The sequence below is a fragment of the Pseudomonas sp. NPDC090233 genome (assembly GCF_044772285.1).
Taxonomy (GTDB): domain Bacteria; phylum Pseudomonadota; class Gammaproteobacteria; order Pseudomonadales; family Pseudomonadaceae; genus Aquipseudomonas.
The window spans coordinates 340505-455847 of the sequence record NZ_JBIVYQ010000005.1 but is presented as its reverse complement, the minus strand read 5'-3'; the positions used below and the strand labels follow the sequence as shown (position 1 = coordinate 455847).

The following is a 115343-nucleotide window of genomic DNA, read 5'->3' as shown; positions in this document are numbered from 1 at the left end:
CGGCAATCACTTCGTTGACGTTCATGTTGCTTTGCGTGCCGCTGCCGGTCTGCCAAACGACGAGCGGGAACTGCGCGTCATGCTCGCCGTCCAGCACTTCGTCGGCGGCCTGTTCGATCAGCCGGGCGATGTCGGCCGGCAGGTCGCCATTGCGGTCGTTGACGCGCGCAGCGGCTTTCTTGATGAGTGCCAGGGCGTGCAGCACCGCGAGCGGCATGCGTTCCTTGCCAATGGCAAAGTTGATCAGCGAGCGCTGGGTCTGCGCGCCCCAGTAGGCGTCCTCAGGAACTTCGACCGGCCCCAGGCTGTCTGTCTCGATACGGCTCATGCTGCTTCACTCCTTTGTCAGTCAGAATCAGCAGTTTAGGCCCTCATGCGAACGTGCGGTTCATTCGCTCGTCGTGCTACTTGAGCGCTGCACCTTCACAGGAGCAGAATGCTCTACTCTGAGGTACCGCCTCCCCCTTTTGAAGGAAATGCAATGACCCGTCTCCGTGTCCTCTGTGCCGCCGTCGCCCTGGCCTGTGCCAGCGGCCAGGTACTCGCTGCCACCGCCAGCCACAACGCTGCCGCCGAGAAATTCCTGACCCTGGCCCACGCCGACAAACTGGGGACCCCGGTGTACATGCAGGTCCAGCAGATGTTCGCCCAGCGCTTTGCCCAGACCAAGGCCCCGGCCGCCAAGCAGAATGTCCTGGAAAGCTACCAGGCCAAAGCCAACGCCGCGCTGGATGGCGCCATCGGCTGGAACAAGCTGAAACCGAAGATGGTCGACCTGTACACCCAGACCTTCACCGAGCAGGAGCTCAAGGACCTGGTCAAGTTCTACGAGTCGCCACTGGGCAAGAAAGTCCTGACCCAGATGCCTAAAGTCACCCAGCAGTCGGCCCAGCTGACCCAGCAGAGCCTTGAGCCTGCGGTGCCGGTGGTCAACAAGCTGCTCGAAGACATGACCAAAGAGCTGGACCCGAATGCCGGCAAGGCTGCCGCGCCTGCGAAGAAGTGAGTAACACCCGATGACCATGCAGCAACGCATCGAGCAGCAGCTGGCCACGCTGGCGCCGCAACATCTTGAAGTGCTCAACGAAAGCCATATGCACAGCCGTGGCCAGGAAACCCACTACAAGGCGGTGATCGTCAGCGAGCTGTTCGCTGGGCTCAACAGCGTCAAGCGTCACCAGAAAGTGTACGCCACCATGGGCGACCTGATGGGCGAAATCCACGCCCTGGCGATCCACACCTACACCGCCGAGGAGTGGGCCCAGGTGGGCGCCGCTCCGGCCTCGCCGGTGTGTGCAGGTGGCGGCAAGCACTGAATCCTTTCCGTCATTCTGGTAGACTGCACCACGCGCCGCTTGTCGGCGCGTTTTTATTTGTCATTCCGGTCCGCCCCTTACGAGGGTGACCACCTGGAGATTCGAATTCATGTCCCAAGCTATCGTCGTGGCGGCGCTGTACAAGTTCGTCACCCTGGAAGACTACGTCGAGCTGCGCGAGCCGCTGCTCAAGGCTATGGCCGACAACGGCGTCAAAGGCACCTTGCTGCTGGCCCATGAAGGCATCAACGGCACTGTCTCGGCTACCCGCGAAGGTATCGACGGCCTGCTCGCCTGGCTGCGCAGCGACCCGCGCCTGGTGGATGTCGACCACAAAGAGTCCTACTGCGACGAGCAGCCGTTCTACCGCACCAAGGTCAAGCTCAAGAAAGAGATCGTCACCCTGGGCGTACCGGGCGTAGACCCCAACCAGGCGGTCGGCACCTATGTCGAGCCCAAGGACTGGAACGCCCTGATCAGCGACCCGGAAGTGCTGCTGATCGACACCCGCAACGACTACGAGGTGGCCATCGGCACCTTCAAGGGCGCCATCGACCCGAAGACCGAAACCTTCCGCGAGTTCCCCGAGTACATCAAGGCCAACTTCGACCCGAGCAAGCACAAGAAAGTCGCCATGTTCTGCACCGGCGGCATCCGCTGTGAAAAAGCCTCCAGCTACATGCTCGGTGAAGGCTTCGATGAGGTCTATCATCTTAAGGGCGGCATCCTGAAATACTTCGAAGAAGTGCCTCAGGAACAAAGCCTGTGGGACGGCGACTGCTTCGTCTTCGACAACCGCGTCACGGTGCGCCATGACCTGAGCGAAGGCGAGTACGACCAGTGCCATGCCTGCCGCCACCCGATCAACGCGCAGGAGCGCGCGTCCGAGCACTATTCGCCAGGTGTGAGCTGCCCGCACTGCTGGGACACCCTGAGCGAGAAGACCCGGCGCAGCGCCATCGACCGGCAGAAGCAGATCGAGCTGGCCAAGGCCCGCAATCTGCCGCACCCGATCGGTTACAACTACAAAGCCGAGGCCTGATGCATGACTGCCCGCCTGCTCTATGTGATGGACCCGATGTGCTCCTGGTGCTGGGGTTTCGCACCGGTGGCCGAGGCCCTGATCGCCCAGGCGCGTGAGGCGGGCGTGGCCACGCGGCTGGTGCCGGGTGGCCTGCGCAGCGGCGGCAGCGCGCTGGATGCCTCGACCCGCAAGTACATCCTCGAGCATTGGCAGGCGGTGGCCGAGGCCACCGGGCAGCCGTTTCGTTTCGATGGGGCGATGCCCGAGGGATTCGTCTACGACACCGAGCCTGCCTGCCGCGCGCTGGTCACTGCGCGCGAGCTGGATGACGAGCGCGTCTGGCCGTTGCTCAAGCTGATCCAGGGTTCGTTCTACGACCAGGGCGTGGACGTCACCACCGCACCGCAGCTGGTCGAGCTGGCCGAGCAGGCCGGCTTTGATCGCGCTGCCTTTGCCGACGCCTTTACCCGTGCCGATACCCGCGCTGCCACGGCCGCCGATTTCAGCTGGGTGCAGGGCCTGGGCATCGCCGGCTTCCCGACCCTGCTGGCCGAGCGCAACGGCCAGCTGGCGCTGCTGACCAATGGCTACCAGCCGCTGGAAAGCCTGCAACCCTTGCTTGGCCGCTGGCTGCAGCAGGCCGCCTGTGCTTGACCTGCCGGGGTCGCCCGACCCTGTGCCAGGGAAGCCTGCCGCTGTGCCTGATCGCCTGAGCTGGGCGGAAATCCGCCGCCTGGCGCTGCACCACAAGAAAAACCTCTGGACCGCCAACCTGATCGCCGTGCTCGCAGCCTGCTGCAGCGTGCCGATCCCCTTGTTGCTGCCGCTGCTGGTCGACGAAGTGCTGCTTGGCCATGGCGATGCGGCGCTCAAGTTCATGAACCATCTGCTGCCCAGCGGCTGGCAGGTCGCGGCCGGTTACATCGGCCTGATGCTGGTGGTCACGCTATGCCTGCGCCTGTTCGCGCTGGGCTTCAACGTGATCCAGGCCAAGCTGTTCGCGGGCCTGGCCAAGGACATCGTCTACCGCCTGCGCATTCGCCTGATCGAGCGGCTCAAGCGCATCTCGCTCAAGGAGTACGAAAACCTCGGCAGCGGCACTGTCACCACGCACCTGGTCACCGACCTGGACACCCTCGACAAGTTCGTCGGCGAGACCCTCAGCCGCTTCCTGGTGGCCATGCTGACCCTGACCGGCACGGCGGCGATCCTGATCTGGATGCACTGGCAGCTGGCCTTGCTGATTCTGCTGTTCAACCCGCTGGTGATCTATTTCACCGTGCAGCTGGGCAAGCGCGTCAAGCACCTCAAGAAACTCGAAAACGACAGCACCTCGCGGTTCACCCAGGCGCTGGCGGAAACCCTCGATGCCATCCAGGAAATCCGCGCCGGCAATCGCCAGGGTTATTTCCTCGGCCGCCTGGGCATGCGTGCTCGTGAAGTGCGCGACTACGCCGTGGATTCGCAGTGGAAAAGCGACGCCAGCGGCCGAGCCAGCGGCCTGTTGTTCCAGTTTGGCATCGACATCTTCCGCGCTGCGGCCATGCTCACGGTGCTGTTCTCCGACCTGTCCATCGGGCAGATGCTGGCAGTGTTCAGCTACCTGTGGTTCATGATTGGCCCGGTGGAGCAGCTGCTCAACCTGCAATACGCCTACTACGCCGCCGGGGGCGCGTTGAGCCGGCTCAACGAGTTGCTGGCGCGTGATGACGAGCCGCAGTACCCGGCCGCCAGCGATCCGTTCGCCGGCCGCGATACGGTGGGCATCGAGGTGCGCGACCTGCGCTTCGCCTACAACGACGAGCCGGTGCTCGACCACCTCGACCTGTCCATCGCGCCCGGCGAGAAGGTCGCCATCGTCGGTGCCAGCGGCGGTGGCAAGAGCACCCTGGTGCAGTTGCTGTTGGGCCTTTACAGCGCTCAGGCCGGTACCATTCGTTTCGGCGGTGCCAGCCTGCAGGAAATCGGCCTGGAGACTTTGCGCGAAAACGTCGCCGTGGTGCTGCAGCACCCCTCGCTGTTCAACGACACGGTGCGCGCCAACCTGACCATGGGCCGTGATTGCACCGACGAGTACTGCTGGCAGGCGCTGCGCATCGCCCAGCTGGACGCCACCATCGCCGCCTTGCCGCAAGGGCTGGACAGCGTGGTTGGCCGCTCCGGCGTGCGCCTGTCCGGCGGCCAGCGCCAGCGCCTGGCGATTGCCCGCATGGTCCTGGCCGAGCCCAAGGTGGTGATCCTCGACGAGGCCACCTCGGCGCTGGACGCTGCCACCGAGTACAACCTGCACAAGGCGTTGGCGCGCTTCCTCAGTGGCCGCACCACGCTGATCATCGCCCACCGTCTTTCTGCCGTTAAGCAGGCCGACCGCGTGCTGGTGTTCGATGGCGGGCATGTGGCCGAGGACGGCGACCATCAGCAGCTGATTGCCGACGGTGGCTTGTACGCCAAGTTGTATGGGCATTTGCAGCAGACCTGACAACGACGCCTAACCTGTCGCAAAATTCCCTCCAGACAGATGGCAAATGGCCTACGCTGTGCTTGTCTGGGTTGATTCGAGCCTTATCTGCTCTGTGACAGGGACTTCATGAAGGGAAATCGCACGCTAGAGGCGCCAAGGTTGCTGGGTATCATCTGGCCCTTCATCGCCGTTGTCATCTTCCAGGTCTTGTTGGGCAGCCTCAGCCTTTATGCGCTGTCGGCCGTTCGCGCCTATGTCGCGGGCGAAAGCCTCTGGTCCAAGGCGCAGAAAGACGCCATCTACTACCTCAACCTGTATGCCGACAGCGGCAACGACAGCGCCTATCAGCGCTATCGTCAGGTGATCAGCGTGCCCCAGGGCGACCATCAACTGCGCGAAATTCTCGACCAGCCCGATCCGGACCTCGAAGCCGCGCGCGAAGCCGTGCTGCAAGGTGGCAACCACCCCAACGATGTCGACCGCATCATCTGGTTCTATCGCAACTTTCGCCAGATCAGCTACATGCAGACGGCGATTGCCTATTGGAACATCGGCGACGATTACCTTGCCCAGCTTGATGTGCTGGCCAACGACATGCGCGAAGGTTTTGCCAAGGGCCAGGCCGGCCCTCGCCAAGTGCGTGAATGGCGGGCGCGGATCGTTGCCATCAACGAGGGCGTGACCCCGGCGGCCAAGGCGTTCAGCGATGCCCTGGGCGAGGGCTCGCGGATGCTGCTGCGGGTGCTGATGATCACCAACCTGCTGACCGCGCTGTTACTCATCGCCTTCGCCTGGCATCGTTCGAGCAGGCTGCTGGCCCAGCGCCAGGCCTTCGCCAGCGCTCTGCAGGAAGAAAAGGAGCGGGCGCAGATTACCCTGCAGGCCATCGGCGACGCGGTGATCACCACCGATGTCGATGGCTGCATCGCCTACATGAACCCGGCCGCCGAGCAGCTTACCCACTGGCAGGCCGGTCAGGCCCAGGGCCTGCCGTTGACGGCGCTGTTCAGCCTGGTGGACGAACAAGCCGAAACCGACAGCGGCACTGTACTCGAACAAGTGCTCAGCGGCAGCCTCAAGGGCGGTGCCGAACATGCGCGGTTGATCCAGCGCCTGGACGGCAGCACGGTGTCGATCAACCTGGTGGGCTCGCCGATCGTCAACGACGGCCAGATGGCCGGCATCGTGCTGGTGCTGCACGACATGACCCAGGAGCGCCAGTACATCGCCAACCTGTCCTGGCAGGCTACCCACGACGCCCTGACCGGCCTGGCCAACCGTCGAGAGTTCGAGTATCGCCTGGAGCAGGCGCTCAATGGCCTGGTGCGCCAGGCGGGGCGGCACGCATTGATGTTCCTCGACCTTGACCAGTTCAAGTTGGTCAACGATACCTGCGGTCACGCCGCTGGCGACGAGCTGTTGCGGCATATTTGCGCCGTTCTGCAATCAGGATTGCGCGAGGGCGACACCTTGGCGCGGTTGGGCGGTGACGAATTCGGCGTACTCCTTGAAAATTGCCCGCCAGACCAGGCCGAGCGCATTGCCGAGAGCCTGCGCCAAGCGGTGCAGAGCCTCCACTTCGTGTGGAAGGGCAGGCCGTTCGTGACCACCGTCAGTATCGGCCTTGTGAACATGGCGCAAGCGCCTTCCACCTTGGAGGCGTCACTGCGAGCGGCCGACATGGCGTGCTACATGGCCAAGGAGAAAGGCCGCAACCGCGTGCAGGTGTACCACGCCGACGACAGCGAATTGTCGATGCGCTTCGGCGAAATGGCCTGGATCCAACGTCTGCATGTGGCCCTGGAAGAAAACCGCTTCTGCCTGTACGCCCAGGAAATCGCCCCACTCACGGCCATCGATGGCCCAGGCCATATCGAAATCCTGCTGCGCCTGCACGATGAAGGCGGCCGCACCATCCTGCCCGACAGTTTCATTCCCGCCGCCGAGCGCTATGGCCTGATGACTGCCCTGGACCGCTGGGTGGTGCGCAACGTGTTCCAGGTCATTCGCCAATGCCTGGACGAAGAGCGCGAGGGGCCGCTGTCGATGTGCGCGATCAATTTGTCCGGGTCGAGCATCGGTGACGACAAGTTCCTCGACTACCTGCAACGACTGTTCGTCGAATATTCCATCCCGCCACGGCTTATCTGCTTCGAGATCACCGAAACCATCGCCATCGCCAACCTCGGCAGTGCCATCCGCTTCATCAATGAATTGAAAGGGCTGGGCTGCAAGTTCTCGTTGGATGACTTTTGTGCCGGAATGTCGTCATTCGCTTATTTGAAACATTTACCTGTCGACTTCTTGAAGATCGACGGAAGTTTTGTCAAAGATATGCTGGATGATCCGGTCAACCGGGCCATGGTCGAGGTGATCAATCACATCGGCCATGTGATGGGTAAGCGGACCATCGCCGAGTTTGTGGAAACTCCGTTGATCGAGCAGGCCTTGCAGGAGATCGGCGTGGATTACGCCCAGGGCTATCTGATCGAACGACCGCAGGTATTTACCTGTGACAGTCTGCAGCGCCAACGGATTGCTGCACGGCCCCTGTTGCATCGGGCGCCTGGAACCTTTCGCTGAACAAGCGTCGGCAAAATCACAAGGATCAAGGAGCTGAATCGTGATTGATGCATTCGTTCGTATCGGGCCATTGATGGACCCCGCCAGTTACCCCCAGTGGGCTCAGCAACTGATCGAGGATTGCCGCGAGAGCAAGCGTCGGGTTGTGGAGCATGAGTTCTACCAGCGCCTGCGCGACGGCCAACTGCGCCAGGCGACCATTCGCCAATACCTGATCGGCGGCTGGCCGGTGGTCGAGCAGTTCTCGCTGTATATGGCGCACAACCTGACCAAGACCCGCTTCGCCCGCCACCCCGGCGAGGACATGGCGCGGCGCTGGCTGATGCGCAATATCCGCGTCGAGCTCAACCACGCCGACTACTGGGTGCACTGGTGCCATGCCCATGGCATTCATCTGCACGAGCTGCAGTCCCAGGAGGTGCCGGCGGAGCTCAATGGGCTCAATGACTGGTGCTGGCGGGTGTGCACCACCGAGTCGCTGGCGATCGCCATGGCGGCCACCAACTACGCCATCGAAGGGGCGACCGGGGAGTGGTCGGCGGTGGTTTGCGCCGAAGACACCTACGCCATGGGCTTCCCGGAAGATCAGCGCAAGCGCGCCATGAAGTGGCTGAAGATGCACGCGCAGTATGACGATGCGCACCCGTGGGAGGCGTTGGAGATCATCTGCACGCTGGCCGGCGAAAACCCGACCCTGGGATTGCGCAATGAACTGCGCAGGGCGATCTGCAAGAGCTATGACTGCATGTACCTGTTCCTGGAGCGGTGCATGCAGATGGAGGGGCGCCAGCAGGGACGTATGCGCCCGGCGTTGGCGGCGGGTTGAGCCCACCGCGGATGAATCTGCTCCTGTAGGAGCGGATTCATCCGCGATGAGGCCGGTACAACCAACCCAGAACTACTGAGCGTTAAACGCCTGCCCATTCACCCCAGCACTGTCCGGCCCCATCAAATACAGGTACACCGGCATGATCTCCTCCGGCAGCGGATTGTTCTGCGGGTTCTCGCTGGGATAAGCCTGCGCCCGCATCGCCGTGCGAGTAGCACCCGGGTTGATGCTGTTGGAGCGCACCGGTGCCACGCCTTCCAGTTCATCGGCGAGGGTCTGCATCAGCCCCTCGGTGGCGAACTTGGACACCCCGTAAGCCCCCCAGTAAGCCCGGCCCTTGCGCCCGACGCTGCTGGAGGTGAACACCACCGAGGCGTCTTCCGACAGCTTGAGCAGCGGCAGCAGGGTGCTGGTGAGCATGAAGGTGGCATCGACGTTGATGTGCATCACGCGCATGAAATTGTCGCCCGAGAGCTGCTCCAGCGGTGTGCGCGGGCCGATGATCGAGGCATTGTTGAGCAGCCCGTCGAGGCGGCCGAACTGTTCCTCGACCATCACCGCCAGTTCGTCGTACTGGTGGGGCAGGGCGGTTTCCAGGTTAAACGGGATCACCACCGGCTGCGGGTGGCCGGCGGCCTCGATTTCATCGTAGACCTCATTCAGGTTGGCTTCGGTCTTGCCCAGCAGCAGCACGGTGGCGCCGAGTGCGGCATAGGCCTTGGCGGCGGCGGCGCCGATGCCGCGACCGGCACCGGTGACCAGGATGACGCGGCCCTTGAGCAGGTCGGGGCGGGCGGTGTAGTCGAACATGTCAGGTGTCCTTGAATGACCGGGGGCGGCTCAGCAGCCGCACAGGGCGCTGTCGATCACTTTGCGCAGTTCCAGCGGGTGGTCCACCACCACATCGGCGCCCCAGTTGTTCGGATTGTCCTCTGGATGAATATAGCCGTAGCGCACGGCCGCCGTGCGGGTGCCGGCGTCACGGCCCGACTCGATGTCGCGCAGGTCGTCGCCAACGAACAGCACGCTGGCCGGGTCCAGGTCCAACGTTTTGCAGGCGAGGATCAGCGGCTCGGGGTCAGGCTTGCTGTTCTTTACGTGGTCCGGGCAGATCAGCAGCGCCGAACGCTCGGCCAGGCCCAGGCGCTGCATGATCGGCTCGGCGAAGCGCACCGGCTTGTTGGTCACCACGCCCCACAGCAGGTTGCCTTTCTCGATGTCGGCGAGCAGCTCGGCCATGCCGTCGAACAGCTTGCTGTGCACCGCGCAGTCACGCTGGTAGCGCTCCAGGAATTCCAGGCGCAGCGCCTCGAAGCCCTCGGCGTCGGGGCTCATGGCGAAGGTCGCGGCGACCATCGCCCGCGCACCGCCGGAAATCACGTCGCGGATCAGCGTGTCGTCGATGGCCGGCAGGCCGCGCTCGGCGAGCATGGCCTGGCAGATGGCGATGAAGTCCGGCGCCGTGTCGAGCAGGGTGCCGTCCATGTCGAAGAGTACTGCTCGCAAACGCATGCTCATTCCTCGCGCAGGGTCTGGATCATGTAATTGACGTCCACATCGCTGCTGAGCTTGTAGTGCTTGGTCAGCGGGTTGTAGGTCAGGCCGATGATGTCCTTGACCTCAAGGCCGGCGGTGCGGCTCCAGGCGCCCAGTTCGGACGGGCGGATGAATTTCTTGAAGTCGTGGGTGCCGCGCGGCAGCATCTTGAGGATGTATTCGGCGCCGACGATGGCCAGCAGGTAGGCCTTGGGGTTGCGGTTGATGGTCGAGAAGAACACCTGGCCGCCCGGCTTGACCATGCGGTAGCAGGCGCGGATGACCGAGGACGGGTCGGGCACGTGTTCGAGCATTTCAAGGCAGGTGACCACGTCGAACTGCTCGGGCATTTCCTCGGCCAGGGCCTCGGCGGTGATCTGCCGGTATTCTACCTGCACGCCGGATTCCAACTGGTGCAGCTGGGCCACGGCCAGGGGCGCCTCGCCCATGTCGATACCGGTGACGGTGGCGCCGCGCAGGGCCATCGCCTCGCTGAGGATGCCGCCGCCGCAGCCGACGTCCAGCACTTTCTTGCCGGCCAGGCTGACGCGCTCGTCGATCCAGTTGACGCGCAGCGGATTGATATCGTGCAGCGGCTTGAACTCGCTCTCGCGGTCCCACCAGCGGTGCGCCAAGGCTTCAAACTTGGCGATTTCGGCGTGGTCGACGTTGCTCATTGAACAGTCCTCTGAAACTTGTACGAATTGCGCCGGAGTATACCCGAGCGCCCAAGGCTGATGGTCGCTATAATCGCCGGCTTTTATATCCGAACGACGGGGAGAGGCAATGCGCGAGCAACTTTTGGCGGCGGAGAAGGTGACTGGCATCCGCTGGCACCGCGGCGCCCTGCACCTGCTCGACCAGCGCCTGCTGCCGTCGGAAGAACGCTGGCTGGCCTGCGACAATGTCGCGCAGGTGGTGGCGGCGATTCGCGACATGGCCGTGCGTGGCGCGGCGGCCATCGGTATCGCGGCGGCCTATGGCCTGGTGTTGGCCCTTGAAGAGCGCCTGGCCGAAGGCGGCGATTGGGAAATGGACCTGGAGGAAGATTTCCTCAGCCTGGCCGAGGCGCGCCCAACCGCAGCCAACCTGTTCTGGGCGCTCAACCGCATGCGCGAGCGTTTGCAGCGCGTACGCCCCGACGAGGACGTGCTGGCGATGCTGGAGGCGGAAGCCATCGCCATTCACGAAAGCGACCGCGAGGCCAACCTGACCATGGCCCAGCACGGCATCGAGCTGATCCGCCGCCACCAGGGCAATGCGCAGACCCTGCTGACCTACGGCAATGCCGGCGCGCTGGCCAGTGGCGGTTTCGGCACTGCGCTGGGGGTCATCCGGGCAGGTTTCCTCGAAGGCATGGTCGAGCGCGTCTACGCCGGTGAAACTCGCCCCTGGCTGCAAGGGTCCCGCCTGACTGCCTGGGAACTGGCCAACGAAGGCATCCCGGTGACCCTGTGCGCCGACTCGGCGCTGGCCCACCTGATGAAGAGCAAGGGCATCACCTGGGTGGTGGTCGGCGCCGACTGCATCGCCGCCAACGGTGATGTGGCCAGCAAGATCGGCACCTATCAGCTGGCGGTCAGCGCCATGCACCACGGCGTGCGCTTCATGGTGGTGGCGCCGAGCACCAGCATCGACCTGAACCTGGCCACGGGCGAAGACATTCCGCTGGAGGAGCGCGACGCCGACGAATTGCTCGATTATGCCGGCACCCGCGTGGCGCCGGATGTCGAGGTGTTCAACCCGGTATTCGACGTGACCCCAGCCGACCTGATCGACGTGATCGTGACCGAGCGCGGCATCGTCGAGCGCCCGGATACGGCCAAGCTGGCGCAATTGATGTGTCGCAAGCGGTTGCATTGAACCCCTGCCTCGGCGCGGCGTTACACATGTAGGAGCGGATTTATCCGCGATGCGCCGCGTGGGCGGCGCTCGATTTCCCCCGCGCCGAAGCAACCAAGTCGTACACTTGCCAACCCCATTTGTGATAACATCCGGCAGTTTCCAAGACCGCCCATCACGGCGGCCAATTTTGCGCAGATCCATGGCACAACTCATTGATTTGTCGTAAGTCGTCGCACCCCTATGCGCTGCGGCGGCGAGCTTCGTTCGGCCCTTGATGGAGCTGCGAAGTTTCACCAGAAAAAGGAATCAGGCTTCTCATGGGCGAACTGGCCAAAGAAATCCTCCCGGTCAATATCGAAGACGAACTGAGACAGTCTTACCTCGACTACGCGATGAGCGTGATTGTCGGGCGAGCGCTGCCCGATGCACGTGACGGCTTGAAGCCCGTGCATCGTCGCGTTCTCTATGCGATGAGCGAACTGGGCAACGACTGGAACAAGCCGTACAAGAAATCCGCCCGTGTGGTCGGTGACGTGATCGGTAAGTACCACCCGCATGGCGACACTGCGGTCTACGACACCATCGTGCGTATGGCCCAGCCGTTCTCGCTGCGCTACCTGCTGGTCGACGGCCAGGGCAACTTCGGTTCGGTCGACGGCGACAACGCCGCAGCCATGCGATACACCGAAGTGCGCATGTCCAAGCTGGCCCACGAGCTGCTGGCCGACCTGCACAAAGAGACCGTCGACTGGGTGCCCAACTACGACGGCACCGAGCAGATCCCGGCGGTCATGCCGACCCGTATTCCCAACCTGCTGGTCAACGGTTCCAGCGGTATCGCCGTGGGCATGGCGACCAACATTCCGCCACACAACCTCGGTGAAGTCATCGACGGTTGCCTGGCGCTGATCGACAACCCGGAAGTCACCATCGATGAGCTGATGCAGTTCATCCCGGGCCCGGACTTCCCGACTGCCGGTATCATCAACGGCCGTCAGGGCATCATCGAGGCGTATCGCACCGGCCGTGGCCGCATCTACATGCGTGCGCGCTCCGAGATCGAAGACATCGACAAAGTCGGTGGCCGCCAGCAGATCGTCGTGACCGAGCTGCCGTACCAGTTGAACAAGGCGCGTCTGATCGAGAAGATCGCCGAGCTGGTCAAAGAGAAGAAGATCGAAGGCATCACCGAGCTGCGCGACGAGTCCGACAAGGACGGCATGCGCATCGTCATCGAGCTGCGCCGCGGCGAGGTGCCGGAAGTGGTGCTCAACAACCTCTACCAGCAGACCCAGCTGCAGAGCGTGTTCGGCATCAACGTGGTAGCGCTGATCGACGGCCGCCCACGCCTGCTCAACCTCAAGGACCTGCTCGAAGCGTTCGTCCGCCACCGCCGTGAAGTGGTGACGCGCCGTACCGTATTCGAGCTGCGCAAGGCCCGCGAGCGCGGCCACATCCTTGAAGGCCAGGCCGTTGCGCTGTCCAACATCGACCCGGTCATCGCCATGATCAAGGCCTCGCCGACGCCGTCGGAGGCCAAGGAAGCGTTGGTATCCACCGCCTGGGAATCCAGTGCCGTGCAGGTCATGGTCGAGCGCGCCGGCGCCGATTCCTGCCGCCCTGAAGACCTCCCTGAGCAGTACGGCCTGCGCGATGGCAAATACTTCCTGTCGCCGGAACAGGCCCAGGCGATTCTCGACCTGCGTCTGCACCGCCTGACCGGCCTGGAGCACGAGAAGCTGCTGGCCGAGTACCAGGAGATTCTGGAACAGATCGGCGAACTGATCCGCATCCTCAGCAGCGCCCAGCGCCTGATGGAAGTGATCCGCGAAGAGCTCGAAGCCATCCGTGCCGAATACGGCGATGCCCGCCGCACCGAGATTCTCAACGCCAGCCACGACCTCAACTACGGCGACATGATCCCGGAAGAAGAGCGTGTGGTGACCATTTCCCACGGTGGCTACGCCAAGACCCAGCCGTTGTCCGCGTACCAGGCCCAGCGCCGTGGCGGCAAAGGCAAGTCGGCGACCGGCGTGAAGGACGAAGACTACATCGAGCACCTGCTGGTCGCCAACAGCCACGCCACCCTGTTGCTGTTCTCCAGCAAGGGCAAGGTGTACTGGAAGAAGACCTACGAAATTCCTGAAGCCTCCCGCGCCGCGCGTGGTCGCCCGCTGGTCAACCTGCTGCCGCTGGAGGAGGGTGAGCGCATCACCGCCATGCTGCAGATCGACCTCGAAGCCCTGCAGCAGAGCGCCGATCCGGACGAAGAGCTGGAGGACAGCGACGAGAACGTGATCGAAGGCGAGCTGGTAGAAGTCGAAGAAGTCGACGAAGAAGACGGCGACACCCCTGAATGGGTGGCGGAACCGACCGGCGCGTACATCTTCATGGCCACCGCTTCCGGTACCGTCAAGAAGACCCCGCTGGTGCAGTTCGCCCGTCCGCGCTCCAACGGCCTGATCGCCCTGAAGCTGAAAGAAGGCGACACCCTGATTGCCGCGGCCATCACCGATGGTGCCAAGGAAGTCATGATGTTCTCCGACGCCGGCAAGGTGATCCGCTTCGCTGAAAGCGTTGTGCGTGAAATGGGCCGTACCGCCCGTGGCGTGCGCGGCATGAAGCTGGGCAAGGGGCAGCAGATCATCTCGATGCTGATTCCGGAGTCCGGCGCGCAGATCCTCACGGCGTCCGAGCGCGGTTTCGGCAAGCGCACCCCGCTGTCCAAGTTCCCGCGTCGCGGCCGTGGCGGCCAGGGCGTGATCGCCATGGGCACCAAGGGGCGCAACGGTCTGCTGATCGGCGCCATCCAGGTGCAGGAAGGCGAAGAGATCATGCTGATCTCCGACCAGGGCACGCTGGTGCGTACGCGGGTCGGTGAGGTTTCCAGCCTCAGCCGTAACACCCAGGGTGTTACGTTGATCAAACTGGCGGCGGATGAAACGCTGGTCGGGCTGGAGCGGATCCAGGAGCCCTCCGAGGAAGAGCTCGATGATGTGATCGAGACGGACGAGGAGGGCGTCGAGAGCGACGCGCCGGATAACGAAGCTGCGGGTGCCGAAGAGGCCCCGCAGGAATAAGCAAGCGTAAATCCCGAGCGGGGCGACCAAGGTCGCCCCGTTTGACTGATAAGAGCAGAGCGAGAGTGGATGTGAGCAAACGAGCCTTTAACTTCTGCGCAGGCCCTGCCGCGCTTCCTGAAGCTGTCTTGCAGCGTGCCCAGGCCGAGATGCTGGACTGGCGCGGCAAGGGCTTGTCGGTGATGGAAATGAGCCATCGCAGCGACGATTACGTGGCCATCGCCGAAAAGGCCGAGCAGGACCTGCGTGACCTGCTGTCCGTTCCCTCCAACTACAAAGTCCTGTTCCTGCAGGGCGGCGCCAGCCAGCAATTTGCCGAGATTCCGCTGAACCTGCTGCCGGAAAACGGCACTGCCGACTACGTCGAGACCGGCATCTGGTCGAAAAAGGCCATCGAAGAAGCGCGCCGCTTCGGCAGCGTCAACGTCGCTGCCAGCGCCAAGCCTTACGATTACCTGGCGATCCCTGGCCAGAACGAGTGGCAGCTGAGCAAGAACGCGGCTTACGTCCACTATGCATCCAACGAAACCATCGGCGGCCTGCAGTTCGACTGGGTGCCGGAAACCGGTGACGTCCCGCTGGTGGTCGACATGTCGTCCGACATCCTCTCGCGCCCGATCGACGTCTCGCAGTACGGCCTGATCTACGCCGGTGCGCAGAAGAACATCGGCCCGAGCGGCCTGGTGGTGGTGATCGTCCGTGAAGACCTGCTGGGCCACGCCCGCAGCAGCTGCCCGACCATGCTCGACTACAAGGTATCGGCCGACAACGGCTCCATGTACAACACCCCGGCGACCTATTCCTGGTACCTCTCCGGCCTGGTCTTCGAGTGGCTCAAGGAGCAGGGCGGCGTCGAAGCCATGGAGCAGCGCAACCGCGCCAAGAAGGACCGCCTCTACGGCTTCATCGACGCCAGCGAGTTCTATACCAACCCGATCAGCCACAACGCCCGTTCGTGGATGAACGTGCCGTTCCGCCTGGCTGATGAGCGCCTGGACAAGGCCTTCCTTGCCGGTGCCGATGCCCGCGGCCTGCTCAACCTCAAGGGCCACCGTTCTGTAGGTGGCATGCGCGCCTCGATCTACAACGCCCTGGGCCTGGATTCTGTTGAAGCCCTGGTCGCCTACATGGCCGAATTCGAGAAGGAGCACGGCTGATGTCCGAACACGAGCTCAAGGCGCTGCGCGTGCGCATCGACAGCCTCGACGAGAAAATCCTCGAGCTGATCAGCGACCGCGCCCGCTGCGCCCAGGAAGTGGCCCGGGTCAAGACCGCCACCCTGGCCGAAGGCGAGAAGCCAGTGTTCTACCGCCCCGAGCGTGAAGCCGCCGTGCTCAAGCGCGTCATGGAGCGCAACAAGGGGCCGCTGGGCAACGAAGAGATGGCGCGGCTGTTCCGCGAGATCATGTCGTCCTGCCTGGCCCTGGAAGAGCCGCTGAAAGTCGCATACCTGGGCCCGGAAGGGACCTTCACCCAGGCGGCGGCGATGAAGCACTTCGGTCATGCCGTGATCAGCCGCCCGATGGCAGCCATCGACGAAGTGTTCCGCGAAGTGGCGGCCGGCGCCGTCAACTTCGGCGTGGTGCCGGTGGAGAACTCCACCGAAGGCGCGGTCAGCCACACCCTGGACAGCTTCCTTGAGCATGACATGGTGATCTGTGGCGAAGTCGAGCTGCGCATCCACCACCACCTGCTGGTGGGCGAAAACACCAAGACCGACAGCATCACCCGCATCTACTCCCATGCCCAGTCCCTGGCCCAGTGCCGCAAGTGGCTGGACGCGCATTACCCGAACGTCGAGCGCGTGGCGGTTTCGAGCAACGCCGAGGCGGCCAAGCGAGTCAAGGGCGAGTGGAATTCGGCGGCGATCGCCGGCGACATGGCGGCCAACCTGTATGGGTTGACCCGCCTGGCCGAGAAGATCGAAGACCGTCCGGACAACTCCACGCGCTTCCTGATGATCGGTAATCAGGAAGTGCCGCCGACCGGCGACGACAAGACCTCGATCATCGTGTCGATGAGCAACAAGCCGGGTGCCTTGCACGAGCTGCTGGTGCCGTTCCATGAGAACGGTATCGACCTGACGCGCATCGAAACGCGCCCGTCGCGCAGCGGCAAGTGGACCTATGTGTTCTTCATTGATTTCGTCGGCCACCACCGCGACCCGCTGATCAAGGCGGTGCTGGAGCAGATCAGCCAGGAGGCTGTGGGGCTCAAGGTGTTGGGGTCTTATCCGAAGGCGGTGCTTTGATTGGAGATTGTTGGGGCCGCTGTGCGGCCCATCGCGGTTAAAACCGCTCCTACAGGTTGCGCGATAGCTGTAGGAGCGGCTTCAGCCGCGATAGGCGCCAAAGGCGCCCCAATGGTCCAGCTGAACTGCCTAGATTTCTGAACAGGGTTCGCACCAGTGGTAAATGCCGTAACAACCAAACCCGCGCCAATCATCGGTCGCCTCGTCGTCGTAGGCCTCGGTCTGATCGGCGGCTCCTTCGCCAAGGGCCTGCGTGAAAGCGGCCTATGCCGCGAAGTGGTCGGCGTCGACCTGGACGCGTCTTCACGCAAGCAGGCCGTGGCCCTTGGCGTGGTCGACCGCTGCGAAGAAGACCTCGCCGCCGCATGCCTCGGTGCCGACGTCATCCAGCTCGCCGTGCCGATCCTGGCCATGGAAAAGCTTCTCTCACTGCTTGCCGGGCTCGACCTGGGCAACGCCGTGATCACTGACGTCGGCAGCGCCAAAGGCAACGTGGTGCGTGCCGCGCGCGCAGTCTTCGGCAAGCGCCTGCGCCACTTCGTACCAGGCCACCCGATCGCCGGCTCCGAGCAGAGCGGGGTGGAGGCCTCCAACGCTACCCTGTTCCGCCGGCACAAGGTCATCCTCACGCCGCTACCGGAAACCGACCCCGCCGCTTTGGCGCTGGTCGACCGCCTGTGGCGCGCGCTGGATGCCGATGTCGAGCACATGCCGGTAGAGCGCCACGACGAAGTGCTGGCCGCCACCAGCCACCTGCCGCACCTACTGGCCTTCGGCTTGGTCGATTCGTTGGCCAAGCGCAATGAAAACCTCGAGATCTTCCGGTACGCTGCGGGTGGTTTCCGCGATTTCACCCGAATCGCCGGCAGTGACCCGACCATGTGGCACGACATCTTCCTTGCCAACCGCGAGGCTGTACTGCGCACTTTGGACACATTTCGCAGCGACCTCGACGCCTTGCGCGACGCGGTCGATGCAGGGGATGGGCACCAGTTGCTGGGTGTATTCACCCGCGCTCGGGTTGCCCGCGAGCATTTCAGTAAAATCCTGGCCCGCCGGGCCTATGTGGACGCTATGAACGCCAACGATCTGATTTTCCTGGCCCAACCTGGTGGCCGCGTGTCCGGACGGATCCGCGTTCCAGGCGACAAGTCGATTTCCCACCGTTCGATCATGCTCGGCTCGCTGGCCGAAGGCACGACCGAAGTCGAAGGCTTCCTCGAAGGCGAGGATGCCTTGGCGACCCTGCAGGCTTTCCGTGACATGGGTGTGGTCATCGAAGGCCCGAACCATGGCCGCGTGACCATTCACGGTGTCGGCCTGCATGGCCTGAAGCCGCCGCCTGGCCCGATCTACGTGGGTAACTCCGGTACCTCGATGCGCCTGCTTTCCGGTTTGCTGGCCGGCCAGCCGTTCGATGTCACCATGACCGGTGATGCCTCGCTGTCCAAGCGCCCGATGAACCGCGTCGCCAACCCGCTGCGGGAAATGGGCGCCGTGGTCGAGACCGGCCCGGACGGTCGTCCGCCGTTGACCATTCGCGGTGGCAGCAAGCTCAAAGCACTGACCTACACCCTGCCGATGGCCAGTGCCCAGGTTAAGTCCTGCCTGCTGTTGGCTGGCCTGTATGCCGAAGGCAAGACCACCGTCACCGAGCCTGCGCCGACCCGCGACCATACCGAGCGCATGCTGCGCGGTTTCGGCTACGCGGTTGAGTCGAATGGCCCGGTTGCCTCGCTGCAGTCCGGTGGCAAGCTCACCGCGACCCGCATCGAAGTGCCGGCGGATATCTCGTCCGCGGCATTCTTCCTGGTGGCCGCGTCGATCGCCGAAGGCTCCGAGCTGGTGCTCGAGCATGTCGGCATCAACCCGACCCGCACCGGTGTCATCGACATCCTGCGCCTGATGGGCGGCGACATCACCCTGGAAAACCAGCGTGAAGTCGGCGGCGAGCCGGTGGCCGACCTGCGTGTGCGTGGCGCCAAGCTCAAGGGTATCGACATCCCCGAAGAGCTGGTGCCACTGGCCATCGACGAGTTCCCGGTGCTGTTCGTGGCTGCGGCCTGCGCCGAAGGCCGCACCGTACTGCGTGGCGCCGAAGAGCTGCGGGTCAAGGAATCCGACCGCATCCAGGTCATGGCCGATGGCCTGATCACACTAGGTGTGAAGTGCGAGCCGACCCCGGACGGCATCATTATCGACGGCGGCCAGATCGGCGGCGGCGAAGTGCATGGCCACGGTGACCACCGTATCGCCATGGCCTTCAGTGTCGCCTCGCTGCGTGCCAGTGCGCCGATTCGTATCCATGATTGCGCCAACGTCGCTACCTCGTTCCCGAACTTCCTCAAGCTGTGCGCTGAAGTGGGTATTCGCGTTGCAGAAGAGGGCAAGTCGTGAGTGCGCAGGCGCCGGTCATCACCATTGACGGCCCGAGTGGCTCGGGCAAGGGCACGGTCGCCGGCCTGCTGGCCCGCGAGCTTGGCTGGAAGCTGCTGGACTCCGGCGCGCTGTACCGGTTGCTGGCGTTCAACGCCAGCAACCACGGCGTCGACCTGACCAACGAAGAGCTGCTCAAGGCTCTGGCCGCCCATCTGGATGTGCAGTTCATCGCCGCCGAGCCGGGTAAGCTGCAACAGATCATTCTCGAAGGTGAGGACGTCAGCAATGTCATCCGCACCGAGACGGTCGGTGCCGGGGCGTCGATGGTCGCGTCGCTGCCGGCAGTGCGCGAAGCGCTGCTGCAGCGCCAGCGCGCCTTCCGCGAAGCGCCCGGGTTGATCGCCGATGGCCGCGACATGGGCACCGTGGTGTTCCCGGACGCGCCGCTGAAGGTCTTCCTCACCGCCAGTGCCGAGGAGCGTGCCCGCCGCCGCTACCTGCAGTTGAAGGGCAAGGGCGAAGATGTTAGTCTGTCGAGTCTGCTAGATGAGATTCGTGCGCGCGATGAGCGCGACACCCAGCGCGCAGTGGCCCCGCTCAAACCGGCGGCCGATGCCATACAGCTGGACTCCACCGAGTTGTCCATCGAGCAGGTGTTGCAACGTATCAGGAGCGAGCTCGCCCAGCGCGATCTTCTCTGATAGCCAGGAAAGCAGGCAGGGGCACCAGTCAACGTCCTGCCGGCTTTCCTTTACTTAAAACAAACCCACATTGTCTGGAATGTGGCGATGGGCGTCTGTTTCGCCCGAATCTACAGGAATTAAAATGAGCGAAAGCTTTGCAGAACTCTTTGAAGAAAGCCTGAAAACCCTCAATCTTCAGCCGGGTGCGATCATCTCCGGTATCGTTGTCGACATCGACGGCGACTGGGTTACCGTACACGCTGGCCTGAAGTCCGAGGGCGTCATCCCGCTCGAGCAGTTCTACAACGAAGCTGGCGAGCTGACCATCAAGGTCGGTGACGAAGTTCACGTTGCGCTGGACGCGGTCGAAGACGGCTTTGGCGAAACCAAACTGTCCCGTGAAAAAGCCAAGCGCGCCGAGTGCTGGATTGTTCTGGAAGCAGCTTTCGCCGCCGAAGAAGTGGTCAAGGGCGTTATCAACGGTAAGGTTAAAGGCGGCTTCACTGTCGACGTTAACGGTATCCGTGCGTTCCTGCCAGGTTCGCTGGTTGATGTCCGCCCAGTGCGCGACACCACCCACCTCGAAGGCAAAGAGCTGGAATTCAAGGTCATCAAGCTGGACCAGAAGCGCAACAACGTTGTTGTTTCGCGTCGCAGCGTGCTGGAAGCCGAGAACTCCGCCGAGCGCGAAGCCCTGCTGGAAACCCTGCAGGAAGGCCAGCAAGTCAAAGGTATCGTCAAGAACCTCACCGACTACGGCGCATTCGTGGACCTGGGCGGTATCGACGGCCTGCTGCACATTACCGACATGGCTTGGAAGCGTATCAAGCACCCATCGGAAATCGTTAACGTTGGCGACGAAGTCGACGTACGCGTTCTGAAGTTCGACCGCGAGCGCAACCGCGTTTCGCTGGGTCTGAAGCAGATGGGCGAAGATCCGTGGGTAGCTATCACTGCCCGCTACCCAGAAGGTACTCGCGTACAAGCGCGCGTTACCAACCTGACCGACTACGGCTGCTTCGCTGAGCTGGAAGAAGGCGTTGAAGGTCTGGTACACGTTTCCGAAATGGACTGGACCAACAAGAACATCCACCCGTCGAAAGTCGTTCAGGTTGGCGACGAAGTGGAAGTCATGGTTCTGGACATCGACGAAGAGCGTCGTCGTATCTCCCTGGGCATCAAGCAGTGCAAGTCCAACCCATGGGAAGACTTCTCCGGCCAGTTCAACAAGGGTGACAAGATCACCGGTACCATCAAGTCGATCACCGACTTCGGTATCTTCATCGGTCTGGACGGCGGCATCGACGGTCTGGTTCACCTGTCCGACATCTCCTGGAACGAAACCGGCGAAGAAGCCGTGCGTCGCTTCAAGAAGGGCGATGAGCTGGAAACCGTCATCCTGTCGGTTGATCCAGAGCGCGAGCGCATCTCCCTGGGCATCAAGCAGCTGGAAGACGATCCGTTCTCCAACTTCGTTGCTGTCAACGACAAGGGCGCTATCGTCCGTGGCATCGTGAAGGAAGTTGACGCCAAAGGCGCCATCGTCACTCTGGCCGACGACATCGAAGCCACTCTGAAAGCTTCCGAAATCAGCCGTGACCGCGTTGAAGACGCGCGTAACGTCCTGAAGGAAGGCGAAGAGATCGAAGCCAAGATCATCAGCGTTGACCGCAAATCGCGCGTCATCAGCCTGTCGATCAAGTCGAAAGACGACGCTGAAGAGCGTGAAGCCATCCAGAGCCTGAAAAACGCTCCGGAAGCGGCTGCCGACACCACCATGGCCGCGCTGCTGCGCGAAGCTATGGCCAAGCAGAACTGAGTTCTGTTTGATCGGTAAAAAAGGGTGGCCTTCGGGCCACCCTTTTTTTTGCCTGCAGCGCACCTCACACCTATTTCCTTACACTTCCTTCTTGAATTTTTTTATTAAGTCAAGAACCGCCCTGTTCAAATCCCTCCGAGCGTGCTACAAACTGATTAAGCAATGATCTAGCTGCTTGATAACGAAGGGAAAAATATGACGAAGTCGGAGCTGATCGAACGTATTGTCACCCATCAAGGGCTACTCTCGTCCAAGGACGTGGAGCTGGCCATCAAGACCATGCTTGAACAGATGTCCCAATGTCTGGCCACGGGCGATCGCATCGAGATTCGAGGTTTTGGCAGCTTTTCCTTGCACTATCGTGCACCGCGGGTAGGCCGTAACCCCAAGACTGGCCAGTCTGTCGAGCTGGAAGGCAAGTTCGTGCCGCACTTCAAACCGGGCAAGGAACTACGTGACCGGGTAAATGAAGAAGAGCACGAGCACACCTGATGAAGGAGCAACCTGATGCGTAACCTCAAGCGCGCCCTGGCGGCGGTGTTCGTGCTGGTATTGGCGGCTGTGGTGTTGTTTTTCGTGCTGGAGAATCAGCAATCGGTTTCGCTGGTGCTGTTCGGTTGGTCTGCCCCGGAGGTTCCGGTGGCTGTCCCTGTACTCGCTGCGTTGGTTGTGGGGCTTGCCATCGGACCAATACTGGGGGTGTACGGGGTGCAACGCAGCAAGCGGAAGATTCGCGCCTCGGCACGTCGGGTGGTGCTAAACGACAATTGAGGATTTTTCCTACGCCCTCATAGGAAAAGCTCACCTTCTCATGATGCCTTGATAATGGAGTAATACGCGCTTCATTTTTTGGTCAGGCGAGTGTGCAGCGGTATGGAGTTTCCCAGCCTATCCCATCATGGCGGCACCCGAAGCGTTACGGGTTCCTGTCATCAGCTTCATCTGGACAGTACCGTCAGCCTGTTGATCGACTGCGGTCTGAATCAAGATGCCGATGCGCAGTCAGGCGTGGCGTCTGGGCCAGTCAGCTTCGAAGTTGGCGGTATTCAGGCGCTGGTCGTCACTCATGTCCATCTCGATCATGTCGGTCGTATACCAGCATTGTTGGCCGCTGGTTACCGCGGCCCCATCCTGTGCAGCGAACCTTCGGCCAAGCTTCTGCCGCTGGTACTGGAAGACGCCTACAAGCTGGCTATCAGCTCCAACCCAGTCGAGATTGATCGCTACCTGGCTTTGCTGCGAAAACTGATTGTGGCGGTGCCTTTCGAGCAGTGGTACACCGTAACAGAGCGCAACGGCTTGGTTTGTTCTATCCGTCTTCAGCGCGCTGGTCACCTGCTGGGCTCGGCCTACGTGGAATGTGATGTGCGCTATCCGGGAGTCGACGATACTTCGCGCGTCGTCTTCTCTGGCGATCTTGGTGCGCCGTGCAACCCACTACTGAGAGCCGTCAAGCCTCCTGAGCGGGCTGACATTCTTGTCTTGGAAAGTACTTACGGCGATCGTATGCACACCGGTCGCAATGCCCGACGGCAGCATCTGGAGGCGGCCATCGATCGTGCGCTGGCGGACAGAGGCACCATTCTGATCCCGGCTTTCAGTCTCGGCCGGACACAGGAACTGCTGTACGAAATCGAAGATATCCTGCATGGCAAGTCCTTGCTCGGACCGGGAGAAAAGGGGCGGGGCGATGATCCGCTGGCAACATTGGACTGGTCGCAGGTGCCGGTCATTCTCGATTCGCCCCTGGCCCAGCGCATCACCACAGCCTACGCAGAGCTGCATGAATACTGGAATTGCGAGGCCAAGCAGCGATTGCAGGCCGGGCGGCATCCGCTAGGCTTTGGGCAGTTGGTCTGTATCGATACGCACGCCAAGCACCGGCAGGTGGTCAATTACCTGAAGAGCACCGGTCGTCCTGCCATCGTCATTGCTGGTAATGGTATGTGTTCGGGTGGACGAATCGTTAATTACCTTAAGGCAATGTTGGGTGATCCGCGACACGAGGTCATGTTCGTGGGGTATCAGGCGAAAGGGACGCCAGGAGCCGTGATACAGGCCAGTGAAGGGGCGCAGGGGTTTGTGCAGATTGATCTGGATGGTCGCATGTACGACCTTAATCTGAAAGTCATGAGCTTGGACGGGTATTCCGGGCACGCGGACCAAGCAGGGTTGCTTAGCTTCGCGCTGGAAGGCGAGCAGCCTGCGCGTGAGGTCATTTTGGTTCATGGTGAGGCGCGGGCCAAGGCTGCGCTTGCAGCAGCGCTGCGCGAAGCTACGAAATCATCGGCTGCAATCAATATCTCATGCCCGTGAACTTTATTAGCATGCTAATCATGTGCGCAGGTTTCGCACGTAACGTAAGTGCCTCTTGCAGCTGAATTAAAGGTAGATCATGCTCTGTGACAAAATGACCCAGTAGTGGGTTGTTGATCTTTATTCTCATCTTGATGGGCTGAACTTATCCGCCTCTGAGCTTTCCCATTCTGGTTGGGCGAATTGCCCACAGTGCTGGCAAAAGAGTGGCTAGAATCTCGCGGCGTTAAGCTATACGCTGCGACGCTCAAGGTCAGCCGAGGGAGCGCGCTGGTGGCTGGGGGCATCCTCGGTCTGTTGCGGATCTCTGAGGTTTGCTGAAGCCCATCGATGAACTCAAGGATACGCAGAGTAAATGTCCACAGATGACGTACGCCGGAACGGCAACAGTGACGAAGTAAATTTGGTTGAGTTGGTGCGGCAGTTCTGGAAAGAGCGTTTTTTGATCCTCGCTGTGACCTTGCTGTTTCTGTTGCTCGCGGTCGCCTATTTATTTATCAAGGCGCCCCTCTACGAGGCCAAAGCTACGGTACGTGAACCATCGCAAGGTGATATTGCAACGCTGAACATTGGTCGCGGAGAAAAAAGCGGGCTGAAGTTACTGGATGTTAAGGACGTTTATAGCGTCTATCTCCGCAACTTGCAGTCAGAAGCCGTCCGTCGAGAATTCTTCGATGATGTCTATGTGCCAGATATGAGGGCTGCAGGATACGAGGTTGGTGGAGATGAGGCATATAGCCGGTTTAGCAGTGGCTTGCGGATAGACACGTCAGATGCGAATCAGTCGGCCCGTGCGACCGTCGCAATATTGGCTAACCAACCGAAAACTGCAGTGTATTGGGTGCAGCTGTATTCCAACCTCGCGGCTTCGCAGGCTACCCGCCAATTGTTGAGTGATCTGCGCAGCGACGCCAAGACCAAGGCGGACAACCTGGAGCAGCAAATCGAAATCGACAGGGAGAGCGCGCGCAAACAGCGTGAAGACAAACTCATTCAGCTTCGAGAGGCCCTGCGGATCGCTCGATCCATTGGTTTGGAAAAGCCTCCTTTCATTTCCGCCAACCTTTCGGCGGAATTATCTTCCGAGATCAGTGGCGGGTTGACCTATATGCGTGGGAGCAAAGCGCTGGAGGCTGAAATCGGTATATTGGAAGCCCGAGTGTCCGATGACCCGTATATCCAAGGGTTGCGTCAGAAGCAGGCGGATGTGGCCTTCTACCGTAAGCTGGGCTTCGACTCTTCGGGAGTGGAGGTCTACCAGCTGGATGGCGATGTCATGCTTCCTGATCGCCCGACCAAGCCTCGTGTTGCGCTTACGATCGTTGCAGCGGGGTTGCTTGGTCTGCTGATCGGTCTGGTTTTGGTCGCCGCGCGGAACGTGTTCAGAGACGTCCGGCAGGGATAGGAGTACGGTATTTGGCTCCGGCCGAATTCCATGTGGCTACTCAACGAACGCTGAAAAGAAATGGGATGGGATTGCCATGGCCTACCTCTCTGAGGAACAGCTTCAAGCTATGGGCTTCAAGAAGCTGGGCAAAAGCGTAAAGATCAGTGACAAGGCGGCCATCTACAACCCTGAGCAGATGGAGCTGGGAGATCACGTTCGAATCGACGATTTTTGCGTGGTATCAGGAAAGATACGCTTCGGGCGGTTTATTCACATCACGCCAATGTGCCTGATGGCAGGTGGTGTCCCAGGTATCGTTCTGGACGATTTCTGCACGCTGGCATACGGCGTCAAGGTGTTTTCACAGTCGGATGACTACAGCGGTGAAACATTGGTGAATTCAAATATTCCCAAGCGTTTCAAGAATGAAAAGTTTGCGGCAGTGCACTTGCATCGGCAGGTCATCGTGGGGGCCGGGGCGATCATCATGCCTGGTGTAGACGTGGCGCAGGGGTGTGCGATCGGGGCAATGGCCCTGGTGACCCGTTCGACGCAGCCATGGGGTATCTATGCGGGCGCTCCCGCCCAGCGGCTGAAGGAGCGCAGCCGTGATCTATTGGCACTGGAAAAACAGTTTCTCGAAGAGTTTGAAAAATGATCCCATTTAACAAGCCGCCCTATACGGGCAACGAAGATGCCCATGTCTTGGCAGCCATGCGCAGTGACAAGATTTCGGGTGATGGCGCTTATGGTTATCGATGCCAGCAATGGTTCGAGGACCGATTCTCCTGTATCAAGACACTGTTGACGCCTTCCTGTACCCAGGCTCTGGAAATGGCCGCCATTCTTCTGGACATCAAGCCGGGCGATGAAGTGATCATGCCCAGCTACACGTTCGTGAGTACAGCGAATGCGTTTGTTCTGCGTGGTGCGACCATCGTTTTCGTCGATGTTCGCCCCGATACGATGAACATCGATGAAAAACTCATTGAGGCTGCCGTTACCGAGCGTACCCGGGCTATCGTGCCGGTGCACTATGCAGGTGTTGCCTGCGAGATGGACAGCATCATGGATATCGCCAAGCGTCATGGGCTATTTGTGGTAGAGGACGCGGCCCAGGGCATGATGTCCACGTACAAGGGCAAGCCGCTGGGTACAATTGGTCACATGGGCGCCTTCAGCTTCCACGAAACCAAGAACTACACCAGTGGTGGCGAAGGCGGACTGCTCCTGATCAACGATCAGACATTCGTCAGCCGGGCAGAGGTCATCCGCGAAAAAGGCACCAATCGCTCGCAGTTCTTCCGTGGGATGGTCGACAAGTACACGTGGATCGATGTGGGCAGCAGCTACCTGCCAAGCGAGCTGCAAGCCGCTTACCTATACGGCCAATTGGAAAAGGCCGAGGAAATCAACCGCGCGCGTCTGTCCATCTGGAATCGCTATTACCAGGCGCTCAAGCCATTTGCCAAGCGTGGTTTGATCGACCTGCCTATCATCCCTGAAGATTGCGTGGCCAACGGTCACATGTTCTACCTGAAGGTTTCCGGGCTGGAACAGCGGACCCACGTATTGGAGACTTTGCGAGCCAACGGCATCGGCGCCGTATTCCACTACATTCCGCTGCACTCGGCGCCGGCAGGACGAGCGCTCGGTCGACTGCATGGCGATGATGTATATACCACCCGTGAAAGCGAGCGTCTGTTCCGTCTGCCACTGTGGCTTGCCATGACTCAAGAGGATGTGGAACAGGTCATTCAAGCGGTGATCGATGCGATCGATGTCCGATAACGCGAGCAGTGCAGTGGTGCAAAAGCGCGGAGGTCGCAGCGGGCTGCTCTTTAGTGCAGTGCTGACCACATCCGCGCATTTGTCCAAAATTGCCGTGGGCTTCTTGCTGCTCAAGTTGATTGCGGTATACCTCGGCGTCGAGGGCATGGGGCAGCTTGGCAATTTCATGAGCGCAGTACTGTTTTTATCGCTGCTTGCCGGTGGTGGGATACAGAACGGTATCATCAAGTACGTGGCCGAGTTCAAGTCTCGGCCCCGTGTGTTGCTGGGTTTCCTGGCTGACGCTCGGGCCTACTCGCTTGGATTCTGTAGTCTCATCCTGGTTGCTGCGTTGGCGTTTCATGTGCCTCTGGCTCGTTTTCTCATGGGCGAAGAGGGCTATGATTGGCTGATCGTGGTGCTGGGGCTGGCTCAGTTCGGATTCGCGTTCACCAATATTGTAAACGGCACGGCCAACGGGCTGCACGAGACCAAAGTCTACGCGGCGATTCAGATCATAGGTAACGTGCTGACACTACCCATCGCCTGGTGGCTGATCAGCCATCACGGCTTGGCTGGCGCGGCATTGGCCATGGTAGTGTTCTACCTGTCGTATAGCCTGCCAGCGTTCTATTTTTATATTCAGTCTCGACTGCGTCGCAGTGTTCGATGGCATAAGGTCCAAGCGCCCAAACTTCGCCGGCTAGGGGGGTTCACGCTGATGGCGATCGTGGGGGCGATCAGCGTGCCGGTCGTTGAAATCGTCGTGCGCCGGATGCTGACCGAGAGCGTCGGGCTTGAAGCCGCAGGCCTTTGGCAGGCATCGATCAAGCTTTCAAGTGCATACATGGGCTTTTTCGTTGTGTTTTTGGCAGCGTATTTCATGCCAATCGTCTCGGCACAGCAGGACCGCAAGCTCATTGCTGTTACGGTACGAAAGTTCATGGGTTTGGTGATGGGGTTGTTTATCGTCGGTGGTACGGGCTTCTACCTGCTGCGTGAACACCTCATCCCTCTGTTGCTCTCAGGCGACTTCTCCGACCTGGCGGATGTCATCCAATACCAATTGATCGGCGATTGCCTGCGAATTTCAACCTACGTCATTGGTTTTGTGGTCGTTGCCAAGGCTGCGACACGTCTGTATGTGGCGTTGGAAGTCGGTCAAGGCGTGTTGTTCTGTTTGTTCAGTGTAGTGGCACTGCAGCGGGGAGCGGGGCTTGAAGGTGTATTCATGGCACATGTCGCCATGAACGTCATTTACTTCCTGGTTTCCGTGACAGGTTTTTATTTTTATACGAGAAGGACCGTGTGATGTTGACAGCGACTGTCGTCGTTTCTTGTTATAACCAGGAAAACTATATTGAAGAGTGCCTGGACAGCATCCTTGGGCAAGAGATAAATTTTCCCTGTGAGGTGATTGTCTCCGACGACTGCTCGCCGGACAATACGCAAGCTGTGATCCGTCGATACGCAGAGGCACACCCCGGCCGTCTGACGCTCATGCTGCGGGAAAAGAATGTCGGCGCGGCGCTCAATTACCATGGTGTGCATGCCATGGCTAAAGGCGATATCGTATTCCACTTCGACGGCGACGATGTCATGCTGCCAGGCAAGCTCCAGGAACAATACGACCTGTTTGCCGCGCACGCGGATGTCAACATTGTATTTCATAAAGCCATCTATTTTTCCGATGACGGTAGTTACCAGTCGGAGACGGTCTATCCAGGCGCGAATGCACCGTATCACACCTTCTTTGATCTGCATCAGCTCGCTCGCTGGGGTGCTACTTGCGTGCACAGTTCGTATGCTTATCGCCGCTCATCACGCCAGGCTAAAATAGAGCGAGAATTCATGGAGTGGTTCTTCGCCATGGACTCATTGATCAGGGGCGGTCGCGGCGTTTATATCGACAAAGCGTTGGTAAGATACCGAAGCAATCCCGGGAATGGCTCGTATCTTTCCACGGTCAATGGCCGTAAAAAGTCGTACACGATTTTCTTTGGTGACCTGTACGAGTACTTTTCGGCATACCCCTGGTTGCGCAGTGATCTCTATGCCAATTTCCTGATTACCGTCCTGGCCATGTTGCGCTCGACGAAGACGCTGACGATGAAGAACTTCAAGTTCATGTTGGCCAATATTCTTTATTTTCGTCCCTCGAAGTTCCTTGAAACTGCACGTGTCAGGAAGATGGTTGGGCCAGCTGAAAAAAATCGTTGAATCGTCACTCGTGACCTGAATCGAGAAGGATTTCCGATGATTTACCTAACGCTTTACAGCGACTATTTTTACATGTTGTTGACGTCGTTGTTGGTGTTTGCCTGCGTGAAGTTCATGCTGCGCAGGGCGCATCCGTTCGGCATGGTTCTTCTGGTTGAGCGCGTATTTGTCGCTGCGGTGGTGTTCGTTGCCGCCTGGTGCATCAGTGATCGTCCTGGCCGCATTGAAGGGGATACTGCCGTCTATCTCAGCTTTTTCGACACGATTAACGCAGGTCAGGAAAATCCGTTTCCCACGTTCGAGCCCGGTTTCATCTGGCTTACCACGGCGTTGGCACGCACCGGGTTTGATGCGCAGGCGCTCTTTTTCATCGTGCCGGTGTTAGTCGCAGGCGCTTACCATCATCTGGCCACACGTGTGTTTGGACGCCGTTCGGCACTGACCGTACTGGTGTTTGCAGCGCTGTTGGTTTACCCGTTCTTCTTGTCACTGACCGCCAACGTCATTCGTCAAGGGTTGGCGATGGCGTTGGTGTTTTATACGATGGCCAAGCTGATGGAGGGGCGGCACGTTCGGGCAAAAACAAGCGCGGTGGCCGCACTGTTTTTTCACCGCTCGACCGTTATTTTGCTTCCGTGGGTATTCTTCAAGCGCGCTGGTCAACGCCTGTCGCTGTGGGTGATCCTGGCCATCTGGGGCCTCGCTTCGTTGGCCTCGTATCTGAGCATGTTTAAACTGCTTGCCACGATGGTTTTTGACCAGCTCGCAGCACTGGGTCTCTCCGTTAATTATGGCGATACCACACATCTGGATTACCTGACCGGGTTTCGCTGGAGTTTCTGGCTGTTTTCATCTGTTTCGATCGTATTGCTATGCCTGCTGAGAATCGTGGGCTTCCATCACGGGCGTGCAGCGCTACTGTTCAAGATGTCTTGTTACTTTGGTATCGTGCATATTCTGACATTTGATCTTGCTTATAATGATCGTTTTGGGCTTTATGCCTGGATGCTGTACCCTATTCAGCTGCTGTATCTGAGTCGTTGCATTCTAATTCGCTTGAGTCAACCGGCGGTTGCGCCGACCGCTGAATACGCTTCGTAGTTAGTAGGCACCGTCGTTAAATTCGGCTCATTTATAGAATTAACCCATTCGTTAATTTTCTGGTTTTACGCAAGAGGCAAAACCTCATGAAAGTAGGCGTTACCGGTGCTAGTGGATTTATTGGCAAATTGCTTTGCCAAGCTTTGGTCGGCCGGGGCGATCAGGTTGTTGTCCTGAGTCGGCGCGAAGATCCGGGTATTGCCGGGGTGACCGTGTGCAAGGGCGACCTGACACAAGGCGCTAGCGGTCTTGAGGCATTCCTCGACGGCCTTGACGTGATCTATCACTGCGCGGGTGAACTAAAAAACCAGGCAGTCATGTATTCGCTGCATGTGGAGGGTACGCGTGCGCTGTTGGCTGCTGCGTGCGCCACCATCCAGCGGACCGGGCGGCCACTGCAGTGGGTGCAGTTGAGTAGCGTCGGCGCTTATGGGCCGGGCAGGCAGGGGGCCGGTGTGCCCCGCGAAGTCGATGAGCGTTGTCAGCCCGAGCCTGTGGGCGAATATGAAATCACCAAGACGCTTGCGGATGAATCCCTGCTGGCTATCGCGGCTGTTGAGCCACGGTTGTCCTATACCTTGGTCAGGCCGTCGATCGTCATTGCCGCCGACATGCCGAATCAATCGTTCTTCCAATTCGCCAACGCCGTACGACGCCGGTTGTTTTTTTATATCGGCACTCGTGATGCCGTCTCCACTTATGTCCATGTCGATGACGTTGTGAAGGCCCTGCTCAATTGTTCGACGCGTGCTCAGGCCAAGAACCAGACTTTCATATTGTCCAACGACTGCGGGCAAAGCGAGTTGGTGGAAGCCATCGCATCCCATTATGGTGTCAAGCCGCCTGCTCTGGTGGTTCCCGCAGCACTGCTGCGTACTATCGTTCGCTTGTTACCGGCGAACCGCTCACCGCTTTCCGATGCGCGTATCGACGCGTTGATGCAACGCACGCGGTACCGGAGCGGTCATGCGGCGCAAGTGCTGGATTTCACACCAGCGCCGCTGCCCGTGCAAATGGCCGACGTTCTGAAAACCTCTTGAGTTTGCTGGAAAACTGAATGCAATCGCGGAAAAAAATAGCAATCGTGGCAACTGTGCCGGTAGTCCTGCACGTTTTCATGCGCGAGCACATCAAGCGGCTGGCAACCAGTCACTCCATCACTCTGATTTGTCCTGGATCGCGTTCCGACGTTGAAGACCTGCTTAGCGAGCACGTCGGCTTTCTGTCGTACAACATCGAACGCAAGATATCGCTGGTACAGGATCTGCGCTCCCTCTGGACGCTTTGGCGAATACTGGCCAAGGGGCACTATGACTGTGTGCTGTCCCTGATGCCCAAGTCCGGCCTCATTGCCATGCTGGCGGGGCTGCTGTCAGGTATCCGCAGCCGCGTGCATATCTTCACTGGGCAGGTGTGGGCGACACGCCAGGGGCTTGGACGTCGTCTGCTGATGGGGATGGATCGGTTGCTGGCCAGCTCCGCCACCCACCTTTTGACTGACAGTTACTCCCAGAGAGACTTTCTGATTGCTTCGCACATCGTCAAGCCAGACAAGATCAGGGTGTTGGGTAAGGGGTCGATCAGTGGCGTCGATACCGAGCGATTCCGGCCTGACCCGCTGGTTCGCGGGCAATTGCGCGCACAATTGGGTATTCCGTCCACGGCACTGGTGTACCTGTTCCTTGGGCGGGTGAATCGGGCCAAGGGAATACTCGATCTTGCTCGTGCCTTTTCGCAACTCGCCGACGCATGTCCAGATGCTCACTTGCTGGTCGTGGGGCCGGATGACGAGGACCTGGATGACGAACTGGCGTCGCTGCTCCATAAGCGCCAGGGCGCGTTTCACCGGGTGGGTTTTACCAAGACGCCTGAACATTACATGGCCATGTCCGATGTCTTCTGCATGCCCAGCTACAGGGAGGGCTTCGGGCAGGCTGTCATCGAAGCGGCCGCTGTGGGCCTGCCGAGCATGGTATCGAGAATTTATGGCCTGACCGACGCGGTCGAGGAGGATGTGACTGGCATCTTCCACGAGGCAGGGGATGTGCAGGATATAAAGCAGGCATTCGTCCGGCTTTATGACGACGAAACCCTTCGTGATAGGCTCGGGCACCAGGCAATCAATAGGGCGCGCCGGGACTTTTCCAAGGAAGAAGTGGTAGGGGGGATGCATGCATTCATCGCATCGATCATCCGCTGATCATTCCGTGATACGGGCGATAGCGAAATTCTGGGGGGAAAGATGCGAGTACTGTTGACCGGTGGTTCCGGTTTCGTTGGCAAGGCCGTGCTGGAACGGATGGCCGAGATGAATGACGTCGAACTGATCGCGGCGTTGCGCCGGTCACCCGCTGCCGTGTCTGCAGGGGTTGGCGTTCACCTCTTCGATGACCTGGGAAGTGAAGCGGCCTGGCCACACCAGAGTGGGCCAATTGATGTCGTCGTGCATTGCGCGTCCCGCGTACACGTCATGAATGAGGTAGCAGCCGACCCGCTGGCGGAATTTCGCAAGGTCAATGTGTTGGCGACGCTCGCCTTCGCTCGCCGAGCGGCGATGGCGGGTGTGCGGCGCTTCGTGTTCATCAGCTCCATCAAGGTCAATGGTGAAGGTACGGAGCTTGGTCAGCCCTATCGAGCCGATGACACCCCAGCTCCACAGGACCCCTATGGGGTTTCCAAGCACGAGGCGGAAGAACAGCTTCGTCTCCTGGGTGCGGAAACCGGCATGGAAATTTCGATCATCCGGCCCGTCCTGGTCTACGGGCCTGGAGTCAAGGCCAACTTTCATAACATGATGCGGTGGCTGGACAAGCAAGTGCCATTGCCATTCGGTGCAATCGACAACCGTCGAAGCCTGGTGGCGCTGGACAACCTGGTAGACCTGATCGTTACCTGTTGCAGGCATCCTGCTGCTGCCGACCAGACGTTTCTGGTCAGTGATGGGCACGATGTCTCGACCTCCGAACTGCTTCGCCAGATGGCCCGAGCCTTGGGCAAGCCGGCCCGACTCCTCCCTGTTCCTTCGTCACTGCTGGTGATGGGGGCCAATATGCTGGGTCGGCGAGCGCTGTCTCAGCGCCTCTGCGGCTCGCTGCAGGTCGATATCACGGCGACACGTGAACGTCTGGGGTGGGTGCCTCCCGTGTCCTTTGAGCAAGCACTGCGTAAAACCGCTGAGCATTACCTGGAAAACAAAGAGAAATGAACCACTGGATGCTGGCAATCAGCGTATTGCTTCTGTCTTTCGTCGGCACTGCCGCGCTGCGCCGTTATGCGATTTCCAGAAGCCTGATGGATGTGCCTAACCAGCGCAGTTCTCACAGCGCACCAACGCCTCGGGGCGGTGGAGTGGCCATTGTCCTGGCCTTTCTGCTGTCGCTGCCGATTGCGTACGGCCTGGGCATGGTGTCGTTCGAGCTGCTGGTCGGCTCGCTTGGCGCCAGTGGGCTGGTGGCGGTCATTGGTTTTCTTGACGATCATGGCCATATCGCAGCCCGATGGCGTCTGTTGGGGCATTTTGCCGCGGCAGCGTGGGCTTTGTACTGGTTGAGTGCCGCACCCCAGTTGGTGGTGTTCGGAACCACCTATGATCTGTCGGTGCTGGGTTACCTGCTTGCCGCGTTGTATCTGGTCTGGATGCTCAACCTCTATAACTTCATGGATGGCATCGATGGGTTGGCCAGTCTTCAGGCCATCACCGTCTGTGTCGGGGCCTGCATGCTCTATTGGGGCGCCGGCCTTGGCCACCTGGCCTGGGCCCCAGCGTTGCTGGCACTGGCCGTGGCCGGTTTCCTGGTTTGGAATTTCCCGCCGGCGCGTATCTTCATGGGCGACGCAGGCAGTGGCTTCCTTGGCCTGCAACTGGCACTGCTTTCGCTGCATGCGATGAACGCCTCGCCAGTGCTGTTGTGGGGTTGGATCATTCTGATGGGGTGTTTCATCGTCGATGCGACTTTCACCCTGGCGCGTCGCCTGGTGCGTGGCGACAAGGTGTATGAGGCTCATCGAAGCCATGCCTATCAGTATGCATCTCGACAATTAGGCCAACACCGGGCCGTGAGCCTGGCGATTACAGCGATCAACATCTTTTGGCTGCTGCCGATTGCAGCGCTGGTGGTGCTGGCCGGCTTCGATGCCGTGCTGGGCGTGGTGATCGCTTACGCGCCGCTGCTCTGGCTGGCCATTCGATTCAAGGCGGGGCAGAAGGAATAAATGGCCCGTAACGTCTTGTTTCGTGCTTTATTTTTAGAGGGTAACAGCATGATCCGTCGGCTGTGGGCAAGGTGGAATCATGCGTGAGAAAAACGGATTGGAGCGCAACATGGATAAGATAAGGGCATCGTTGCTCGGGCTTTCGCGTCGACAGAAGCGCTTGCTTCAGGTGTCGTTCGATGTCCTGTTGGTCTGGGTTTCGCTTTGGTTGGCATTTGTCGTGCGCCTCGGGATCGATGAGTTGGCCAACCCGGTCGAACGCTATCCATGGCTGTTCATCGCCGCGCCGATCGTTGCCATCCCGTTGTTCGTCCGCATCGGCCTGTATAGGGCGGTCATGCGCTATTTTGGCAATGACGCACTGATCGCGATCATCAAGGCAGTGACCCTGTCATCGTTGATCTTGGCGCTGGTCGTTTATTGGTATGGCAGCAGCCCGGTAGTACCGCGCTCGGTGATCTTCAACTACTGGTGGCTCAATCTGATTCTGATCGGTGGCCTGCGCCTGACCCTGCGCCAGTATTTTCTCGGCGACTGGTTCGCGGCGGCCCAGCATGTGCCGTTCACCAACCGTGACGATGGCCTGCCCAAGGTCGCCATCTACGGCGCAGGTGCTGCGGGCAACCAACTGGTGGCTGCTTTGCGTATGGGCCGTGCGATGCGCCCTGTTGCCTTCATTGACGACGATCCCACCATTGCTGACAGGATCATTTCTGGATTGCAGGTCTTCAAGCCCGAAAAAATCCAGCGCATGATCGATATCACAGGTGCCGAGGAAGTCTTGCTGGCGATTCCATCCGCCACACGCGGCCGTCGACGGGAAATTCTCAGCGAGCTCGAAGGATACTCGCTGCACGTACGCAGCGTTCCCGGTTTCATGGACCTGGCCAGCGGACGGGTCAAGGTCGACGATATTCAGGAAGTTGACATCGCCGACCTGTTGGGGCGCGACTCGGTACCCGCTCAGGCAGATCTGCTGGAGCGTTGTGTCACGGGGCAGTCGGTACTGGTTACCGGTGCTGGCGGCTCGATCGGTTCCGAGCTGTGCCGGCAGATTCTCATGCTCAAGCCCAAGACCCTGTTGCTGTTCGAGCACAGCGAATTCAACCTGTATGCCATCCTGGGCGAGCTGGAGCAGCGCGTTAAACGCGAGTCGTTGTCGGTGCGCGTGCTACCTATTCTCGGGTCGATCCGCAACCCGCATCAGTTGCTTGATGTGATGCGCAGTTGGAAAGTGGACACGGTCTATCATGCTGCGGCTTACAAGCACGTGCCGATGGTCGAGCACAACATTGCCGAAGGTGTGCTCAACAATGTGATGGGGACTTTGAATACTGCGCAAGCGGCACTGCAGTGTGGGGTCGCCAACTTCGTGCTGATTTCCACCGACAAGGCCGTACGGCCAACCAATGTCATGGGAAGCACCAAGCGCCTGGCCGAAATGACCCTGCAGGCCCTGAGCTGCGAAGCGGCGCCAGTGCTTTATGGGCATGCGGCCAATCTTTCCCAGGTGAACAAGACCCGTTTCACCATGGTTCGCTTCGGTAACGTGCTAGGTTCTTCCGGCTCGGTCATCCCGCTGTTCCACAAACAGATCAAGATGGGCGGGCCACTGACCGTGACCCACCCGAAAATCACCCGTTACTTCATGACGATTCCCGAAGCCGCACAGCTCGTCATCCAGGCGGGGTCGATGGGGCAGGGTGGCGATGTCTTTGTCTTGGACATGGGCAAGCCAGTCAAGATTGTCGAGTTGGCGGAAAAGATGATTCATCTTTCTGGCCTTAGCGTGCGTAACGAGCGTAACCCGACAGGCGATATTGCAATTGAGTTTACCGGCCTGCGTCCAGGCGAGAAGCTCTACGAAGAGCTACTGATCGGCGACAATGTAGTTGCTACACCGCATCCAATGATCATGAGCGCCAGTGAAGAGTTTCTGCCTTGGGATGAGCTGAAGGCTGCCCTCGGGCAATTGCTGAATGCCGTCACCGAGGACGACTACGAGCGTGTCAGGCAACTGTTGCGTCAAACGGTCATCGGCTACGCACCCGATAGCGAAATTGTCGACTGGATCTATCAGCAGCGTCGTCTTGAGCCGTGAATGCGGCTCTTCTGAACACCGGGTCGAGTGACTGCTCGGTAATATTGAATTTCCAGGCGGCTGCGTAACAGCGCGTTGTCGCCTTGCCTGAAGGTGGAAGTGAATCTATGACAATTTTGGTAACCGGCGGTGCAGGGTTCATCGGCGCCAACTTCGTGCTCGATTGGGTGGCTCAGACGGACGAAACAGTCATCAACCTCGACAAGCTGACCTATGCGGGGAACTTGCAGACGCTGGAGTCTTTGAAGGGCAGTGCCCAGCACCAGTTTGTGCAGGGTGATATCAACGATGGGGCTTTGCTCGAACGATTGCTCGCCGAACACCAGCCGCGGGCTGTGATCAACTTCGCTGCGGAATCGCATGTTGACCGCTCGATCCATGGCCCGGAAGATTTCATTCAGACCAATATCGTGGGTACCTTCCGCCTGCTGGAGGCTGTCCGCAGCTACTGGGCAGGGCTGGCTGCCGATATCCAGAAGCAGTTCCGGCTTTTGCATGTGTCCACGGACGAGGTCTATGGGTCGCTGGAAGCGGACGCACCGGCCTTCACGGAGCAGCATGCCTACGCGCCGAACAGCCCCTATTCGGCCAGCAAGGCCGCCAGCGACCATCTGGTGCGCTCTTACCACCATACCTACGGCCTGCCGGTGCTCACCACCAATTGCTCGAACAACTATGGCCCTTATCACTTCCCTGAAAAACTCATTCCCCTGGTGATCGTCAATGCGCTGGCGGGGAAAACCTTGCCAGTGTATGGCGATGGCCAGCAGATTCGCGACTGGCTGTATGTCAAGGATCACTGCAGCGCCATCCGCCGCGTGCTTGAAGCCGGAGAGTTGGGGGAGGTGTACAACGTCGGTGGCTGGAATGAAAAAGCCAATCTGGAAATCGTCGAGCGCATCTGTGCCTTGCTTGACGAACTCCAACCCCGTGCCGACGGCCGCGCTTACCGTGAGCAGATCAGTTTTGTCGCTGACCGTCCTGGCCACGATCGTCGTTACGCTATCGATGCGCGCAAGCTCGAGCGTGAGCTTGGGTGGAAGCCGGCGGAGACGTTCGAGACCGGAATCCGCAAGACGGTCGAGTGGTACCTGGCCAATGAATCCTGGGTGAAAGGGGTGCAATCCGGTAGTTACCGTGACTGGGTTGCCAAGCAGTACGGCAGCAACGCTGGATGAAAATGCCCGGGCGGGACCGCGAAACTACTATGGAAGAAAATCATGACCAAGCGTAAAGGCATTATCCTGGCGGGTGGATCAGGCACACGCTTGCATCCGGCCACGTTGTCAGTCTCCAAGCAGCTGCTGCCGGTGTATGACAAGCCGATGATCTATTACCCCCTTACCACACTGATGCTGGCCGGCATTCGCGACATCCTGGTGATTTCCACGCCCCAGGACACACCGCGGTTCGAGCAATTGCTCGGTAACGGGCAGCAGTGGGGGCTGAATATCCAGTATGCCGTTCAGGCTTCACCAGATGGCCTGGCGCAGGCTTTCGTGATCGGTGAGAAATTTATTGCAGGTAATCCATCGGCGTTGGTGCTCGGTGACAATATTTTCTATGGTCACGATTTCTACGACATCCTGGCCAACGCGATGGCGCGCGAGGACGGGGCCAGTGTGTTCGCCTACCACGTTACCGACCCGGAGCGCTATGGCGTCGTGTCCTTCGACGGGCACGGCAAGGCGATCAGCCTGGAAGAAAAGCCAAAGCAGCCAAAGTCCAACTACGCGGTAACCGGTCTGTATTTCTACGACCAGGATGTAGTGGATATCGCCAAGGAGCTCAAGCCGTCGGCGCGTGGCGAGCTGGAGATTACCGACGTCAATAACGTCTATTTGCAGCGCGGCAAGCTGTCGGTCGAGATCATGGGGCGTGGCTACGCCTGGCTCGACACGGGCACGCATGATTCGTTGCTCGAAGCGAGCCAATACATCGCCACGATCGAGCGGCGGCAGGGCTTGAAAATCGCCTGTCCAGAGGAAGTGGCGTTTCACATGAAGTGGATCAATGAAGAACAGCTGGAGAAGCTGGCGGCGCCATTGAGCAAGAATGGTTATGGGCAGTACCTGCTGCGGCTGCTGCACAGCGACATCATTCATACCTGAAGGAACAGGCGCCCGTAAGGCTGGGCAGGCTCGATGGAGGGTCTGTCCAGTTCATCTTAAAGATCAGGAGGGCGGCTCAGCGACGTGGCGCGCTCGACGAGCCAGATATTTAGGGGATATCTGCAGGATGTCCTGTGCCATCATTTTCTTGATTTTCTGACGCGAGAACTGTTCGACAAACTCCAGACGCGATGTGTTTTGCAACTTCAAACGTTGCAATGCCTCCAAAGCGCCGTCGACATCACCTGGCGCGAACAACGCCGCATTCTTGATGCGTTTTTGCGCAAAACGCCCGGCATAACCTGATAATCCCCCCCAAATAGGTTTGTCGGTCGCTGCATACTCAAACAGCTTTGACGGCAGCACCCGGCGGAATGCCTTCAGGTTGTTCAGGTGCAAAAACAGGATATCGGCGTTGCGGTACACGGCTAACAGCTGATCACGTTTCATGGGCGGCGAAAACCGAACGTTTTCCACACGATTTCGTTCGAGGGCGGCTTTCAAGGTATCCAGTGCCCCTCCGGCGCCAATCAGGTGAAACTCGACTTCATCATTCAGACGCTTGGCCAGTGTCGGCAGAATCTGATGCAGACCTTGACCTGCTCCGATGTTGCCCGCGTAAACCACTTGCAGGCGCGATGAGCGTTCTCCGCATGGCGGAAGTTGCGGTAGCGGTGCGGCCTGATGAACGAAAAGGTCATCGACGCCATTGGTATACAGGGTGAAGTCCCGCCCCGGATAGCGGGTGCTGAAGTAAGGCAGAAATCCCGGCGAGATCAGATTGACCCGCGTCGCCCGTTCGACCGTCCAGCGTTCGATGGGTGAGAACACCGAAGCCGCCAATCGCCCCCAGCGTGACGGCAGCAACTCGCGCAGTGTATCGACGAAAATATCGCGTATGTCCAAATAGAAACCGCATCCATTTCGCCGTGAAATCAAAGCCCCCAGGGAGGCTGTCATCAGCCGCGATGAGGTGGCGAAGACCAGGTCGTATTGCTTGTTGCGGCTTAGTTTCAGCGCCTCGATGGCAAAGCATGCGAACGCCCATGACTGGTCGCGTATGCCGCTGCGATGGGCTGGCACATCGATTCGTCGAACCGTCAGCAGGGGTGAGCGCTCAACGCTGCATGCGGAGGCGGCGAACGAGTGATAGCGATTGGGCTGGGTGGTGATGACTTCAATATCCACATGTTCGCCCAATTCAGAACGTAACGCTTTGACCAAAGCTTCGGCGCGAAACGATCCGGCTGACAAGTCTGGTGGATAGTAGAAGCTCAGCAGCAGAATGCGCGTGGTCATGATTCGGCCTGCGCAGCGGATGCCGTGACAGGCAATACCTGACGGTACAGCTCGATCAGGCGAAACTCCTGTTCTTCCCAGTTCAGTGTGCCAGCCGTGATGTGGGCATTGTGGGCATAGTGATTGCGCAGAGGTTGATCGCCAACCAGGCGGTTGAGCGCTCCAGCCAGTGCGGATGGGTCGTTGGCCGGCACAAGCAGGCCAACGTCATGGTCACGCACGATGCGGCGGATCTCAGGAAAGTCCGTGGCCACTACCGGCAGCCCGGCGATCAAGTACTCGAAGAGTTTGTTAGAGTCGGTTGTGTAGTGGTTGAGGCAGGTGTTTTCGATCGGCTGAACGCCAATATCGGCGGAGGCCGTGTAACTGGGCAGTTGCGCCAGGGCAACGGTGGGAATGAAACGTACCCGCTCCTGCAGCCCCAGTTGTTCACTGAGCTGAACCAGGCTCTCGGTGAGTCGCCCGCCGCCAATGAACACGAAATAGGCGTCGGGCACCTCGGCAGCCGTGCGCACGAGCTTCTCCAGGCCACGCCCTTGCTGCAGCCCGCCTTGATAGAGAATGATCGGCCAGGCCGCGGTCAAGCCGAGCTCTTCGCGGATACGGTTGGATGCCTCGCAACGGGTCAGCCGGGGACGGTTTTGCAGCACCGCAGGGCGCGCAACCCCGTAGGCCCGGGCAAAGTACTTGGCCCGGGCATCTGTGGTGGTGATAGTGCCATCGGCCTTGGGCATCAGGTGCTTTTCGACCATGCCCACCAGCTTTCTGAAGCTGTCGTAGCCTTCACGGCTGGTGCTGATTTCGTGGGCGTCATACACCAGGCGCGCGCGGCTCAGGCGAGCAGCCAGCCATGCAGTTGGCAGGGTATTCACGTCATGCGAGTGAACCACATCGGCGCGGTAGCGAACCATGTGCCAGAGCAGGGCGGTGTGCGTCCAGGCGCGTGCGATCAGGCGTAACAGTTGATGTTTGACGCTGAGTTTGCCAATCGGCCCCTGAGCCTTGTTGGTCTTGGCCGTGCTGCCCTCCGTGGTTTTGCGTTTACGCCATTTCCAGAGCGGGCTGCGCGCTACGCGAAAAACCTCGATGCCCGCTGGCAAGCGCTCCTGCTGTCGGGTCACGCCAGGCGTATGCAAGGCAAATACGCAAACCTGGTAGCCGGCGACTTGCAGCGTCTGGGCCTCCTTGAGCACGCGGGCATCATTGAGGAATTCGTTCCAGACAATCATGGCGATTTTTTTCATGGTGTTTATGCTCTTGCATCAACGGCGCTAAGGCAGGCGAGAATGTCGCCAAGCAGTTCAAGCGCTGCCGGATAATTTTTGCGTTGCAGGAAACGTTCGAAGCTGTACATGAGTGCTGTGAGCATCACGTCATCAGATGAGATGCCTGCCAGCGCAGGGCGCTTCTCGACTGCAAGACTCAATGCACCGGGCAGATGCTGCAGTTCTGCAACTGGCCAATTACTGCCAATCGCCTCGATACGCCAGTTGCACCAGTGGCTTAGCTGGAATCCTTTATAGGGTGCAAGAAGTAATGCTTCGGTCGTGATGTCCAAACCGACAATCTGCCGAGGGAGAGCAGCAATGCGTTCTGCAATCAAGCCCAGGGACTGGATGACTTCTTCTACCTTGCCGTGATCGCTTTCCGTGGAGCAAACGTACTTTAGGGGCGCTATGAGCTCTTCGCTCAATCGACTTTCCAGGTAGAGTCGAGTGCGACTGAATTTTAAAAGAAGATCCGGTTCCGGCTCGCAGCACATGAGCTGAGTATTGATCGCTACCACCGATCCGGTGATTTGGTTGCGGTTAACTTTAGAGTGGTCTTCCAGTTTAAAGAGATGGCAGTTCACTTGGCCGAGTGAATAATGGCCAATCCACTCAGGGGCCGGCAGTCCGCTCTGAGAGCTCAACAGCAATCGCTCTTGCTGCGCGAGGGAAGAAATGTGTTCGCCGAAGAGTTTTGCTAAATACTGTCGTTTCTCTCCGTCAACGTCCACGGTGATGCGGAAAGGGTAGACGTCCATGGCGTCAATTTGATGCCAGTGAACCTCCAGGTTGTTGCCAGCTGTCAACCCGGCTTTTTCCATGAGCTCGGCTGCCCAGCGTTCACGATTGCCTGGATTTAAAAGCTGCTCAAGTTCGTTACTGTCTTTCTTTGCCTCTAAAAGAGGTTGCGAATGGAAAAACATGGCATTGATCTGATGGTGCTGAATGCGCAGGCTAATGATGTCCAGAATCATGCTGGTCAGGCGTTGGAGGGCTTGGCGCATTACCAGTATTGCAACAACTGCATGAAAGATCTTCTGCTGCGGGTTGTATAAAAAGTCCGCGACCAGGCAGAAGAAGCTGAGGAGAAAGCCAATGCCTGACAGAGTGTTGAGCACGGCGGTGTAATTATTTTTTAGTTGGGTTCGTGCGGTCGAACTGATGTTGAAGGAGATGATGCAAGTTGCAGTGGCTAGGAGAATATAGCCCAAAATGATGGCTGCGAGACTTGGATAGATGAACAGCAGTACGGCTGTGCTCAGCGCAAAGAATAGTGCGGCTGCACTGGCCCGGGTGTAACGTGAATAGGCATGCGCAGCGATTTTTTCCTGATTTTCAAAAAGATTAAGCTTGGCACTGCGTAAAAGCAGGGTGCGCGCGCCAAATTTGCAGCAGTAGGAAATGGCTATTTCACTCGCAATGTACAAGGCGTAGCATAATGCTGCTGCGATGCTCAGGGAGAAGATCAGGTGCTCTCGTTTAATTTCTTGAAGGGTGACCGGAAAATAACTAGGTATCTTCTCCGAGCCCAGTAGGATGATTACTTTTAGCGGCAAAAAAAAGGCAAGCAGCAATAGTAGCTGACTTGCCAGGGTCATGATTTGAACGGCGATGGTTGTGACAGGGACAACCCGGATGAACTTACTCCCCAAGGAAATGCACCAGCCGAGCGTTGATTTAATGTGATGTTGGAGCTTAATCATTGGCTGGTCAAGGTCTCAGGGGCGTAGTGATGGTGGGTTACTTTTCTTGCCAGTAAAGGGTGGCGACCGTTACTTTGTCGTTGTCGCGTGCTGTGTAGACGGCGCCCACGACTGGGGTGTCTTTTTTATAGTAGTGAACCTTGTAAACGTTGTTTTCATTGCTCATGACTTTGCGTTTGTAGCCTGCTTTTTGCAGGTGCAGGTAAACATCGTTTTCAGCGATTTTGTCGATCGACGAATAGCTGTATTCGTGCATGGACAATTTGCCACCGCTGTTTGGCTTTTCATAAGAGCGCTTGAACGCAGCGTTGAGGATGAAAATTGAACCGTCTGCCAACTTCAGCTCACCCTTTGCTTGCGTGGACTGAGGCGCATTGTGTGCCGTTTCCTTGGCGGCTTGGTCACAGCCGGCAAGAGCGAAAAGTCCGAGTAGCACGAATGCTTTTGTGTTCATGAACAGTGGTTCCTGTTAGTGCATGGTTCTGGCGATAAGTTGTTTGGCTACAGTTTTGTAGTAGGCACTGTCATAGTGGTAGGGACAAAACGCCCATTTGTGGTCGCCGCCAGCGATGAGGCCTGCGTCCCTGCCACCAATTTGTTCAATGCCAATGGCAATGTTATCAAGTGAAGCCAGCATTGGCTCGATTACCGAGTTGTTGAGCTCAATCTGGCGCTCGAAGTCACCGCCTGCAAATTCGTTGACTGCATCATTTTCTTTGTACTGCGTCGCCCACACCGCGTTGTGCACGAAAATATTGGGGCAGATGTGAGACACGCGACCTAGGAAGGCGGGTAGCGCCCACTCTCGCAGTTGCTCGACATCCTTGCTCCAGGGTCTTTTGACTTCGTGCTCTGTGTTTGTTCGCTGCAAGGCTTCGAGGATAGGAGTGCTGGCAGTAACGATCGAGTTGTGGTGATGTATGATGCCCAGGCGTTCGTCAATGAAGTCTATCAGGACAATATCGGGTCGCGACTCTTCCAGTAATTGCCAGTGCAACTTGAGCTTATCCCAATGCGAGCGCTTACCTTCGAAAGAGCTGTGATCAATCGCCATGCCATCATCAAAGCAGGGTGGGGCCATCCAGGACACCACCGATGATCGTGCCATGTAAAAGCAGATCTCAAAGTCACGCAGTGTATTTTTCTGAAACTCAAAAAGATCGCGTGTTACGCATGAGCCCAAAATGGCAACTCTTATCTTTTTGGCGGTGTAGGCCGCAGGATTGGGGCGTGTTGCCACTCGTTCCAACTTGGCTTTTTGGGCGAGCAAGGCGTTCAGCTGGGCATTGTCCTGAGTAGCCGGATTGATTTCGGCGGTGATTTGCTTGCACAAAGATCCGAGCTTTTGCAGATGCTTATAAGGCATCCCAAGCGGTGATTGCTTCAGAAGCGCAGACAAAAAGCTCATGCGCTGTTGCGTCAAGCCGAACCCCAGAAAATCCTGTTCTGACAATCCCATGACTTTGTTTGGGTCCGCTAAAATTCTTGCGCGGGCACCAAAGAAATAAGAATCGCTCAGTGGATGTTTCGTGTATAGGTACAGCGGATAGTCTGAGCCAATCAGAACATGCTTGGCGGACAAGCCCTGGCTTTTAAGCGTTTCGACAACAGCCTGTGAGGCATACTGAGTGATGCACTGCCGCTTGGGGCCTGGACGCCTGTCTGCCAGGCTCAATGCCAAGGCCAGCGTATCGAATGCAACTGGCCGGCAGCAATCATTAGAGGGCAGCAGTTCCATGCCATTGTTCAAGGAGATCAGCAGTAAGTCTTCAGCATGCTCAGTCGAGCACGCTTGCTCCTGCAGCAAGGAAATCACATCCTCGCGTATGCAATCGTCATCATCGATTCGTGTGGTCAGGACAATATCGGCTTGGCAGCTGGATAAAAAAACCGCCACGGCCTGGTTGACCAGGGAGTGATCGACAATCGGCTGAAGCTTCGCATTCAGCCCAGTTTCAGCAATTCGCGCCTCCAGGCGCGTTTTGTGCAAGTAGGGTAGTCCATCATCGATGAAGATGATCCATTCGAAATGGCGGTTGCTTTGCTTCTCAAGGGAAACAAGCAACGTGTTCAGAAATAGTTCAAGCCTGTAGCTGATCCACAGCTCATCCTTGATACCGACACCAAAATTCGTGAAAACGTAATGCAGTAACGACTTGCTCATCTACGTTGTTCTTCTTCAAAAAGTTTCAGTTCCTGCGCTGCCATTTTCCGCCAGTCGCTCTGTTGCCGAACGCGTTGCGCGGCCGCGCGTGAGAGTCCGGAGAACAATGCGGGTTCCTGATAAAGACGTTGAAGCGCGTCTGCCAGCTGTTCGGCGGCCTCTGGAGCGACGACGATACCGCTGCTGTCGTCGACGAATTCAGGGATGGCGGCAACTGATGTCGTGATGGGCACGACGCCTGACGCCATTGCTTCGTCACGGGATACCCCTTGAGTATCCATGCGGCTTGGGCATAGGAAGACGCCGTGCTCTTTATGCAGTTCAGCAATCTCAGAATGGTTGAGGAAGCCGCGCTCAATTTGAACATTCGGATGCCGCCTCAGCGGTGCTAGCGTCTCTTCGAACAACGGACCGTCACCGACCAGGCGGAAGGTCATGTCCTTGAACCAGGCCTTTTCTGCCAGCAGTTCAATCGCTTTGACCGTCAAGTCATTCGCGTAGGTTCTAGACGTGTAAGGCCGAATCGACAGCACCTTCTTACGCTGCTCGATGGGTTTTTCTACGAAGTTGAAGATTTCCGTATTGATCGGATTGTGAATGATTTCATACTGATTTTCCGGAAGGCGGAAACCCAGATCCTCCATCACTTCTTCTGCAAAGTAGCGCGAGACGAACACCAACTTCAGGTTCTTGTGCATCGGCTGCAACACGCCATGCCAGAACGCCATGCGTTTTTCGCTGGCGAGTTTACCCAGTTGCAATTGCTCCTCGGTACTGTAGTTGTATTCCCGACGCCACCATGGCTGGATCTCCGAGCCATGGACCCAGACGACGATGCGGGTACTGGCGAGGTAGGGCTGCAGTACGCTCCACATGTTTTCGTCGAGGAAGTGCACAAGAATCGTCTTGTAGCGGTTCTTTTCCAACATCTTCGCCAACGTGGAGCGGCAACCGGTCACCACATCGACGTTCTGGAATTCCTGGTAGCTGACCGTTTCGTTGTCCCGGAGTCGGAACACATCAACCGCAACGCCTTCTTGTTGATAAGCCGTTACCCGGCTATGCACGAACTTGTTGCGATACAGATCCGCATAAGCAGGGTAGTGGTTGCTCAGCAACAAATGGTCAGCTTGCCCCAGCATCTCCGAAGGCTGCAGGTCGCGATGCCCCAGCACCAGTGCCTTGATGTCCGCATTACCCGCAGCATACGCACGCAACCCGAAGCGCACGAACGCCGCTTCCGGCGGCACATCGGAGGTTTGGTTGCGGTTGGCATGTTGCATGACATGGCTGATGCGTTGCTTGTCGGCATCCAGGAACAGCACCACCAATTGCAGGTTCAGGCCAGGGGTGCAATCAAGGAAGAGTTTGAGCTTGCCTTGCTCGACTTGCAGCCGCTCCAGCGCCACTTCCTGCAGGGCGTACACGTACTCGTGCTTGCCGTCGGCCAGCTTGGAATGGATGCGCCAGTTGTCGACATCCACCTCCAGGTCGAGGAACTTGTTGCGCGCGACGCCGAACATTTCGGATAGCTCGCGGCCGGTGATTTCCGGCGAGTCGTGGCTGACCTGCAAGGGTGCGATCGATTGCGCGCGCGCCTGCAGTTGGTCGATGGTCAGCCCGCTGTCGATTGCTAGGTCGTCGACCTGTGCAGCGATGGCAGCCTGCTGCGCCGCGCCGTTCTCGCAATAGTTGAATGGGTCGATGGCCAGGCCCTGGCCCAGCGTGTAGCGCAGCGATGGCAGATTCTTCAACCAGCTGCGCAGCGGCTGGCTGGCAACCAGCTCAGTGCTGATCAGCGTCCGGCGCGCGCTGAGGCCTTCGGCGGGGCGGTAGGCCTGACTGTTGGCGAGCAGATTGGCTGCGTTGCCATCCCAGGCGAAGTGCGCAACCTTGCCGACCATGCTGGCACGGCTGTAGCGGGTAGCCAGGGCCAGGTCGAGCAGGTAGTTCGGGCCGTAGTAGTCTTCGGCGCACAGGCCGGCCACCCAGGGCGTGTCGCCCACCAGTTGACCAAGTGTCGTTTTTTTCAGCTGGGCGCGCTTGACCAGCTGGATACGTGGGTCGTCCTCGACCGCGCTGGCATCAATGGCGTCGCTGATCAACAGCAGGCGCACGTTGTCGTGACGCTGGCGCTGAAGGTGCCCGCGCAAAGCGGCCAGTTGGGCCTGATCGTTGGCCTCGGCGATGGCGGCAATCTGTGGCAGGCGGCGGGTTTCGTTGTTGCCGGTGACTTTGCTGAGCACGTAGTCCAGGCGCTGAGTGTAGGTGTGCTCCTGCATCACTTTGCGCAGCGCGGCCAGGCGCAGCTTGTCGCTGTTGAGCGGGTCTTCGGCCAGCAGTTTCAGGCGGCGCAGCATTTCTTCGCCGTTGTCGGTGGTCACCACCAGGTCGCCAAACAGCAGGCGCACGCCGCGAGAGAAGTTGCTCACGGTGAGTGTGTTGCAACCGAGCAGTTCGAACACGCGTCGAGCGAACATCGACTGCGACTGCTTGATCGAGTTGAGGTTGATGGCGTAGCGGTAGCCTTTGTAGGCGGTGTCGATTTTCTCGAAGGGCAGGGTGCCGACGATGTAGGGCTGGTATTCGGCCGGGAACTGGTAGTTGGCGTCGTCCTTGCCGAAGTTGCGGTCGAAGATTTCCAGAGGGCGGAACTGGGCCAGTTCTCTGACGAAGTTACCCAGGTCACGCGTGCGCTCGGGGTAGCGGGCGTAATAGGCGCCGGCGAAGCAGAAAGCGTCCTTGCGCTCGTACAGTTCGATCGGGTTGTGCAGTGCCGGCTGGCAGGCAAACGGCAGCAAGTAGACGCGTTCGTGGCCCAGTGCACCTTTGTAGCGGTGGATGCAGTCGATGTCGGTGGTGAACACGTGGTCGAACTGCTTGGCGGTGGTCAGGAAGGTCTCGAAGTGGACCGGGTCTTCCTTGTTCCAGAACACGGTCGGCACTTGATGTTCGCGGCACCAGGCGATGATGTCCTGCAATTCCTGGCTGTTGTGCCCGACCTTGCTGCCCCACAGGTCATCCTTGCCGCGCCAGGCGGACTCGATGAACAGCAGTTCGGGGCCGAAGGCATCCAGTTCAGCTTTCCAATTGCCAGGGGTCAGCGGCTGTAGCTCGCACTCGTAGCGGTACGAGCCAAAGGTGAATTCGTCCATGACGCACGCCACCTTGAGCTTGCTTGCCGGCTGCTCGGCACAGCGCAGCAACTGGGCGCGGCTGTGCTCGCTGCTGGCCAGTGCGGGTGGCAGCTTGAGGTAGTGCTCGTCCTGCAGCGGAGGAGGGGGTGGCAAGATCCGATTCTGCGCCTCGGAAGCCAGGAGCCGCTGCTGGCCCTGTGCGCGTTGCTTGTTGGCCTTGCGGTACAGCCGCAGCAGACGCACAGGCAGCTTGACCAGGCCACCCAGGGAGCTGGCGCTGCTCTTGATCTGGTAGCCCAGTTGATAGGTGAGGCTGGCGCGGGTCTTGACCAGGCGCTGCTCGGCCAGGTGGCGCTGGTCGTTGGCGCGTTGCAGATGTTCGTTGAGCTCGTCGATCTTGCGCTGCTGGGTGGCGCTGCGCTCGAGCAATTGGCTCAGGCTGGCCTTGAGCTGCGGGATCTGCTCGCCGGTCACTGCGCGGTACTTCATGTTTGCCACCCCGAGCCCGGTTCGGGAGTTGTTCAGCTCCTGTTCCAGTTGATGGCGCAAGCCTTGCCACTGTTCTTGCGTTGCCGCCAATGTTGCTTCGGCGGCCTGGCGGCTGGCACTTTCCAGCGACAGTTGATCCTCCAGGGCGGTTCGGGTTTCTTCAAGGGCGGCGATGGCCAAGACCTGATTGGCGCTTTGCTCCTCGATCTGGGCCTTGGCGGCTGTCAGTGCCTGCAGGTCGCCTTCCAGCGCGCTGCGTTGCTCCATCATGAGCGTGATGGTCTCGGCTTGGTTAGTGCGGTGTTCTTCAACGCCGACCATGGCGTTGGTCAGTGATTGCAGTTGGTTTTCCAGCTCACGACGCTGCTCGGTCATGCTGTAAAGCGCCTGCGCTTGCTCATCGAGTTGCTGGTTGGCGGCGGACAGCTGCGCGGCAAGGCGCCCTTGATGCTCGCGCAACGCTTCAACAGCCTGCTGGCGTTCATTGGCCGACGCGTTCAGCTGCTCGATCTGGGCAACCTGATTGCTGGAGCTGTGGTGTGCCTGTTGCAGTTCCGCGCGGGTGTCGATCAGCTGCGCCTGCAGTGCATGTTCGCGATGCTGCGAGGCACCCAGTTCGTCTTGCAGCGCGCTCAGCTTCTGGTGCGCAGCAAGCTCATCACGCTGGCGGGTTTGCTCCAGCGCCGCGAGCTGCTCCTTCAATTCGCTGAACTGTTGGGTAACGGTGCGGTACTTTTCATTCGCTTCGCCCAGCTGTTGGCGCTGCGCTTCCAGTTCCGTGTTCAAGGCCTGGATATTGCGCGCGCTGGCTTCCAACGATGCCTGGCTGGCCTGCTGGAGTGCAGCGGCTTCTGCCTGCTGATCGTGTACCTGCCTGGCCAACGGCTCGACTTTGGCGGCTTCTGGCTTGAGCACGGCGATCTGTTCGGTCGCCGCACGGTATTTCTTGTTCGCCTCGTCCAGACGCTGTTTGATCTCGTCAAGCTCTTGAACGATGCGGGCCTTGGCCTCGCCCACCTCCAGGCTGGCCTTCTGTTGGGCGGCCAGGTCGCTCTCGCGTGTCTGCAACTGGCGTGACAACGCTTCGGCCTTCTGCGCTTCAGGCTTTAGCTGGCTGATCTGCTCGGTGGCGCTGCGGTATTTCTTGTTGGCTTCGTCCAGCCGCTTGCTGATGGCGCTGATGTTCTCGCGCAGGTTGCGCTCGATCGCCTCGAAGGCCTTCTCCAGCTCCCGCACGCGGTTGACCGGCAGCGCTTCGGGGGCACCGGCGACGCTGGTTTCGGTTTTCAGCGCGACGATGCCCAACCACTTGCCCAGCACCTTGATCTCGCCGATCTGCAGATGCTCGCTGAGCATGCGGAACGGTTCCATCAGATAGAAGGTGTGTTTGTGATCGATGAAGTCGTTGACGCCGAACGGAACCGTGATGACCAGGCGGCCGCCGGGTTTGAGCAGGTGGGTGGCCTTTTCGACGAACAGCTCAGGGCGCACCAGGTGTTCCAGGACTTCGCTGATGACGATGGTGTCGGGCTCGACGTCCACGCTTTCGAGGCTGAGGAAGTCGGCATTCACGTAGGTCACGTTCTGCTGCACATGGGCCGGCTCGGCGGCCATGTAGCCCTTGGCTTCTTCAATAGCCTGCGGGCTGGTGTCGACGCCGGTCACCTGGCAGCCTTCGCGGGCCAGCAGCAGCGGCACGATGCCTTGCGAGCAGCCTACGTCCAATACCCGGCGGCCCTTGATCTGTGCGCAGATCCAGTGGATCCGCGCCTGGGTCTCGCGCATGAACTGATCACCCAGCTTGCCGTAGTAAGCCTCCATCACGCGGTCATGAATATCGGCCAGAGGTGAGGGCTGCTCAGTGTTCACGGTAGGTTTCTCAAGCGTGGTGGTGTTCATGCGGTTTGTTCCATCAGCCTTGGGTGACGCCTGCGGCATCGATGACGAATGCGGCATCGCGCACGTTGAATGCGCCGCGGAATTCGCGGTGTTTGACCAGCAGCACGTGGATGTCGGCGCTGTCTTGTGCGTAGTCGAAGTCCACGTGTTCATGGCGCGCCAGGCGCTCAGGCAGTTGCTCGATGTTCGGCTCCACCAGCTGCAGCGTCGCTTCCAGCTCATTGCCCAGGCGCTCGGCGATGCTCAGTGCCGGGCTTTCGCGCAGGTCGTCGATGTCGGCTTTGAAGGCCAGGCCGTAGCAGGCGATCTTGACCTGGTGTGCCGCTTTGCCCTGGTGCTTGATCAGGTAGTTGGCCAGCGCCATCTTCACCTTGTCGATCACCCACTCCGGCTTGCTGTCGTTGACGACGCGCGCAGTGCGGATCAGGCGTGCCTGTTCCGGGGTTTGGCTGACGATGAACCATGGGTCGACGGCGATGCAGTGGCCACCCACGCCTGGGCCTGGCTGCAAGATGTTGACGCGCGGATGGTGGTTGGCCAGACGGATCAGTTCCCAGACGTCGATCTGCAGCTTGTCGCAAATGATCGACAACTCGTTGGCGAAGGCGATGTTCACGTCGCGGAAACTGTTCTCGGTCAGTTTGCACATCTCGGCGGTGCGCGCGTTGGTGATGATGCACTCGCCCTCGACGAAGGTACGGTACAGGCGCACGGCAGCTTCGGAGCACTTGCGGGTCATGCCGCCGATGATTCGGTCGTTCTCGACCAGCTCGCGCAGTACGTGGCCGGGCAGTACCCGTTCAGGGCAATGGGCGATGCGGATATCGGACTCCTCGCCATGGCTCTGCGGGAAGCTTAGGTCCGGGCGCGCCTGGGCCAGCCAATAGGCCATCTGCTCGGTGGCACCCACCGGCGAGGTGGATTCGAGGATTACCAGGTCGCCTTTCTTCAGCACCGGCGCGATGGCCTTGCTGGCGGATTCGATATAGCTCAGGTCGGGTTGGTGACCGTCCATGAATGGCGTAGGCACGGCAATCAGGAACGCATCGGCGGCTTCAGGCGCGGTGGAAGCGCGCAGGTAACCTTCGGTTACGGCGGCGTGGACGACCATGTCCAGCTCGGGCTCGATGATGTGGATTTCACCGCGGTTGATGGTGTCGACCGCGTGCTGATTGACGTCGATGCCGATCACCTGTTTCTTGCGGGCGGCGAAAACGGCGGCGGTTGGCAGGCCGATGTAACCCAGGCCTACGACGGAAATCTTGTTGAAACTCATGCTGCATCCTTGGAATTGGAGAAAGCGGAAAGGGCATCCAGGATTCGCGCGCACGCTTTTCCGTCGCCATAGGGGTTGTGGGCAAAGCTCATGTCGCGATAGGTCGCTTCGTCGCTGAGCAGTCGGGACAGGTGCTCGGTGATCGAGGCGACATCGGTGCCGACCAGCTTGACGGTGCCGGCGGCGACCGCCTCGGGGCGTTCGGTGGTGTCACGCATGACCAGCACCGGCTTGCCCAAGGCAGGGGCTTCCTCCTGGATGCCACCGGAATCGGTGAGGATCAGGTAGGCGCGGGTCATCAGGTACACGAACGGCAGGTAGTCCAGCGGCTCGATCAGATGGATGTTGTCGACACCGGCCAGCAACCGGTTGACCGGTTCGCGTACATTCGGGTTGAGGTGCACGGGGTAGACGATGTCGACATCAGGGAACTCGCGGGCGGTCTGGGCCAGGGCCTGACAGATGCGTTCGAAGCCGTCGCCGAAGTTCTCGCGGCGGTGGCCGGTGACCAGCACCATGCGGCGCTCGGCGGCGAGGAAGTCGAACTGTTGCTCGAAGGTTTGCTTGAGCGCCGGGCTCTCAAGCTTGCGTACCACTTCCAGCAGCGCGTCGATCACCGTGTTGCCGGTGATGTGGATCTGCGCAGCGTCGATGCCTTCCTTCAACAGGTTGTCGCTGGAGGTCGAGGTCGGGGCAAAGTGCAGCGCGGCCAGGGTGCCGGTCAAGCGGCGGTTACCTTCTTCAGGCCAGGGCGAGTACAGATTATTGGTGCGCAGGCCGGCCTCCACGTGGGCGATCGGGATCTGCTGGTAGTAGGCCGCCAGGCTTGTCGCCAAGGTTGTCGCAGTGTCGCCATGGACCAGCACCACATCCGGTTTGAACTCGGCCAGCACCGGCTTGAGACTTTGCAGGATCGCCGTGGTGACATCGGTCAGATCCTGACCAGGCTTCATGATGTTGAGGTCGTAGTCCGGGGTGATCTCGAACAGCTCAAGCACCTGGTCGAGCATCTGGCGGTGCTGGCCGGTCACGCAGACGCGCGATTCGAAACGGTCGTCCAGGGCAAGGTTGAGGGCCAGCGGTGCCATCTTGATGGCTTCTGGGCGAGTGCCAAAAACAGTGAGGGTCTTGAGCGACAAGGGAAGTTCTTCTATGCGATGAGTTGAGGCGGACAGCGCGGGTGCAGAGGGCAGGAAAATCAGGTGTAGCGAGAGGCGACCGTGCGTTGCGGTCGAGCTGAATCAGGTCGAAAAATCGACAGGTTCAGTGGGGAGTGTGAAAAAACTTTCATTTGCCTCGGATCCTTCCTACAAATCGGGTGTCCTTAGGCCAGCGAATTTATCATTTGGTCATGATAATGACATCACTAATGGCACGTTTTTTTCCCTAAAAAACTCAATTGACTGCCTGATATCATATGATTGGATCCTATTTTGCCGTTTTGTATCGAAAAATTAGATTGTTTGATGGCATTCAGACATCGTGCCAAAGGTTCAATTTGCCAGGTAGATGTGACGAACGGAGACGTGCTTAGGAAATCAGGTGTGTAGGAAATGCAACCGCCCTTTGTCTGAATGAAATCGTCGTTAACGTTGAATTCATATGAAATCGTCAGTCTCACCGTTGTGTTTCACGAACACCTTGTGGGATTGGCGAAATGCCATGGGTTGAGGGGGGGTAGAGGCAGCCGATGACGTGATTCATCCAGTAACGTTTCGAGGTCACGCTGACGCTGAGCAGGCACTAGGATTCGTTGAGCAGCCAAGGAGCGCTGCCTTTCATGTGCAATTCAAGGAGTCGTCACGATGCGCAATACAGTTCTGTCCTACCTGCTGCTTCCTCTTTTCACAGCGTTGCCTTTCACCCTCAATGCCGCACCTGCGTCCGTCACCACACCGCCAGCGGTCACTGCCAGCAAGGAAGGGCATACTCAAACACCGTCGACCAAAATCGACCTCAACGACGCCGACGCCCTGACCTTGCAACAAAACCTCAATGGCATCGGCAAAGCCAAGGCCGACGCGATCATCGCCTACCGGGAGGCCAACGGCCCCTTCGACTCGGTAGATGAATTGCTGGAAATCAAGGGCATCGGCAAAGCGCTGTTGGAGCGCAACCGGGACAAGCTGATGGTCGAGTAACCTGCAGAACAGCCGGTTGGCCTTGCGCCAACCGGTTTCAATCAAAACGCATCTCTTTAACGATCCTGCGCATCCTTGGCATCCGCTTCGGCATTGCGCTCATGCACCTTCCTCAATTGCTCCTCTGTCAGCGGCAATTTCTTCGCCGTGTCACGCAGCATCATCAGCCCGCCCACGATCGAGCCGAGGGCTATGATGAGTATCAGCCAGGCATACCAGGGCATTGTCGTTCTCCTATGAACATCAGCGGCTTCGCTTGTATGAATGTTGAGCGATTGCCTTGACCGTTGGTTCAATTATAGAAGCCGCACCCGGCCAGGCCAATTCTCATGACCCGCGGCCCCCAAAGCCTGCGTCACTTCGTTTACAATGCGCGCCGTTTACGACTTGCCAAGAGACCCCGACCATGTCCGCCTGCCAGACGCCCCTGATCGTCGCCCTGGATTTCCCTACCCGCGAAGCCGCCCTGAAACTGGCCGACCAGCTCGACCCTGCCCTGTGCCGGGTAAAGGTGGGCAAGGAGCTGTTCACCAGCAGCGCTTCGGGCATTGTCGAGACCTTGTGCGCGAAGGGCTTCGAGGTGTTCCTCGACCTCAAGTTTCACGACATCCCCAACACCACCGCCATGGCGGTGAAGGCGGCGGCCGAGATGGGCGTGTGGATGGTCAACGTGCACTGCTCCGGTGGCCTGCGCATGATGTCGGCCTGCCGTGAGGTGCTGGCCAAGCGTAGCGGCCCGCAGCCGCTGCTGATCGGCGTTACCGTGCTGACCAGCATGGAGCGTGAAGACCTGGCCGGTATTGGCCTGGATGTCGATCCGCAGGAGCAGGTATTGCGCCTGGCGGCGCTGGCCGAGAAGGCGGGCATGGACGGGTTGGTGTGCTCGGCGCTGGAGGCTCCGGCGCTGAAAGCTGCGCACCCGTCGCTGCAGTTGGTGACACCGGGTATCCGCCCGGCCGGCAGCGCGCAAGATGACCAGCGCCGCATTCTGACGCCGCGCCAGGCGCTGGATGCCGGCTCCGATTACCTGGTGATCGGTCGCCCAATCAGCCAGGCAGCGGATCCGGCGCAGGCGCTGGCGGCAGTGGTAGCCGAAATTCGCTGCTAAAGCCGCTCCCACAGGTTTCTGCTGTGGGATGAAAAAGGGCCGACATGCTGTGCGCATGTCGGCCCTTTTTACTGCCTTCGAATCAGGCAATAACCAGCGGCGTAAACGACTTCACCAGGTCATCCAGCGCCTTGATCTGCGCCAAGAATGGCTCCAGCTTATCCAGCGGCAGGGCGCTCGGGCCGTCGCACTTGGCCTGGTCCGGGTTCGGGTGGGCTTCCAGGAACAAGCCCGCCAGGCCAACGGCCATGCCGGCCCGCGCCAGGTCGACGACCTGCTCGCGGCGGCCGCCCGATGCCGCGCCCGACGGGTCGCGGTTCTGCAGGGCGTGGGTCACGTCGAAGATGATCGGCAGGTCGTTGCAGGTGCGCTTCATCACACCGAAGCCGAGCATGTCGACCACCAGGTTGTCATAGCCCATGCAGGTGCCACGGTCGCACAGGATCAACTGGTCGTTACCGGCTTCGTTGAACTTCTGCACGATGTTCTGCATTTGCGAAGGGCTGAGGAACTGTGGCTTCTTGATGTTGACCGGCTTGCCAGTCTTGGCCAGCGCGACCACCAGGTCGGTCTGGCGGGCCAGGAAGGCCGGCAGTTGCAGCACGTCGACCACTTCGGCGACCGGCGCGCACTGGTGGATTTCATGCACGTCGGTGATGATCGGTACACCGAACTCGGCTTTGACTTTCTCGAAGATGCGCAGGCCTTCTTCCAGGCCTGGGCCCCGGTAGGAGTGGATCGAGGAGCGGTTGGCCTTGTCGAAACTGGCTTTGAAGACGTAGGGGATGCCCAGTTTCTGAGTGACGCGCACGTACTCGGCGCAGGCCTTGAGGGCGAGGTCTTCGGACTCGAGGACGTTGATGCCGCCGAAGAGGACGAACGGGGCGGTGTTGGAGCACTCGATGGTTGGGGTGATCTTGATCATGGTCTTCTCTGCAAATCCCTGTCACTGAATCAGTGGCGATGGGGAATCTTACAAGATCTCAGCTACCTGTGCCGGCCCTTTCGCCGGGCCGGCACAGGCTTGATCCGCTATCAGACCTTCAACACCAACTTGCCGAAGTTCTCGCCACTGAACAATTTGAGCAAGGTTTCCGGGAAGGTCTCCAGGCCCTCGACCACATCTTCTCTGCTCTTGACCTTGCCACTGGCCAGCCACCCGGCAATCTCCTGCGCCGCCTTGCCGTAATCCTTGGCGTGGTCCATCACCACGAAGCCTTCCATCCGCGCCCGGTTGACCAGCAGCGCCAGGTAGTTGGCTGGGCCTTTGACCGCTTCCTTGTTGTTGTACTGGCTGATGGCGCCGCAGATGACGATGCGGGCCTTGAAGTTGATGCGGGTGAGCACGGCGTCGAGGATCTCGCCGCCGACGTTGTCGAAGTACACGTCAACGCCTTGTGGGCATTCGCGCTTGAGGCCGGCGAGCACGTCTTCGGCCTTGTAGTCGATGACCCCGTCGAAACCCAGTTCGTCCTTGAGGTACTGGCATTTTTGCGCGCCACCGGCGATGCCGACCACGCGGCAGCCTTTGAGCTTGGCGATCTGGCCGACGATGCTGCCCACCGCACCGGCGGCGCCGGAAATGACCACGGTGTCACCGGCCTTGGGCTGGCCGACGTCGAGCAGGGCGAAGTAGGCAGTCATGCCGGTCATGCCCAGGGCCGAGAGGTAGCGGGGCAGGGGCGCCAGCTTGGGGTCGATCTTGTGCAGGCCCTGGGGTTCGCCGGTGAAGTAGTCCTGCACGCCGAGGGCACCGCTGACGTGGTCGCCGGGTTTGTAGTCCGGGTGGTTGGAGGCGACCACTTCGCCGACGCCGAGGGCACGCATCACCTGGCCGAGGGCTACGGGCGGGATATACGACTTGCCTTCGTTCATCCAGCCGCGCATGGCCGGGTCCAGTGACAGGTACAGGTTGCGCACCTGGATCTGGCCATCGGCGGGGGCTTCGGCGGGCACACTTTCAAAGGTGAAGTCGTCACGGCGCACGGCGCCGACCGGGCGTTTGGCGAGCAGGAAGCGGCGGTTGGTCTGGGTCATGGCGGGGTCCTTGTGGGCAGGAGGCATAAGTGGTCAATTTAACGCGGTGATGCCGGTTGGTCTGCAAAATCACTGGTAAGCATGGTAGCCCAACCGCTGGCCTGATGATGCTGCCCAGTTGGGCGGTGGGCTGACTAGACTCTTGGCCGGTACTCACGCTTTCAGGAGCAGCACATGAGCATGACCTTTTCCGGCCAGGTAGCCCTGGTCACCGGCGGCGCGGCTGGCATCGGCCGGGCGACGGCATTGGCGTTCGCCCGTGAGGGCTTGAAGGTGGTGGTGGCCGACCTCGATCCGGTTGGTGGTGAGGCCACGGTAGCGCTCATCCGCGAGGCCGGAGGTGAAGCGCTGTTCGTGGCCTGCGATGTGACACGCGATGCCGATGTGCGCCAGCTGCACGAGCAGGTAATCCAATCCTATGGGCGCCTGGATTATGCCTATAACAACGCCGGCATCGAGATCGAGCAGGGCCGCCTGGCCGAGGGCAGCGAGGCGGAGTTCGATGCCATCATGGGCGTCAATGTCAAAGGCGTGTGGCTGTGCATGAAGTACCAGCTGCCGCTACTGCTGGCCCAGGGCGGTGGGGCTATCGTCAACACCGCGTCGGTCGCAGGCCTGGGCGCAGCACCGAAGATGAGTATCTACAGCGCGTCCAAGCACGCGGTGATCGGGCTGACCAAGTCGGCCGCCATCGAATACGCCAAGAAGGGTATTCGAGTGAACGCTGTTTGCCCGGCGGTGATCGATACCGACATGTTCCGCCGGGCCTACGAGGCCGACCCGCGCAAGGCCGAGTTCGCCGCGGCGATGCACCCGGTCGGGCGCATTGGCAAGGTCGAGGAAATCGCCAGCGCGGTGTTGTATCTGTGCAGTGACGGCGCCGCGTTCACCACCGGGCATAGCCTGACGGTGGATGGTGGGGCTACTGCAATCTGAGTGATTCGCTGCGGGTGCTGTCGCGGGCGGATACCACCAGGGCCAGCGCGAGAGCTGCGCACCCCAGCAGCAGGACACCGCCGAACACCAGCAATGCCATCTCTGTGCCCAGCCGATCACTCAACACCCCGGTGAAGATCACAGGGACGCTGAACCCCAGGTAAGCGAGCAGGAAGAATCCGGCACTGGCCCGGGTCTTCTCGCTGCCCGCCAGCTGGTTCACCGCGGCCAGCCCGCCCAGGTAGATGAAGCCATAGCAGGCGCTGCTGGCTGCCACCGCGCCCAGCAGTACGGCACTCAGCTGACCTGCATTGGCGCCCCAGGCCAGCAGCGCGTAGCTGCACGGCAGGATCGCCATGCCCAACAGCGTGGCTTTTTTGCTGGGTAGGCGTCGGGCAAGGGGCTGAAAGAGCAGGCCGCAGCTGGTGACGCAAAAGGTCGAGAAGCCCGACCAGGCGCTCAGGCCGTGCTGGCGCAATATGCCCGGCAGCAAGGCGATGACCAGGCCGGTGCCAGCCCAGGCCAGCAAAATGGCGAGGCCATACACCACGCTGCCAGGAGGGTAGAAAGGCAGGCGCAGCATGGCGCCACGTTGTGTCGGGCGCGGGTCGGGCAGGCGCCAGGCCAGTACCAGGGCGATGCCGGCCAGCAGCAGTTGCAGGTGGAAACTGCCTGGCGTCAGGCTTGGCCCGCGCAGCAGAAACAGGCTGGTCAGCGCTGCGCCAAGGCCAAAGCCCAGCGAGGTGCTAGCGGTAACCCAGTTGGCGGCGCGGGCGCCGCAGTCGCCACCCATCAACTCGCCCATGTAGGCCGTCGCCGTGGCTGTTGCCAGGCCCGTGCCCAGGCCCAGCACCAGTCGCGCCAGGGCCAAGGTCTCAAGGCCAGGAGCCAGCAGCATGAGCAGGGTCGCCAGCATCGATAGCAGCAGGGCAGCGATGATCAGCGGCCGCCGCCCGACCCGGTCGGCCAGGCCGCCCAGGGCCAGCAGCACTGGGAGCACCCCGACCACGTAAGCGGAAAAGGCTACCGCCGTGGCGGCGGCGCCTTGGCCGGAGAGGTCGGCGTAGGTGATGTAGAGCGGGGCCTGCAGGTTGACTGCCAGGGTGATCAGGCACAGGGCGAAGGCCAGCAGGGCGGGGTTGGAGCGCGGGGGCATGGGTTGATCCTGGTTTTTTAGGAGACAGTGCTCCCAGGCAGATCCCTCAACAAGGCACACCACCCATCCGTTTATGCTTAACTGTTCGCTCAAAACCACCAAACACTGAAGCCATGCACCTGCCTCTAGACCGCCAAAGCCCAATCCCCCTGGTCCAGCAGCTCACCGACCACTTGCAAGCCTGGATCGAAAAACAACGCCTGCGCCCCGGCGCACGCTTGCCATCGATCCGTGCCTTGGCCCGCGACCAGGCCGTCAGTGCTTCCTGCGTGATCGAAGCCTACGACCGCCTGGTCGCCAGTGGTTGGCTAGAGGCCCGCCACGGCACCGGCTTCTTTGTCGCTGAACGCAAACCCGGCTTGGCCGCTGACGATACGCCCGCGTGGGGCGAGGCCGGGGACGGCAGCTGGCGCCAGTTCCGCGAGGGCCATGACCAGTTGCTCAAGCTCGGTTGCGGCTGGCTGCCCAGCGCTTGGCGCGCGGATACCGAACTGGCCCAGGTCATCCGTCAAGTCAGTCGCGGCAACCCGCAGGACCTGTTCGACTACTGCCCGCCACAGGGCCTTGCCAGTCTGCGCCTGCAACTGCACAAGCGCCTGGCACGCCTGGACATCGCCGCCGACCCCGAACACATCCTCACCACCCAGGGCGCCAGCCATGCCCTCGACCTGCTGGTGCGCACGCTGCTGCGCCCCGGCGACACGGTGCTGGTGGAAAATCCCGGCTACTACAACCTGTACAACCTGCTGCGCCAGCATCAAGTGCGCATGCTGCCGCTGCCGCGCACGGTGGTCGGGCCGGATATCGCCGTACTCGAACGCCTGTTGGTCGAGCACCGGCCGCGCTGCCTGTTCATCAACAGCCTGTACCAGAACCCGACCGGGACGAGCCTGACGCCCAAGGTAGCCTACCGCCTGCTGGAGCTGGCCCGTGAACATGATCTGCGCATCGTCGAGGATGATATCTACGCCGACTTCCAGGAGGGGCCGGCCACGCGCCTGGCTACCCTCGACAGTGAGCAGCGGGTGATCTACATGGCCAGTTTTTCCAAGACGCTGAGCAGTTCGCTACGCGTCGGTTACCTGGTGGCCGAACCACCGCTGCTGACACAACTGGCCGAGCTGAAAATGGTCAGCGGCATCGGCACCTCGCTCTTCGCCGAGCAGGTGGTGGGGCAGATGCTGGCCAATGGCAGCTACCGCAAAAGCACGCAGCGGTTGAGAGGGCGGCTGGCGCAGCACATGGCCAAGCTGCTTGGGCAGCTCGAACAGTACGGCTGGCAAGTGTTCTGCGAGCCCTACGGCGGCATGTTCGTCTGGGCGCGGGTGCCGGGGCGCGACTTCGCCAGCCTTGAACAGCTGGCATTGCAGCATGACGTGCTGCTCACCCCGGGCAGCGCCTTCGATTTTGAAGGCGCTGGCAGCGAGTGGCTGCGTATCAATGTTGCCTATGGGCAGGATTCCCGTGCCCAGGCTTTCTTGCAGCAGGCAGGGAAGTGAGGGGCAGGCGTGGAATCAATCCACGCCGACGAAGCCACCCGTCTGGTGGTGCCACAAGCGGGCATACAGCCCTTGTTGTTCCAGCAATTCGCTGTGGCTGCCGCTCTCGACGACATGACCCTGGTCCAGCACCACCAGGCGGTCCATGCGCGCGATGGTCGAGAGGCGGTGAGCGATGGCGATAACGGTCTTGCCTTGCATCAGGGTTTCCAGGCTTTCCTGGATGGCTGCTTCGACTTCCGAATCGAGCGCTGAGGTCGCTTCGTCCATGATCAGAATTGGCGCGTTCTTCAGCAGCACCCGGGCAATGGCGATGCGCTGGCGCTGGCCGCCGGACAGCTTGACCCCACGCTCACCCACATGCGCGTCGAAGCCGGTGCGCCCCTGGGCGTCCGACAGTTGCGGAATGAACTCATCGGCACGCGCCCGGCGCACCGCTTCGCGCAACTCAGCCTCGCTGGCGTCCGGGCGACCGTAGAGCAGGTTGTCACGGATCGAGCGGTGCAGCAGCGAAGTGTCCTGGGTAATCATGCCGATCTGCGCGCGCAGGCTGGCCTGGGTCACGTCGGCGATGTCCTGGCCATCGATCAGGATGCGCCCACCTTGCACGTCGTAAAGGCGTAGCAGCAGGTTGACCAGGGTCGACTTGCCGGCGCCGGACGGGCCGATCAGGCCGATTTTCTCGCCCGGGCGGATAACCAGGTTCAGCGCCTCGATCACGTTGCGCGCCTTGCCGTAATGAAAGTCGACATCGTCGAAACGCACAGCGCCACGGGTGACTTTCAGCGGCTGGGCGTTGGGTTTGTCGGTAACGGTGACGGGCTGAGCGATGGTCTGCAGGCCATCCTGGACCATGCCGATGTTCTCGAAGATGCCGTTGACCACCCACATGATCCAGCCCGACATGTTGACGATGCGGATCACCAGGCCAGTGGCCAGGGCAATGGCGCCGACGGTGATCAGCGACTGGCTCCACAGCCACAGCGCCAGGCCCGTGGTGGTGACCACCAGCAAGCCGTTGAGGGTGGTGATGACCACGTCCATGCTGGTGATCACCCGCGATGCCAGCTGGGTTTTTTCGGTCTGTTCGCGGATCGCTTCACGGGCGTACTGCTGCTCGTAATCGGTGTGGGCGAACAGCTTGAGCGTGGCGATGTTGGTGTAGCCGTCGACGATGCGCCCCATCAGCTTGGAGCGGGCATCGGAGGAAATCACCGAACGTTCCTTCACCCGTGGCACGAAGTACAGCAGGGCGGCCACGTAGGCGCCGATCCAGACCAGCAACGGCAGCATCAGCCGCCAGTCGGCTTCGGCGAACAGCACCAGCGATGTGATCGCATAGATCAGCACATGCCACAGCGCATCCACTGCCTGCACAGCCGAATCGCGCAGCGAGTTACCGGTCTGCATGATGCGCTGGGCGATGCGCCCGGCGAAGTCGCTCTGGAAGAAATTCAGGCTCTGCTTGAGCACATACGTGTGGTTTTGCCAGCGGATCAGGCTGGTCATGCCGGGGTTGATGGTCTGGTGCACCAGCAGGTCGTGCAGGCCGAAGAAGATTGGCCGCAGCAGCAGGATCACCACTAGCATCCAGATCAGCTCGCCGCTATGTTCGCTGAAGAAGTTGGCGTTGGGCGTGCCCTGGGCCAGGTCGATGATGCGGCTGAGGTAGCTGAACATCGCCACCTCGATCAGCGAGGCGAACAGACCGACCACCAGCAGGGCGAGGAAGCTCGGCCATACCTGGCGCAGATAATACAGATAGAACGGCCACACCTGGGTGGGCGGCGACTCGCTGGGCGCGTCGCGGAAAATGTCGATCAGTTGCTCGAAACGGCGGTACAGCATGGGTGACAACACTCCTGTTCAACCCGACCCTCAGGCGGTTTCACGTCCCTGTGAAGCCTGCGGTCAGTCGATGCGTTTGGCGGACTTGATGAACACCGGGTCGGCCGGCACATCGCGCATGCCTTTCTTGACGGTGGTGGGCGAATTGACGATCTGGTCGACCACTTCCATACCCTTGGTCACCTTACCGAATACCGCATAACCACGGTCACGGCCGGGGTTGAGGAAATCGTTGTCAGCGACGTTGATGAAGAACTGACTGGTGGCAGAGTTCGGGTCGGAGGTACGCGCCATCGACAATGTGCCGCGGGTGTTCTGCAGGCCATTACTGGCTTCGTTGCGGATCGGGTCCTGGGTCGGCTTTTGCACCATCTGCTCGGTGAAGCCGCCGCCCTGCACCATGAAGCCCGGGATTACGCGGTGGAAGATCGTATTGTTGTAGAAACCGCTGTCGACGTACGCCAGGAAATTCTTGGTACTGATCGGCGCTTTTTCTGCATTGAGCTCGATTTCGACCTGACCGAAGCTGGTGTCCAGCAACACGTGAGGGGTCTTGTCGGAGGCCATGACGCTGGTGGCGAAGGCAACCGAACAGGCGGCGAGCAGGAGTTTTTTCAGCATGGGCTCAAAGATCCTTGAGAGGTGGAAGCGGCTGCGAGGAACTGCAACAGCGTCTGGTTGAAGACCTCGGGTTGATCGAGGGGTGTAGCGTGCCGGGAATCGTCGATGACTACCAGCCTTGCCTGGGGCATCAGGGCCACATAGCGCTGTTTAAGTTGTACCGGGGTGTAATCGTGGTCGGCGGCGATCACCAGCGTGGGACAGTGAATCTGCCCGATGCGTTCCTGCACGCCCCAGTCGACGATGGCATCGAAGCTCTTGAGGTAGGCGCGCTTGTCGTTGCGCGCCCAGCGCTCGGCCATCTTGCGGCGCAGATCGGCCTGGCCGGGCTTGGGGAACAGGCGCTCGGCCAGGCCCTTGCCCACCGTTTCGACACTGAGGATGCGCGCCAGGCTCCAGCGCTTGGCCCACCACAGCCAGTCGCTGCGGGTACGGCGTTTGACTTCGGGGGCGCTGTTGACGATGCACAGGCTGCGCAGCCATTGCGGGTGGTCGACGGCGAACTGGAAGCCGACCATGCCGCCCATGGACAGGCCGACGAAGTGCACCGGTCCCGTCTGCAGGTGTTCCAGCAGGGCCAGCAGGTCGGCGCTGAAGGTGGCGATCTGGTAGCCGTCGCGCGGCTTGTCGGAGCGGCCGTGGCCGCGGATGTCCATCAGGATCACCCGGTAGTGGCTGCTGAGCTCCGGCACCTGCAGCTCCCAGTCCTGGCTGCTGGAACCCAGGCCATGCAGCAGCACCAGGGGTTCGCCCTGGCCGTATTCCTGATAATGCAGCGAGCATCCTTCATGTTCGAAATAGGCCATGGGCGCGGTCCTCTCAGGCTTGTGGGGGGGCTGCGAAGGGCACGTCCAGGGGCGCAGTGTCGAAATTGCGCAGCAGGTCGATGAGAATCTGCGTGGCCGGGCCCAGGGTCTTCTCTTTGCTCGAATAAAGGTAGAACAGTGGGTGACGGCTGCCACCCTGATCCAGCGGCAATGGCTTGAGCACGCCGTCGCGCAGCTCGCGTTCGATCATGTGGCGTGGCAGCCAGGCAAAGCCCAGGCCACTGCTGACGAAGGTGGTGGCGGTGCCCAGGCTGCCGACGGTCCAGCGCTGCTCGGCGCCGAGCCAGCCGACATCGCGCGGCTGCGAGCGACCCGAGTCGCGGATCACCACCTGCAGCTGGCTTTCCAGGTCCTGGAAGGTGATGTCCCGGCCCAGCCGGTGCAGGCTGTGCTCGGGGTGGGCGACGGCGACGAATTCCACCGCGCTCAGCTCTGTGCCCAGGTAGCCGCCGATGCTGTAGCTGCTGATGGCAAGGTCCGCGATGCCTTCGTGCATCACTTCCTCGACCCCCGACAACACCTCTTCACGCAGGCGCACCCGGCAACCGCGGCTCTGCGGCATGAACGCGGCCAGGGCGCGTACCAGGCGGGCGCTGGGGTAGGCGGCATCGACTACCACGCGCACCTCGGCCTCCCAGCCTTGCTCCATGTGGTGGGCCAGGTCTTCCAGCTGGCTGGCCTGCTTGACCAGGTGCCGCGAGCGGCGCAGCAGCACGTTGCCGGCTTCGGTCAGCACCGCTTTGCGGCCATCGATGCGCAGCAGCGGTACGCCCAGTTGCTCCTGCATGCGCGCCACCGTGTAGCTGACCGACGACTGCGAACGGTGCAGGGCCTCGGCGGCCTGGGCAAACCCACCGTGATCGACCACTGCCTGCAGGGTCCGCCACTGATCCAGGGTTACGCGCGGCGCTTTCATCTTTGGCTCCTGTTGTCCTAAGCTGCGCTCTTTCAAGGAGAGCGCCCCATGAAGAAATGTTGTGCGGCAATACTGATGTGCCTGCCCCTTGCGGCCATGGCTTACCCCATCGACGTGGAGAAGGAACTGACCGGGGTCAAGCTGGACTACACAGCCTACGACACCGCCTACGACATTGGTGCCATCACCCTGAACAACTATGGGCAAGTGCCGGCGGCCTGCAAGGTAACTTTCCGCAATGGCCCCGAGGCGCCACGGGTGCGCCGGGTCAACGTACCGGCAGGCAAAAGCGTGGACGTAACGGCCAAGTTCAACCGGCAGATCATCAAGCTGCGCATCGCGCTGGACTGCAAAGCGCAATAAAACGGATTAATCGATAGATTGAACCCACTTTTTACGCTTTTTTATCGATAGGTCAAGCCTTAATCTCACCTCCATCGAATCGCACCCTATTTGCCGATGGAGGCACCCCATGTCCCGCGTACTGATCATCGAAAGCAGCGCCCGCCAGCAGGATTCCGTTTCCCGTCAACTGACCCGTGACTTCATCGAGCAATGGCAAGCGGCACATCCGGCTGACGCGATCACCGTGCGTGACTTGGCCGTGACCCCGGTACCGCACCTGGACGCCAATCTGCTCGGCGGCTGGATGAAGCCCGAAGATCAGCGCAGCGCCGCCGAACTGGACGCTCTGGCGCGTTCCAACGAATTGACCGATGAATTGCTCGCCGCCGACGTGTTGGTGATGGCTGCGCCGATGTACAACTTCACCATCCCCAGCACCCTGAAGGCCTGGCTGGACCACGTGCTGCGTGCCGGCATCACCTTCAAGTACACCCCGACCGGCCCGCAAGGCCTGCTGACCGGCAAGCGCGCCATCGTCCTGACTGCCCGTGGCGGCATCCACGCCGGCGCCACCAGTGACCACCAGGAACCGTACCTGCGTCAGGTGATGGCGTTCATCGGCATCCACGATGTGAACTTCATCCATGCCGAAGGCTTGAACATGAGCGGCGACTTCTTTGAAAAAGGCATCAACCAGGCCAAGGCCAAGCTGGCAGCGGTGGCCTGAGCCTCAACGCATTCCCAACCCTGACACCTTGTTTTGCTCCTTTGGGTGTACCTGCCCGGCCTTGATGGCCGGGTTTTTTTTATGTGCTGGGGCTGGTAGGTGCTAGTCACAAGCTCGTTTGCGCCCTTGAGATCGAGCGCCGCCCGCGCGGCGCATCGCGGATGAATCCGCTCCTACAGTTTGTTGCAACGCGCCATTCCAGTCAGAACATGGTTGCCAGCCTTGGCTCATGGCTGAAGATTTGCGGGGCGACGGCAGCGCCAACCAAGAAATCGGTTCGTGCCAACAAGGCTGACAACTATGGCCTATCAGGCCATGGCACGTTGCAAAAAATGTGGGAGCGGATTCATCCGCGATGCGCCGCGCGGGCGGCGCTCGATCCCAAGAGCGCTGAAGCTGTCATGCCTAGCCCTAGAAACTCACCGAAGCCGACAACCGAGCCGTGCGCGGCGCCCCTTGGAACAAATAGTTGTCCCCCAGATAATCCCCCACATCCCGCCAATAGCGCTTGTCGAACACGTTGTCCACGGTCAGCCGCAGCACCGTGTCATACCCCCCAATGCGCGTGCGATACCGGCTGCCGACATCGAACACGGTGTACCCGCCGACTTCGACGTTGCCAGCCTGGCTCGCATATTTGCTGGCGCTGTAGCGAGCCCCGGCGAGCAATGCCAGGCCTGGAACCGGCAGGCTGTAATCGGCCTGCACAGCGGCGCGAAGACGCGGCACGTTGATCGCTTGATGATCTTCGTAAGCCTCGGTACCGCTGTTCTCGACCCGTGCGCGAATCGCTGCGGCACTGGCCTGAATCTGCAGGTTCGACGTTACCCAACCGCTGGCGCCGAGCTCCAGGCCGATGTTCTTCTGCTGGCCCTGCTGCACGTAGGTGAAACTGCCATCCTCTTGCGGGCGGGCGTACTGGTAGGCCTGGCGGATCTGGAACAGCGCGGCGCTGAAACTCATGCCTTGCCAGTCGCGCTTGATGCCGAGCTCCAGTTGGTGCGACAGGGTAGGGGCGAGGATCTCGGCCGCGTTGCTGGCAAACCACGGGGCGGTGCCACCGCTTGAAAGGCCTTTGGCGTAGCTGGCATACAGCGTGGTGTCGGGGCGCGGCTTGTAGATCAATGCGGCATTGGGCAGCAGCTGGTATTGCCGGGTATGGCGCCCGGCCACGCCGTTTTCGTCCCAGGTCTTTTCGTCCAGCCGCACTTCACGGGCGCCCAGCACGGTCTGCCATTGCTCGTTGAAGCTGATGCGGTCACTGACGAACACACCGTACTGGCGGCTGTCCAGACGCCGCTCGCTGGCACCGATGGGCCGGCCGGAGGGTTCCACGGCAGGCGCGCCGGTGTAGATATTGCCGCTGCCGACCAGCTCGTTGTAGTAAGGGCGCTGATCCAGCGTGCGACGTTGCGCGCTGGTGCCTACGGTCAGCTCATGGCCCACGCCAAGCGCGTCGAAATGGCCGTTGAGCACGGCCTGGGCTTCGTCGGTGCGGCGGGTGTCGTCGGGGCTGCGGAAGTCGTAGATGTCGTAATCGCCTTTCGGGCTGAAGTGCGACTGCCAGCCGCCCTCACTGCCCCAGGCGAACGCGCTGTAGTCGTCGATCACCACCTTGCTGCGTGAGGCGCTCAGGGTGCCGCTCCAGGCATCGTTGAAGCGGTACTGGAAGCGCCCTCCGAGGTTCAGCGAATCGTTCTGCACCGGTTTGGCCCAGTGCTGGTAGGCCAGCCGGTCATCGGGGTCGATGCCGTGTGGCACTTGGCTGCCGCCGAGCAGCTGGTAGCCCGGTACCGAGCGTTGTTCGCGGTGCTGGTATTCGGCATCCAGCTGCAGGGTGGCGTCGGGGCTGATCTGCCAGTCGAAGGCCAGCGAGGCGAAGTCACGCTTGCCGTCGGCGTGGTCGACGTACGAGCGGATGTCCTCATGGGCGAGGTTGGCGCGCAGGCCGAACTGCCGCTCGCTGCCGAACCAGCCGCCCAGGTCTGTTGCCAGGTAACGCTCGCCGTGCTCGTTGGTGGAGACCGTGACGCTGCGCACATCCTCGGCGCGCTTGGTCACGTAGTTGATCAAGCCGCCAGGTTCCGACACACCGCTTTGCAGGCCGGACAGGCCTTTGAGCAGCTCGATCTGCTGCTTGTTTTCCAGCGCCACGTTCTGCTCGCCGGCGATGGTCTGGCCGTTGATGCGGTAGCTGCTGGCGGCGTTCAGCTCGAAGCCGCGGACGTTGAAGTTTTCGTAATAGCCAATCGGGGCATAGCTCTCGCCGACCGAGGCGTCGCTTTGCAGCACTTCGCTGAGCTTGCGCACCTGGCGGTCTTCGATCAGTTGCTGGCTGAACACGCTGACCGAGGCTGGGGTGTCGAGCAGGGGGGCGGGTTGGAAACCGCTTACTGCGGCCTCTCGCGCTTGATAGCCGTCGGTGCCGTAGGTGTCGGAGACCTGCACCGGGGTGAGGGTCACGCTGCCTTCTGCCCATCCATGGGGGCTGTGAAGGGCCAGGCCCAGGCTGAGCAGGCTCAGGGGCAGGCGGGGGGAGGGCAGGGGCATGCGAATTCCTTATGGGCGGAGAATGCAGTGGCCCTTTCGCGGATGAATCCGCTCCTACAGGCCGTGATACCCGTAGGAGCGGATTCATCCGCGAAGAGGCCGGTGCAGTCAAAAACGCCCATAATATCAGGCGATAATCACCCAGTAAGCGCGAAGGTGATCAATCACCAGCAGCCGGACGCCGATGCTGGCGCCAGCTGTCGTCGATCTTCGACCAGGTCTTGCCATCGGTGATGGCCAGCAGTTTACGCCCATCCTTGAATGTGGCCAGGAACGTGGCTTCTTCTTCCTTGCCGCCCAGCCAGAGCCCGGCAATCAGGCCCACCGGGCCTGCCACCAGGGCACCGGCCACACCCCAGCCAAGGGCGGAACTCAAGCTGCGGCTGGATTCCAGGCTGGCCAGCTGCAGGTCAGTGATACGGGTAAGCGAGATGCGCTCGCCAGGCGAGGGGCTGCGCGGGGTCTTGAGTGTGAGCGATCCATTGCGAAACTCGCCTTCACCTTGCAAGAAGTCGCCGGATTGCACCGTGAGTCTTGTCATTGAATGATCCTTCAGGGATAGGGCATTGACCAGCGCCTACTGAGCGCCCCATTAGCGGTCAAGTCAACGATCAGGCGACGGAGGGTCGTGTGGTGCTTCGTCGCACTTTGCCAGTATGTCGCTTTTTTATAATCAAACTTCCATTAATTGAATAAAACTTGTCGGTCATTCTTCGTATGAAGGGTTTGGTTTTAGTTCTCCGTCGTTTGCGCAAACAATAAAACCGCTTGCGTTATTCATTTTTGAATAAAAGTTTTCAAAAGCGCTGGACATGAAGTTTCATTATGTGTCAGTTTTTTTGCGCCTCATAAGGGCGAGTGACAGGATGCTCTCGCCAAGGTGGGAGAATCCTGTCGGACATCTACTGCTTTTTTGTAAACAAGGAAGTGTCTGTATGTCGAAAGTCAAAGCAAGTGCCATTGTTTCTGCGGGTGCCGCCGTGCAGCCGCAAGGGCCCAGCAGCGCATTCGGGCTGATCAATGGTTTTGGCCATCAATACGATCGCGGTGGCGCGAACGTCAATGGCAAACCCTCGTTTACCGTCGACCAGGCGGCCACCCAACTGCTGCGCGATGGCGCAGCCTGGCAGGATGTGAACAAGGACGGCACCATCAGCCTCAGCTACACCTTCCTCAACCGCGCACCGTCGGACTTCTACAGCCGTGACCTGGGCAGCTTCAGCGCCTTCTCGGTGCAGCAGAAAGCCCAGGCCAAACTGGCCATGCAGTCGTGGGCGGACGTGGCCAAGGTGACCTTCACCGAGGCCGCTTCGGGAGGCGACGGTCACATGACCTTCGGCAACTACAGCGACGGCAGCAGCGGTGGCGCTGCCTTCGCCTACCTGCCGTTCAACCAGCCGGGTTCGCACAAGGGCGAGTCCTGGTACCTGATCAGCCGTGACTACCAGGTCAACGTCAACCCCGACACCGGCAACTACGGGCGCCAGACCCTCACCCACGAGATCGGCCACGTACTCGGGCTGTCCCACCCTGGCGACTACAACGCCGGAGAGGGTTACCCGACCTACAAGGACGCCTCGTACGCCCAGGACACCCGCGGCTACAGCGTCATGAGCTACTGGAGCGAGAGCAATACCGGGCAGAACTTCATCAAGGCCGGCGGGCAGTACTATGCCTCGGCGCCGTTGATGGACGACATCGCGGCGATCCAGAAGCTCTACGGGGCCAACTACGCGACCCGTTCGGGGGATACCGTGTACGGCTTCAACTCAACCGCTGATCGCGACTTCTACTCGGCTACCTCGGCCTCGTCGAAAGTGGTGTTCGCGGTGTGGGATGGGGGCGGTAACGATACCCTGGACTTCTCCGGGTTCACCCAGAACCAGAAGATCAACCTCAACGAAGCCTCGTTCTCCGACGTCGGTGGCATGGTCGGCAACGTGTCGATCGCCAAGGGTGTAACGGTCGAGAACGCCTTTGGCGGGGCCGGCAACGATCTGCTGATCGGCAATGGCGTGGCCAACGTGCTCAAAGGCGGTGCCGGCAACGACATCATCTACGGCGCGGGTGGCGGCGACCAGCTGTGGGGCGGCGCTGGCGCGGACACCTTCGTGTTCGCGGCGGTCAGCGACTCCACGCGGGCGGCGCCGGACCGGATCATGGATTTCACCTCCGGTCAGGACAAGATCGACCTGTCGGCGATCGCCGCATTCGCCGTAAACAAGCTGCCGCTGCAGTTCGTCAACGCCTTTACCGGCCAAGCCGGGGAGGCGCTGCTGAGCTACGACCAGGCGACTCACCTGGGCAGCCTGGCCATCGACTTCACTGGGAACAGCCTGGCTGATTTCCTGGTGACCACCGTTGGCCAGGCCGCTGTCACCGACATCGTGGTCTGATGCACGGGGCGGCGCTCACGCGTCGCCCTTCTGGCTGGCGAGGTCGAGGCATGAGAAGGTTCGAGCGAATGATCGCGCTGGGCGCGATCCCCTTGATGGTGATCACCGAGGTCTGTATGGCGAGCAGTCTGCTTCTCCCCAATGCCGCGCAACTGGCCGGTCGTTGGCAACTGTATTGTGACTTGCAACCGGCGTCGGTTTGCGCGCTGCATCTGGGTGCCAGCGACGGCGAACTGAATGGCGACCTGGTGTGCGCCGAACGCCTCTTGGGCCTGCGCCCCGGTACTTGGCTGGTGACGCCGGACACGCTGGCCTTGGTCGGTGCCGACGGCAGCCAGGCCGTGCATTTCAGCCGCCAGGGGGCCGGGCACTACACCGGAACCCGCGCAGACGGCACACACCTGGTGCTCGAACGCCAGGACCCATAACCCCGGCCTGGAACTTCATGCAAGTTCCAGGTGAATAAGGGTGAAACATGAAACTACCGAGCAAACAGCCCGGGGCGCCCTTGTGGGCGGCACTCGGCGATTACAAGTCAACGCTGGTCAGTGTTGGCTGTTTCACGGCATTGATCAACCTCCTTATGCTGGTGCCTTCTATTTATATGCTGCAAGTGTACGACCGTGTACTGAGCTCGCAGAGTATTACAACTTTGTGGTTATTGACCCTAATGGTGGTCGGCTTCTTCATCTATATTGGCGCGTTGGAAGCGGTGCGCAGTTTTATTGTTATTCGCGTGGGCAATCAGCTGGAGAAAAGTTTCAACCTGCAGGTTTACCGCGCCGCCTTCGAGCGCAACTTGCGCCAGCGTGATGGCGCCGCGGGCCAGGCCTTGAATGACCTCGCGCAATTGCGCCAATTCGTTACCGGGCCGGCACTGTTCGCGTTCTTCGACGCGCCGTGGTTTCCGATCTACCTGGCGGTGATCTTCGTCTTCAACCCCTGGCTGGGGCTGATGGCCAGCGGCGGTGCCGTGTTGCTGATCGCCCTGGCCGCGCTCAACGAACGCCTGACCCACGCCACCCTGGCCGAGGCCAGTGCTGTGCAGCAGCAATCGACGCTGTTGGCCGGCAGTCAGTTGCAGAGTGCCGAGAGCATCCAGGCCATGGGCATGCTCGCAGCGCTGCGCCGACGCTGGTTCGCCCAGCATGGGCGTTTCCTCGACCTGCAGAACCAGGCCAGCGACACCACGGCGGTGATCAGCGCCACCAGCAAGGGCCTGCGCTTGTGCCTGCAATCGCTGGTCCTGGGGCTCGGCGCCCTGCTGGTGATCGACGGGCAGATGACCCCTGGGATGATGATCGCCGGTTCCATCCTCATGGGCCGGGTACTGGCGCCGATCGACCAGTTGCTCGCGGTGTGGAAGCAGTGGAGCGGGGCAAAGCTGGCCTACCAGCGCCTGGACGGCTTGTTGCGCGCACACCCGGAGCCGCCCGCGCCGATGCCGTTGCCGGTGCCTAGCGGGCGACTGGCGGTGGAGCAGATCAGCGCAGGGCCGCCTGGGCGCGAGCGGGTCACCTTGCAGCAGGTCGACTTCACCTTGGCCGCCGGTGAACTGTTGGGGGTGCTGGGGGCGTCAGGCTCGGGCAAGTCGACGCTGGCCAAGCTGCTGGTGGGCGTTTGGCCAGCCCGCAGTGGCCATATCCGGCTCGATGGCGCCGAACTCGCCCAGTGGGATCGCGAGGCGCTTGGCCCGCATATCGGCTACCTGCCACAGGGCATCGAACTGTTGCGCGGCAGCATCGCAGAAAACATCGCCCGTTTCGGCGACCTCGATGGCCAGCAGGTGGTCGAGGCGGCGCGCCTGGCCGGTGTCCACGAACTGATTTTGCGGCTGCCTCAAGGCTATGACACACGCCTGGGTGAGGCAGGTGTCGACCTGTCCGGTGGCCAGAAGCAACGCATCGCTTTGGCCCGTGCGCTGTACGGCAACCCTTGCCTGATCGTGCTGGACGAACCCAACTCCAACCTCGACAGCCACGGCGAGACCGCGCTGGCCAACGCCCTGGCCCAACTCAAGGCACTGGGCCGCACCGTGGTGCTGGTGACCCATCGCAGCGCCGCGCTGGCCCAGGCCGATAAGTTGTTGGTGCTGCATGAGGGGCGCATGCAAGGCTTCGGCCCGGCTCGCGACATCCTCCACGCCATGGGCCAGGCCCCGGCGCCGCGCCCCTTGCAGGCCGGAGGTGGCGCATGAGCCGGCATCAACGCGATGCGCGCTTCCATGTTCGCCTGGGCTGGCTGCTGACCTTGGTCGGTTTTGGCGGCTTCATGGCCTGGGCCAGCCTGGCGCCGCTCGATCAGGGCGTGCCAGTGCAGGGCACAGTGGTGGTGTCGGGCAAGCGCAAGGCGGTGCAGTCGATGGCCGGCGGTGTGGTCAGTCGGATTCTGGTCCGTGAGGGTCAGCAGGTTCATCACGGCGAGCCGCTGTTCCGGCTCGATCCCACCCAGGCGCGGGCTGATGTCGAGGCGCTGCAGGCCCAGTACCGCATGGCGCGCGCCAGCCTGGCACGCTGGCAGGGTGAGCGCGACAACCTGGGCCAGGTGGCGTTTCCGGCTGACTTGCTGGCCAACGACGATGCCGGGCTCGGTCTGATCCTGGAAAGTCAGCGCCAACTGTTCGACAGCCGTCGCCAGGCCCAGGCCCGCGAGCAGGGCGCGTTGGCGGCCAGTATCGAGGGCTCACAGGGCCAACTGGCCGGTATGCGCCGGGCCCGTGGCGACCTGCAAGCCCAGGCAAACTCGCTGCGTGAGCAACTGGACAACCTGCGGCCACTGGCAGGCGACGGCTACATCCCGCGCAACCGCGTGCTGGAGTACCAGCGCCAGCTGTCCCAGGTGCAACGCGACCTGGCGCAGAACGCCGGTGACAGCGCACGCCTGGAGCAGGTGATCGTCGAAGCCCGGTTCAATCTGCAGCAGCGCCGTGAGGAATACCAGAAAGAGGTGCGCAGCCAGCTGGCCGAAGCCCAGGTCAAGGCCGCGACCCTGGAGCAGCAGATGAACGCTGCGCGCTTTGCCTTGCAGCACAGCGAAATCCTCGCGCCAGCCGACGGTATCGCCGTCAACCTCGGCGTGCACACCGAAGGCGCGGTGGTGAGGGCTGGCGATACGCTACTGGAAGTCGTCCCCCAGGGCGCCGCGCTGGAAGTGGAAGGGCGCCTGCCGGTGAATCTGATAGACAAGGTTGCCCTGCAGTTGCCGGTGGACATCCTCTTCACCGCTTTCAACCAGAATCGCACGCCTCGGGTCAGCGGGGAAGTGACGCTGTTGTCGGCCGACCAGTTGATCGACGAGCGTAGCGGCCAGCCTTACTACGTGCTGCGCAGTACGGTCAGTGCCGAGGCCTTGGCGCGCCTGCAGGGGCTGACCATCCGCCCGGGGATGCCAGCCGAGCTGTTTGTGCGTACCGGCGAGCGCTCACTGCTCAACTACCTGTTCAAGCCGCTGCTCGACCGCGCAGGCACTGCCTTGACCGAACAATAAGGACCGCGCTGTGAAGAACCTTCCATTGATCGGGCTGCTGGCGGCCTGCGCCTGGCTGCCTGGCGTTGCCCTGGCAGCCATGGGGCCGTTCCAGATTTACGAGCAGGCCCTGCGCCGCGACCCGACCTACCTGGCCGCCTTCAAGGCCCGCGAGGCTGGCCAGGAGTATCGCGCCATCGGCCGCGCCGGCCTGCTGCCGAGCCTGTCGTACAACTACAACAAAGGCCGCAACGACTCCGAGGTGAAGTACCTGGGGGATTCGCGCCGTCAGCAAGAGCACCGCCACTACAACAGCATGGGTTCGAGCTTCATCCTCCAGCAGCCGCTGTTCGACTACGAAGCCTATGCGGCCTACCGCAAAGGCGTCGCCCAGGCGCTGTTCGCCGACGAGACGTTCCGCGACCAGAGCCAGCAGCTGCTGGTGCGGGTGATGAGCAGCTACACCCAGGCGTTGTTCGCTGAAGACCAGATCACCATCAGCGTCGCCAGCAAGCGGGCCTACCGCCAGCAGTTCCAGCAGAACCGGCGGTTGTTCGACGCGGGCGAAGGCACGCGTACGGATGTGCTCGAAGCCCAGGCGCGCTTCGAGCTGGCCGATGCCGAGGAGATCCAGGCCCGCAACGACCAGGATGCCGCCTTGCGCGAGTTGGGCGCGCTGATCGGCGAACCGGCGGTGCGCGTCGAGGACCTGGCGCCGTTGCGTGCCGGCTTTGCCCTGCCCAGCGTCGAACCCAGCGGTTATGACGCCTGGCAGGCGCGGGCCCTGGCCAGCAATCCGCAACTGGGGTCTTCGCGTCAGGCATTGGAAGTGGCGCGTTTCGAGGTGGAACGCAACCGTGCCGGGCACCTGCCCAAGGTCACGGCCTTCGCCACTTCGCGGCGTCAGGAGTCCGACAGCGGCAATACCTACAACCAGCGCTATGACACCAACACCGTGGGCATCGAAGTCAGTGTGCCGTTGTTCGCCGGCGGCGGCGTGTCGGCGTCGACCCGCCAGGCCAGCCGACACCTGGAGCAAGCCGAATACGAGCTGGATGGGCAGACCCGTGGCGCTTTGATCGAGCTGCGCAAGCACTACAACGCCTGCCAGTCCGGCGCCAGTCGGCTGCGGGCCTACGCGCGGGCCTTGGCAGCGTCCGAGTCACTGGTGGTCTCGACCCGCAAGAGCGTGCAGGGGGGCGAACGGGTCAACCTCGATGTGCTCAATGCCGAGCAGCAACTGGCCAGTACCCGACGTGACTTGGCCCAGGCGCGCTATGACTACCTGCTGGCGTGGATCAAGCTGCACTATCAGGCCGGTGTCCTGAGCGAACGTCAGCTGGCCCAGGTGGATGAGGCGTTTTCTGTTTACGCTGAGCCCAGCCCCACACCAGCAACGCCAGGGTACCGATCGCCAGGCCCGCCGTGACGATCCCCATCCAGCCGTGGTGCTGGAACAGCTGGGTGCCCAGCAGCGAACCCAGCGCGCCGCCGATGAAGTAGCAGGTGATGTAGCCGGCATTCAGCCGGGTACGGGCTTCGGGGCGCAGCGCGATCACCGCGTTCTGGTTGCTCACGTGCACCAGCTGCACGGCCAGGTCGAGCAGCAGCACGCCGACCAGCAGCGCCAGCAGCGAGCTTTGCGCGAAGCCCAGCGGTACCCACGACAGCAGCAGCGCCACCAGGCCCACAGTGGTGCCCAGCGAGCCCTTGCCGCCGTCGGCCAGGCGCCCGGCCCAGTTGGCCGACAGCGCACCCGCCGCACCCGCCAGGCCGAACAGGCCGATGATCGCGTCGGAATACTGATAAGGCGGTTGCGCCAGCAGGAACGCCAGCGGTGTCCAGAACAGGGCGAACAGGCTGAACGACAGCAACCCCAGCAGCGAGCGCAGGCGCAGCACCGGCTCTTCGATGAACAAGCGGAACACCGAGCCGATCAGCGCCGGGTACTTCAGCCCGGCATGGCTGTGGTGTTGCGGCAGGCTGCGGTACAGGGCGAAGGCGGTGATAGCCATCAGCACCGCGGCCAGCACGTAGATGCTGCGCCAGCCGCCCAGTTCGGCCATGAAGCCGGCGGCGGTGCGCGCCAGCAGAATGCCCAGCAGCAGGCCGCTCATCAATGTACCCACGGCGCGCCCGCGTTGGTGCGGCTCGCTCAGGCTGGCGGCCATCGGCACGAGGATCTGCGCCACCACCGAGAACAGGCCGGTGAGCGCGGTGCCGAGGATCAGCCACGGCAGGCTGGGGGCGCAGGCACTGATCACCAGGCCCAGAGTGGCGATCACCGACATGATCACGATCAGGCGGCGCTGCTCGAACAGGTCGCCCAGGGGTGCCAGCAACAGCAGGCCGGCGCCGTAGCTGAGCTGCGCGGCGATGACGATGCTGCCGGCGCTGGCGGTGCTCAGGCCGAACTGTTCGGCGATGCTGTGCAGCAGGGGTTGGGCGTAGTAATTGCTGGCCACGGCCAGGCCGGTGGCGGTGGCCATCAGTAGGATCAGCGCGCGGCTGAGGGTCGGGGAGGTCATGGGGTTCTCGTGTTCGAAAAAGAAGCAGGGGGCACCTGGCCCCCAGTCTATCAGGCGGCAAAGCCACCATCGGCGGTCAGGCTGGCGCCGGTGATGTAACCGGCCTCCGGCCCTGCCAGGTAGGCCACGAAGCTGGCGATTTCATCCACCTGGCCATAGCGCCCGATGGCCATCAGCGGGATCAGGCTGTCGGCGAATTCGCCGCTGGCCGGGTTCATGTCGGTGTCTACCGGGCCAGGCTGCACGTTGTTCACGGTAATGCCCTGCGGCCCAAGGTCGCGTGCCATGCCCTTGGTCAGGCCGACCAGTGCCGACTTGCTCATGGCGTAGGGTGCGCCGCCGGCAAACGGCATGCGCTCGGCATTGGTGCTGCCGATGTTGATGATCCGCCCGCCCTGGCCCATGTAGCGGGCGGCGGCCTGGCTGGCGACGAACACGCTGCGTACGTTGATGGCCAGGGTGCGGTCGAAGTCGGCGAGGTCGAAGTCTATCAGCGGCGCCACGGCCAGTACGCCGGCATTGTTGACCAGGATATCGAGGCGGCCGAAGGCTTTCACGGTGTCGTCGACTGCCAGTTGCACGGCGGCGGCATCGGCGCTGTCGGCGCGCAGCGCCAGGGCTTGGCCACCGGCTGCCTTGACTTCGTCGACCAGCGCGTTGGCTGGGCCTTCGGAGCTGGCGTAGGTGAAGGCCACCTGTGCGCCTTCGCGCGCCAGGCGGCGGACTATGGCGGCGCCAATGCCGCGGGAGCCGCCCTGAATCAGGGCCACTTTGCCTTCGAGGGTAAGTTGCTTGGACATGCTGATCTCCTGCTGGAAGCAAGGCCGAATGCCTTGGATGGGCGCAGTATCGACCGATGATTACCTGCTGATAAGATGGCAATCGCTATCAGCAGAGTAAACCTTTGGTTGGTAATCATGGCCATGGAATCCTTCAACGCCCTTGAGTGTTTCATCCGCAGCGCCGAGGTCGGTAGTTTCGCCGAGGCGGCCCGCCGTCTGAGCCTGACCCCGGCGGCGGTGGGCAAGCACGTTGCCCAATTGGAAGCGCGCCTCGGCGTGCGGCTGTTCCAGCGTAGTACGCGCAAGCTGACCCTGACTGAAGCCGGGCAGCGTTTTCTCGGTGAGGTCAGCGACAGCTTTCGTACCATCCAGTACGCCGTGGCCAACCTGGCCAGCGCCGAGGGCCAGCCGGCCGGGCTGTTGCGGGTGAGCATGGGAACTGTGTTCGGGCGCTTGTACGTGTTGCCTCTGTTGGGCGAATTCTTGCGGCGCTACCCGGCAATCACCCCGGATTGGCATTTCGACAACCGCCAGGTCGACCTGATCGGCCAGGGCTTCGATGCCGCGATTGGCGGTGGTTTCGAGCTGCCGCTGGGAGTGGTGGCGCGCAAGCTGACGCCGGCGCATCGGGTGCTGGTGGCGGCACCCAAGTATCTGAGCGAACACCCCGGTATCGATGGTCCGCAAAAGCTGCAAGGCCATGCCGGGATCCTGATTCGCTCACCGCAGACCGGCCGCGTGCGTTCCTGGCCGCTGACCAGCCGCTGGCAGGACCAGCAGCCCCTGCAGTTGCGCCAGGCGATGACCATGAGCGACTCGGATGCGGCCTGCGCGGTGGCCCAGCAGGGCTTGGGCATTGCCCTGGTCAGCCTGCCGTTTGCGGTGCCGTACCTGGAGGCGGGGCTGCTGCAGCGGGTGTTGCCGGACTGGTATGTGGATGATGGGCATATCAGCCTGTACTACACCGAGCACAAGCTGCTGCCGGGCAAGACCCGGGCGTTCATCGATTTTGTTCAGGAGCAGTTCGCTGAGCGCGGCTTGGCGACGAAGTTCGATGCGTTAGTCAGCAACTAGGCAACCTGGATGATGAAGAAAGCCTGTACCCCAAGGCTCACTTCATCATCGATTTTCTTGCCCACCAACTGCTGCCCCAGCGGCGATCGCGGGGTGATGACTGTCACCAGTTCAGCGCCTTTGCCAATCTTCAACCCGGCCGCTTCCGGCCCGAGGAACAGCAAGCGTTGTTCGCCGTGCTCATCTTCCAGGGTCACCAGGCTGCCAATCTGTATCCCCCGCGCCGGGTCATAATCACGCAATGCCAGCTGCTGATAGATCAGCAGTGCCTGACGAATTTCGGCCGTGCGCCTGGCCTGGCCGGTGGCAAGGTACGAAGCTTCCAGGCCAAGCGTGTCGTACTTGTTCTCGGCGATGTTTTCTTCGGCGGTGGCGGTTTCGTAGGCGGTCTGGGCGGCGCGGCGCAGCACCTCCATGTCGGTTTCCAGGGCGGTGACGATGCGCGTCAACAGGCTGGGCTTGTCCATCAGTAACAGAACTCCAGCACGTTGGCCTGGCTCTTGTCGGTCGGCGCCGTACGGTTCTGCGACAGCCAGAACTGGCACCTGGGGCTGTTGAGGTTGCGCGGGTTGCCTTGGGCGGCTTCGGCGGCTTGCTGCATCTCTTGCTTGTGCAAAATGTCCTTGTAGCGCTCGAACATCTCGCCCTGCGCATCCAGCGGCTGCGCGGAAGGGGCTGCCGGGCGGGCGAGGGTGGGGGCGACGGCCTGAGCCACCGGCTGCACCTGCTCCGGCCACCAGCGCGCGGCCAGCCACAGGCTCAGGGCAATGGCCACGGCGCCGAGCCACAGGCCGAATGCCACGCACAGGATCAGTTGCAGTGGCTTGAGGGTGATCTTCAATTCACGGTGGCGGGGCATGGCGGCCTCCTGGCAGGGCGGGACGAGGCCCCATTGTCGCATGGCCTCGGGCGATCTTTCAGTATTAGCGCTTTTGTCGGCGACGATTTGAACGCAGAATTCGCCGATTTGCGCAGGGCGAGGGCAGGACCTATGAAAGTCACTTGGGACATCTTCTGCAGCGTCGTCGACAACTACGGCGATATTGGGGTGACCTGGCGGTTGGCCCGGCAGCTGGTCGCCGAGCACGAACTGGCGGTGCGCCTGTGGGTGGATGACCTGAATGCCTTCGTGCCCATGTGTCCGGGTGCTGACGCCAGCGTTGCGCAACAATGGCACGAGGGCGTCGAAGTGCGTGCCTGGCCTGCGCAGTGGCAGCCGGCGGAACCTGCCGATGTGGTGATTGGCGCGTTTGCCTGCCAGTTGCCCTTGCCGTACGTCGAGGCAATGCGCGCGCGGGCCAACCCGGTTCTGTGGCTTAACCTTGACTACCTCAGCGCCGAGGACTGGGTCGAGGGTTGCCATGGGTTACCTTCGCCGCAGTCGAACGGCCTGCGCAAAATATTCTTCTTCCCAGGCTTTACCGAAAAGACCGGCGGGCTGCTGCGTGAGGCCTCGCTAATGCAGCGGCGGCTGGCCTTCGAGCAGTCCGCCGAGGCACGCGCCGCGTTCCTGCACGGTTTAGGTGTTCGAGCGCAAGCGGATGCGCAACTGATTTCGCTGTTCGCCTACGAAAACCCGCAGCTGGGCGCCTGGCTCGATGCGTTGTCCACCGATACGTGCGCCACTCATCTGCTGGTGCCGCAAGGCCGCATTCTGGGCGATCTGGGCCAGTGGCTGGGCGAGCCGGGGCTCAAGGTCGGTGATGTCTACCGGCGCGACGCGTTGACCGTGCAGATCCTGCCATTCGTCAGCCAGGACGATTACGACCGGCTGCTATGGGCCTGTGACTTCAACGCTGTGCGCGGCGAAGACTCATTCGTGCGCGCGCAGTGGGCTGGCCGGCCGATGCTGTGGCACATCTACGTGCAGGAAGAAAACGCCCATTGGGAAAAGCTCGAAGCGTTCCTCAGCCTTTATCGACAGGGCCTGTCGGACGCTGCCAGCGAGGCACTGGTGGCATTGTGGCGCGCCTGGAACATGAACCACGACATGCGCCAGGCGTGGCAAGGGGCCCGTAAACATTGGCCGGAACTGCAGCAGCATGCTCGTGATTGGGCGGCCGAGCAGGCCGCTCGGCCGGACCTTGCCAAGGCGCTGGTACTGTTTTACCGAAATTGGCTATGATATGCGGCCTCGATTTTTATAAATCCATCCAGATTCGGATACTTCGTAATGAAAACTGGTAAAGAACTGAAACCCGGTACCGTACTGCGGATCGACAACGACCCGTGGCTGGTCCAGAAAGCCGAATTCACCAAATCGGGTCGCAACAGCGCGATCATGAAGACCAAGCTGAAGAACCTGCTGACCGGCTACAAGACCGAAACCGTCTACGGTGCGGACGACAAGCTGGACGACGTGATCCTGGATCGCAAAGAAGCGACCCTGTCGTTCATCAGCGGTGACTCGTACACCTTCATGGACACCACCGACTACACCATGTACGAACTGAACGCCGAAGACATCGAAGCCGTTCTGCCGTACATCGAAGAAGGCATGGAAGACGTCTGCGAAGCCGTGTTCTTCGAAGGCCGCCTGGTATCGGTTGAACTGCCGACCACCATCAGCCGTCAGGTTGTCTACACCGAGAACGCTGCTCGTGGCGATACTTCGGGCAAGGTCATGAAGCCTGCCAAGCTGAAGAACGGTACCGAGATTTCGGTAGCCGACTTCATCCAGATCGACGAGTGGATCGACATCGACACTCGCGACAACAGCTTCAAGGGCCGTTCCAAGAAGTAATCCTTCTTGCGACGCGCAAAAAAACCCGGCGATTGCCGGGTTTTTTTGTGCCTGGGTTCTTACACCGTTACATGCAGGCGAACATCCACATTGCCGCGGGTGGCATTGGAGTAAGGGCAAACCTTGTGCGCCTTTTCCACCAGCCCTTCGGCGTCGGCCTGGGCCAGGCCCGGCAGGTTGATGTGCAGGTCGATGTCCAGGCCGAAACCACCTGGGATCTGGCCAATGCCGACCTTGGCGGTGATCGAGGCGTCGGCAGGTAGTTGCTTTTTCTCCTGGCCGGCGACGAATTTCAGTGCGCCGATGAAGCAGGCCGAATAACCGGCGGCGAACATCTGCTCAGGGTTGGTGCCGTCACCGCCCGCGCCGCCCAGTTCCTTGGGGGTGCTCAGCTTGACTTCCAGCTTGCCGTCGCTGGAGCGGGATTTACCGTCGCGACCGCCGGTGGAGGTGGCTTCTGCGATGTACAGCGGAGTGACCTTTTGCATCTTGAGCCTCGCTAGTGTGCTGTGCGCCCCGCTTCGAGCAGGTGCGCCGGGTGGGTACGGGATTTAAATTAGCGCGCAATTAGTTTGTGCGCAAGATAAATCTTCACCGCTCATCCGAACGGGCATCGCACAGCATAGTCGTCAGAGGTTTTTTTGCAGGTTCTCGCGTAACGCCAGCAGGTCGGCCTGCAGCTGTTGCAGGCTTTCCAGGCTGCGGCCGCTGGCCTTGAGGATGCACTGCGGCACGTCTTTGGCCTGGTGTTGCAGGGCGCGGCCTTTGTCGGAGAGCTGCACCAGCACCACCCGCTCGTCCTCGCGGCTGCGGGTGCGCTTGAGCAGGCCTTCACTTTCCAGGCGTTTGAGCAACGGGGTCAGCGAGCCGGGGTCGGTGAGCAGGTGCTGGCTGATCTCGCCCACAGTCATGCCATCCCGCTCCCACAAGACGAGCATGGCCAGGTATTGCGGGTAGGTCAGGCCCAATGCCTGGAGCAACGGCTTATAGACCTTGGTCATCAGCAACGAGGTGGAGTGCAGGGCGAAGCAGACCTGGTTGTCCAGCAGCAGCTCGTCACAGGAGGCTTGGGTGTCGGCGTTCATGCAGGTCCTTGAATGTGATCAATGGTGGAATCTAGCACGCTGAAAGTTTGCGCGCTCATTGCCAGCGCAGCTCGCTTCTCAGCGCCAGGTCCCAAGGAGGAATCGGGCTGAAGCGGCTCTTGAGGAATTCGAGCAGCAAGCGGCTGCGAGAGTTCGTTTCATGTGCCAGGCGGAGCGCATAAATTCCGCTGGTCTCTGCAGCGGGCAGGCCTTCGTCGCAAAACAACGGCACCAATTCCCCCCGCAGCAGGTAGTCGCTGATCAGCCAGGTCGGCAAATGGGCGATACCCAGGCCGGCGAGGGCGCCGAACAACAGGGTTTCGGCGTTGTTGGCGGCCATGCGCATGCGCGAGGGGCGATACAGGCGCTGTTGCCCGTCGACAGTGAAGCGCCAGGCGAACGGTGGCGCCAGGCCATCCCAGTCGAGCCCGTCGTGTTCGGGCAGCTCGCTGGGGCAAGTGGGCACTCCGCGATTGGCCAGGTAGGCGGGGCTGGCACAGGCGATGCGTACCATGTAGGCCAGCGGAGTGGCGACCAGGCGCGTATCCGCTAGCGGCCCTGCGCGCAAGACCAGGTCGACTTCGCCCAGGTGACTGCCGTGCATATCGACGAAGCTGTCGATCAGCCGCAGGTGCACGTCCAGCCCCGGGTAGGCGACCAGAAAGTCGGCGATGGCCGGCGCCAGGTGACGGCGGCCGAAGGCGGCGGGTGCGTCGATGCGGATCAGTCCCTCCGGGGCGTTGCTCAGCGACACGGCCTCGGCGCGGGCCAGGCGCAATTCCTCGATGATGCGTCGGGCACGCTCGGCGAAGGCATTGCCTGCCGGTGTGGCGCGCACGGCATGGGTGCTGCGGGTGACCAGGCGGCTGCCGATGGCATTTTCGAGGTTGTCGATGCGCCGCGCCACGGCGGAGGGGGTCAGCGGATGACGCCGTGCGGCGGCGGAAAAGCTGCCGGTCTCCAGTACATCGAGGAACAGGCTCAATTGATCGGTGAGGATATCAGGGCTCATGAAAAATCCGCTTTTGCGAGGAACGCATAGCCATTGTGCGTTGCTGTGCGTTTCGCCGCCAGCGCTCAATCGTTAGCATGCTCGCATTGTGAGTGCAGGCAGATGAGGCCCTGATGATCGAGTGGTTGATGTATATCGTGTTGGGTGCCGCCTTGGGCACCCTGGGTGGCCTGTTCGGCATCGGTGGTGGTCTGATCGCCATCCCAGCGCTGGGTGTGCTTTTCGGTCTTGATCAGCAGCTGGCCCAGGGCACGGCGCTGGTGATGGTGGTGCCGAACGTGTTGCTGGCGCTGTGGCGCTATCACCAGCGCAACCGCATCGAGCTGCGTCATGCCTTACCTCTGGCAGCGTGCAGTTTCCTGTTTGCCTGGCTCGGGTCGATTTGGGCGGTAGGCATCGATGCGCAGTCGATGCGTCTGGGCTTCGTCGGCTTCCTGGTCGCGCTTGCCGTGTGGAATGTGGCGCGGATGTTCCTCAAAGTCTCGCCGCCGAGTGCCGAACTGCGTTATGCCTGGCCGTGGCTGGGCGTGCTGGGCAGCTTTGCCGGGACCATGGGCGGCTTGTTCGGGGTAGGCGGCGCAGTGGTTGCCACGCCCATTCTGACCAGCGTGTTCGGTACCACCCAGGTGGTCGCACAAGGCCTGTCGCTGGCGCTGGCGGCGCCGAGCACCACGGTGACCTTGCTGACCTACGGCGTGCACCACAGTGTCGACTGGAGCGTGGGTATTCCCTTGGCGGTCGGTGGGCTACTGAGCATCAGCTGGGGAGTGCGGCTGGCCCATGCGCTACCCGAGAAAGCGCTGCGTGCGATGTTTTGCGTGTTCCTTGTGATCTGTGCGCTGATGCTGGGTTTCGAGCTCTAATGCCTTACAAGAACCCTTCGATAATGTAATCGGCCATGCAGTCGGTGATCGGCGACTGGCTCTGGCTGTTGCGCAACAGCATCACATTGGCCATGGGTAGTTGCGGCAAGCCGTCCTGCTCGCCGAGGATGCGGATATTGCCGCCAATCAGGCTCTGCAACTGGGCCGTCACCGCCAGCCCGGCGGTGACGATGGCGAAGATCGCCGCCAGGCTGGGGCTGGTGTAGGCAATACGGTAATCGATGCCCTGGGCCTCCAGAGCATTGCAGGTCCAGGCGCGGCAGAAGCAATCGGTATTGAACAGCGCCAGCGGCATAGGCCGCTGTTCCTGCGGGCAGAAGCCTTCGGCGGCCGCCCATACCAGGCGCTCCTGGCGCAGCAACTGGCCGACTTCGTTGCCGGGTTCGCGGGTGACGATGGTCAGGTCAAGGTCCTGGCGCAGCATCAACTGTTTTGACGAATCGCAGTGCACTTCCACCTGGATCAACGGGTAAGCCTGGGCGAAGCTCGACAGGATGGTGGGTAGAAAGCGCATGGCGTAATCATCCGGCGTGCCGATGCGCACCAACCCGACCATGTGCGGCATGCGCAGGGTGTTGAACACCTCGCCATGCAGCTTGAGGATGCGCCGGGCATAGCCGAGCAGTACCTGTCCCTCGGCGGTCAGGCGTACCTGGCGGCTGTCCCGCTCGAACAGCTGGCGCTGCAGGATGTCCTCCTCCAGGCGTTTCATCTGCATGCTCACCGCCGACTGGGTGCGGTTGACCACTTCGCCAGCGCGGGTGAAACCACCTTGCTCGGCGATGGCGACGAAGGTGCGCAGCACGTCGGCATCGAGGCTTTGATACTGGGACATTGCATCAATCTCCGAGATGCATGGCATCAGAAACATTCGTTGGATTGATCTTAAGCCTGGCGCGAGACTGGAGCCATCAACACGGAGGGCTTCACGATGAAAGGTCATGTCAGCAGCATCCAGCAACCTGCCTTTACCCTGAACCACCTGTGGCACGCGGTTAGCGACCGTCCGCTGCGCTGGTATGAGCTGTATCGCCAGCGTCGCGAGCTGGCCCGCCTCAGTGATGCGACTTTGCACGACCTGGGGTTGAGCCGGGCGGATATCCAGCAAGAGGCCGAGCGGCATTTCTGGGATGACCCGCTGCGCAAATGATGTCGAGCGCCGCATCCGCTCTTGCTCTTGCTCGGCTTTTGCTTCTAATGCGCGATAGTTGAGACGGCGCAGATTGCGACTTCAGGAGGCCGAACGCAGGTCTTGCGGAGGGAGGTGACGGGCAGGAGCCCGTCAAGCGCTTCGGCCCATGGATGGGCCGTGGGCGCGGTCCTCCCGGGAGCAAGGCCGGAGTGAGGGAACCCCGGAGCGCAGCGTAGGGGCCGGATGATGGGAGCGGGCGGTTTTGGTTACTTTGGCCAAGACCTAAGTAACCCGCCGTAAGGGCGGAAAGGTGAATCAGCGCCTCCATCGTGAATGGATATGCTCGCAAAGCCCAAAGCCCAAAGCTTATGAGGTGGTTCTGATGAGAGAGAGCATATCCGTTTGCCAAGGTGACGCTGAATCACCTTTCCGCCCTTACGGCGGGTCACTTTTTGGCAGACGCCCCAAAAAGTAACCAAAAAAGGCTGGCTCCTATCATCCGGCCCCTGCGCTACGCTCCGGGGTTCCCTCGCTCCGGCCTTGCTCCCGGGAGGACCGCGCCCACGGCCCATCCATGGGCCGAGGCGCTTGACGGGCTCCTGCCCGTCACCTCCCTCCGCAAGACCTGCGCTCGGCCTCCTGAAGTCGCATTTTGCGTTGTCTGGACTTTCGCGCACATAGAAGCAAGATCAACAGCGAACAGCGAACAGCGAACAGCGAACAGCGAACAGCGAACAGCGAACAGCAACGCTAAAAGCTTCTAGCGCCGCACCTGCTTGAGGGTTTCGGCGATCAGGAAGGCTAGTTCCAGCGACTGGTCGGCGTTCATGCGTGGGTCGCAGTGGGTGTGGTAGCGGTCGGACAGCGCATCTTCGGTGATCGGTCGGGCGCCGCCGATGCATTCGGTGACGTTCTGCCCGGTCATCTCGATATGAATGCCGCCGGCATGGCTGCCTTCCGCCTGGTGCACCTGGAAGAATTGCTTCACTTCATCGAGGATCTGCGCGAAGTCGCGGGTCTTGTAGCCGCTGCTGGCCTTGATGGTGTTGCCGTGCATCGGGTCGGAGCTCCACAGCACCTTGCGCCCCTCGCGCTCGACGGTGCGGATCAGCCCAGGCAGGTGCTCGCCGACCTTGCCGGCGCCCATGCGCACGATCAGGTTGAGGCGGCCTGGGTCGTTGTCCGGGTTGAGCGTATCGATCAGGCGGATCAATTCTTCGGGGTTCATGCTAGGGCCGACCTTGACCCCGATTGGGTTGTGCACGCCGCGCAGGAACTCCACATGGGCGCCGTCGAGCTGGCGGGTGCGGTCGCCAATCCACAGCATATGCGCCGAGCAATCGTAGTAGTCGCCGGTCAGGCTGTCCTGGCGCACGAAGGCTTCTTCATAGTTCAGCAGCAGCGCCTCGTGGGCGGTGAAGAAGCTGGTTTCGCGCAACTGCGGAGCGCTGTCCAGGCCGCAGGCGCGCATGAAGGCGAGGGTCTCGTCGATGCGGTTGGCCAGTTGGTGGTACTTGTCGGCCAGCGCGGAGTTGGCGATGAAGTCCAGGTTCCACTTGTGCACTTGGTGCAGGTCGGCGAAACCGCCCTGGGCGAAGGCGCGCAGCAGGTTGAGGCTGGCGGTGGCCTGGTGGTAGGCCTGCAGCAGGCGGTCGGGGTCGGGGATGCGGCTTTTTTCATCGAAACCGATGCCGTTGACGATGTCGCCGCGGTAGGCCGGCAGGGTGATGTTGCCGATGGTTTCGTCGTTGGCCGAGCGGGGCTTGGCGAACTGCCCGGCCATGCGGCCGACTTTGACCACCGGGCAGCCGGCGGCGAAGGTCATGACGATGGCCATCTGCAGCAGCACCTTGAAGGTGTCGCGGATCTTCGCCGCCGAAAACTCGGCGAAGCTCTCGGCGCAGTCGCCGCCCTGCAGCAGGAAGGCGCGGCCCTCGGTGACCTCGGCGAACTGCCGACGCAGCTCGCGTGCTTCCCCGGCGAACACCAGCGGCGGGTAGCTGGCCAGGGTCTGCTCGACCTTGAGCAGGTGCGCGGCATCGGGGTAGGTCGGTTGCTGCTGGATCGGCAGGGCTCGCCAGCTGTCAGGGCTCCACGGTCGGTTCATCACAGGCTCGGTATGGTCAGTTATAGGCTGTCTGTCATGGTAACAGTTGGCGCTGAGCTTGTTGCATCGAGGGTGTTGACGGACAATGCGCGTTTTTGCGCGGGCGAGTGGCGGATAAATGGCGACGGAGCGGGAAGAAGTGCTGCTGGCTCGGGTCGAGGATGCCTTTGGCGTCATCAGCGTGTACGAAGTGGATGACTATCGCTTCCTCGAATTCGGCGATGCCATCGAGCAGAGCTGCGTGTTCACCGCCGACCCCAGCTGGCTGGAGTACGACTACACCCGCGCCATGCTGGTCGGCGCGCTGTGCCACGCGCAGCCCGAGAGTGCGCTGTTTCTCGGCTTGGGCGCCGGTACTCTGACCCAGGCCTGCATGAAATTCCTGCCGCTTGACGACATCGAAGCCATCGAATTGCGCCCGGATGTGCCACGCCTGGCCATGCAGTACCTGGGGCTGGACGACGACCCGCGCCTGTACGTGCGGGTCGGCGATGCCCTGGAGCTGCTGCCCACGGCGGAGAAGGCCGACCTGCTGTTCGTCGACCTGTACACCGACCACGGTCCGGGCGTCGGTCACCTGGCCTGGAAGTTTCTGGAGAACTGCCAGAAGCAGCTCAACCCCGGCGGCTGGCTGGTGATCAACCAGTGGGCAGGCGATGACGGCAGGCCGCTGGGTGCGGCGCTGCTGCGCGGGTTGTATCACCGGCATTACTGGGAGCTGCCGGTGAAGGAGGGCAATGTGATCCTGCTGGTGCCGGCGGACCTGGAGCAGGTGCTGGACCTGGACGGCGTGCGAGCGCGGGCCGAGGCGCTGGCGCCGCGGTTGGGCTATAGCCTGGAAGCATTGATTCAGGTGATCCGGCCTGCCACCTGAAGATCGAGTCGCGTGAGGAATCGATTCAGCGTGCATTTTCTGATGGCCCGATGCCGGCCCTGAATTGTAAAAAATTTCCTCACGGCCCTCTGTTATTCGGGTATAGTACGCGCCGGTCTTTTAGCGGACCTCAAAATCAGGTGGTGCAAATCCTCCGAGTCCAGCTTCGGCTGCACGTCCGCTAGGCGGACTTTCCCAAGTTTTTCTTTTTCAATCGTTTTCGCAAATCCCCGCCGCCAAAGCTGCCTGGGTGACCTTCTGGTCTTTCAAGGCATGTGCAGCTTTGGAGCATGGGTCTTTGCGGATGCACCTAGAGGCAGACCCATGACCCAGGAAACCGGCGGATTCGCCGCTCTCGATCTCAATCCGAATATCGTTGCTGCTGTTCTGGCCACTGGCTACGAAGAGCCGTCCGCTATTCAGCATCAGTCGATCCCGATCATCCTCGCCGGTCACGACATGATCGGCCAGGCGCAGACTGGCACCGGCAAGACCGCTGCCTTCGCCCTGCCGATCCTCAACAAGATCGACGTGAGCAAGCGCGAACCGCAAGCCCTGATCCTGGCGCCAACCCGTGAGTTGGCGCTGCAAGTTGCTACCGCTTTCGAAACCTACGCCAAGCAGATGCCAGGCGTTAACGTAGTGGCTGTCTACGGTGGTGCCCCGATGGGCCCACAGCTGCGTGCCATCCGTAACGGCGCGCAAATCGTCGTGGCTACCCCGGGCCGTCTGTGTGACCACCTGCGTCGCGACGAGAAAGTCCTGTCGACCGTGCAGTACCTGGTACTGGACGAAGCCGACGAAATGCTCAAGCTGGGCTTCATGGACGACCTCGAAGTGATCTTCGATGCCATTCCGGCCAGCCGCCAGACCGTACTGTTCTCCGCAACCCTGCCGTCGTCGATCCGCTCGATCGCCGAACGTCACCTGCGTGAGCCCAAGCACGTCAAGATCCAGAGCAAGACCCAGACCGTTACCGCGATCGACCAGGCCCACCTGATGGTCCACGCCGACCAGAAGATCCCGGCTGTTCTGCGTCTGCTGGAAGTGGAAGAGTTCGACGCGCTGATCGCCTTCGTGCGCACCAAGCAAGCCACTCTGGACCTGGCCGCCGCGCTGGAAGCCAAAGGCTACAAGGCTGCTGCGCTGAACGGCGACATCGCCCAGAACCAGCGTGAGCGCGTCATCGACTCGCTCAAGGATGGCCGCCTGGACATCGTCGTCGCTACCGACGTCGCTGCCCGTGGCCTGGACGTACCGCGCATCACTCACGTGTTCAACGTCGACATGCCGTACGACCCAGAGTCCTACGTGCACCGTATCGGCCGTACCGGCCGTGCCGGTCGCGAAGGCCGTGCGCTGCTGCTGGTCACCCCGCGTGAGCGCCGCATGCTGCAGGTCATCGAACGCGTCACTGGGCAGAAGGTTGCCGAAGCCCGTCTGCCGAACGCTCAAGCCGTGCTGGATGCGCGCATCAAGAAGCTGACCAAGAGCCTGGAACCGCTGGTTGCCGAAGCCGAAGCCACTCATGGCGAGCTGTTCGACCGCCTGACCGAAGCCCTGGGTTGCAGCCCGCGTGCCCTGTCCGCAGCCCTGCTGCGCAAGGCCACCAACGGCCAAGCCCTGGACCTGGCCGCAGTAGAGCGCGAGCAGCCGCTGGTGCCAAGCTTCGCGCCGCGCGGTGAGCGCCCTGAGCGTGGTGAGCGTACCGAGCGCAGCGACCGTGGTGATCGCGAGCGTCGCGCACCGCTGCCGCTGGCCGAAGGCCGTGTACGTTGCCGTACTGCCCTGGGTGCCCGTGATGGTATCGCCGCCAAGAACCTGCTGGGCGCGATCCTCAACGAGGGTGGCCTGGCCCGTGATGCGATCGGTCGCATCCAGGTGCGCGACAGCTTCAGCCTGATCGAGCTGCCGGAAGATGGCCTCGAGCGCCTGCTGTCCAAGCTCAAGGACACCCGCGTGGCTGGCAAGCAGCTGAAGCTGCGTCGCTACCGCGAGGATTGATCCTGGCGTAACGAAAAAATCCCCGGCCTAGGTCGGGGATTTTTTTTGCCTGTACCGGCCACTCCTGAGCGGCTTCAGCCGCGATGAGGCCCTTCAGTCGAATCGATAAATGTCCATCCCCAGCGCACCCAAGGTGAATCCTTGATGCACGATGCCGAACTTGCCGCCAGCGCCCAAAGCAAAAAACAGCGGCAAGAAATGCTCATCACTGGGATGGTTGCGGGCCGCAAATGGCCCCTGTTGCTGGAAATCCAGCAATGCCGCCTGATTATCCTCGCCGAGTTTCTCCACCACCCAGTCACGAAACGCCAGCGCCCACGGTTCGATTACCTCCGGCCCGGCATGCCAGTCGAGTTCTCCCAGGTTGTGGGTGATGCTGCCGGACCCTACCAGCAGAATGCCGTCCTCGCGCAGCGCCGCCAGTGCCTGGCCGACCTTCAACTGCAACCCAGGCCCTATGCGGCTGGGCAGCGATACCTGAATTACCGGAATGCTCGCATCCGGATACATCAGCGACAGCGGCACCCAGGCGCCGTGATCGAGCGGCCGCTGGGCATCCAGGCGCGTCGGCAGGCCGGCAGCGTTGAGTAATTCACTGACCTTGGTGGCCAGCGCTGGATCGCCCGGTGCGGGGTACTGCACCGCATAGAGGGCAGGCGGGAAGCCGTGGAAGTCGTGCCAGGTCTCTGGCTGCGCAGCGCCAGTCACCAGCAGTTCGCGGCTTTCCCAGTGCGCCGACACCACCACGATCGCTTTCGGGCGAGGTAACGTATTGGCCAGGCGCGCCAGTGCCGGTCCGCTGGCACCGGGTTGCAGGGCGAGCATGGGTGAGCCGTGGGAAATGAACAGGCTGGGCAGCATGATTGGGGTCCGAGGATTAAGATGTCATCATGTTCGATCAATTACAGATCGCAATCCAAACCAAGTTTTACCCTTAATCCATCTAAAAATCGGGAGTGATCATGGAGCCAGCGTTTTGGCAAAAGCGATGGGCCGATAATCAGATCGGTTTTCACCGTACAGACGTCAACCCGTTCCTGCTGGCGCATTGGCCGAAGCTGGAGCTGGCTCAAGGCAGCCGCGTGCTGGTGCCGTTGTGCGGTAAGAGCCTAGACATGGCCTGGCTGGCGGCTCGCAGCCATCGAGTACTGGGAGTGGAGTTGTCGCGGCGGGCGGTGGAGGATTTTTTCCAAGAGCAGGGGCTGGAGGCACAGGTCTCGCACCAGGGTGCGTTCGAGGTCTGGCGCAACGATGATGTGGAGATCTGGTGTGGTGATTTCTTCGCCTTGCAGGCGCGAGATGTTGCCGATTGCAAGGGCCTCTACGACCGCGCTGCGGTAATCGCCTTGCCGCCCCCGATGCGGGCGCGCTACATGGCGCATCTGTCGCAAGTGCTGCCTGTGGGGTGTCAGGGGCTGCTGTTGACCATGGATTACGATCAGCAGCTGCTCGACGGCCCGCCATTCTCGGTGCCGGATGACGAAGTGCGCCAGGGGTATGCCGGTGGCAACGTGCAGATTCTGGATGAGCGCGAGGTGATTGAAGAGAGCCCGAAATTCCTCCAGGCCGGCGTTGCCAGCGTACTGGAGCGGGTGTATCGCGTACAGTTCTGATCGTTGGTTGCCTGTGCGGGCCTCTCGCGGATGAATCCGCTCCTACAGGTTCAGAACAGGTGCGGTCCCTGTAGGAGCGGCTTCAGCCGCGAAGAGGCCGGCACAGGAAACGAAAAAGGGCGACCTGAAGTCGCCCTTTTCTTTTACCAGTTGGATCAACCGCGGCGGCGCAGGGCCTCGATGCGTTCTTCCAGTGGCGGGTGGCTCATCAGCAAGCCGGCCAGGCCGTGCTTGAGGCCGCCATTGATGCCGAAGGCCTTCATGGTGTCGGGCATGTGCACCGGCAGGCCTTGCTCCACGCGCAGGCGCTGCAGGGCGCCGATCATCGCGGCTGTGCCGGCCAGTTGTGCGCCGGCTTCGTCGGCGCGGTACTCGCGACGGCGCGAGAACCACATGACGATCATGCTGGCGAGGATGCCGAGGATCAGCTCGGCGACGATGGTCGCCACGTAGTAGGCAATTCCCTGGCCTTCTTCGTTCTTGAAGATGACCTTGTCGACGAAGTTGCCGATGATGCGGGCGAAGAACATCACGAAGGTGTTCACCACGCCCTGCACCAGCGCCAGGGTGACCATGTCACCATTGGCCACGTGGCCGATCTCATGGGCCAGCACGGCGCGCACTTCGTCGGGCGAGAAGCGCTCCAGCAGGCCCTGGGACACGGCGACCAATGCATCGTTGCGGTTCCAGCCGGTGGCAAAGGCGTTGGCCTCATAGGCCGGGAAAATACCCACCTCGGGCATCTTGATGCCGGCTTCGCGCGACAGCTCCTCGACCGTCTGCAGCAACCACTGCTCATGGCGAGTGCGCGGCTGCGAGATGATCTGGGTGCCAGTGCTCATTTTCGCCATCCACTTGGAGATGAACAGCGAAACGAGCGAGCCGGCAAAGCCGAACACGGCGCAGAACACCAGCAGGCTGCTGAGGTTGAGGTCGACCCCGTTGGCGGCCATGAACCCGTTGAAGCCGAACAGGCTCAGGGTAATGCTTGCAACCAGCACCACCGCAAGGTTGGTGGCTACAAACAACAGAATGCGCATCATGGTTGTTACGTTCTCCTGACGGATGAGTGTGTTGCGTATGCGGGGTATATAAGGGGCTGATCGCTCGGATTCAATCAGGCGACTATTTCAAACTGTGTACGGCGGAGTATGGCAGAGGATCCAGCGGGGGCTGTGAGGTAGAGCATTGCAGGATGTAAGAAACATTGTGTGAGGTGTGTAGGAGGGCGCAATGCGCCCTCCCAAGGCAGTGGTTTATTGCGAATAACCTTTGAGGAAATTCCCAATCCGCCCAATCGCCTGCTCCAGGTCATCGACCCGCGGCAAGGTCACCACGCGGAAGTGGTCCGGCCACGGCCAGTTGAACGCCGTGCCCTGAACGATCAGCAATTTTTCCGACAGCAGCAGGTCCAGCGCGAACTTTTCGTCGTTGAGGATCGGGCAGACCTTCGGGTCGATCCGCGGGAAGGCATACAGCGCGCCCATCGGCTTGACGCAGCTGACGCCCGGGATGGCGTTGAGCAGTTCATAAGTACGGTTGCGCTGCTCCAGCAGGCGGCCCGGCGGCAGCACCAGGTCGTTGATGCTCTGGTAGCCGCCCAGGGCGGTCTGGATGGCATGCTGGGCCGGCACGTTGGCGCACAGGCGCATGTTGGCCAGCATGTCGATGCCTTCGATGTAGCTCTGGGCGTGGTGCTTGGGCCCGGAGATGATCAGCCAGCCGGAGCGGAACCCCGCCACTCGGTACGACTTGGACAGGCCGTTGAAGGTCAGGCACAGCAGGTCCGGGGCCAGCGAAGCGGTGCTGATGTGCACGGCTTCGTCGTAGAGGATCTTGTCGTAGATCTCGTCGGAGAACACCACCAGGTTGTGCTGGCGTGCCAGCTCCAGCATGCCCAGCAGCAGCTCTTTGGAATAAACGGCACCGGTCGGGTTGTTCGGGTTGATGATCACCAGGGCCTTGGTGTTCGGGGTGATCTTGGCCTTGATGTCTTCAAGGTCAGGGAACCAGTCAGCCTGCTCGTCGCACAGGTAGTGCACCGGCTTGCCGCCGGCCAGGCTCACGGCGGCGGTCCACAGGGGGTAGTCCGGGGCCGGGATCAGCACTTCGTCGCCGTTGTTGAGCAGCGCCTGCATCGACATGACGATCAGTTCGGAGACGCCGTTGCCGAGGTAGATGTCCTCGATGGTGACGCCTTCGATTTCTTTCTGCTGGCAGTACTGCATTACTGCCTTGCGCGCGCTGAACAGGCCTTTGGAGTCGCTGTAGCCCTGGGCGGTCGGCAAGTTGCGGATCACATCCTGGAGGATTTCGTCCGGCGCTTCGAAGCCAAACGGCGCCGGGTTGCCGATGTTCAGCTTGAGGATGCGGTGGCCTTCCTCTTCCAGGCGTTTGGCGTGCTTGAGCACTGGGCCGCGAATGTCGTAGCAGACATTGGCGAGCTTGTTCGATTTGCTGAACTGCATGATGTGGTCCCGGTTGAGAATACGCGCTGCGCCCCGTTCGAAAGGTTTGAAAGGGCAGCAAGCGGGTGCCAGACTTGGAGCCCGTGCACACGAAGCCAACTAATATACGTGCCACCCGCGCCAGGGAAAAGACGGCGCGAGGTGAAATTCAGCCTGCCGAGGTCCCTACATGCAAAAGATCGACAAAACCCTGGAAGAATGGCGCGCAATGCTCGACCCGGCGCAGTACCAGGTGTGCCGCCTGAAGGGCACCGAACGGCCGTTCACCGGCAAGTACAACAGTGAAAAGCGTGCAGGCGTCTACACCTGCATCTGCTGCGGCTTGCCGCTGTTCGATTCAGCCACCAAGTTCGATTCCGGTTGCGGCTGGCCGAGCTTCTACGCACCCATCGAGGAAAGCGCGATGATCGAGATTCGCGACACTACCCACGGCATGATCCGCACCGAGGTCACCTGCGCCCAGTGCGACGCCCACCTGGGCCACGTTTTCCCTGACGGCCCACCTCCGACCGGGCTGCGCTACTGCATCAACTCGGTGTGCCTGGACTTCAAACCGAATGACGGAGCCTGAGATGGCTGGATCGATGCTGGACATCCCCTGCGTGACCCTGGGCGGCGAGCACAAGGTGCTCGGCGATTTCACCGGCAAGGCGCTGCTGGTGGTCAACACCGCCAGCCAGTGCGGCTTCACCCCTCAGTACAAGGGCCTGGAGCAGTTGTGGCAGGACTACCGCGAGCGTGGCCTGGTAGTGCTGGGCTTTCCCTGCAACCAGTTCGGCAAGCAGGAGCCGGGTGATGCGCGGGAAATCGCGCAGTTCTGCGAACGCAATTTCGGCGTGAGCTTCCCGCTGTTTCGCAAGATCGAGGTCAACGGCCCCGGTACTCATCCACTGTTCGTCGAGCTCAAGCAGCGCGCCCCGGGCCTGTTGGGGTCGCAGAAGATCAAGTGGAACTTCACCAAGTTCCTGGTCGACCCGGCCAGTGGCAAGGTCGTGCGTTACGCCCCGACCACCAAGCCCCAGGCCCTGGAGGCCGATATCGAGCGCCTGCTCAGCCGCTAAGCGGCACCCAGTGGTCGATCAGCGCCAACAGCTCTTCACGGCGAAACGGCTTGGCCAGGTAGTCGTTCATGCCCGCCGCCCGGCAGCGTTCGCGCTCTTCGGGCATGGCGTTGGCGGTCAGGGCGACGATCGGCAGCTCGGGCCAGCGGCCACTCTGGCGGATGCGGCGGCTGGCTTCGTAGCCGTCCATCACCGGCATGTTGCAGTCCATCAGCACCATGTCGAACGCTTCCTGCTCCAGCCACTCCAGCGCTTCGGCGCCTTGGGTGGCGAGTTGCACCTGGCAACCGAGCTTGGCCAGCATGCCTTTGGCCACCAGCTGGTTTACCGGGTTGTCCTCCACCAGCAGGATGCGTGCGCGGCCATTGGTGGTGGTCAGGGTAGGGGTCGCCAGTGGATGTTCCGGGGCCTGCCCTTGCAGGGTGCGGCGCAACGTCTGGTACAGCGCGTTGCGCGCCAGCGGGCGGGCCAGTTGATGCAGTGGCGCGAGCAGCGCTGACTGCTCCGTCGGCAGGAAGTTGCCGTAGGCCGTCACCAGCAAGATCGGCGCCTTGAGTGCTGGGCGCAGCTGGAACAGGTGGTCGAGATCGTCGGTGATCAGCAGGTCGATCGCACGGCCATCTAGTTCCTCAGCGCTGTCGAACGCTTGAAACGCCAGCCCCCAGCCGGGCAGCAGATCCTGCAGCAGCTCACACAGGCCGCTACCCGCGTTGCTCAGAGCCACGATTCGCCCGTGCAGGGGGGCAGGTGAAATGGCCTCGGTGTGGGTGGTCAGCGGCAATTCTGCGCTGAAACGGCTGCCAAAACCGGGTTCGGAGCGGATGTGCAGATGGCCCTGCATGGCTTTGCAGAGGTTGCGGGTCAGGGCCAGGCCCAGTCCGGTACCGCCATACTGGCGCGTGATACCGGCGCCCGCCTGGGTAAACGGTTGGAAGATCCGCGCCTGGGCGTCCTCGGGGATGCCGATACCGGTATCGCGCACTTCCAGGCGTACGCCGCCGACGATGCGTGCCAGGCGAATGTCGACACGGCCGAAGCGGGTGAACTTGAGGGCGTTGGACAACAGGTTGCTGACCACCTGGCGCACCCGGGTTGGGTCGCCCAGCACGGTGCTGGGGAAGTCGCTGGCGATCAGGCAGGTCAGTTCGACGCTTTGCGCGGCGTTCTGTGACAGCAGGTTGGCGGTGTCCTCGACCATCGCGCCCATGTCGAAGGCGATACGTTCGAGCTCCAGTTGCCCTGCGTCGAACTTGGACAGGTCGAGGATATCGTTGAGCAGTTCCACCAGCACCTTGCCCGAGTCGTGGGCGATCGACAGTTGCTGGCGCTGCTCGCTGGCCAGCGGGCTGTCCAGGGCCAGGGCGATCATGCCGAGCATGCCGTTGAGCGGGGTGCGGATTTCATGGCTCATATTGGCCAGGAACGCCGCGCGCGCCTGGGCCATGTCCAGGGCGCGCTGGCGTGCTTCGACCAGTTCCTGGTTGGATTGGCTGAGGCGGCTGTTGCTGGCCTTGAGTTCCTCGGTGCGGGCCGAGACGATGTCTTCCAGCTCGTTGAGGTACTGCGTCAGGCGGTTCTCCGCGGTGCGCCGCTGCTGGATCTCGGTGGCCATGCTGACGAACTGCTGGTTGGCGACCTTGACCAGCACGCCGATCTCATCCAGCTCGTGGCCGTGCGGGCACTCCAGGCGTGTCTGCCCCGGCTGGCGCGGGTCACGGCCGCTAAGCGCGCCGATCACGTTGACCAGGGGCTTGGTCAGCATCATGTAGAACAGCGCCAGAAGGATGCCAGTCAGCACCAGACTGCGGGCGAAGCCGTTGAGCAGGGTGACCCCGGCGCGGTCGAGGAAGCGGCTGCCGAAGGCATAGGTATCGACGTCCAGGTACAGCGTGCCGAGGTATTCCTCGGGCATGTGGGTGAGGAACAGGCGCTCCTTGAACTGGCGTTGCTCGCCGAACAGGAAGTCGCTCAGCGGCCGGGAGCGGTCGTGCAGGGGCGCGCGCTCGACATCGGCCAGCACGGTTTCGTTGTTGTCGATCAGCCGTGCGCGGATGATAGCCGGCGACTGCAGCAGGCCGCGCGTCAGTTCCAGCGCCAGCTCAGAGTCGATGTTGTAGGCGATGCGTGAGGCCGGATTGTGGCTGATTTGCAGCAACGCCTGCACTTCGCGGTTGATGGATGCGTCTTCGCTGGCATAATCGATGCCGATCTGGATGAGACTGAGCAATGTACCCAGGATGAAGCCGACCAGGACTGTCAACCGGGCTTGCTTGTATGACAGGCGATTGGTGAACTTGATATCCATGAGTCCCGAGCCGGTTTCACGTCCCTTGCGCTGCGCAAGCATAGCCGATCAGCCCATTTGTCAGTACTGGCCTCTTCGCGGCTAAAGCCGCGCCTACAGGTTTATCACTGCCCTCCAGACCTGCGCTGTGCTTGTGGGAGCGGCTTTAGCCGCGAAGAAGCCAGCACAGCAGCCTAGAATCTGAATCAGTAGGAGTTCTGATGGACGCTCGCTTGAATGCTTTCCTGGAACGCGCCGAATCCGTGCTAGCGCGTCTCGAACCCTTGTTGCCGGCACCACGCCCGGACATCGACTGGTCTACCACGCTGGCTGCGCGCTGGCAGCGCGATGGCCGCACCGGTTACCTGATGCCGCTACAGGTCAGCCTCGATATTCGCCTGAGCGATCTGATCGGCGTAGACAAACAGCGCGAGCAGCTAGGCCGTAACACTGACCAGTTCATCAAGGGCCTGCCGGCCAACCACGCCTTGCTCTGGGGCTCGCGTGGCACCGGTAAATCGTCATTGGTTCGTGCCTTGCTGGCCGAGCACGCAGGCGCCGGCCTGCGCCTGATCGAGATCGAGCGTGATCACCTGGCCGACCTGCCGCGCGTCGTCGAGCAGCTGCAGAAGCTGCCGCAGCGCTTCATCCTGTTCTGCGACGACCTCTCGTTCGAAGCCGGGGAGGGCGATTACCGGGTGCTCAAGAGCGTGCTCGACGGCTCGTTGGAGCAGGCGCCGGACAACGTGCTGCTGTACGCCACGTCCAACCGCCGCCACCTGGTGCCGGAGAAGGAAAGCGACAACGAAAACTGGAAGCGGGTCGATGGCGAGCTGCACCCCAGCGAAGCGGTGGAAGACAAGATCGCCTTGTCCGACCGTTTTGGCCTGTGGCTGTCGTTCTACCCCTTCACCCAGGAGCACTTCCTCAGCGTGGTCGAGCACTGGATCGGCCAGCTGGCGCAGCCTGCCGGGCTGGCCTGGCAACGCGATGAAGCACTCGACATCCTCGCCGTGCGCTGGGCTACCGGCCGCGGCAACCGTAATGGCCGTTGTGCCTATCAGTTCGCCCGCTACTGGGTTGGGCTGCAATTGTTGGAGCAAAAGTAAATGATCGACCTCAATGCCAGTGGCGCGGGCCTCGACGGCTATGACCTGCTGGCGGCGCAAGTGCAGGCCCTGTTTGCCGACGAGCGCGACTTCATCGCCAATGCCGCGCAGTTTTCGGCGTTTTTGTACAACCAGGTGGACGACCTGAACTGGGCGGGGTTCTACCTCAACCGCAATGAAGAGCTGGTGCTCGGCCCGTTCCAGGGCCAGGTGGCCTGTGTGCGCATTCCGTTCAGCCGCGGCGTGTGCGGCGCGGCGGCCGCCACCCGGCAGACCCAGCGGGTCGAGGACGTGCACGCGTTCCCGGGGCACATCGCCTGTGACAGCGCGTCCAACAGCGAGCTGGTGATTCCGCTGGTGAAGGAGGGCAGGCTGATCGGTGTGCTCGACCTGGACAGTCCGAAGCTGGCGCGTTTCAGTGAGGCGGACCAGCGCGGCCTGGAGCGTCTGGTGGCAGTCTTCCTTGAGCTGACTGACTGCTGAAATAAAGAAGGGGCCAGTTACTGGCCCCTTTCTGTATCCGGATCAATCGTAGATCACGCGCTTCTTCCAGGTCTCGTCCTCGTCGGTCTTGAGCCCCTCGGTCAGTTCGTTCTGATCGTTCTCGGCCGGTTCCATCTTGTCCAGCACCTGTGCATTGGCCCGTGCCAGGAGTTTCTCAAGATAGGTCAGCTGTTCTTCATACACTTTCGGCTCGGGCTGTTTGCGCAGGTACTGCACGCCACGCTCGAACGCCAGGCGCGCCTGGCCCGGCTGTTCCTGCTGCAAGGCTTGCTGGCCAAGGTTATTGAAGAACTCGATGTGCAGCAGCACCAGCATGTGGCGAATTTCCTTGACCCAGTATTTGCCTTCACTGGTTTGCAGGACGTTTTCCTGGGTCGCCTTGACGATCTGGGTGTGCAGCGCCTCCAGCAGGAAACGCACATCCTTGGCCTTGACCTCGGTCTGGATCGGGCTGGGCGCATTGTTTACCGGGATCCGTTCACCTTGGGCGATCAGCGCTTCGAGTTCGGTGATGCGCGCCTTGAGTTCGGCATTGTTCTTGTCCAGTGCCAATTGCCGCTGGTTGAGGTTGAGCTCCAGGCGGGTCAGCAACAGCTTGAGGGCCGGGGTCATGAACTGCCCAGGGAAGGTCTCGGTGATTTCGCCGCAGCGGCGCAGGCGGTCAGCCAGCTCGATTTTCAGGCGGGCGCGTTCCAGCTTGCTGTTCTCGACTACGTTGTTGAGGTAGCCGATCACGATCAGCAACGCGATGCCCGCTACGATGAGCAGAGTGATCAGAAGTGGTGTCACCGTTAATGCCTCATCAAGAGTTGTGCTTAATTGAGTGTAGAGCGGCCAGGCTGGCTACCCTGTTGCACTTTGTCGGCCTGTCGCTGGATTTCTCGAGTGATGGCACTTTGCGTCGGGGCCGTCAGAAAATCAACGCCAATTCATCGGCAAGCGCCGTAGGTGGCTTAAAGAAGTGTCGAAGTCATTGATTTAAATAAATTTCTACAAAGGGGTTGACGATCCCTCAAGGCATCCATAGAATGCGCGCCACTTGCAGCGTAAAGCACACAGCGAAACGCGGCAGGGAGTGAAAGCTGGCAGAAATGCTTGCAGCGTGTCCCCTTCGTCTAGTGGCCTAGGACACCGCCCTTTCACGGCGGTAACAGGGGTTCGAGTCCCCTAGGGGACGCCATTTGCGGGAATAGCTCAGTTGGTAGAGCACGACCTTGCCAAGGTCGGGGTCGCGAGTTCGAGTCTCGTTTCCCGCTCCAGTTTCTCCGGCAACGCCTTGCGGCGGGGCAGGAAAAGAAAATCCAGGTTGAATCGTGAGGTTCATATCGGGTGCACTGAAAAGTGTTGTGTGTCCCCTTCGTCTAGTGGCCTAGGACACCGCCCTTTCACGGCGGTAACAGGGGTTCGAGTCCCCTAGGGGACGCCATTGCGGGAATAGCTCAGTTGGTAGAGCACGACCTTGCCAAGGTCGGGGTCGCGAGTTCGAGTCTCGTTTCCCGCTCCAGTTTAAATACTGTGGCGTTCGCACGGTGCAGTGGTGGTGAAGGTCCTCGTGGCGCTTCACGCCGTTTAGCGGTAAAGCTTCAAATGCGGGAATAGCTCAGTTGGTAGAGCACGACCTTGCCAAGGTCGGGGTCGCGAGTTCGAGTCTCGTTTCCCGCTCCATATCGAGGTCTACAGCCTTAAATCTAAGTCTGTAAACCATCAAAAAAAGACGCTTCGGCGTCTTTTTTCGTTTTCGGTTCAGTTAGCTCAAGCCAACCAGTCATTTGCCAGAGCTGCTGGAAAGTTCGCAGCCATACACTCGCGACTTCTAAGCCGTTCACACCACGCTAATCAGCGTGGTGTGAACGGCGGGCGGCGTGGTCGGTTTGCTGCTGAGCGATACAAATTCCAGTCGATAAGTAAATTAACCTTGCTCCAGCGCCAGCGGTAAGTAGAGGTTGGCGATGGACATCAGTGGTCGCGGGTGCTCTTCCTGGGAAGAGTAGAGTGTCAGCGAGAACGCCCATTCACCACCGTCTTTGCGCGGCGCATTCTGCTTGCGCCAGTCGTCAATGGCCGATTGCAGATGGCCTGCGGTACTGGCATCAAGGGATGGACTGGTGTACAGGCAGACGGGGGTTTCACCCACCAGTGCATGGTGCGAATCCGAAGGCTCCGTGGCCAGCTCGTAGACGTAAGCCACACCAAGTGTAACGTGCAGTCCGCCGTTCTTGGGCGGGTCGCGGAACAGCGTGTCGAAGGCCGCCTGCAAGGCTGCGCTCAGCGTAGTCGGTGTGCTGCTCAATGACACCCGCTCATCCCAGTTGTTGAATGGGGTTACCGCGCTGGGCGCTTGCACTTCGTCGGTCTGGAATACGAAGGCCGGGTTGGTGTCCGGGCCCTTGTCGCCGAGCAGTTTCTGATTACGCCGAACCAAGACCGAGCCAATTGCATTCTGCCAGCGCGCGAGGTTCAAGAGGACAAAGGTTAAACTCAGTATCGGCCCAGAGGCTGGAACATGGACATCTCCCGGCACTGCGTAGTACGACTCGCCCGGTATGGTATTCGATCGACTCAATTCCACACTCTGACCGTCCTGTGTAAGGACCGACACCTCGGGCCAGAAGCCCCTTGGAGCAACCTCCTGACTGTCGGCGTTGAGGAACAGGCCGGAGAACTCACGGTTGCCGTCCTGGCCTGTGGGGCGGGTGGTAGCTCGGGCGCGGAAGGTAAACTGATCACCCTCCGCGGCCGACCATCGCCTGGCAGCGGGTTCTTCCGAGCGCACCGTCCAGTATTCGCCGACTGCACTGGCCAGGGTGTGGAAGGTCTTGGCCGCATTGCACTGGGTGACGTTCATTAGATCTTCACTCGACAGAGTGTCGAGAATCTTCCAGAGATCATCGGCCACTTCGATATAGCGCGCCAGTTGCACGAACAGGTCTTCATCTGTGGCAGCGCGCAGAGCGTCCTCGTTGAGATGCACATTGAACCGCAGGTTCAGGCTGACCTCATCCTGTTCTGCGTGCTCATGGGTGTAGGTGAAGCGGTAGTCCCACAAAGGCATGCTTTTCAAGGTGACGGAGCTGTCATGTTGGCTAAGCGGGTGTAGCCGTTGGCGTTGCTGAATTTCCCGCTGCTGTGCGCTCAGTGCGCTGGCGCTGGCGCGCTGTTCGATGACTTTCGGCAGTACAGGGAAGGTTCTGAGTGGAACAGGCATCGAAACCTTACCCAGATCGGTGGAGAGTGACGAGGGCAGATTGTCCCCTGTGAGTGGCGGTATGAAGGTCAACCAGTCCGATGCTGGATAGCCATCCGGCATGCCGTCGATGCCGATGTTGATCTCCATGTGGGTGATGCCGAATGCCAGATCGGCGGTGACTGCACGTTGGTTGGCGGGGGCGACCAGGGTTAATGGCAAGGTGATAAAGGGAGAAAAGTCGTTCAACCAGCATTTACCTGTGGTCATGCTCCAGGAACGGTCCTCGCTGACACCGATGACGTTGACTGCGCCATACAGGTTGGCTGGCCGCAGTTGGGGTGGCCAGGGCGAGGTGATGGTACGGTTCAGTTGCACCAGGGTCGAGGCACTCCAGGCCTGGGAAAGGCTGACGTCCAGGTGTTGCTCCAGGGTTGTGGCGGCCTGTGCCTGACCAGCGATGGCATCCGCGTCGTCGATATCCAGCAATGGCGCCAGGCCTAAGGGAATCGCCGCCGCCAGCCGGCGCTTGACTGCCAGAAGGTCGCTGAGTGTCTGTCGGCAGTCCGGGCTGCGGTACAAGGCAGCAGCATTCAGGGCGTTGAGCATGCGGTCCAGGTCCAGGAGGAAGCGCTCGGCCCAAGGCCAGACGTCGACACCCTGGAAATGACGTGCACTGGCGCTCGGCGCCAAGGTACCGTCAGGCAGCAGGGTGTGAAGGGTCAGCGCGTGGCGGCTGACCAGATTTTTGTAAAGTGGGGTTAGCGCAAAGAAACGAGGTTGTGGCCCCGGTGCACCGGGTACTGTCGTAGTGCCGGCGATTTGCAGGCTGCTGATGCCATTCGGGCCGAAATCCACTGCCCAGAGGTCAGTGTTGGTGTCCTGGACGGGACCGCTAGCGATCCGCAAGTGCGGTATGTGCTCGCGCAGGGCAGCAACAAAGCGATTGAAGGCCAGGTCGCCACCTTCGCTATCCGACATGTGCGGGGCCGGAATCAGACTGTGGGCCGTCATCACGCCAGCGCCGAACTGAGTGAACTCCGGGTGGAGCAACGCCTCTGGTCGGATCAGCTGCAGTATCACCAGGAGCGGGAAAGCTGGCCCAGGATTTTCGCTTTGGGTACTGATGGGCACGCTGATCGATGCCGTTGCCGGTGGTACCAGTGCGCGCGCTTGAGCTGCGAACAGCAGGGCGTGAGTATTGCTCGGGGCTTCCACGAGATCCTTGACACTGGTTTGCACGCCCAGATCGGCAAAGCGCACGACAAGGCTGTTGAGGCAGTCGTTGGCGCGGGTTGCGATATGCACATCAGAGTGCGGCGCGGCCAGCGTGACCCCAACGTTGAGCAAATTCGGCACACCCGCATTGGCCTGGGCGAAGGCGCCTGCGCTAACGCCCAGCAGGCTGGCAATCTCTGCCGGTGAGGTGGCGCTGGCCAACAATGCAGCTGGACAGATCAGCAGAGCGCCGCAGGTCAACACCTTACTGTCGTCGCCGATGCTGTTCAGTACATCGAGCAATGTCACTGCGGGCACCAGATCGTGAACCTGCGCGACAGTCTGCGCAAGGCTTTGGCCGGCGTCGTCAGTGGTGATGCTGTAAGGCTGACCAGCTACTGTGATGCTCAACGTCACACCGCCAGCTACCAGCTTAGGCATGTTCAGGTTGGCATCTGCGAGAGCCAAGGCGGGTTTGGGGTTGCCCCAGTCGAAGCGCGGGGCGATGCCATTGAGGGTGTCGCCGCTGCGAACCGTGTAGGGAATGCGCACGGCCTCCTCCGAGGTTGGCCAGGCTACTCGTCCGGGTAAGTTGAAGGCGGTGTCGGCTGGCAACGGCAGGTCCGGGTTGGCGTCCAGTAGCAGCTCCGGCGGGCAGGCATAGGCGTCGGCGAACACACCTAGGGTTTGCGCGCCATCAGCCGTGATACCGCCTTCTTGGTGGAAATCACCCAGGTAGAGCAACGTACCCATGTCGAACAGATTTACCGTGCCAGTGTTGAGCGCTGCCAGTTCGGCTTGACCCAGACCACTGCTATTTTGGGCCAGAGTATCGGTCTGGCCGGCCACCCAGACGTTGCTGGAGATTGTTTGACTGGCCTGGAATATTCCAGGCAGGGTCTGGTGTTGTTGCCCCAGTTGCGCTGGCGTGACATTGACCCCCTGTGCGGCGAACGCGCTGCACACCTGCGCCAGGGAGCGGACAGGCTGAGGTGCATCTGCGGCGGTGACCGTCACTGATACCTGTTGTCCGGCCGAAACCTCCATCGAGAAGACGAACATCGGGGTGAGAATGGTTTCCGAAGCGTTGTCGCTGGCCAGCAACTCGGCAAGGGTGCCAAGGGCATTGGCCAGGCTTGCCAGGCTGGCCCTGCCGTCGGTTGTATTAATCACTCGCGGCGGCGATACCGCAAGCACCGCCCCCGCGCGCAAGGGCAGGGCACCATTCTGCGGTGCAGACAGCAAGTCTTTCGCGCTGATGCTGGGCCAGCCGGTAGGGCGGTTGGCGCCGGCAATTGTCTCAGCATTGTCGCTCTCGGCAACCACGGCGTAAGCGGGCACCTTCAACACAGCAGTCTCACCGAACAATGCGTGCATTGGGGTATCGATGTTGGCCAGGACCATTTCGGTGTTGCGCAGGCCAAAGTCCTGCTTCAATGAGCCCAGCGTGGCACCCTCGGGCGCGTGTGCAGCGCTGAAATACCCGGCACTGGCGTTGAAGGCCTGCGCGGCGGCAGCGAATCGCCACAGCAGTTGCGGGTCGACAATCTGCAGGTCGGTGAGTGTGCTAAACACCTGCACCGTGAGCTGTTGGCCCAATTGATAGTAGGCCTTGGTATAGGCCTCGGCTTGGCGCATGGAGGTCAGTACGGCGGCATTGCCGGCCTGGCTGGGTGAGGGCATGGCCGTGGATGGGCGCGGTTCCAGCGTGATGACCAGGTGAGCCTGGTCATCGTTGGCGGCCACTGTGTAGCTGTATGCCAGGGCCGGCCAATCGCTGACACCCAGCAGCGGATCGGAGTAGCCAACAGGCAGGTTGACCTGGCCTTGGCCTGCGGATGACTGGCTCTGGTTGCCCAGTATGTCGTGGAAGCTTAGGTCGACCCGAGCGTTGGGCAGGTTCTGCGCCCAGCCGAAGCCGCGATAAGGATCTGTCTCCGGCGCCGGCAGGCCAGCCACATCGGGCAGCGTTGTGGTGGTGGCGAAGCGGTATAGCGGCAAGACCTGCTCATAGAGCCAGTACGGATCGGCATCCAATGCTTCGCGTGGGTCCGGCAGCAAGCCTCGTCGGATAAGTCGTTGGCGTTTCCAGGCCGGTTGCGAGTCGTTCTCGGTGGGCGTCGGCGGTGTCGGCATGCCTGAAGCCGGTAGGGAATACGGCGAATCGTCGCTGGGTAGGATGTCCGCACCGACCAGACTGAACAGGTGGCGGGCCCGCAAAGAGGGGTCATGGATAGCTTCATCAGGCGGTGCCTGGAAAGTCAGGCTAAAACCAGCGCAACCCGCAGGCAACAGGGCCTGGGGGATCATGTCGTCTTCGTTGTGGTCTTCGGCGAACAGGGTGTCGATGGTGGCGTCCAGCCCTGGGGCGATCAGAGCGCAGTTGTTGAAAGGCAACAGTGTCCGCCCTTCAGGGGCAGGGTCCTTTTGAGTACCGGCGATCACCAGCAGGTCGATGACGGCGACCCCCTCGGCGTTCAGTGCACTGGCGTGCAGGCCGGCTTCCAGGCCCAAGGTGTAGCCGACACCGCCGACCACGCTGCCTTCCCAGAGCAGGGCAATGAAACGTTCAAGTTGTTCCAGCGAGGCAGCCGGTTGTTCCTGCGAGCTCGGTACGCTTTGCTTTGACAGGTTGGTCTGGATCAACCAGGTGTGCTGTGGCTCGCCGTTCAGCACGATCAAACCGGCGGCATTGTCGGCATTCGGCGCTGGACGTGCGAGCATCATGGCACGGGTGCCATTGGCGCCAGGGGTGCTCAACCATCTACGCAGCGCCAGCAGGGTCGAACGCTCGTCTGCATCCACGCCTTGCAAAGCGAACAGTGTCAGGGCGTCATTGATCTGTTTCACGGTAATGGAAACTCGGCATCCCCAGGTGGCGTTGCGTACGGTCACCGAGTCGCGGTTACTGGCGCCTTGTGCGGTGGTCAGCAGGTCATAGGCCCAGTCCGGATGCGTACGGGCTATGATTCGCATATCCGCCGGTAGGGGCCATAGCGTTGGCTGAGCGCCGAGTGGGGGCGTGTCCATTCCCGGAATCGGCAACGCCATAGGCGTTTGCAGGACGATGCGCTGGCCCAGGACATGGGCTCTTGGCGTCTGGCCAGCCACTGGCATGGCTACAGGATTGGCACCCTGGGACACGACGGCTGCTGGCGCCATGGCGATGATCTGTGCGTTGCTGTAGCGATAGGTCAAGTTATCAACCAGCGCCGTGGGATCACCATGCCGGCAGGGGCGGCAGCGCGGCGCAGGAAGCTGCTGGCGACGGGATGCATTCCGTCTGACACCGTGCTGTCCACCAGCCGGACCCAGGGACTCTGGCTGGTCAGGGTCATTTCCAAAGCATTCTCGTCAGCCTTCTGCGGCGTGCTGTCAACTGCCAGATCAAATTGCTGGCCAGTCATGTCGTAAAGCGGCGCAAGTTGTTCCGGGTCGGCCTCGGTGTGATCAGTTTCGGCCACCGGTATTGGCACGCGCAGGCCAGCCATCAACGAGCGCGAGCCCTGGTTGACAATACGCGGCAATGCCTCCCCGCCGCAGATATCGTTGAGCAACTGCATCACCGTGGTCGCCGGTACATCCTTGACTGTCAGTTGCTTGCCGATGGCATACACCCCGGCGATCTTCGCCAGTCGCTGGGCTGCGTCGGCTATGCTCAGGCCGTAAGTGTTGGCAAGGTGGTTAAAGGTCAAGGGTTGATCTTCGCCGGCCTGGACGTGGGCCACAGGCACTGGCACCACTGCCAGTACCGCAAGGATGTGCGCGGGGCCTGCCCAGGTGAGAATTGCAGGCCAGTCATAGTCCCAGCGGCCTTGGGCCGGGTTGTCATTGGCGGCGGTCCAGCTCACGTCCAGCAGTAGGCGGCGAGCCAAGGCTTCAAGGCTTATGCCATGCCCGGTCAGCAAGTCGTGGGTTGCTGGGAGGTTCCAGTTACCCGGATCGCCGGGGCTCACCGAGGCAAGGAACTCTTGCCAGTCGGGTGCTTGCGGCGGTGAGTCGCCTCGATAATCCTGAGCCAGTGTCAGGGTCGCGGCGATATAGGCCAGCGTGTCTCCAGGTTGAGTGATGTAGGAAGTAATCGGCGTAGCTGCGTTGAACGCTTGTGGCACTGACAATGTATGGCCTGGCGGCAGTTCCTGGTTGTCGGTGCTGGTGTTATCGCTGGTCAGGCTTGATATCAGATCGTGATTGATATCGAACACCGCTGTGGCATACCAGTGCGCCTGGGGCAGTTGCGGTTCTTTATAACGAACGTAGGCGGTTGCTGCGGCTACCAGAATGTTGTCCGGACCCTCTCTCCATGCACGCGCGGGCAAGTCGAATGGCACAGCGGGGGCGAGCAGCGAACGCGAAGCGCCTAGCCCGGTATCGCCCTCAGCGCAGCTGAACAGTACGCTGGTATTGTCCAGGTGGAACAGGCTGGCAATACCATCCAGGTTCTGGCCCTCGGCCACCTGGTGGGTGAGGTCAGCCAATTCGAGGCTGCTCAAGTCGAAAGCCAGGTTGGCGTTACTTTCGGCCAATGCTTGCGGGTCGATGCCGATATTCACTTCCACGCGGCTGCCCACCTGGGCTTCACCCAGTCTGCTTTCCAGGTCCGGATTGAGGAAGTGCAGTTCGTTGCGGGTGGCACCGATTGCTTGAGCGATGCTTTCTACGCTGTCACCTGCACGCACCAGGTAATCGAGGGTGGTCGCCGGAATGCGCCCGGCCAGGTCCGCCAGCGATTGCCCCAGCCCCTGGCCATTGTCCTCGACCGTGAGCGTGGTGCTGGCCAGCAGCGCCTGTGACTCCTGCACGGCGGCTTTGGCCAGCAACAGGCAGTAGTCGCGGAAGATGAAGGTTGGATAAGACTCGTAGGTCGCTGGATCATCCGCTTCAGGGCGTGGACCGCTGGTGCCGCCCACCGGCAGGTATTGGCCCATGCGCTGCGCCAGCTGCCATTCGTACAGCGGTCCCACCGGGTTGAACCGGGCAAAGTCCACCGTGCCCCCTGGGGTGCCGCTACGGGTCAGGTCTGGCGGCAGCGGGGCGACCATACCGCCAACATCGCTGGGATTGGCGCCGGGATCTGCGGCCAGCAGCAGGTGCAGGTTGGTTTCAAACAGAATCTCAAGTTTCGCCCAGCTGAAGGCGTCATTGGCCACCTGCGGATCATTCAGGGCGGTGGCCAGCTGCGCCAGTTGGCCGGCAGTGAGTGACTCGGACTCGCTCTTGGGGCCGCCGGGAATGGCATAGAGCGCATAGAGCAGGACGGCCTGCACCCACAGGTCCGGGGCAAGGCTAGCGGTGTCTTCGGCGTTCTCCGACAGGGCGTAGTACTGCGCCGAACGTTGCGCTTCAGCGCGTGCGGTTGCTGCGCCGGGGGGGACGCCGGAGTCGGCGCAAAGGATGAATGCCGTACGGTACAACGGCGCAGCCCAAGACGCTGACTGCTGTGGCCATTGCGCCTGGATATTGCTCAGCGAGATGACTGGCAGCAGATGCAACAGGGCTTCACGGATTTTCCCATCAGGCCATAGCATGCGTGCCGGGTTCCAGTCCCATGTGGCATCCGCAACGCTGTAGCGCTGCTGTTGGGTCATCACGGCAATGCGCTGGGCGGGATTATGCTGGGCGTGTGGTCTGGCATTGTCGCTCTGCGAACCCTTGGCTCTACTGTCGGCGATGACGATCCAAGGGGTCTGTTGCACAGAGCCAATCTTGAAGGCGAGCGTCAATTCAAGACGGAAATTGAACGAAATCTTGACGAACAGGACTTTCACTTTCGCCTGGGCCTTTACCCATACGCGCAGGGCGAATTCGACGGGACGATAGCTTTCGAAGATAGCGCTGAACTGGGCAAAGGCCTCCAGGCTCAACGACACCTTGATCACCTTGAAGTCCACGTAGCCGTAGATCTTTCCGTGCAGGGCGGCGATGCCCTGGGTCCGGAAGTATCGCGCCGGTGCTTGCCCGCTGCTGGTCGGGTTGAACCAGCCGAGTACCCCCTCGAAAATCGCCTGCAGTTCGACATAGGCGCCGCCAGCGAGGATGCCTTCGCGAATCTCTCGGCCTACGCCCACTGCCAAGCCGATTCCCAACTCAAGTACCGGAGAGAAAGTACCGTTGCTGATGCGTGGCACCTGGCTGGAGGTGACCCCGTCCAGCAGGCCGAAGTAGATCCCACCACGACCGATGAAAATTTCGACTTCCATCGAGAAGCCGCGATCGAAGTCCTGGTCGTAGGGGAAGCCCAGGTCCACTTTGAAGTTGCCGTTGGTGTAAACCTCGATCACCACCGTGCCCAATGTCAGCGAGGCGACCCCGAACTGCAGGGTGCGATAAGCTTCCGGGACACGAAGCTCGACACGGAACACGCCCACATTTTCGGAGACTTTCTTGTACAGGATTTCAAACCGCAGCCCGGCAAGGCTGCCGGCCTTCTCACCACCGAGGCCCAGCGAGAGACCGTAGAGTATCGGGTCATTAAACAGTAGCCCCAGATCGACGGTGCCACCCATCAGGCCAATATCCAGGCCAATCAGCCATTGGCTGTCGGCGCTGAAGGCGATGTCGCCGGTCTTGCCCGGCAACTGTTCCGGGTGTTGCACCGGGAGCATCAACTGCTTGAGCAAGGCGAGGTTGCCAGCGACACTGTTCACCGGATTTTGCAGGCGGATGTGCTGACCGAGGCCCAGATAACGTAGTTCAGCCAGCGCCGAAGCGGTGCCGGGCACCGCAGGCGGCGGGTCATTGATCACGTCCCAGGCCAGGGCACCGTCACCTGTGTAGGACTTGCCCAGTAGCGAGCCTTCGAGAATCAGCTCCACCTTGCCGGCGCCACCCCTGCTGTAGCGCACACCAATGGCCGTCAGGTTGGCGAATTTCAGGTCGACCTGGGCGCGGTAGACGAACTCCACCGTATTGCTTGTCGGGTCGAGGATCAAGTTGAAGCGTGACAGTTCGATTTGTTTGAGTACGTCCCACGGTGAGTCCAGCTCAAAGCCCTGGGTCGGCGCCGCGAGGTTGACCAGGTATTCCAGCATGTCGCCCAAGGTGGTCCCGCCCAGTTGCACTGATATCACCTGGTGCCGACTATCCTGTTCGCCGCGCCAGGCGGTAATGGCTTGGACCCACAGCGAATCGACACAGACCTTGAGCAGGTAGGTCGGCTCCTCCACACCGATGTCCAGCGCCACCTCGACGGCGATGCGGTTGATGGCAAACTCAGCGCTGAGGTGCCCCAAGGCAGGCGAACCTTCCGGTGCTGTGCCTGAACGGCTGATATCGATGTCGGCAGCTGCCGATATCTTCAACTCGGTGTCGAACAGCTCCGGCGTCCAGCGTGTGGAGATGCGCCCACCCAGGGCGTAGGACTTGTCGCCGGTAGCAAAGCTTATGTCGAGGCGGTCCACCACCAGATCGGGCACCGATGCCGGTGTCCGGCCCAGGCCGAGGAACTGCTTGACCAGTTCGGTGAGGTTGATGCTAGTGCCCTGATAGAGCTGCCCCTCGAACAGCCAGCCTTGGGGGTTGTCCGCGTCCTGCATCGGGTGGTCGGCACTGAGCAGCAGGCGTGGGCTCTGGTAATCCTCCGGCGCGGCGTTGGGGAAGAAGGAAAAGACCCCGGACAAACCGCCTGCGATGTGATTGTTCTGCGCACGGACCCAGAACCCCGCCTGTTCCACACGCAGGGTGATTATCCCAAGGTCGATGTCCCAGCCTTGGTCCTCGATGGGGTCGCCAGTTTCCCGGTCGCTAAACTCGATCAGGGCATTGCAGTCGTAGTTCTGCGCCAGTGGGTCGGCACCGAAGCTCAGTTCGGTCACGCTGGCGTTATGCAAACCGCCCAAGGCGGGCCCTGGGGCACCAAAGAAATGGTCGAATGCTTTACCGACCGGGATGCTGTCGCCGTTGCGCATCTGTCCGTCGATAATAAGGTCAGGCAGCCCCATGGAAACATCGATATCGACACTCTTTTCGTTGGCTGCCTCAAGCTCAAAGCGCAGGGAGCCGAACACTGAACCGTTGACCGTAGCGGCGAACCGATCCTGCGTGCCATCGTCTTCGCGCAGGGCGCTCCAGCCCCAGACCCAACGTGTGCCGAGATCATGCAGCGTCACGAAAGGTACCCCCGGCGACCACTGAAGGTCCGAGCCAATGGTCACCGCAAGGAACTGCAACCGCGGGGGGACACCCTTGCCCGGGCCTGAGATAACCATGTTCAACTCGCGGAACTCAAAGGTCTCCATGAGTGGGAACTTATCCGGCAGAGGAAGCGCGGGGAGGTCGAAGATCGTGGTCAACTGCGCCATGCTGCGTACCGATGCATGCCCAGGCTCAAACATCGCGGTCAGGCTCCACTGCGAGCCTGCTAGCAGCAGCGGCGTGGACAATTGCGCCACCAGTGCTTCATCGGTCTTCCCGAGTGAGACGGTAGCGCTGAAATTGATTACCGAAAAAGCTGTCCGCCCCCAAATGTCCTCTTCCAGATCGTCGACCACCAGCAGTTTCAGGCCGAGCTTGGACAGCACTACGCCGGAATCCTGGACGGCAGCGTCCGGAGAGGCAATGTCCAGCGCCTGTGAACCGGCGGCACGCGCCAACAGTTCCATGACCGGCACATCGGTCCAGTTCTTTGGCATTCGTAGGGTGCCTTTGAGCGCTAGCGGCCAGGGGGCGAGCATGTCCAAGGCCGGACCGAACAGTGGATTTTCTGGTAGTCGCCCAGAGAGCTGCAGACTGGCGTCTGTTTTGCTGTCGGCTTCGAACACCACTGCCTCCAGCGCCAGACCTTGCAGGAACGAGGGCTTCCAGGTCGCGGTACCGACGCCATCGTCTTCCTTGATCTGGCTTTGCGGCAGGTACTGCGGGTTGAAGAACTCAGAGAAGGTCCAGTTTGGCGAGCTGTTGCTGAGGCTCAGCTGGAAGACGCCGGTGTCGCCTTCATGCTCGGTGTAAATAAGCGTGCCATTCACTGGAAAGCGCATGCCCTGCGGGTCACCGGGCTGGCCGAAGAGGCCAACACCACGCAGGGTTACCTCGTCGTGCCCCTGTGTCAGGCTGGCCGACGACAGCGGATACGTAGCCGTGATACCGAACAATCCGAGTACGCCGCGCAGAGGTGCTAGTGCCGGCTCAGACGAAGCGCCCCAAAGGTCGATGGCCCCGTCTTGCATTACGTTGTTCAGCGCTTGGTATACGTTCGAAACAGACATGGCGTACCTCGAGCGGCAGAGGGGTCAGGTGCGGTGGGTCAGGCGCCGTAATTGGCGTTGAGCTCGTGCTGGTGCTCGCGCGGTCACCGTACTAGGGGGAGGCGGGAATGGTGGCTCAGGCACGCCGGCCTGGTCCATGACTTGCCCAGGGGCGGAGTCAAACAGGGCAATCAGGCTTTCGGTTTTTTTTGGCAGGCGAAAGTGGGGCACCCCTTGAAGATCAACCTCGTCCGAAGTGGAGTGCTGATCGACCTTGTAGATCCAGTTCATACCTTCGGCGAAAGGACCTTGCGGAATAAGCGTAACTTCTTCATAAGGGGGGTATTTGAAACTTATATCCGATATAAAGCCGTGATTTTTTATGGGTTCAAAACGGTATTGAGTGGTATAGAGGTTTTCGGAGGTCTGATAGGTTACATAGTCATTAGGTGCCAGCCCGAGAATGTATAGTGGTATGTCTATATAGGTTGTTACGAAGTGCCCGTCGCCGAGGATTTCTTCTTTCCACCAGGGGTGGCCCTTATAGGAATACTTCAGGAAGTAATTGAGGGTCTCCAAGGATGGGTGAGTGTGTTTGTTGCCTGCGCTAGCGACGACGGATGATCCATTGAGCAAAAATGCGACATTGTCGATGACCTGTGAGTTTTGCTTACTAACGGCATCGTTTGGGCCTGCGTCAAAAGTTGTCTTCCGACTACCATGGTGTGGCGCTTGAATCATGAAAGACTCGGTGAGCCAGATATTTTTGTCACTCAATTCAGTCCCTATGAATTGAAAGGTCGTATAGGTGGCGTCGCCAAGTATCACCGCGCCAATGTTGAACATTTTCAGATAGATGCAGAGCGATGTCGCGTTCGCTGCATCGCCATCAGGCTTGGAAGTGAGTAGACTCGCTTCTTCGCCCTTTTTGATAGGTTCGCCGCGAAGGGTGTTGCAAGCGATAACATAGGCGAATGCGTTTTCAGTTTCAGTGCCCCATAACGGTTCCCAATCATCTGGGTCTTCCGCACTGAGACTGGTAGCACCAATGAGGAGTTTTTGAACGCGTGACTCACCCGTTGTTTTTTCCTGTAATTGGTTTAGCACGTTTCTCCCGTTCTTGAAATACCAGTCCTTGCGCCCGCTGTAAAATACCTCGCCAATGGACAGGTTTTGGAGTTTCGTCAATAAATTAGAGATTAAGTTAATGTGATCGGTGTCGCTGTGGGATAGAAATACTGCATTCAGATGAGGTTTGCCATTCTGACTATTGGCTTCGATACGATCGACGAGAAAGTCAACGGTTGGCACACCGGCTTGCTTTTTCATCTTCGATGAGCCCAGGTCGAACAGTGCATTGGCCACCACCTTCTCACCACCCGCGCCGTCAGGTTCCAGTTCCTCAAAGTACGTACACATCCCTTGACCAACATCCATGCAGTACAGGCGGTGATAGTTCATGAGCAGTGTCCTGTGTCATAACCTTCAGATAACCGGTGGGGTGCGTCGTCCGCTGCGCGCCAGGCGTTGCGGGCTTGGCGGCTGGCGGCTGACTTGTCGTGGAGCTGGGGCTGTCAGCAACGCCGGTTTTTTCTCGGCATCGTCCTTGGCGTAGGCGGCATACCAACCCAATGCCGATTTAGGCTTGCCGGGGGCGCCGAACA

The 115343-nt window shown here is 61.0% G+C and carries 91 protein-coding genes, 5 tRNA genes and 2 pseudogenes (2 of these 98 running past the window's edge); 58 read left to right on the top strand and 40 right to left on the bottom strand.

Annotation, left to right across the window (positions count from 1 at the left end; translation table 11 throughout):
• A protein-coding gene (locus tag ACIQUF_RS16595; protein ID WP_403133264.1) for a class II fumarate hydratase crosses the window boundary here: on the bottom strand, nt 1-328 show its start. 1067 nt of this gene lie to the left of the window's left edge; only the first 328 of its 1395 coding nucleotides appear in the window; its start codon is at nt 326-328; its stop codon lies off the left edge, out of view.
• Nucleotides 329-481: 153 nt separating this feature from the next.
• Between ACIQUF_RS16595 and ACIQUF_RS16590 the strand changes: the two genes are divergently transcribed.
• The 7 genes from ACIQUF_RS16590 to ACIQUF_RS16560 all read left to right on the top strand — a co-directional run bounded on the left by ACIQUF_RS16590 (nt 482) and on the right by ACIQUF_RS16560 (nt 8210).
• Nucleotides 482-1006 (top strand): DUF2059 domain-containing protein, encoded by a 525-nt coding sequence (locus tag ACIQUF_RS16590; protein ID WP_403133261.1) that lies wholly within the window; start codon nt 482-484, stop codon nt 1004-1006.
• Between the two features lie 10 nt (nt 1007-1016).
• Nucleotides 1017-1316 (top strand): BolA family protein, encoded by a 300-nt coding sequence (locus ACIQUF_RS16585; RefSeq protein ID WP_403133258.1) that lies wholly within the window; start codon nt 1017-1019, stop codon nt 1314-1316.
• 109 nt (nt 1317-1425) lie between these two features.
• Nucleotides 1426-2358 (top strand): rhodanese-related sulfurtransferase, encoded by a 933-nt coding sequence (locus ACIQUF_RS16580; RefSeq protein WP_403133256.1) that lies wholly within the window; start codon nt 1426-1428, stop codon nt 2356-2358.
• 3 nt (nt 2359-2361) lie between these two features.
• Entirely contained in the window at nt 2362-2994 is a 633-nt protein-coding gene (locus ACIQUF_RS16575; RefSeq protein WP_403133253.1) for a DsbA family protein, read from the top strand.
• Nucleotides 2987-4819 (top strand): ABC transporter ATP-binding protein, encoded by a 1833-nt coding sequence (locus ACIQUF_RS16570; RefSeq protein ID WP_403133251.1) that lies wholly within the window; start codon nt 2987-2989, stop codon nt 4817-4819. The genes ACIQUF_RS16575 and ACIQUF_RS16570 overlap by 8 nt, the downstream gene beginning before the upstream one ends.
• A gap of 108 nt (nt 4820-4927) precedes the next feature.
• The gene (locus tag ACIQUF_RS16565) at nt 4928-7384 is read left to right on the top strand and encodes an EAL domain-containing protein (protein WP_403133249.1); all 2457 of its coding nucleotides are present in this window, start codon (nt 4928-4930) and stop codon (nt 7382-7384) included.
• 40 nt (nt 7385-7424) lie between these two features.
• A complete protein-coding gene (locus tag ACIQUF_RS16560; RefSeq protein ID WP_403133246.1) occupies nt 7425-8210 on the top strand; it encodes a TenA family transcriptional regulator in 786 nt (261 codons plus the stop codon).
• Nucleotides 8211-8282: 72 nt separating this feature from the next.
• Here the strand turns inward: ACIQUF_RS16560 and ACIQUF_RS16555 are convergent, their stop codons facing one another.
• Genes ACIQUF_RS16555 through ubiG form a run of 3 tightly spaced genes read right to left on the bottom strand, consistent with a single transcriptional unit; the run spans nt 8283 to nt 10426 of the window.
• Complete coding sequence (locus ACIQUF_RS16555) at nt 8283-9023, bottom strand: YciK family oxidoreductase (protein WP_400802406.1); 741 nt, start codon at nt 9021-9023, stop codon at nt 8283-8285.
• A gap of 30 nt (nt 9024-9053) precedes the next feature.
• Entirely contained in the window at nt 9054-9725 is a 672-nt protein-coding gene (mupP, locus tag ACIQUF_RS16550; RefSeq protein ID WP_403133243.1) for an N-acetylmuramic acid 6-phosphate phosphatase MupP, read from the bottom strand.
• A gap of 2 nt (nt 9726-9727) precedes the next feature.
• Nucleotides 9728-10426, bottom strand: coding sequence for a bifunctional 2-polyprenyl-6-hydroxyphenol methylase/3-demethylubiquinol 3-O-methyltransferase UbiG (gene ubiG / locus ACIQUF_RS16545; protein WP_403133241.1), 699 nt, complete (start codon nt 10424-10426; stop codon nt 9728-9730).
• A 109-nt stretch (nt 10427-10535) separates the two neighbouring features.
• Between ubiG and mtnA the strand changes: the two genes are divergently transcribed.
• From mtnA to rfbA, 23 genes are all read left to right on the top strand, one after another.
• Nucleotides 10536-11612, top strand: a complete 1077-nt coding sequence (mtnA, locus tag ACIQUF_RS16540) for an S-methyl-5-thioribose-1-phosphate isomerase (protein ID WP_403133238.1) — start codon at nt 10536-10538, stop codon at nt 11610-11612.
• A 299-nt stretch (nt 11613-11911) separates the two neighbouring features.
• Entirely contained in the window at nt 11912-14674 is a 2763-nt protein-coding gene (gene gyrA, locus ACIQUF_RS16535) for a DNA gyrase subunit A (RefSeq protein WP_403133237.1), read from the top strand.
• Nucleotides 14675-14745: 71 nt separating this feature from the next.
• Nucleotides 14746-15831 (top strand): 3-phosphoserine/phosphohydroxythreonine transaminase, encoded by a 1086-nt coding sequence (serC, locus tag ACIQUF_RS16530; RefSeq protein ID WP_403133235.1) that lies wholly within the window; start codon nt 14746-14748, stop codon nt 15829-15831.
• Nucleotides 15831-16925, top strand: coding sequence for a prephenate dehydratase (pheA, locus tag ACIQUF_RS16525; RefSeq protein ID WP_400802394.1), 1095 nt, complete (start codon nt 15831-15833; stop codon nt 16923-16925). The genes serC and pheA overlap by 1 nt, the downstream gene beginning before the upstream one ends.
• Before the next feature lie 156 nt (nt 16926-17081).
• Complete coding sequence (locus ACIQUF_RS16520; protein WP_403133232.1) at nt 17082-19322, top strand: bifunctional prephenate dehydrogenase/3-phosphoshikimate 1-carboxyvinyltransferase; 2241 nt, start codon at nt 17082-17084, stop codon at nt 19320-19322.
• Nucleotides 19319-20005 (top strand): (d)CMP kinase, encoded by a 687-nt coding sequence (cmk, locus tag ACIQUF_RS16515; RefSeq protein WP_400802392.1) that lies wholly within the window; start codon nt 19319-19321, stop codon nt 20003-20005. The genes ACIQUF_RS16520 and cmk overlap by 4 nt, the downstream gene beginning before the upstream one ends.
• A 124-nt stretch (nt 20006-20129) precedes the next feature.
• The gene (rpsA, locus tag ACIQUF_RS16510; protein ID WP_403133230.1) at nt 20130-21806 is read left to right on the top strand and encodes a 30S ribosomal protein S1; all 1677 of its coding nucleotides are present in this window, start codon (nt 20130-20132) and stop codon (nt 21804-21806) included.
• Between the two features lie 195 nt (nt 21807-22001).
• Nucleotides 22002-22298, top strand: a complete 297-nt coding sequence (gene ihfB / locus ACIQUF_RS16505; RefSeq protein ID WP_054886605.1) for an integration host factor subunit beta — start codon at nt 22002-22004, stop codon at nt 22296-22298.
• A gap of 15 nt (nt 22299-22313) precedes the next feature.
• A complete protein-coding gene (locus ACIQUF_RS16500; protein WP_403133228.1) occupies nt 22314-22577 on the top strand; it encodes a LapA family protein in 264 nt (87 codons plus the stop codon).
• Nucleotides 22578-22679: 102 nt separating this feature from the next.
• On the top strand, nt 22680-24122 hold the full coding sequence (locus tag ACIQUF_RS16495; protein ID WP_403133225.1) for an MBL fold metallo-hydrolase RNA specificity domain-containing protein: 1443 nt from the start codon (nt 22680-22682) through the stop codon (nt 24120-24122).
• Nucleotides 24123-24477: 355 nt separating this feature from the next.
• Entirely contained in the window at nt 24478-25527 is a 1050-nt protein-coding gene (locus ACIQUF_RS16490; protein WP_403133222.1) for a Wzz/FepE/Etk N-terminal domain-containing protein, read from the top strand.
• Between the two features lie 76 nt (nt 25528-25603).
• On the top strand, nt 25604-26167 hold the full coding sequence (locus ACIQUF_RS16485) for an acyltransferase (protein WP_403133220.1): 564 nt from the start codon (nt 25604-25606) through the stop codon (nt 26165-26167).
• Nucleotides 26164-27300 (top strand): dTDP-4-amino-4,6-dideoxygalactose transaminase, encoded by a 1137-nt coding sequence (rffA, locus tag ACIQUF_RS16480; protein WP_403133218.1) that lies wholly within the window; start codon nt 26164-26166, stop codon nt 27298-27300. The genes ACIQUF_RS16485 and rffA overlap by 4 nt, the downstream gene beginning before the upstream one ends.
• Complete coding sequence (locus ACIQUF_RS16475) at nt 27290-28591, top strand: O-antigen translocase (RefSeq protein ID WP_403133215.1); 1302 nt, start codon at nt 27290-27292, stop codon at nt 28589-28591. The genes rffA and ACIQUF_RS16475 overlap by 11 nt, the downstream gene beginning before the upstream one ends.
• Nucleotides 28591-29499, top strand: a complete 909-nt coding sequence (locus tag ACIQUF_RS16470; protein WP_403133214.1) for a glycosyltransferase — start codon at nt 28591-28593, stop codon at nt 29497-29499. Before ACIQUF_RS16475 ends, ACIQUF_RS16470 begins: the two co-directional genes overlap by 1 nt.
• A gap of 36 nt (nt 29500-29535) precedes the next feature.
• The gene (locus ACIQUF_RS16465; protein WP_403133212.1) at nt 29536-30600 is read left to right on the top strand and encodes an EpsG family protein; all 1065 of its coding nucleotides are present in this window, start codon (nt 29536-29538) and stop codon (nt 30598-30600) included.
• Between the two features lie 86 nt (nt 30601-30686).
• Complete coding sequence (locus ACIQUF_RS16460) at nt 30687-31640, top strand: NAD-dependent epimerase/dehydratase family protein (RefSeq protein ID WP_403133209.1); 954 nt, start codon at nt 30687-30689, stop codon at nt 31638-31640.
• A gap of 17 nt (nt 31641-31657) precedes the next feature.
• Nucleotides 31658-32800, top strand: a complete 1143-nt coding sequence (locus ACIQUF_RS16455; protein WP_403133207.1) for a glycosyltransferase — start codon at nt 31658-31660, stop codon at nt 32798-32800.
• Between the two features lie 42 nt (nt 32801-32842).
• Entirely contained in the window at nt 32843-33805 is a 963-nt protein-coding gene (locus ACIQUF_RS16450; protein ID WP_403133204.1) for a UDP-glucose 4-epimerase family protein, read from the top strand.
• The gene (locus tag ACIQUF_RS16445) at nt 33802-34812 is read left to right on the top strand and encodes a glycosyltransferase family 4 protein (protein ID WP_403133203.1); all 1011 of its coding nucleotides are present in this window, start codon (nt 33802-33804) and stop codon (nt 34810-34812) included. The genes ACIQUF_RS16450 and ACIQUF_RS16445 overlap by 4 nt, the downstream gene beginning before the upstream one ends.
• A 109-nt stretch (nt 34813-34921) precedes the next feature.
• Nucleotides 34922-36913: a polysaccharide biosynthesis protein gene (locus ACIQUF_RS16440; RefSeq protein WP_403133200.1), complete on the top strand. Its 1992-nt coding sequence runs from the start codon at nt 34922-34924 to the stop codon at nt 36911-36913.
• 107 nt (nt 36914-37020) lie between these two features.
• Nucleotides 37021-38091, top strand: coding sequence for a dTDP-glucose 4,6-dehydratase (rfbB, locus tag ACIQUF_RS16435; protein WP_403133198.1), 1071 nt, complete (start codon nt 37021-37023; stop codon nt 38089-38091).
• Between the two features lie 42 nt (nt 38092-38133).
• A complete protein-coding gene (rfbA, locus tag ACIQUF_RS16430; RefSeq protein ID WP_403133196.1) occupies nt 38134-39024 on the top strand; it encodes a glucose-1-phosphate thymidylyltransferase RfbA in 891 nt (296 codons plus the stop codon).
• A gap of 63 nt (nt 39025-39087) precedes the next feature.
• Here the strand turns inward: rfbA and ACIQUF_RS16425 are convergent, their stop codons facing one another.
• From ACIQUF_RS16425 to wecB, 8 genes are read right to left on the bottom strand one after another with little or no spacing between them, the layout of a single operon-like run.
• Nucleotides 39088-40323 carry a glycosyltransferase family 4 protein gene (locus ACIQUF_RS16425; protein WP_403133194.1) on the bottom strand — a complete coding sequence of 412 codons (1236 nt, stop codon included), beginning with the start codon at nt 40321-40323 and terminating at the stop codon, nt 39088-39090.
• Nucleotides 40320-41567, bottom strand: coding sequence for a glycosyltransferase family 4 protein (locus ACIQUF_RS16420; protein ID WP_403133191.1), 1248 nt, complete (start codon nt 41565-41567; stop codon nt 40320-40322). The genes ACIQUF_RS16425 and ACIQUF_RS16420 overlap by 4 nt, the downstream gene beginning before the upstream one ends.
• 5 nt (nt 41568-41572) lie before the next feature.
• Nucleotides 41573-43294 (bottom strand): hypothetical protein, encoded by a 1722-nt coding sequence (locus tag ACIQUF_RS16415; protein WP_403133187.1) that lies wholly within the window; start codon nt 43292-43294, stop codon nt 41573-41575.
• A 37-nt stretch (nt 43295-43331) separates the two neighbouring features.
• Complete coding sequence (locus ACIQUF_RS16410) at nt 43332-43748, bottom strand: hypothetical protein (RefSeq protein ID WP_403133185.1); 417 nt, start codon at nt 43746-43748, stop codon at nt 43332-43334.
• 15 nt (nt 43749-43763) lie between these two features.
• Nucleotides 43764-45458, bottom strand: a complete 1695-nt coding sequence (locus ACIQUF_RS16405) for a DUF6270 domain-containing protein (protein WP_403133183.1) — start codon at nt 45456-45458, stop codon at nt 43764-43766.
• A complete protein-coding gene (locus ACIQUF_RS16400; RefSeq protein ID WP_403133181.1) occupies nt 45455-50983 on the bottom strand; it encodes a glycosyltransferase in 5529 nt (1842 codons plus the stop codon). The genes ACIQUF_RS16405 and ACIQUF_RS16400 overlap by 4 nt, the downstream gene beginning before the upstream one ends.
• Before the next feature lie 13 nt (nt 50984-50996).
• Nucleotides 50997-52259, bottom strand: a complete 1263-nt coding sequence (gene wecC, locus ACIQUF_RS16395; protein ID WP_403133180.1) for a UDP-N-acetyl-D-mannosamine dehydrogenase — start codon at nt 52257-52259, stop codon at nt 50997-50999.
• Entirely contained in the window at nt 52256-53398 is a 1143-nt protein-coding gene (gene wecB, locus ACIQUF_RS16390) for a non-hydrolyzing UDP-N-acetylglucosamine 2-epimerase (RefSeq protein ID WP_403133177.1), read from the bottom strand. Before wecB ends, wecC begins: the two co-directional genes overlap by 4 nt.
• A 666-nt stretch (nt 53399-54064) precedes the next feature.
• Between wecB and ACIQUF_RS16385 the strand changes: the two genes are divergently transcribed.
• On the top strand, nt 54065-54400 hold the full coding sequence (locus ACIQUF_RS16385; RefSeq protein ID WP_403133175.1) for a ComEA family DNA-binding protein: 336 nt from the start codon (nt 54065-54067) through the stop codon (nt 54398-54400).
• 56 nt (nt 54401-54456) lie between these two features.
• Here ACIQUF_RS16385 and ACIQUF_RS16380 read toward each other — a convergent pair whose 3' ends face one another.
• On the bottom strand, nt 54457-54624 hold the full coding sequence (locus ACIQUF_RS16380) for a DUF2897 family protein (RefSeq protein ID WP_003252762.1): 168 nt from the start codon (nt 54622-54624) through the stop codon (nt 54457-54459).
• Nucleotides 54625-54806: 182 nt separating this feature from the next.
• On the opposite strand from ACIQUF_RS16380, the gene pyrF reads away from it, so the two are divergent.
• Complete coding sequence (gene pyrF / locus ACIQUF_RS16375; protein WP_403133171.1) at nt 54807-55508, top strand: orotidine-5'-phosphate decarboxylase; 702 nt, start codon at nt 54807-54809, stop codon at nt 55506-55508.
• A gap of 82 nt (nt 55509-55590) precedes the next feature.
• Here the strand turns inward: pyrF and kdsA are convergent, their stop codons facing one another.
• Both kdsA and ACIQUF_RS16365 read right to left on the bottom strand, forming a co-directional pair.
• Complete coding sequence (gene kdsA, locus ACIQUF_RS16370; protein WP_403133169.1) at nt 55591-56433, bottom strand: 3-deoxy-8-phosphooctulonate synthase; 843 nt, start codon at nt 56431-56433, stop codon at nt 55591-55593.
• Between the two features lie 110 nt (nt 56434-56543).
• Nucleotides 56544-57545 (bottom strand): NADP-dependent oxidoreductase, encoded by a 1002-nt coding sequence (locus tag ACIQUF_RS16365; RefSeq protein WP_403133166.1) that lies wholly within the window; start codon nt 57543-57545, stop codon nt 56544-56546.
• A gap of 174 nt (nt 57546-57719) precedes the next feature.
• Between ACIQUF_RS16365 and ACIQUF_RS16360 the strand changes: the two genes are divergently transcribed.
• Entirely contained in the window at nt 57720-58481 is a 762-nt protein-coding gene (locus ACIQUF_RS16360) for an SDR family oxidoreductase (protein ID WP_403133163.1), read from the top strand.
• On the opposite strand, the gene ACIQUF_RS16355 is transcribed toward ACIQUF_RS16360, so the two are convergent.
• On the bottom strand, nt 58468-59637 hold the full coding sequence (locus ACIQUF_RS16355) for an MFS transporter (protein ID WP_403133161.1): 1170 nt from the start codon (nt 59635-59637) through the stop codon (nt 58468-58470). The genes ACIQUF_RS16360 and ACIQUF_RS16355 overlap by 14 nt on opposite strands.
• A gap of 113 nt (nt 59638-59750) precedes the next feature.
• Between ACIQUF_RS16355 and ACIQUF_RS16350 the strand changes: the two genes are divergently transcribed.
• Entirely contained in the window at nt 59751-61136 is a 1386-nt protein-coding gene (locus tag ACIQUF_RS16350; protein ID WP_403133160.1) for a PLP-dependent aminotransferase family protein, read from the top strand.
• 15 nt (nt 61137-61151) lie between these two features.
• Here the strand turns inward: ACIQUF_RS16350 and ACIQUF_RS16345 are convergent, their stop codons facing one another.
• From ACIQUF_RS16345 to ACIQUF_RS16330, 4 genes are all read right to left on the bottom strand, one after another.
• Nucleotides 61152-62984, bottom strand: coding sequence for an ABC transporter ATP-binding protein (locus ACIQUF_RS16345; RefSeq protein ID WP_403133158.1), 1833 nt, complete (start codon nt 62982-62984; stop codon nt 61152-61154).
• Between the two features lie 63 nt (nt 62985-63047).
• The gene (locus tag ACIQUF_RS16340) at nt 63048-63605 is read right to left on the bottom strand and encodes a peptidylprolyl isomerase (protein WP_403133155.1); all 558 of its coding nucleotides are present in this window, start codon (nt 63603-63605) and stop codon (nt 63048-63050) included.
• Nucleotides 63599-64411, bottom strand: coding sequence for an alpha/beta fold hydrolase (locus tag ACIQUF_RS16335; protein ID WP_403133153.1), 813 nt, complete (start codon nt 64409-64411; stop codon nt 63599-63601). Before ACIQUF_RS16335 ends, ACIQUF_RS16340 begins: the two co-directional genes overlap by 7 nt.
• Nucleotides 64412-64424: 13 nt before the next feature.
• Nucleotides 64425-65348: a LysR family transcriptional regulator gene (locus ACIQUF_RS16330; protein WP_400802305.1), complete on the bottom strand. Its 924-nt coding sequence runs from the start codon at nt 65346-65348 to the stop codon at nt 64425-64427.
• Between the two features lie 48 nt (nt 65349-65396).
• Between ACIQUF_RS16330 and ACIQUF_RS16325 the strand changes: the two genes are divergently transcribed.
• Both ACIQUF_RS16325 and ACIQUF_RS16320 read left to right on the top strand, forming a co-directional pair.
• On the top strand, nt 65397-65711 hold the full coding sequence (locus ACIQUF_RS16325) for a 3-phosphoglycerate kinase (RefSeq protein WP_403133151.1): 315 nt from the start codon (nt 65397-65399) through the stop codon (nt 65709-65711).
• Between the two features lie 109 nt (nt 65712-65820).
• Entirely contained in the window at nt 65821-66420 is a 600-nt protein-coding gene (locus tag ACIQUF_RS16320; RefSeq protein WP_403133150.1) for an FMN-dependent NADH-azoreductase, read from the top strand.
• A gap of 411 nt (nt 66421-66831) precedes the next feature.
• Here the strand turns inward: ACIQUF_RS16320 and ACIQUF_RS16315 are convergent, their stop codons facing one another.
• Together ACIQUF_RS16315 and ACIQUF_RS16310 are read right to left on the bottom strand one after the other, a co-directional pair.
• Nucleotides 66832-68970: a TonB-dependent siderophore receptor gene (locus ACIQUF_RS16315; protein ID WP_403133147.1), complete on the bottom strand. Its 2139-nt coding sequence runs from the start codon at nt 68968-68970 to the stop codon at nt 66832-66834.
• A 160-nt stretch (nt 68971-69130) separates the two neighbouring features.
• Complete coding sequence (locus ACIQUF_RS16310) at nt 69131-69511, bottom strand: hypothetical protein (RefSeq protein WP_403133146.1); 381 nt, start codon at nt 69509-69511, stop codon at nt 69131-69133.
• Between the two features lie 394 nt (nt 69512-69905).
• Between ACIQUF_RS16310 and ACIQUF_RS16305 the strand changes: the two genes are divergently transcribed.
• The 5 genes and pseudogenes from ACIQUF_RS16305 to ACIQUF_RS16285 all read left to right on the top strand — a co-directional run.
• A complete protein-coding gene (locus tag ACIQUF_RS16305; RefSeq protein WP_403133144.1) occupies nt 69906-71366 on the top strand; it encodes a serralysin family metalloprotease in 1461 nt (486 codons plus the stop codon).
• Nucleotides 71367-71434: 68 nt separating this feature from the next.
• Nucleotides 71435-71794 (top strand): AprI/Inh family metalloprotease inhibitor, encoded by a 360-nt coding sequence (locus ACIQUF_RS16300; RefSeq protein ID WP_403133142.1) that lies wholly within the window; start codon nt 71435-71437, stop codon nt 71792-71794.
• A gap of 47 nt (nt 71795-71841) precedes the next feature.
• Complete coding sequence (locus ACIQUF_RS16295; RefSeq protein WP_403133139.1) at nt 71842-73563, top strand: type I secretion system permease/ATPase; 1722 nt, start codon at nt 71842-71844, stop codon at nt 73561-73563.
• On the top strand, nt 73560-74852 hold the full coding sequence (locus ACIQUF_RS16290) for an HlyD family type I secretion periplasmic adaptor subunit (RefSeq protein WP_403133138.1): 1293 nt from the start codon (nt 73560-73562) through the stop codon (nt 74850-74852). The genes ACIQUF_RS16295 and ACIQUF_RS16290 overlap by 4 nt, the downstream gene beginning before the upstream one ends.
• Before the next feature lie 10 nt (nt 74853-74862).
• Nucleotides 74863-76194: pseudogene (locus tag ACIQUF_RS16285) on the top strand (TolC family outer membrane protein); the annotation flags it as partial.
• Here ACIQUF_RS16285 and ACIQUF_RS16280 read toward each other — a convergent pair.
• Together ACIQUF_RS16280 and ACIQUF_RS16275 are read right to left on the bottom strand one after the other, a co-directional pair.
• Nucleotides 76130-77359, bottom strand: a complete 1230-nt coding sequence (locus ACIQUF_RS16280; protein ID WP_403133136.1) for an MFS transporter — start codon at nt 77357-77359, stop codon at nt 76130-76132. The pseudogene ACIQUF_RS16285 and the gene ACIQUF_RS16280 sit on opposite strands and share 65 nt — an antisense overlap.
• Before the next feature lie 50 nt (nt 77360-77409).
• A complete protein-coding gene (locus ACIQUF_RS16275) occupies nt 77410-78159 on the bottom strand; it encodes a 3-oxoacyl-ACP reductase family protein (RefSeq protein ID WP_403133133.1) in 750 nt (249 codons plus the stop codon).
• Between the two features lie 117 nt (nt 78160-78276).
• On the opposite strand from ACIQUF_RS16275, the gene ACIQUF_RS16270 reads away from it, so the two are divergent.
• The gene (locus tag ACIQUF_RS16270) at nt 78277-79215 is read left to right on the top strand and encodes a LysR family transcriptional regulator (RefSeq protein WP_403133131.1); all 939 of its coding nucleotides are present in this window, start codon (nt 78277-78279) and stop codon (nt 79213-79215) included.
• On the opposite strand, the gene ACIQUF_RS16265 is transcribed toward ACIQUF_RS16270, so the two are convergent.
• Entirely contained in the window at nt 79212-79682 is a 471-nt protein-coding gene (locus tag ACIQUF_RS16265) for a GreA/GreB family elongation factor (protein WP_403133129.1), read from the bottom strand. The two genes, ACIQUF_RS16270 and ACIQUF_RS16265, sit on opposite strands and share 4 nt — an antisense overlap.
• Nucleotides 79682-80074, bottom strand: a complete 393-nt coding sequence (locus ACIQUF_RS16260; RefSeq protein WP_403133127.1) for a hypothetical protein — start codon at nt 80072-80074, stop codon at nt 79682-79684. Before ACIQUF_RS16260 ends, ACIQUF_RS16265 begins: the two co-directional genes overlap by 1 nt.
• Nucleotides 80075-80206: 132 nt before the next feature.
• Here ACIQUF_RS16260 and earP point away from each other — a divergent pair, with 132 nt between their 5' ends.
• Nucleotides 80207-81340 carry an elongation factor P maturation arginine rhamnosyltransferase EarP gene (gene earP, locus ACIQUF_RS16255; RefSeq protein WP_403133124.1) on the top strand — a complete coding sequence of 378 codons (1134 nt, stop codon included), beginning with the start codon at nt 80207-80209 and terminating at the stop codon, nt 81338-81340.
• Between the two features lie 48 nt (nt 81341-81388).
• The gene (gene efp / locus ACIQUF_RS16250; RefSeq protein ID WP_133210833.1) at nt 81389-81958 is read left to right on the top strand and encodes an elongation factor P; all 570 of its coding nucleotides are present in this window, start codon (nt 81389-81391) and stop codon (nt 81956-81958) included.
• A 59-nt stretch (nt 81959-82017) separates the two neighbouring features.
• On the opposite strand, the gene ACIQUF_RS16245 is transcribed toward efp, so the two are convergent.
• The 3 genes from ACIQUF_RS16245 to ACIQUF_RS16235 all read right to left on the bottom strand — a co-directional run bounded on the left by ACIQUF_RS16245 (nt 82018) and on the right by ACIQUF_RS16235 (nt 84055).
• Nucleotides 82018-82446 (bottom strand): organic hydroperoxide resistance protein, encoded by a 429-nt coding sequence (locus ACIQUF_RS16245; protein ID WP_054900393.1) that lies wholly within the window; start codon nt 82444-82446, stop codon nt 82018-82020.
• Between the two features lie 141 nt (nt 82447-82587).
• Nucleotides 82588-83043 (bottom strand): MarR family winged helix-turn-helix transcriptional regulator, encoded by a 456-nt coding sequence (locus ACIQUF_RS16240; RefSeq protein ID WP_403133121.1) that lies wholly within the window; start codon nt 83041-83043, stop codon nt 82588-82590.
• Between the two features lie 55 nt (nt 83044-83098).
• Nucleotides 83099-84055, bottom strand: coding sequence for a LysR family transcriptional regulator (locus tag ACIQUF_RS16235; RefSeq protein WP_403133119.1), 957 nt, complete (start codon nt 84053-84055; stop codon nt 83099-83101).
• Between the two features lie 113 nt (nt 84056-84168).
• Here ACIQUF_RS16235 and ACIQUF_RS16230 point away from each other — a divergent pair, with 113 nt between their 5' ends.
• On the top strand, nt 84169-84918 hold the full coding sequence (locus tag ACIQUF_RS16230; RefSeq protein WP_403133118.1) for a sulfite exporter TauE/SafE family protein: 750 nt from the start codon (nt 84169-84171) through the stop codon (nt 84916-84918).
• Between the two features lie 4 nt (nt 84919-84922).
• Here the strand turns inward: ACIQUF_RS16230 and ACIQUF_RS16225 are convergent, their stop codons facing one another.
• Nucleotides 84923-85774: a LysR substrate-binding domain-containing protein gene (locus tag ACIQUF_RS16225; RefSeq protein WP_403133116.1), complete on the bottom strand. Its 852-nt coding sequence runs from the start codon at nt 85772-85774 to the stop codon at nt 84923-84925.
• Between the two features lie 96 nt (nt 85775-85870).
• Here ACIQUF_RS16225 and ACIQUF_RS16220 point away from each other — a divergent pair, with 96 nt between their 5' ends.
• The gene (locus tag ACIQUF_RS16220; protein WP_400802270.1) at nt 85871-86089 is read left to right on the top strand and encodes a DUF1127 domain-containing protein; all 219 of its coding nucleotides are present in this window, start codon (nt 85871-85873) and stop codon (nt 86087-86089) included.
• Between the two features lie 742 nt (nt 86090-86831).
• Here the strand turns inward: ACIQUF_RS16220 and ACIQUF_RS16215 are convergent.
• Nucleotides 86832-88178 carry a class II 3-deoxy-7-phosphoheptulonate synthase gene (locus ACIQUF_RS16215; RefSeq protein ID WP_403133114.1) on the bottom strand — a complete coding sequence of 449 codons (1347 nt, stop codon included), beginning with the start codon at nt 88176-88178 and terminating at the stop codon, nt 86832-86834.
• A gap of 118 nt (nt 88179-88296) precedes the next feature.
• Here ACIQUF_RS16215 and ACIQUF_RS16210 point away from each other — a divergent pair, with 118 nt between their 5' ends.
• The gene (locus tag ACIQUF_RS16210) at nt 88297-89052 is read left to right on the top strand and encodes a spermidine synthase (RefSeq protein ID WP_403133112.1); all 756 of its coding nucleotides are present in this window, start codon (nt 88297-88299) and stop codon (nt 89050-89052) included.
• Between the two features lie 290 nt (nt 89053-89342).
• Nucleotides 89343-91056: pseudogene (locus tag ACIQUF_RS16205) on the top strand (DEAD/DEAH box helicase).
• 93 nt (nt 91057-91149) lie between these two features.
• On the opposite strand, the gene ACIQUF_RS16200 reads toward ACIQUF_RS16205, so the two are convergent.
• Nucleotides 91150-91917, bottom strand: a complete 768-nt coding sequence (locus ACIQUF_RS16200) for a DODA-type extradiol aromatic ring-opening family dioxygenase (RefSeq protein WP_403133110.1) — start codon at nt 91915-91917, stop codon at nt 91150-91152.
• A 101-nt stretch (nt 91918-92018) separates the two neighbouring features.
• On the opposite strand from ACIQUF_RS16200, the gene ACIQUF_RS16195 reads away from it, so the two are divergent.
• On the top strand, nt 92019-92669 hold the full coding sequence (locus tag ACIQUF_RS16195) for a thiopurine S-methyltransferase (protein ID WP_403133108.1): 651 nt from the start codon (nt 92019-92021) through the stop codon (nt 92667-92669).
• 155 nt (nt 92670-92824) lie between these two features.
• On the opposite strand, the gene htpX is transcribed toward ACIQUF_RS16195, so the two are convergent.
• Nucleotides 92825-93712 (bottom strand): protease HtpX, encoded by an 888-nt coding sequence (gene htpX, locus ACIQUF_RS16190; RefSeq protein WP_400658974.1) that lies wholly within the window; start codon nt 93710-93712, stop codon nt 92825-92827.
• Between the two features lie 213 nt (nt 93713-93925).
• A complete protein-coding gene (locus ACIQUF_RS16185; protein WP_401081380.1) occupies nt 93926-95137 on the bottom strand; it encodes a pyridoxal phosphate-dependent aminotransferase in 1212 nt (403 codons plus the stop codon).
• A gap of 169 nt (nt 95138-95306) precedes the next feature.
• Here ACIQUF_RS16185 and msrB point away from each other — a divergent pair, with 169 nt between their 5' ends.
• A complete protein-coding gene (msrB, locus tag ACIQUF_RS16180) occupies nt 95307-95708 on the top strand; it encodes a peptide-methionine (R)-S-oxide reductase MsrB (protein ID WP_403133104.1) in 402 nt (133 codons plus the stop codon).
• A gap of 1 nt (nt 95709) precedes the next feature.
• Entirely contained in the window at nt 95710-96198 is a 489-nt protein-coding gene (locus ACIQUF_RS16175) for a glutathione peroxidase (protein ID WP_403133102.1), read from the top strand.
• On the opposite strand, the gene ACIQUF_RS16170 is transcribed toward ACIQUF_RS16175, so the two are convergent.
• Nucleotides 96188-98545: a response regulator gene (locus ACIQUF_RS16170; RefSeq protein ID WP_403133100.1), complete on the bottom strand. Its 2358-nt coding sequence runs from the start codon at nt 98543-98545 to the stop codon at nt 96188-96190. The genes ACIQUF_RS16175 and ACIQUF_RS16170 overlap by 11 nt on opposite strands.
• 158 nt (nt 98546-98703) lie before the next feature.
• Here ACIQUF_RS16170 and ACIQUF_RS16165 point away from each other — a divergent pair, with 158 nt between their 5' ends.
• Nucleotides 98704-99591, top strand: a complete 888-nt coding sequence (locus ACIQUF_RS16165; RefSeq protein ID WP_403133098.1) for an ATP-binding protein — start codon at nt 98704-98706, stop codon at nt 99589-99591.
• Nucleotides 99592-100074 (top strand): GAF domain-containing protein, encoded by a 483-nt coding sequence (locus ACIQUF_RS16160; RefSeq protein WP_403133096.1) that lies wholly within the window; start codon nt 99592-99594, stop codon nt 100072-100074.
• A gap of 42 nt (nt 100075-100116) precedes the next feature.
• Here ACIQUF_RS16160 and ACIQUF_RS16155 read toward each other — a convergent pair whose 3' ends face one another.
• Nucleotides 100117-100884: a hypothetical protein gene (locus ACIQUF_RS16155; protein WP_403133093.1), complete on the bottom strand. Its 768-nt coding sequence runs from the start codon at nt 100882-100884 to the stop codon at nt 100117-100119.
• 315 nt (nt 100885-101199) lie between these two features.
• On the opposite strand from ACIQUF_RS16155, the gene ACIQUF_RS16150 reads away from it, so the two are divergent.
• From ACIQUF_RS16150 to ACIQUF_RS16130, 5 genes are all read left to right on the top strand, one after another.
• A tRNA-Glu gene (locus ACIQUF_RS16150) sits at nt 101200-101275 on the top strand.
• Between the two features lie 3 nt (nt 101276-101278).
• Nucleotides 101279-101354 (top strand) — tRNA-Gly (locus tag ACIQUF_RS16145).
• A 91-nt stretch (nt 101355-101445) separates the two neighbouring features.
• Nucleotides 101446-101521, top strand: a tRNA-Glu gene (locus ACIQUF_RS16140).
• Nucleotides 101522-101523: 2 nt separating this feature from the next.
• Nucleotides 101524-101599 (top strand) — tRNA-Gly (locus ACIQUF_RS16135).
• Between the two features lie 85 nt (nt 101600-101684).
• Nucleotides 101685-101760: transfer RNA gene (locus ACIQUF_RS16130), tRNA-Gly, on the top strand.
• Nucleotides 101761-102004: 244 nt separating this feature from the next.
• Here the strand turns inward: ACIQUF_RS16130 and ACIQUF_RS16125 are convergent.
• The 4 genes in view from ACIQUF_RS16125 to ACIQUF_RS16110 are tightly spaced (at most 24 nt apart) and all read right to left on the bottom strand, a layout consistent with a single transcriptional unit that may run on beyond the window.
• Entirely contained in the window at nt 102005-107695 is a 5691-nt protein-coding gene (locus ACIQUF_RS16125) for a LysM peptidoglycan-binding domain-containing protein (protein WP_403133090.1), read from the bottom strand.
• The gene (locus tag ACIQUF_RS16120) at nt 107692-113700 is read right to left on the bottom strand and encodes a hypothetical protein (RefSeq protein WP_403133088.1); all 6009 of its coding nucleotides are present in this window, start codon (nt 113698-113700) and stop codon (nt 107692-107694) included. The genes ACIQUF_RS16125 and ACIQUF_RS16120 overlap by 4 nt, the downstream gene beginning before the upstream one ends.
• Before the next feature lie 24 nt (nt 113701-113724).
• On the bottom strand, nt 113725-115140 hold the full coding sequence (locus ACIQUF_RS16115; protein WP_403133085.1) for a hypothetical protein: 1416 nt from the start codon (nt 115138-115140) through the stop codon (nt 113725-113727).
• 24 nt (nt 115141-115164) lie between these two features.
• Nucleotides 115165-115343: the 3' end of a hemagglutinin protein gene (locus ACIQUF_RS16110; RefSeq protein ID WP_403133083.1), read on the bottom strand. It continues 3460 nt past the right edge of the window; the window shows 179 of its 3639 coding nt (coding positions 3461-3639); its start codon lies beyond the right edge, outside the window — the gene reads right to left on this strand; the stop codon is at nt 115165-115167.

Bases quoted from the DNA above. Each gene is read 5' to 3' on its own strand.
- ACIQUF_RS16590 (WP_403133261.1), top strand. From the start codon at position 482: ATGACCCGTCTCCGTGTCCTCTGTGCCGCCGTCGCCCTGGCCTGTGCC.
- ACIQUF_RS16585 (WP_403133258.1), top strand. From the start codon at position 1,017: ATGACCATGCAGCAACGCATCGAGCAGCAGCTGGCCACGCTGGCGCCG.
- ACIQUF_RS16580 (WP_403133256.1), top strand. From the start codon at position 1,426: ATGTCCCAAGCTATCGTCGTGGCGGCGCTGTACAAGTTCGTCACCCTG.
- ACIQUF_RS16575 (WP_403133253.1), top strand. From the start codon at position 2,362: ATGACTGCCCGCCTGCTCTATGTGATGGACCCGATGTGCTCCTGGTGC.
- ACIQUF_RS16565 (WP_403133249.1), top strand. From the start codon at position 4,928: ATGAAGGGAAATCGCACGCTAGAGGCGCCAAGGTTGCTGGGTATCATC.
- ACIQUF_RS16555 (WP_400802406.1), bottom strand. From the start codon at position 9,023: ATGTTCGACTACACCGCCCGCCCCGACCTGCTCAAGGGCCGCGTCATC.
- mupP (WP_403133243.1), bottom strand. From the start codon at position 9,725: ATGCGTTTGCGAGCAGTACTCTTCGACATGGACGGCACCCTGCTCGAC.
- ubiG (WP_403133241.1), bottom strand. From the start codon at position 10,426: ATGAGCAACGTCGACCACGCCGAAATCGCCAAGTTTGAAGCCTTGGCG.
- mtnA (WP_403133238.1), top strand. From the start codon at position 10,536: ATGCGCGAGCAACTTTTGGCGGCGGAGAAGGTGACTGGCATCCGCTGG.
- gyrA (WP_403133237.1), top strand. From the start codon at position 11,912: ATGGGCGAACTGGCCAAAGAAATCCTCCCGGTCAATATCGAAGACGAA.
- pheA (WP_400802394.1), top strand. From the start codon at position 15,831: ATGTCCGAACACGAGCTCAAGGCGCTGCGCGTGCGCATCGACAGCCTC.
- rpsA (WP_403133230.1), top strand. From the start codon at position 20,130: ATGAGCGAAAGCTTTGCAGAACTCTTTGAAGAAAGCCTGAAAACCCTC.
- ihfB (WP_054886605.1), top strand. From the start codon at position 22,002: ATGACGAAGTCGGAGCTGATCGAACGTATTGTCACCCATCAAGGGCTA.
- ACIQUF_RS16500 (WP_403133228.1), top strand. From the start codon at position 22,314: ATGCGTAACCTCAAGCGCGCCCTGGCGGCGGTGTTCGTGCTGGTATTG.
- ACIQUF_RS16495 (WP_403133225.1), top strand. From the start codon at position 22,680: ATGGAGTTTCCCAGCCTATCCCATCATGGCGGCACCCGAAGCGTTACG.
- ACIQUF_RS16490 (WP_403133222.1), top strand. From the start codon at position 24,478: ATGTCCACAGATGACGTACGCCGGAACGGCAACAGTGACGAAGTAAAT.
- ACIQUF_RS16485 (WP_403133220.1), top strand. From the start codon at position 25,604: ATGGCCTACCTCTCTGAGGAACAGCTTCAAGCTATGGGCTTCAAGAAG.
- rffA (WP_403133218.1), top strand. From the start codon at position 26,164: ATGATCCCATTTAACAAGCCGCCCTATACGGGCAACGAAGATGCCCAT.
- ACIQUF_RS16475 (WP_403133215.1), top strand. From the start codon at position 27,290: ATGTCCGATAACGCGAGCAGTGCAGTGGTGCAAAAGCGCGGAGGTCGC.
- ACIQUF_RS16470 (WP_403133214.1), top strand. From the start codon at position 28,591: ATGTTGACAGCGACTGTCGTCGTTTCTTGTTATAACCAGGAAAACTAT.
- ACIQUF_RS16465 (WP_403133212.1), top strand. From the start codon at position 29,536: ATGATTTACCTAACGCTTTACAGCGACTATTTTTACATGTTGTTGACG.
- ACIQUF_RS16460 (WP_403133209.1), top strand. From the start codon at position 30,687: ATGAAAGTAGGCGTTACCGGTGCTAGTGGATTTATTGGCAAATTGCTT.
- ACIQUF_RS16455 (WP_403133207.1), top strand. From the start codon at position 31,658: ATGCAATCGCGGAAAAAAATAGCAATCGTGGCAACTGTGCCGGTAGTC.
- ACIQUF_RS16450 (WP_403133204.1), top strand. From the start codon at position 32,843: ATGCGAGTACTGTTGACCGGTGGTTCCGGTTTCGTTGGCAAGGCCGTG.
- ACIQUF_RS16445 (WP_403133203.1), top strand. From the start codon at position 33,802: ATGAACCACTGGATGCTGGCAATCAGCGTATTGCTTCTGTCTTTCGTC.
- ACIQUF_RS16440 (WP_403133200.1), top strand. From the start codon at position 34,922: ATGGATAAGATAAGGGCATCGTTGCTCGGGCTTTCGCGTCGACAGAAG.
- rfbB (WP_403133198.1), top strand. From the start codon at position 37,021: ATGACAATTTTGGTAACCGGCGGTGCAGGGTTCATCGGCGCCAACTTC.
- rfbA (WP_403133196.1), top strand. From the start codon at position 38,134: ATGACCAAGCGTAAAGGCATTATCCTGGCGGGTGGATCAGGCACACGC.
- ACIQUF_RS16425 (WP_403133194.1), bottom strand. From the start codon at position 40,323: ATGACCACGCGCATTCTGCTGCTGAGCTTCTACTATCCACCAGACTTG.
- ACIQUF_RS16420 (WP_403133191.1), bottom strand. From the start codon at position 41,567: ATGAAAAAAATCGCCATGATTGTCTGGAACGAATTCCTCAATGATGCC.
- ACIQUF_RS16415 (WP_403133187.1), bottom strand. From the start codon at position 43,294: ATGATTAAGCTCCAACATCACATTAAATCAACGCTCGGCTGGTGCATT.
- ACIQUF_RS16410 (WP_403133185.1), bottom strand. From the start codon at position 43,748: ATGAACACAAAAGCATTCGTGCTACTCGGACTTTTCGCTCTTGCCGGC.
- ACIQUF_RS16405 (WP_403133183.1), bottom strand. From the start codon at position 45,458: ATGAGCAAGTCGTTACTGCATTACGTTTTCACGAATTTTGGTGTCGGT.
- ACIQUF_RS16400 (WP_403133181.1), bottom strand. From the start codon at position 50,983: ATGAACACCACCACGCTTGAGAAACCTACCGTGAACACTGAGCAGCCC.
- wecC (WP_403133180.1), bottom strand. From the start codon at position 52,259: ATGAGTTTCAACAAGATTTCCGTCGTAGGCCTGGGTTACATCGGCCTG.
- ACIQUF_RS16385 (WP_403133175.1), top strand. From the start codon at position 54,065: ATGCGCAATACAGTTCTGTCCTACCTGCTGCTTCCTCTTTTCACAGCG.
- ACIQUF_RS16380 (WP_003252762.1), bottom strand. From the start codon at position 54,624: ATGCCCTGGTATGCCTGGCTGATACTCATCATAGCCCTCGGCTCGATC.
- pyrF (WP_403133171.1), top strand. From the start codon at position 54,807: ATGTCCGCCTGCCAGACGCCCCTGATCGTCGCCCTGGATTTCCCTACC.
- kdsA (WP_403133169.1), bottom strand. From the start codon at position 56,433: ATGATCAAGATCACCCCAACCATCGAGTGCTCCAACACCGCCCCGTTC.
- ACIQUF_RS16365 (WP_403133166.1), bottom strand. From the start codon at position 57,545: ATGACCCAGACCAACCGCCGCTTCCTGCTCGCCAAACGCCCGGTCGGC.
- ACIQUF_RS16360 (WP_403133163.1), top strand. From the start codon at position 57,720: ATGAGCATGACCTTTTCCGGCCAGGTAGCCCTGGTCACCGGCGGCGCG.
- ACIQUF_RS16355 (WP_403133161.1), bottom strand. From the start codon at position 59,637: ATGCCCCCGCGCTCCAACCCCGCCCTGCTGGCCTTCGCCCTGTGCCTG.
- ACIQUF_RS16350 (WP_403133160.1), top strand. From the start codon at position 59,751: ATGCACCTGCCTCTAGACCGCCAAAGCCCAATCCCCCTGGTCCAGCAG.
- ACIQUF_RS16345 (WP_403133158.1), bottom strand. From the start codon at position 62,984: ATGCTGTACCGCCGTTTCGAGCAACTGATCGACATTTTCCGCGACGCG.
- ACIQUF_RS16340 (WP_403133155.1), bottom strand. From the start codon at position 63,605: ATGCTGAAAAAACTCCTGCTCGCCGCCTGTTCGGTTGCCTTCGCCACC.
- ACIQUF_RS16335 (WP_403133153.1), bottom strand. From the start codon at position 64,411: ATGGCCTATTTCGAACATGAAGGATGCTCGCTGCATTATCAGGAATAC.
- ACIQUF_RS16330 (WP_400802305.1), bottom strand. From the start codon at position 65,348: ATGAAAGCGCCGCGCGTAACCCTGGATCAGTGGCGGACCCTGCAGGCA.
- ACIQUF_RS16325 (WP_403133151.1), top strand. From the start codon at position 65,397: ATGAAGAAATGTTGTGCGGCAATACTGATGTGCCTGCCCCTTGCGGCC.
- ACIQUF_RS16320 (WP_403133150.1), top strand. From the start codon at position 65,821: ATGTCCCGCGTACTGATCATCGAAAGCAGCGCCCGCCAGCAGGATTCC.
- ACIQUF_RS16315 (WP_403133147.1), bottom strand. From the start codon at position 68,970: ATGCCCCTGCCCTCCCCCCGCCTGCCCCTGAGCCTGCTCAGCCTGGGC.
- ACIQUF_RS16310 (WP_403133146.1), bottom strand. From the start codon at position 69,511: ATGACAAGACTCACGGTGCAATCCGGCGACTTCTTGCAAGGTGAAGGC.
- ACIQUF_RS16305 (WP_403133144.1), top strand. From the start codon at position 69,906: ATGTCGAAAGTCAAAGCAAGTGCCATTGTTTCTGCGGGTGCCGCCGTG.
- ACIQUF_RS16300 (WP_403133142.1), top strand. From the start codon at position 71,435: ATGATCGCGCTGGGCGCGATCCCCTTGATGGTGATCACCGAGGTCTGT.
- ACIQUF_RS16295 (WP_403133139.1), top strand. From the start codon at position 71,842: ATGAAACTACCGAGCAAACAGCCCGGGGCGCCCTTGTGGGCGGCACTC.
- ACIQUF_RS16290 (WP_403133138.1), top strand. From the start codon at position 73,560: ATGAGCCGGCATCAACGCGATGCGCGCTTCCATGTTCGCCTGGGCTGG.
- ACIQUF_RS16280 (WP_403133136.1), bottom strand. From the start codon at position 77,359: ATGACCTCCCCGACCCTCAGCCGCGCGCTGATCCTACTGATGGCCACC.
- ACIQUF_RS16275 (WP_403133133.1), bottom strand. From the start codon at position 78,159: ATGTCCAAGCAACTTACCCTCGAAGGCAAAGTGGCCCTGATTCAGGGC.
- ACIQUF_RS16270 (WP_403133131.1), top strand. From the start codon at position 78,277: ATGGCCATGGAATCCTTCAACGCCCTTGAGTGTTTCATCCGCAGCGCC.
- ACIQUF_RS16265 (WP_403133129.1), bottom strand. From the start codon at position 79,682: ATGGACAAGCCCAGCCTGTTGACGCGCATCGTCACCGCCCTGGAAACC.
- ACIQUF_RS16260 (WP_403133127.1), bottom strand. From the start codon at position 80,074: ATGCCCCGCCACCGTGAATTGAAGATCACCCTCAAGCCACTGCAACTG.
- earP (WP_403133124.1), top strand. From the start codon at position 80,207: ATGAAAGTCACTTGGGACATCTTCTGCAGCGTCGTCGACAACTACGGC.
- efp (WP_133210833.1), top strand. From the start codon at position 81,389: ATGAAAACTGGTAAAGAACTGAAACCCGGTACCGTACTGCGGATCGAC.
- ACIQUF_RS16245 (WP_054900393.1), bottom strand. From the start codon at position 82,446: ATGCAAAAGGTCACTCCGCTGTACATCGCAGAAGCCACCTCCACCGGC.
- ACIQUF_RS16240 (WP_403133121.1), bottom strand. From the start codon at position 83,043: ATGAACGCCGACACCCAAGCCTCCTGTGACGAGCTGCTGCTGGACAAC.
- ACIQUF_RS16235 (WP_403133119.1), bottom strand. From the start codon at position 84,055: ATGAGCCCTGATATCCTCACCGATCAATTGAGCCTGTTCCTCGATGTA.
- ACIQUF_RS16230 (WP_403133118.1), top strand. From the start codon at position 84,169: ATGATCGAGTGGTTGATGTATATCGTGTTGGGTGCCGCCTTGGGCACC.
- ACIQUF_RS16225 (WP_403133116.1), bottom strand. From the start codon at position 85,774: ATGTCCCAGTATCAAAGCCTCGATGCCGACGTGCTGCGCACCTTCGTC.
- ACIQUF_RS16220 (WP_400802270.1), top strand. From the start codon at position 85,871: ATGAAAGGTCATGTCAGCAGCATCCAGCAACCTGCCTTTACCCTGAAC.
- ACIQUF_RS16215 (WP_403133114.1), bottom strand. From the start codon at position 88,178: ATGAACCGACCGTGGAGCCCTGACAGCTGGCGAGCCCTGCCGATCCAG.
- ACIQUF_RS16210 (WP_403133112.1), top strand. From the start codon at position 88,297: ATGGCGACGGAGCGGGAAGAAGTGCTGCTGGCTCGGGTCGAGGATGCC.
- ACIQUF_RS16200 (WP_403133110.1), bottom strand. From the start codon at position 91,917: ATGCTGCCCAGCCTGTTCATTTCCCACGGCTCACCCATGCTCGCCCTG.
- ACIQUF_RS16195 (WP_403133108.1), top strand. From the start codon at position 92,019: ATGGAGCCAGCGTTTTGGCAAAAGCGATGGGCCGATAATCAGATCGGT.
- htpX (WP_400658974.1), bottom strand. From the start codon at position 93,712: ATGATGCGCATTCTGTTGTTTGTAGCCACCAACCTTGCGGTGGTGCTG.
- ACIQUF_RS16185 (WP_401081380.1), bottom strand. From the start codon at position 95,137: ATGCAGTTCAGCAAATCGAACAAGCTCGCCAATGTCTGCTACGACATT.
- msrB (WP_403133104.1), top strand. From the start codon at position 95,307: ATGCAAAAGATCGACAAAACCCTGGAAGAATGGCGCGCAATGCTCGAC.
- ACIQUF_RS16175 (WP_403133102.1), top strand. From the start codon at position 95,710: ATGGCTGGATCGATGCTGGACATCCCCTGCGTGACCCTGGGCGGCGAG.
- ACIQUF_RS16170 (WP_403133100.1), bottom strand. From the start codon at position 98,545: ATGCTTGCGCAGCGCAAGGGACGTGAAACCGGCTCGGGACTCATGGAT.
- ACIQUF_RS16165 (WP_403133098.1), top strand. From the start codon at position 98,704: ATGGACGCTCGCTTGAATGCTTTCCTGGAACGCGCCGAATCCGTGCTA.
- ACIQUF_RS16160 (WP_403133096.1), top strand. From the start codon at position 99,592: ATGATCGACCTCAATGCCAGTGGCGCGGGCCTCGACGGCTATGACCTG.
- ACIQUF_RS16120 (WP_403133088.1), bottom strand. From the start codon at position 113,700: ATGTCTGTTTCGAACGTATACCAAGCGCTGAACAACGTAATGCAAGAC.
- ACIQUF_RS16115 (WP_403133085.1), bottom strand. From the start codon at position 115,140: ATGAACTATCACCGCCTGTACTGCATGGATGTTGGTCAAGGGATGTGT.